Raw genomic sequence first — 115,343 nt, 5'->3', positions numbered from 1 at the left:
TATCGCAGCGGCCGGCCGCTACGCGCCAGCGCCGACACGCCGCTGTACCGTTTGCGCAAATTCCTGCATCGGCACCGCCTGGGCGTAGCCATGGCTGCCGCAGCGCTGGTACTGGCCGGCATGTTCGTCTGGCGCCTTGATGCGGAGCGCCGCCGCGCCGTCGTCGCCGAGGCAAATGCAGCCAACGCACTGGCCCAGGCCAGGCGCGAATCGGCCCGCGCCGTCGCAGTCAACGATTTCCTCGTCTCGCTTTTCGGCCAGGCCGATCCGGCCAACAACCGCGGGGCGAAACCCGATGCACGCACCCTGCTGGAACAAGGCGCCGCTCGCATCGAAACCGAACTGAAAGACCAGCCCGAGATCCGCGCTGCGCTACAGCAGACACTGGCCCTGGCCATGCGCGGCCTGGGCGAGCACGAGCGCGCCGAGCACCTGATCCAGGCTTCGATCGCCGCCACCAGCGGCGACAGCTTCGACATCGGCCGCCTGCGTGCCGACCGCATCGCGCTGCTCGCCAGCATCCGCGCCCGCAGCGGCAACCGCAGCGGTGCGCTGGAAGCCGCCGACCAGGCGCTGGTCCTGCTGGACCGCATCGGCGACGAAGACGCCGAACGCCGGGTCGAGCTGGAAAACACCCGCGCCATGGCGCTGAAATGGCTGGACCGCACCGACGAAGCCGCACTTGCCCTGGAGCGCGTACTGGCGCTGCTGCCGCGCCTGGGCAGCCGGGAAGCCGAGCACCGCGCCTACGCCACAGACAATCTCGCCCACGTGCGCGAAGCGCAAGGCCGCTGGGACGACGCGCAACAGACCGCCTTCGCCGCCGCCGCCGCCTTCCGCGCCCTGCGCGGCAACGACAGCCATCCCGAGCCACAGGCAGTTTCCGCCTACGCCGCCAGCCTGCTGCTGATGCGCGGCGAAGCCGCTGCGGCGCGCGGCCTGTACGAAAAAGTACTTAGTGAACAAAGAAAATTATTCGAAGCGAGCGACCGCCGCCTGACCAATACCGAAACCGGTCTCGCCCGCAGCCTGCTGCGCCTGGGCGATGCAGCGGCAGCCAAACCGTTGCTCGATACCGCACTGGCGCGTTGCGAGAAAAGCTTCGGCGACCACGTGCGCTGCCCCTTGACCCTGCAGATCATGGGCGAGTGGAACAACGCCTACGGCGATCGTGCGCTGGCGCTGACGCAGCTGGCAGAGGCGGTTGCCCTGCGCGAAGACGACAAGGAAATACCCGAACGCTCGCGCTGGTCGGCGCGCTTGGCGCTGGCGGTCGCCGAATGCCGCGGCGGGGAAAAAGCCGCCGCAAAAAGCGTGGCGACGGCACTTGCCGCCCTGCTCGCCGACATGCACGTAGCACCGGGCGACAAGCGCCATTTCGAGCACCAGGCACAAGCCTGCAGCGACCGGCATTGAGGTTGCGCGGTGCGGCCAGGCCCAGGCGCACTGCCCGTTCATGTGCAGCGGCGATGGAACTTGCTGGCCGCGTTTCAGACACATTGCTGTCTGGCGAAAAGCGTAGCGCTGAGCCATGCAGGCATTCCTGCCCCCACCTAAACTCTCCCTCAAGCAAGCTTGGGGAAGAGGGACTAAAACGAAGGCGGCGCAATCGGCAAAAAACTCGCGCTGGCCAGGCCGCGCAAAGCACATGACATAGCAACATCACCCGATCTGCTACAGATTTGAAAAGAAAAAACAGACCTAAGCACCAAACCGCTCAACCAACACCCTCAACACCGCATCCGGCGAAACCGGCTTGGTCATATGCACATCGAATCCCGATTCGATGGCCTTGCGCCGGTCTTCCGCCTGCCCCCAGCCCGTCGTAGCGACGAGCAGGATGTCGCGCCCCCAGTCGGTGGCGCGCAGGCGCGTCGCCAGCTGGTAGCCGTCCAGGCCCGGCATGCTGATGTCCATGAAGGCCGCCTCGGGCCGGCGCCGTGCCGCCGCTTCCAGCGCGCTGAGGCCGTCGTGTACCAGCACGACCTCGAAACCTTCGCTTTCCAGGAACAAGGCCAGCATGCGGCCACCGTCGACATAGTCGTCGGCGATCAGCACACAACGCCGCGCCGTGGCCACGGCGTGCGCCACAGCCTGCTCCACGGCGGGAACCTGCATGTCCTTGTCCAGCGACAGCGACAAGGGCAGGCTCAGGCGGAAGGTCGACCCATGGCCCAGCCCGTCGCTGAGCGCCTCCAGCTTGCCGCCCTGCAGCTGTGCCAGCCCACGCGACAGCGCCAGGCCTATGCCCAAGCCGCCCTGGGAACGGTTCAGGGTGCCGCGTACCTGGTGGAACATCTCGAACAGTTGCGCGCGCGCATCGAACGCCAGGCCGACGCCGTTGTCGACGATGTCGAATTGCAGCGCATCGCCAGACCGGCGCACGTCGATGCGGATATGCCCGCCCGGGTCAGTATATTTAGCCGCATTGTTCAAAAGATTGGTCAGGATCTGGCGCAGGCGCAGCGGATCGGCATTGAGCCACAGCGGTGGCGGTGGCAGCTGCAGGCTCAGCGCATGCCCCTTGCCGTCGATCAGCGGCCGCGCCGCTTCCAGCGCTGCCTCGATCACGGCATGTACGTCCACCGGCTCGTTGCGCAGTTCCATCTTGCCGCTGGTGATGCGCGAAATGTCCAGCAGGTCGTCGAGCAGGTGCGACATGCTGCGCGCCTGGCGTTCGATCAGCTGGCCGCATTCCTGTACCTGCGCACTGCTCAGGTCCGGTGCCAGCAACAGGTGTCCGGCGGTGCGGATCGGCGCGAGCGGATTGCGCAGCTCATGCGACAGCGTGGCCAGGAACTCGTCCTTGCGCCGGTCGCCCTGCTGCAGCAATTCCATCAGTTGCTGCTGTTCGGTCACGTCCCAGAGCACGCCGACCAGACGTTCGCGCCCGTCGCCGCCGGCGGCTTCGCCGCGGCTCAGGCGCCCGGCCACGGCGACCCAGCCGATGCTGCCGTCGCGCCGCTGTATGCGATGGCGCTGGCTGTAGATGCCTTCGCCAGCGTCGGCGCGGACTGCGGCGACACTGGCCTCGACCCGGCTGCGGTCCTCAGGCGGAATGCGCGACAGCAGCAGTTCCAGCGCGACGCTTTCGGCATCCACGTCGAACAGTTCCTGGCCGCGCCGCGACAGTACTGTCTGCCCCTGCGGCAGCTCCACGTCGAAGGTGCCCAGCGAGGACGAATCCACCGCCAGGCGCAAACGGCTTTCCGCGTCGCGCAGGCGATTTTCCACTTGCCACTTGTGCGTAACGTCCACACCTTGCACAAATATACCGCTCACGGCGCCAAACGCGTCGCGCATAGGCTGGTAGACGAAATCGAGGTAGCGCTCTGCCTCGTCGCCCGACTGCAGCGCGATGCGCGCGCCGCTGGCGACAAAAGGCTTGCCGCTGGAATAGACCTGGTCCAGCAGCGCCACATAGCCCTGCTCGGCGGCTTCGGGCAAGGCGTGCGCGGCTGGCTTGCCGAGTATTTCGCGCTCGCCGACCAGGCGCAGATAGCCGGGATTGGCCAGCTCGAACACGTGCTGCGGCCCGCGCAGCACAGCCATGAACGACGGCGCCTGCTCGAACAGTTCGCTGAAGCGTTCGCGCTCGCTGGCCAGGCGCTGCTCCTGCAGCACCTGGGCGGTGGTTTCGGTGCAGATCACCAGCACGCCGGCGACGCCGTTGGGCGCCTGCTCGTCGTCGATGGGGCCGTAGGAATAGGTCCAGTAGACCTCGTCAAGGCGGCCGTGGCGCAGAATGGGCACGAGCTGATTTTCGTGCCAGGTGGCGCCATCGCCGCTGCGCACCAGTTCGATCTGCGGGCCGATGATGTGCCATATCTCGGGCCAGGCTTCGCGTCCCGGCATGCCCAGGATGGACGGATGCTTTTCCGGCCCCAGCGACGCGCTGTAGGCGTCGTTGTACAGGCAGGTCAGCGCCTCGCCCCAGAAAATGAAGATCGGATGGCGCGTGGTCAGCGCCATGCGCACCATCGCCTTGAGCGTAGGCCGCCATTGCGCCGGCGGACCCAGCGGCGTCGTTTCCCAGGCAAAGCGGCGGATGATCTCGCCCATGTCGCCGCCGCCGGCGAGGAAAGACGTATCCGAATACAGCGACGAGGCGCGGGACATGGAACTCCGGTGCAGACTTGCACCCGGACAGGCCGGTGCATCAGAAAAGACAGGAACGGCCACCATCATCGCTACCGGGCCGTGCTGTGCGATGGTGGCAGCCGCCGTTGCATCCGTCAAAGCCGGCCGGTGCGACAGGAAAATCCAAATTCCGGCTGGGGCATTGCCGCAACGGTGGCTGTAGCGCGCCGGGCTTGTGCGCACTCCGTCATGACTTATCGCACTTCTGCTGGACGCGCACGCTGCCGCCCTCTATCTTCGCGGGTTTGCCTAGCCCCTTTGGAGTTTGCGCCGATGCGCCTGCCCTTGATCCTGTTTCCCGCCTTGCTCGTGCTGGCTGCCTGCCAGCCCGTAAAGAAGGAAACCGTCCCCAGCCTGACCTACCCGGCATCCAAGAAGGTAAGCCAGGTCGACACCTATCACGATCAGCAGATCGCCGATCCGTACCGCTGGCTCGAAGACATCGACTCGGCCGACACCGCCGCCTGGGTCAAGGCACAGAACGACGTCACCACAGCCTACCTGGCCCGCATTCCCGGCCGCGAGCGCATCGCCGCGCGCCTGACCGAAATCTGGAATTTCAACCGCTGGAGCGCGCCTTCGCGCGAAGGCAAGCAATGGTTCTGGTCCAAGAACGACGGCCTGCAGAACCAGGCCGTGCTGTATGCCGGCGACAAGCCTGACAGCGACGGCCGGGTGCTGCTCGACCCCAACAGCCTGTCCACCGACGGCACGGTCGCGCTGAAGGACACGGCCTTCAGTGCCGACGGCAAGTACATGGCCTACGGCCTGTCCAGCGGCGGTTCTGACTGGGAAGAATGGCGCGTGCTCGACGTCGCCAGCGGCAAGCCGACCGAAGACGTGCTGAAGTGGGTGAAGTTCTCCGCCGTGGACTGGAGCCGCGACGGCAAGGGCTTCTGGTACAGCCGCTATGACGAGCCCCAGGGCGAGAATGTGCTCAAGGCCAAGAACGAATACCAAAAGCTCTATTTCCACAAACGCGGCACGCCGCAGTCCGAAGACGTGCTGGTATACGAGCGCAAGGACCAGCCCGACTGGTCCTTCGGCGCCGACGCAACCGATGACGGCCGCTATCTGGTGGTTTCGGTCTCCCGCGGCACCGAGCAGAAGAACCTGGTGCTCTACCGCGATCTGAAGGCCAAGGGCAAGGCCGCCGAGTTCAAGGAACTGATCGGCCAGTGGAAAGCCGAGTATGACTTCGTCGGCAATGTCGGCAGCAAGTTCTATTTCCGTACCGACGACGCCGCGCCGCGCGGCCGCCTCATCGCCATCGACGTGGCCAAGCCGGCGGAAAAGAACTGGAAGACCATCGTCGAGCAGAGCGACGACTCGCTGCTCAAGGCGAACATGGCCGGCGGCCAGCTGGTGCTGAACTACCTGCACGACGCCAGCTCGCGCCTGCGCCGCTTCGATATGAACGGCAAGGCCAAGGGCGACATCGCCCTGCCCGGCCTGGGCACCGTGCCCAGCATCCAGAGCCGCGCCGGCGACAAGCTGCTGCACTACACCTTCACCAGCTACACCACGCCGACCGCGGTCTACAGCTACGACATCGGCAAGAACAAGGGCGCCCTGCTGCACGCACCGACAACGGCGTTCGATGCCAACCAGTACGAAACGCGCCAGGTGTTCTACACCAGCAAGGACGGCACGCGCGTGCCGATGTTCATCACCGGCAAGAAAGAACTGAACCTCGATGGCAACAACCCGACCATCCTGTACGGCTATGGCGGCTTCAAGATTTCGCAGGTGCCGGGCTTCAAGCCGTCCATCGCTACCTGGCTGGACCAGGGCGGCGTGTTCGCCGTGGCCAACCTGCGCGGCGGCGGCGAGTACGGCCGCGAGTGGCACGAGGCCGGCACCAAGCTCAACAAGCAGAACGTGTTCGACGATTTCATTGCCGCCGCCGAATACCTGGTTCAGGAAAAGTATACATCGCCGCAGCGCCTGGCCATCCAGGGCGGCTCCAACGGCGGCCTGCTGGTGGCTGCGGTCGAACTGCAGCGTCCCGACCTGTTTGCCGCCGCCGTGCCCGCCGTCGGCGTGCTCGACATGCTGCGCTTCCGCGAGTTCACCATCGGCAAGGCCTGGGAGTCGGACTACGGCTCGGTGCTGGACGTGCAGGAGTTCGCTGCGCTGCGCGCCTATTCACCGCTGCACAACGTGAAATCCGGCGTTGCCTATCCGGCGACGCTGATCACCACCGGCGACCACGACGACCGCGTTTTCCCGGCGCATAGCTTCAAGTTCGCCGCGGCAATGCAGGCGGCCAACCCCAAGGGCAAGCCGCAGCTGATCCGCATCGACGTGCGCGCCGGCCATGGTGCAGGCAAGCCGACGGGCAAGCAGATCGCCGAGGCCGCCGACGTCTACGCCTTCATCCTCAACGCCTTCGGCATGGCGCAATAAGCCGCGCCGCGGCAGCGCCGCGGACAGCTGCAGCAAGCACCAGCGCGCGGTCCATGCGGACCGCGCGTTTTTTATGTGTTGCGCTGCCGCTGCACTGCACCGCCGTCGACGTGGTCTTTACGTGGACACAGCCTAAGCTGGCTTCCGCCCTGCCGCCGGAGCGAGCCCATGCAAACCATCTCCACCTGCCTCTGGTTCGATTTCAACGCCGAAGAGGCAGTCGCGTTCTACCTCGGCATATTCCGCAACTCCCGCGTGCGGCGCACCCTTTATTACGGCGATGAAACGCCGGCACACACGGGCAAGGTACTGCTGATCCAGTTCGAGCTGGCCGGGCAGGAATTCGAGGCCCTCAACGGCGGGCCGCAATTCCCCTTCAGCGAAGCCGTATCGCTGGTGGTGAAGTGCGACAGCCAGGAAGAAGTGGACGACTACTGGCAGCAGCTGGTCGCCGGCGGCGGCCACCCGGTGCAGTGCGGCTGGCTCAAGGACAGGTTCGGCTTCAACTGGCAGATCGTGCCGCGCGAACTGGCCGGACTGCTGGCTGATCGCGACCGCGCCAGGGCCTCGCGCGTGATGCAGGCCATGCTAAAAATGATAAAAATAGACATTACCGAACTGCGCGCCGCCGCAACCCGGCAGTAGCCCGTTGCGGCCACCGCAGCGCAGCACGCGTTCGCTGTGGCGTTGTTGGATACTTCGCCACCTGTACCCCTTTGGGAAAGCTGGCCATGGGCTGGAAGCGGATCATCGGCATCACCGTGCTTGCTGCCGCCGTCGCCGGCGCCTGGTGGTATACGCGGCCCAAATACAAGGCGGTGGCGCCGCAGCTGGCCTGCCATGTCGGCGCCTATCGGCTCGATGACGGCCGCATTGTCGACATCTCGCCGCTGACCGACGGCGACACCCTGCGCTGGCGCCTGCTGGACGGCCGCAGCGGCAAGCTGGGCCTGCACGACGGCGGCCGCTGGAGCGGCCAGAAAGGCTGGAGCAGCGAGGCCGATCCGCTGCCCGTCGACCTGGGCAACTGCGCCAGCCCACGGCTGAACTTCGACGGCCAGGCGGGGAAAAGACTGGAATTTGCGACACAGGAAACACGCTTCGCCGGCGACGGAGTCGAACTCGCCGGCCGCCTGGTCATGCCGGCCGGCAGCGCCGCCGTGCCGGTCGCCGTACTGGTACATGGATCGGAAGCCTATTCCGCGCGCACCTACGCCTGGTTCCAGCGCCTGCTGCCCGCGCACGGCATCGGCGTTTTCGTCTACGACAAGCGCGGAACCGGCGACAGCGGCGGCAGGTATTCGCAGGATTTCGGCCTGCTGGCCAACGATGCTGTCGCCGCCTTGAAGCAGGCACGCCTGCTGGCTGGCGCGCGCATCGCTCGCATCGGCTTCAGTGGCGGCAGCCAGGCCGGCTGGATCGCGCCGCTGGCCGCCACGCGCAGCGACGCCCAGTTCGTCGCCATCGGCTACGGCCTGGCCGACAGCCCGCTGGCGGAAGACCGCGACCAGGTCATGCTGGATCTGAAACAAGCCGGTCACGGCGATGAAGTACTGGCCAAGGCGCGCGAAGTCACCGATGCCACCGGCGCCATCGTCGCTTCCGGTTTCCGCGACGGCTATGCACGGCTGGATGCGCTGAAGCAGAAATACGCCAAGGAACCCTGGTGGAAAGACATGCACGGCGAATTCAGCGGCGATGTCGCCAACAACCCGGCCTTTGCGCTGCGCCTGTTCGGGCCGATGTACGACCAGGGTACCAGCTGGGAATACGACCCCATGCCGGCGCTGCGCGCACAGAAAGTGCCGCTGCTCTGGATACTCGCCGGCGCCGACCGCGAAGCGCCACCCGACGAAACCCGGCGGCGCCTGCTGTCGGTGGCGCAGGAAAACGGCAACGTCACCCTGGTCGAATTCCCCGACACCGACCACGGCATTCTGGAATTCGATACTTTGCCCGACGGTTCGCGCAGACCGACGCGCGTGGCGGACGGGTATCTGGGTTTGCTGACAGACTGGATCCGCGCGGGGAAGATCGACGGGGTATATGGCAGGGCGCAAGTGCTGGCATTGCCACAGGCCGCACAACCCATACCGGTTGCGTCTGACTGAGCGGCCACGGCGCAATTCGCTGCGCTCATCGGCGCCCTGCCACAGCGAACCGCAGCTTGCCTTCGTAAGGCGCGATGAGCACTGCGAATTGCACCGCAGGTGTCCAATCCGGCTTTCGTCGCACTACCATGCGGCAATATGTGCTGCACGCTTCGCGCCGCACGAATCAGCTAGGCGTGAACAGCGACTGGTGCGCCGCCACGCCAGCCATGGCGCCGTCGGCGACGGCGAAGCCGACACTGCCCATGGCGCGCGCCGCATCGCCGCAGGCGAATACGCCGGCGACCGTCGTTGCCTTGAGTGCATCGGTGCGGATGAATTCGCCCAGTGGACCGTCGTCGAAGCTGCAGCCAAGCTGCGCGGCCAGGGGGCTGGCCATCTGCGTGCGACTTAGGGTGAACAGGCCATCCATGGCGGCGTGGCGGCCGTCGGCCAGTTGTACAGTTGCCTTGTCCACAATGGCCTGTACCGCGGTTTCCTCGATGCAGACGCCGCGCGCAGCCAGTTGCTGCCGCTGCGCCGCGTCGGGCTCGAATACACCGCCACAGAACAGGGTTACCGTGCCCCAATCAGGCAGCATCAGGGCGTGATGCAGGGACAGTTCGCTACTGGCCAGCACGCCGATGCGGCCCTGGTCGAGTTCGTAGCCGTGGCAATACGGGCAGTGGAATACGCTGCGGCCCCAGCGCTCGGCCAGGCCGGCAATGGCCGGCAGTTCGTCAACCACGCCGGTGGCCAGTACCAGGCGCCGAGCCTGCAGGTGACGGCCATCCTGCAGCCGCAGCGCGAACGCGTCGCCGTTGGCGCCGTCCGCCTGCACGGCCTGGCCGTCGATGCGCTGTACGGTCGGATAGACCTGCAGCTGTTGCCAGGCGGTGCCGATGATCTGCGCGGGCGCCGCACCGTCCTGGGTCAGGAAACCGTGCGAAGTCGGGGCAAAGCGGTTGCGCCACTGGCCCGCGTCGATCACCGCTACGCGCCGGCGCGCACGCGCCAGCTGCAGGGCTGCAGACAGGCCGGCATAGCTGCCGCCGACAATGGCAACGTCGAAATTTATCTCAGTGTGCATTTTTTGTTTTCCGCTTGTCGTAGCCCAATGCCTCGGCGCGGCGATTGAACTCGGTTGCCAGGTCGGCCAGTGTCACTTCGCCCAGACGCTGCAGCAGCAGCGCCTCGGCCTCGGCCACGGCGGCATCGATGGCGTGGATGACGGCCTGCTCGACGAGGCAGCTGGGGTTGTCGCTGCGATGCCCCAGCGCGAACAGTGCCGGTTCGCCCAGCGCGGCATAGACGTCGCGCAGGCTCAGGCGGTGCAGGTCGACCGCCAGGGTCCAGCCGCCGCCATGCCCCTTGCCTGCAGCGACATAGCCCAGATCGCGCAGGCCGGCGAGCGTGCGCCGCACCACGACGGCGTTGGTGTGCAGATAGCTGGCCAGCTCGTCGGAAGTGAGCGGACGTTCGCTGTGTGCCATATGCAGCAGCACATGCAGCACGGAGGAAAGGCGGCTGTCTTTGTTCATGTAACTTTGAATAGTACATGAAATAGGGGCAACGGCAAGTGGCCGGCAAGTCAGAACTGACAAGCCAGCTCGACAAACGCGCTACGCCCATGCCGACTTGGGTCGTCGTGCCGGCATAGCCAGGGCGGATCACTTTCTGGTTGAACGCATTGCGCGCGCCGCCGTTGATCGTGAAGCCGGGATAGGCGCGCGGGCGCCAGCCGACGAAGACGTCATGGGTCTTGAAGCTCTGGTCGATTGCCAATTGATTGCTGCTGTTGAATGACGGGTTGTTCGGCGTCGCAAAGTACCCATTGAGACGCCAGCTCAGGTCGACGTCGATGGGCCGGATGCGATAGCCCGCGGTCAGCAGCAGCTTGTCGGCAAATGCATGCGGCGCGTCTTTGCCGGTACTACCGTCGCGTACGGCCAGGTGCGAATAGACCAGCTCTGCGCTCCACGGCCCCTGGCGGAAGCTGCCTTCGATTTCGTTGCCTCTGCGCTTTACCGCCTTGAGATTCTGGTACTGGTTCAGGCGGCCGCGCAGGGTGAAGTTGCGGCCTATGTCGTAGTCGAGATTGAAGCCCGGCACCAGATTGAGCAAGTCGATCATGTTCGACACTTGTTCGCGCTCGATCACCTCGGGCGACAGCACCGTGACGGCACCCGGATAGGCCATTGCTTCGCCCTTGATGCGCATCGCCGTCACAGTGACCTGTTCCGGCGAAGTGGTCTTGCCCTGCTCTTTTCTTTTCGGTGTCTTGCGCCGAGGAGAACGGCGTGTCGACCTCGCCGTCGGCCGCGAAGACGGAAACCGGCAGGCACAGGGCCAGGGCAGAGAGCAGCAGAGTGTTGCGCATGATTGCCTCGCTTGCGTATCGGAAAGGATCGCTGGCGAGGTGAGGGGTGCGAAGCCCGGTAATGCTGGCAAAAAGATCGGGGGACAGGTCTGTCCCGGTCGAGGGCGGCGATACTGGAACAGCCGGCAGGGCAGCCGCAACGCGGCAGTACGCCGCGCCCCGATGGCTGGCGTAGGGTGCAACAAGCACAGCGAACTGCACCGTCATTGCAGCAATTCACCACGGCGCAGCACCGATGGCGAGGCGCAGTTCGCTGCGCGCGGCGCACCCTGCGGTCACCCCCAGGCCCAGGCGGGGAAATCACCCAGTTCTTCGATATTCGTATACTTTTTTCCTATATTCATTGTCAGCATATTGCATTAACTTACAACGTAGCACACCATTCGCGGCGCTGGATTGGCAAAAGGGCGCTGCTTTCCTGCATACGGCGCGGCATGCCCGGGCAGTGCAGCGCCCTGCCTGTAGGCTGGCGGTTTCCCGGCATCAGTCCAGTTCCGCGCGTTTCGCCGCAACGGCGAAAACACCTCGCAATCAAAAGGAGAAACACCATGACAAGGCATTTCGTTGGCGGTTGCCTGCTGGCTCTGATGGCACTGTTCTCGGCCTCGGTCGGCGCCAAGAAGGAAGTGACGCGCCAGCTGGGCGGCGCCTGCGGCGAGGACAGCAGCATCATCGCGCGCTGCGACGTGGGGCTGGAGTGCAAGAACGGCTACTGCGACATGCGCAGCTTCCTGTCCAGCGCCACGGTCGGCTGCAAGGCCGAACTGGCCAAGGTCGGCTATACCGGCTATGTCGCCGTGCACGATGGCTTCTGCTATGTCGACAGCAAGTGCAGCGGTCTGTACAACGCCGCCATGGCGGCAACACCGGTCACCGAGCGCCTGCTGGCCAAGGCCGCGGCCGGCAGCGACGCTTTCGCCGCGGAAGTGGCCAGCCTGTCGGCGCAGGACAAGGACAAGTTCAAGCGCGCCGAAGACATCTGCAATTCCTGCTCGCCGAACTGCATGATCGGTTCGGGCTTCCTCGGTCGCGGCGGGTATTGAGCAAGGGCTGAACAAGCGCCGGGCCGGCTCCCCTCCGCTTCGGCAGAACACAACGGCCGCCGCAAGGCGGCCGTTGTGTTTCCGTTTCGCCGGAATGCCATATATTTATTAAATATTACAAATATATTAAAATTCCACCGGCCATGGCCGTAGGGCACGGCCATCAGGGCCGACCCGCCGGTCCGGCACCGCCGCAGCCTCCGCGAAGAAAACATTCACTACAGGCCAGGCATACGGGTAGGCGCGCGCGCCCTACTCCGCGACAATCTCCGGATCACACGGAGTGCCTCATGGCCGAAACCACCCAGCAGGACAAGACCGCCAAGCAGTTGCGCCTGCTGGAACAAGCACTCGATTCGGGCCGGCTGGGGCCGGTGAAGCGGCTGGTGAACACCTTGTCGGCGGCGGAGATCGGCAATCTGCTCGAATCGCTGCCGTCGGCCAAGCGCCAGGTGGTGTGGGGGCTGGTCGACGCCGAGGACGATGGCGAGGTGCTGGTCCATGTCGGCGAAGACGTGCGCGAAGATCTGCTGCGCGCGATGGATACGGACGAAATCGTCGCGGCGGCGGAATCGCTGGATATCGACGATCTGGCCGACCTGTTCGAGGATCTGCCCGATACGGTGGTCGACGAAGTGCTCAAGTCGATGGATCGCGAGAATCGCGAACGACTGGAGCAGATGCTGACCTACGACGAGGACACGGCCGGCCGCCTGATGAACCCGGACGTGGTCACCGTGCGCGCCGACGTGACGGTAGACGTGGTGCTGCGCTACCTGCGGCTGCGCGGCGAACTGCCCGAGGCGACGGATCATCTGTACGTGGTCAGCCGGCGCCGCCAGTACCAGGGACGGCTTTCGCTGGCGCAGCTGCTGACGGCCGACCCGGCCGTCGCAGTGAACCGCATCATGGATGCGGACCAGCCGGCGATCGATGCGGAAACCGAAGTGGCGGAAGTGGCGCAGCGCTTCGCCAACTACGACTGGCTTAGCGCGCCGGTGGTCGACGAGAACAACGTGCTGCTGGGCCATATCACCATCGACGACGTGGTCGACATCATCCGCGACCAGGCCGAGCACCAGGCCCTGGGCGCCGCCGGCCTGGACGAAGAGGAAGACCTGTTTGCACCGGTGCCGCGCACGACCAAGCGCCGTGCGGTCTGGCTGGGCATCAACCTGCTGACCGCCTTCCTCGCTTCATGGGTGATCGGTAATTTCGAGAATGTGCTGAAACAGGTGGTCGCCTGCGCCGTGCTGATGCCGATCGTCGCGAGCATGGGCGGTGTCGCCGGCACCCAGGTGCAGACCTTGATGATCCGTGCAATGGCGCTGGGCCAGGTCAGCGCATCCAATGCGATGCACCTGCTGCGCAAGGAAATGCTGGTGGCGCTGGCCAACGGCATTCTCTGGGCGCTAACGGTCGGCGGCGTGGCCTTGCTGATCTACCGCGACGCCTGGCTCGCGCTCGCCTTCGGCGCCGCCATGGTGCTGAACCTGCTGGCCGCGGCGTTTACCGGCGTATTTCTGCCGCTGGCCCTGCGCCGGGTCGGCATCGACCCGGCGCTGGCCGGCGGCGTGCTGCTGACGACGGTCACCGACTGCTGCGGCTTCGCCACCTTCCTCGGGCTTTCCACCGTGCTGCTGGTGCGCTGATCAGCGCGCGCGCTGTTCCACCAGGGTCAGGGCAACCTTGTCGCGCAGGTATAGCGGCAAGGCCTGTTCCGGCGGCAGCACGCGGCCGGCGGCAAACTCCGCCGCCGCCAGCACGGCAACCGCCTGCGCCTGCGGGTAGCGCGCGCCGTCGCTCCAGACCGGCGCGGGCAGCTGCTCGGCGAGTACGCGCCCATAGCTGGCCCAGCCGCTGCCAATGATGTTCCAGGCCGCCTGTGCCTGCAGCTGCAAGCGTTCGGGCGGGCACACTCTTTCCTCGTCCAGTGCGATCAGGCCGCCGCCTGCATCGTGCCGGTAGCTGGCGGCATAGACCTCGCCCATGCGCGCGTCGATCACGGCGAGGATAGCGGCACCGTTGTCGGGTGCATCGAGGGCAAGAGCGGCCAGCGAGGAGATCGGAATCACCGGCAGGTCCAGGCCCAGGGCCATGCCCTGGGCGATGGAGACAGCGAGGCGCACGCCGGTGAACGCGCCGGGGCCGCGGCCGACGGCGATCGCATCGAGCTGGCGCCGGCGGATACCGGCCTCGGCCAGCAGCGCCTCGGCCATGGGCAGCACCAGCTCGGCATGCCGCCGCGGTGCGATTTCGCTGCGCGCGATCACCGCGCCGGCGTGATGCAAGGCCACCGAACAGGCTTCGGTGGAGGTCTCTATGGCAAGCAGGTTCATACGGATTCCATCACAGATCGGGAGGATCGGCGCGCAAGGCGACAGCGGCAGCGCGGCGATTACGCGGTACGCGGCGCGCCGCCGCGGCCTTCGCCATACCAGTCGACCTGGCGAGTCAGGTACATCAGCAGGGCAACCACAGCGACCAGGGCGACCGATCCGATCAGCAGCGAGTATCGCTCGCTGGCGACAAGGCCGTATAGCAGGCCATACACCACGACCAGGCTGCCGCCGAGCATAAGCCCGGCCTGGCGCGTGGACAGCACGGCCGCGGCATAGCCGCCCACCATCAGCGCCACCGCAGCGGCGGCCACGGTGTAGGCGGCGCCGAAGCCGATCTGCTCGGACAAGGCCAGTAGCAGCAGATAGAAAGTGCACAGCGACACGCCGATCAGCAGGTATTGCACCGGGTGTACGCGCAGCTTCTTCAACACCTCGAACAGAAAGAAGGCGACGAAACTCAAGGCAATGAACAGCACGCCGTATTTACCCGCGCGCTCGTTCTGCTGGTAGACGCTGGCCGGCTGATACAGGGCGACGCCGAAAGCCGACGCGGCCAGGTGCGCATCGTCGACCTCGCCCACGTCCCATTGCTGGCCATAGCCACGATTGAGTTCCAGCACCTGCCAGTTGGCCTGGAAGCTGTTCGCTTCGACCTGATGGCGCGCGGGCAGGAAGGCACCGATGAAGCTGGGATCGCCCCAGGGTGCCTGCACACTGAGGTGGGTGGTACGCGCCAGCGGCAGGAATTGCAGGCGTTCGGTGCCGGCGACGATCATGTCCAGCTCCAACGCCAGCGGCGCGTTCAGCACGCTCTTGTCCAGTGCCAGCGCAGCGGTGGAGAAACCCAGGATCTGCAAGCCCGGCTGCAGCCGGGCCGGCACGCCGTTGAGACTGAAGGAACGCACTTCGCGCAGGCCACGCACATCCGACAGCGGCAGGCGCAGTTCCAGCCTGGCCGAATCGTCGGCGATGGCACCGCGCAGCTCGGCCAGGTCTTCCGGGGCGAAGCGTGCACTGAGCTTGACCGCTGCCTTGTAGACCGGCGTCTCGTAGATGCCATAGGCGCGCGATTCGATGTCGAGGCCGGCAGCGAAGCTGAGATCAGCCGGCAGCAGCACGCGCTGGACGCGGCGTTCGCTCCAGCCCTGGTCGGTCTTCCAGCGCTGCAGCTGCGACAGGACCAGCAGGGGGCCGCCGATGGTCTGCGCCTCGCCCCAGCGCGAAGCCACCTGGGCGATGGCCTGGTCGCGCAAGCCGCTGCGCTCCGCAACCAGGCCTTGCACTTGCAGCAGCGGTATCAGCATCAGCAAGGCCAGGCCGGCTATGCCCAGCACCTTGAGGGTGAATGAATGTGCGGTAGGAAGCATGAGCAGTCTCGCGGTCGGGGTACGGCTATTGCCGCAGCCGGGCAGGACCGGCGCCCGGCGCGGCGCGGGCGCAAGCCGGGCGAAACAGGGCAATTTGCCGGCACGGCGGCTTCGCCGCCCCGGGGCCGAGGGCCAAGGGCTAAGGACCAGTTGACCACCGGCCGACAGTCCGTTCGGCTGCGTCCGGTCGGCATGCAGCACTTTGGCACTTTTCCTGCAGTAAACATTCCCGATTGTCCTTTCCTGCCCTTCGACCTCTGCGGACTTTTGCCATGGCTTTGTCTACCCAGGAAATGCTGCTTGCCCTGCGCGCGCCGAATGCCCATTGGCTGGCAGCCCTGGTCAATGCCTTGGACGAGGCCTTGAAAGACCCTGGTTTCAGCGCCGAACACCGCGCCCTGGTGCAGCAATTGCTGGCCGCCGGCATTGTTCCGGCCAGCGTGGCGCGCGCAGCGGAAGCCCGTTTCGAACGCTTCGAAGACAGCTTCGCCGAGATGACGCCGGGCCCGGACGAGCAGGACTGGGGCGGTCAGGCCGTGACCGAGGTCACGTCTGCGCGTCCGAAACTGACGCTGGTGGTTAGCGCGGCGTAAGACAGGGGCCGCCAACACCGGCCAGTACGGGTTTACCCGCATGCGCAAACGGCCGCCTTGGCGGCCGTTTTTTCGTGCGCCTTTTTCCAGCCCTGGGAACGCCGCGCATGAAAAAGGGGCCTTGCTTGCGCAAGGCCCCTCAGGATCAACGCATGGCGCCCGTTGTTACTGGGCGTTGCGGCGCATCAGCTCGACAACGGTCGGCGAGGCCGGGCGGGTCGCGCCACGGGTACCGACGCTGCAGTCCAGGGTGACGTCGTCGACGTGCATGTTGCCCATGTTAGCGGCGCCGGTCTTGACGAACTTGAACTCGACCGTGTGCGAAGCACCGTTGAGGTAGGTCGCCGGAACCGGGATCGACTGCAGGCCATACGCCGGTTCGGTCACCGTGACGCCCGGGTAGGTCTGCACGACGGTACCGTCGATGCTGACCGTCATGGCGGCATTGGACGTGGTCGCCGAACGGAGCAGGTAGAAGTTGATCCAGCGCGCCGGGCCGGCAGGCAGGGTCACCGACTGACTGACAGTGCCGGTTTCGGAACCCGTGCCCCAGCCGCCGAACCAGGTCCAGAACAGACCGGTACGGGCCACATCGGCACCGCAATCGGCGTCGCAGATCGAGCTACCGGAGGCACCGCCGCTGGTCGAGGTCGAAGCCCAGTTGGGATTCGTGTAGGTGCCTGCGGTGGTCGCTTCGAAGCTCGGATCGAGCAGCAGCTGCGACGGGCACAGCTGGACCGAACCGAAGTCGTCCTTGAAGATGCCATCGCGGGTACCAGCCACCGCCAGCGTCAGGCGCTGGGTCGGCAGGGTGTTGTCGCTCGGGGTCAGCACCACGTAGCCGAAGGCCGGTTCGGCCGCCGTTACGGGAGAGCCGTAGCCCAGGTCGACCGCGATGTTCAGCGCCTGCGTGCCACCGCCGACCACCGTGAAGTTGGACGGGGTGATGGTGACGGTCGGATTGCCCGAGGGACGCGTACCGACGAAGGTCGCAGTCCACGTCGTGCCCGTGGCGACCTTGCTGGTCACGGTACGGGTGAACGAGCAGGTCGGCGCGCAGTTGGTATTGCGCATCGACGGGATGTTGAGCGTCTTGGCATCGATGCTGCCGCCGGTCGGATTCGCCGCGACGAAGTTCGCGAACGTCTCGTTCATGGCCAGCGCGGACTTGATCGCCTTGGTCAGGTCGACACGGCCGTTGCCGACGTCATCCGGATCCCAGGCGGTGCTGCCGTTGTCGTCGTAGCCGTCCGGCTTGGCGGTCATCTGCAGCACGGACTTGACTTCCATTGCCGACCAGGCCGGCTTGGCAGCGCGAACCAGCAGTGCAGCGCCGGCCACGTGCGGCGAGGACATCGAGGTGCCGCTCATGAAGCCGTATTCACCGTTGGCCGCATTGACCGCGGCGTAGATGTCCACGCCCGGAGCCGTGATGTCGGGCTTGGTGACGTTCGGGAAGCCAGCCGGCACCGGGCCGCGCAGGCTGAAGTCGCCGAGCACGTCGCCGAGGCGGCCGTCCGGGTTGAAGTTGGCGGTGGCGGTGGTCGGATTGGCGGCGATGAAATCGCGGATCGCGTCGCCCGGGGCCTGGGTCATGCTGTACGCCGGCACCGTGGTCGGTGCGCCGGTGGTGTTCATCGAGATCGGGCCGATCTGGTTGTTGCCGACCAGCACCAGAATCGCACCGCCGTTCACCGCATTGGTGATCTTCTCGGCGAAGCTGCAGGTGCCGCGACGCACGAAGGCGATCGAGTTGGCGAAGTAGCCAGCCGGAATGGCCGTACCGGCGGTACAGGCTTCCAGGTTGGCCGGGAAGCTCTTGATCGGTGTGGTCGGCGGCAGCAGGCTGCCGACCGGGGTGGTGCTGCCGCGGTTCATGCGCACGCCAACGCCGGTGCTGGGCGGGGTGCCCGGGCCGGTCAGGCTGGAGAAGGCCAGCACGGCGGCGTCATGGGTGGACGCGGCAACGGTCATCGTCCACGGGCCCAGGTGGTTGACCTGGCCGATCGGTACCGGCGTTTCGGTACGCGTGTTACCGGCCGAGGCGGCGACGATGATGTCGGCATTGACCAGGTCGAGGAAGATGCGGTCGGCATCGTTCCAGGGATCGCGGCCGCCGGAGATGGAGTAGTTCACCACGTCGACGTCGTCAACGATGGCGCTTTCCAGGCCAGCCTCGATGTCGGCGCTGGCGCAGGTGGTGGTCTGGCAGACGCGGTACGAGCGCACGGCGGCGCACGGCGCCACGCCGGACATGCTGGTATAGGGAGCCGGGAACACCGGAGCCGGGGTCGCGCTGGTGGTCACCACGTTGCCCGCGGCGGTGCTGGCCGTGTGCACGCCGTGGCCGACCGAGGTGTCTTCGGGTTCCGGTCCGTTACAGACGCCGCCCGCATCGGTGCTGGAGCAATCGACAGCGGTCTTGAGCTTGGGGTTGCCTGCGTTGTAGCCGCAGGTGGCATCGTTGGCGAAAGACGGGTGGTCGGCATTCGTGCCGCCGTCCATCACACCGATGGTCTTGCCGAAGCCGCGCGTGCCCACGGCGCCCGGGACATTGGCGCCGCTCCACACGGTGTCAGCGCCGATGAAGCTGGGGCCGCGGAAGGTGTCGAGTTCATAGTTGACGCTGACAACGACGGACTTGACTCCCGGCAGGTTGCGCACGGTGTTGGCTTCAGCTGCGGTGAGCTGGGCGGCGACGCCGTTCTTGGTCACGCCATACTGGTGCGTCGGGGATACCGAGCGACCCAGGGCCGAGGAGATCGACTGCACGTGCGAGGCGCGTTCGGTCTGCAGGTAGTTGCGGTAGGCGACCGCAGCCGGGCTCTTGGCGTCGAGACGACGCTGGCCACGTGCTTCCGGTGCCGTCGCTTCGAGGGAACCAGCGCCGCCACGGTAGTACAGCAGGCCCGGCTCATTGAATGTGATGATGTAGCTTTCAGTGGCGGCCGCTGTCACCGACTGCGCCGTTGCCACCGGCAAACTCACGATACCGCCCGCCAGCACGACGCCGATGACCGACGCCAACACTGTTACCCGAATCGACTTACCCATGTAAAACCTCCCAACAGGCACTACTCAAAGAAACGGCCGCACTTGACCACCGTCGGTACGGCCGGCGCACGGAAGAACGCGAGGAATAACAACGAAACAGCCTGGCGACCGGGAAACAGCCGCAACCGTATTCCGTCGCCGTCTCACTGAGACGCAACCACCGCAACATTCGTCCAGACATTTCTTATAGCACCGAGCCAACGCCCCTCTCAATCTGCGTCGCGGCAAAGTCGGCCGAAAAGTTCCGCATCCAAAATGTGAAATCTGTCACCAACATCCGCCCTCGGACGGAGTACCCGCCACAACCTCGATCCGCTCGCGTATTTATTGGCTAATTTCTACGTAATGACGGACGAATAAGACAAATGCGCAAAAAACCGCTTGCTGTACATCTGGTACGGTTTGTTCAGCCGAAGAAAGTCCGGACATCCTCGATTTCGCGCGTGATCGGCGTGGCCGGAAGGCTCTTCAGGAACAGTTTGCCGTAGGGGCGCGAGGTCAGCCGCGGGTCGCACAGCACCAGCACGCCGCGGTCGTTGACGTCGCGGATCAGGCGGCCGGCCCCCTGCTTGAGGGCAATCACGGCCGACGGAATCTGCCACTGCACGAAGGGATTGCCGCCGGCATCACGCATTGCCGCCAGGCGTGCCTCCAGCACCGGGTCGTCCGGCGCGGCGAAGGGCAGCTTGTCGATGATCACGCAAGACAGGGCCTCGCCGGCCACGTCCACCCCCTCCCAGAAGCTGGCAGCGCCCAGCAGCACGCCATTGCCCGAGTTGCGGAAATCGGTCAGCAGCTGGTGCCGCGGCGCCGTGCCCTGCACGAACAGCGGATACGGCAGCTGGCCCAGCCGCTCGGCCGCGCGGCGCAGGGCGCGGTGCGAGGTGAACAGGAAGAAGGCGCGCCCACGCGACGCTTCCAGTACCGGCAGCACGGTGTCGACGACGCGGTCGGTATAGTCCTGCGCGCCGGGATCGGGCAATCCCCGCGGCAGGTAGGTCAACGCCTGGCGTGGGTAGTCGAACGGGCTGGCCAGGCTCAAGGTGACCGGGTCGTCCAGGCCCAGCTGGCGTGCGAAATGCTGGAACTCCCCGGCGACGGACAAGGTGGCCGAGGTCAGGATCCAGGCGGCCCGGCTTTGCTGGCGCAGGGCGCGCAGCGGCGGGGCCAGGTCCAGCGGCGTGGCGCTGAGGGCAAAGCCCTGGCTGGTCAGTTCGTACCAGTGCACCCAGTCGCGCGCGCCGCCGTCGAGTACCTGGTCGAGTTTTTCCACCAGTCCCTGGCAGCGCTCGTGCATGGCGGTCAGCCCGCGCGAACGCTCGGCCTGGCTGCCCAGGGCGGCTTCCAGCTCGCGCAGCGCGGCCTGCAGTTCGCGCAGTTCCGACAGGGCGAAGCGATCCTGCTCGATCAGCGTGAACGAGCCTTTGGCCGGATGCTTGTCCAGCGCCAGCCGCACGCGCCGCAAGGCCGAGCCGGTCGCCGCAATCGGCTCGCGCAGCACGGCGAAGGCGCCGCTGACGGAGCCGCATTCGGCTTCCGTGTCATTGCCCAGTTCCTGCAGCTGGCGGGCGGAAAACGTGACTGAGAAGAACTGCCCGGCGAGGTCCGGAATCTGGTGCGCCTCATCGAGGATGAAGGCATGCGCACCGGGCAGGATTTCGCCGAAGCCCTCCTGCTTGATCGCCAGGTCGGCAAACAGCAGGTGGTGGTTGACCACGACCAGGTCGGCTTCCTGCGCCGCACGGCGCGCCTTGACCACGAAGCATTCGTTGAACTGGGGACAGTCGGCGCCGAGGCAGTTTTCCGCGGTCGAGGTGACGCGCGGCCAGAGCGGCGAGTCTTCCGGCACGCCGAGCACTTCGGCCTTGTCGCCGCTGCTGCTGCGCTGCGCCCAGGTACGCAACACCTGCAGCTGGCCGACCTGCTCGCGCGAGGCCAGGCGGCCGTCGCGGTGGGTCTGGTCCAGCCGGTACAGGCAGACGTAGTTGGCACGCCCCTTGAGCAGGCTGGCCTTGATGCGCGCGCCGGTAACCTGGCGCACGCGGGGCAGGTCGCGATGGAACAGCTGGTCCTGCAAGGTCTTGGTGCCGGTGGAGACGATCACGCGCTTGCCCGACAGCACCGCCGGCACCAGGTAGGCAAAGGTTTTGCCAGTGCCGGTGCCGGCTTCGGCGATGAGGATATGCCGGTCGTCCATGGCCTCGGCCACAGCCGCAGCCATGTCCTGCTGCGAGCTGCGCGGGGCAAAGCCCGCCACCTCGCGCGCGAACGGGCCGTCAGGCCCGAGCAATTCCCTGACGTCGTGCGCCACCGCGCTTACAGCCGCTGGCGTGGCGGCACTTTGCAGTTCGCCAGCTGCGCCTTGGCGCTCGTGGCGCTGGCTTCGTCCTTGGCCGCACGGCGCGATTCGATCACCGTGGCCCAGTTGCGTGCGCACAGGCTGCCGAGTTTGGGGCCAAGCTCGAACGATTTGCGCGCCAGCGCTTCCGCATCAGGGAATTTGCGCAGGGCAATCAGCAGTTCGGCCTTGAGCTGGAGAATTTCCGGTGCATCGGGCGCCAGCTTGAGGGCACGGTCTATCGCCGTCACCGCCTCGGCGAACTTGCGTCCGGCTTCCAGGTCCGCCGCCTGCTTGAGAAAACCGTCCACGGCCGGGTCGCGCAGCGGCGCCACTTCGACCGAGGAGGCAGTACTGCGGCCGGCGTCGCGGATTTCCTTGACCGCGTCGCGATCAGGCCGCGAGCCCTTGCCGCTGATCGTGCCGCCTTCGCCGCCGCAGGCGCCCAGCAGCAGCAGGGCTGCGGCCACGCCGGCGTAGCGGATGCCAGCCCGCGTCGATTTCATGCTGTTGCCTTCCATTGTCTTCCCCATCGCTTCCGTCACCTCAATCCTGCGGCGGCACGTCACTGGAAGTGCCGCCGAACCATTCGCGCAAACGCTCCATTGTGCACCCTTGCTCTTCCTGCGGCACATAGCCAGCCACGAACGGCAGCTGGCGTGCGCCCGGACAGTCTGGCGCCGTGCGCTGGCCCGACTCGGGATTGACCCAGGCCAGTTCCAGGCCCTGCCCCAGCGGCAGATCCAGCGGCCGCGTCGGCAGCTGGTCGAACAGCGCCGTCCACACCTTGAGCGCACCGGTCGCGCCGACCAGGCCGGTGGGCTTGTTGTCGTCGCGGCCTACCCAGACCACCGCCAGGTGATCGCCGGTGAAACCGGCATACCAGCTGTCGCGGGAATCGTCGCTGGTGCCGGTCTTGCCGGCGGAATTCAGGCTGGCCAGCGGACCGGCGCCCACCGCACGGGCAGTGCCGCGCGTATTCACCTGCTGCATCGCATAGGTGACCAGGCGTGCCGCCTCGACATAGTCGCCGGCACCGGGCTTGGTGCCGTAGCGGCGCAGCGGCTTGCCATCGCGGTCGAGCACACCGCGCACCGCGATCACCGGCAGCGCATGCCCGTCGGCGGCAAAATATTGGTACAACTGCGCAACTTCCAAAGGTGACATATCCAGCGCGCCGAGCAGCAGCGACGGATTCGGATTGATGTCGCGGCCAAAGCCGAACGAGGCGATCAGCGCACGCACGCGATCCACCCCCACCAGCATGCCCAGGCGCACCGTGGAGAGGTTCCAGGAATTGACCAGCACGTCGATCAGGGCGACGCGGCCATGAGCGACCTTGTCAGCGTTCTGCGGCATCCAGGGCTTGCCGCTGGGCTGGGGCAGGCTGACCGGCGCGTCTTCGACGATGCTGGCCAGGGAGTAACGCTGCGGCTGGGCCAGAGCGACCAGAAACACGAACGGCTTGACCAGCGACCCGATGGGACGGCGCGCATCCAGTGCACGGTTGAAGCCGGGCTGGTCCGGCGCGCGGTCGCCGATCACTGCCTGCACTTCGCCGTCGCGCGCACCGGTGATGACCAGCGCGGCCTGGGTTTCTTCCTGCTTCTTGCCCAGCGCCTTGAGGCTTTGCTGCAGTGCCTGTTCGGCCGAGATCTGCGCCGATGGAGCCAGGGTGGTCAGCACCGACAGGCCGGCGCCGCGCAGCGCCGCATCGTCGTAGTCGCGCTTGAGCTGGGCACGCACCAGGTCGATGAAGGCCGGGAAGCGGTTGCGCGGCAGGCCTGGCGTTTCGGCAATGCCGAGCGGACTGGCCTTGGCCCGGGCCAGCTCGTCCGCGTCGATCAGGCCGGTGTCGAAAAACTGCTGCAGTACCAGGTTGCGCCGGTTCAGCGCGCGCTCGGGCGCGCGGCGCGGATCGTAATAGCTGGGCCCCTGCACCAGGCCGACCAGCAAGGCCACGTCGGGCGCGCGCAAGGTATTGAGCTCGCGGCCGAAGTAGAACTCGCTCGCGGCGGCGAAGCCGTGCACGGCCTGGCCGCCCTGCTGGCCGAGGAAGATCTCGTTGACATAGGCCTCGAGGATGCGCTGCTTGTCGTAGCGCGACTCGATCAGCAAGGCCAGCAGCGCCTCGTTGCCCTTGCGCAGGAAGTTCTGGCCGCGGTCGAGGAACAGGTTCTTCACCAGCTGCTGGGTCAGCGTGGAACCGCCCTGCACCACATGGCCGGCGCTGAGATTGGCCCAGCTGGCGCGCAGGATGGCGATGAAATCCACGCCGTGGTGATGCTTGAAATTACGGTCTTCCACCGCCTGCAGGCCCGACACCAGCAGCGGCGGCATCTGGCCCAGCTTGGCCACGCGGCGCTCTTCCTGCTCGGCGCCGTACAAGGTGGCGATGCGTGCCGGATCCAGGCGCACGCGTTCCAGTGCCTTGCCGGTGTCGATGTCCTTCAGGCCGGCCACGCGCGAACGCGCCAGCAGCACCTCGATGCGGCGGGCCTTCTCCAGTCCGTCCAGCGAGGCGAAGGCGCGGCGCGAAATGACGAAACGGTCGCCGTCGCGCATGAAGCTGCCCGGCGACCGGGCGCCGGTGATTTCGTCGTAGCGGGCGGCTTCCAGCTCCAGGCGCAGGGTCGGCGCATCCAGCGGCAGGCCCGGACGCAGTTCCAGCGCCCGCGCATAGATGCGCGTCGGCGTTTCCCAGGACAGATCGTCGAAGCGCTCGCGCACCTGCGCATCGAGGTACAGCGTATAGGGCACCAGAAAGGCGACGACGGCGCCCAGGCCTAACCAGAACGGGGCACGCAGCCAGCGCCAGGACAAACGCGCCAGCTCGGCACAGCGAGCAATGAAGGTCAAAGCGATCCAGACCCGGGTCGAGGTAGCCAAGCCGCCGGCGGGGCCTGGCCCCGGCCGCGACGCCGATACGGCCCGGCCACAGTCCAGGCCGGCGCGGGTCGCGGCAGTGTACCCGATGCGTCGATAGCACTGCCCTGAACGTCTGCGCGGTACTGACGGTTTCGCGGCGCTGCCCTATCCGCGATAATCCGCCTCTTTTCGCGTGCGCGGTTTTCGTTGCGCAACAAGGATCTATACCTACCGTGCCGGAAACCGAAAGCAACGTCACTTCCGTCCGCCTGCTGGTACACGGCAGCGCCAGCGCCGCCTGGTGGCAGGCTTTGCAGCAACAGCTGCCGGCCCAGGCCGCCCTTGCCTGTGCCTCGGCCGACTGTCCCCTCGACGGCATCCCCTGCCAGGCGGTCGCCGGCGACAGCCTGGCGTCGCTGCTGCAGCAGGCGCGCACGCGCTGGCCGCAGCAGGATGTCATCCTGCTGCAGGCCGGCACGCAGACGCCGCCGCGCTTTGCCGAACGGCTGCTGGCAGCACTGGCGTTGGACGGCGTTCTGGCAGCCAGCCCGCTCGACGACAGCAGCGCGTGGAATCCCTGCGCCGACGCCGCAAGCACAACCAGCGAACGCATCGACGCGCTGTGCCGCGCCTATGGCCGGGGCTTCGCCCTGGACAGCGGCGAAGTCTCGCTCCTGGCCAGCGCCTGGCAGGGCCGCGGCCTGGCGGCGCTGGATCTGGCCAGTCTGCCCAGCGGCCTGGCCTCGCTACCCGGCCGCTGCGTGCGCATCGACACGCTGTATCTCAGCGGCAGTGGCACCCGGAGCAAGCCTGCCACAGCTCCGGCCAGCGCCCTGGGCGAACTGCGCCAGCGCCTGGCCCAGGCGCTGCAGTCCGGCGATTTCCAGCCGGCGCTGTTCGGCTACGACGGCCGACCGGTGCTGCTGCACGTACTGCACGGCTGGGGCGGCGGCGCCGAACGCTTCGTGCGCGACCTGGCCGCCAGCGATAGCGCCCATGCGCATCTGGTCCTGCTGGCCCGCGGCAATTTTCCCCGACGCCGCTTCGGCGAAGTGCTGGAACTGTATGACGGCAGTTTCCTCGGACCACCGCTGCGCCAGTTGGTCTTGCCTCGGCCGATCGCCGACACCGCGCTGGCCGCCTACGACTGGCAGCAGTTCTTCCACGGCGTGCTGGCCGACTACCGCGTCGATGCGTTGCTGGTGTCTTCGCTGATCGGTCATAGCCTGGATGCGCTGCGCAGTGGCCTGCCGACCTGCGTCGTGACGCACGACTGCTATCCCTTGTGGCCGCTTCTGCACCGCGATTTCGGCGATGCCGCCCTGCCCTTCGACGCCGCCCAGCTGCACAGCGACCTCGCCGCCGCCGATGCCGAATTCGAGTTTGCCTGCCGCGAGCCGCGTTACTGGCAGGCACTACGCGACGGCTATGTGCGCGCCGTGGTCGACAGCGGCGCCACGCTGGCCGCCCCCAGCCGCAGTGCGCTGGCCAATGTGCTGCGCCTGGCACCCGAATTCGGCGCGCTGCGCCAGCAGGTGATTGCGCATGGACTGGGTCAATGGCCGCAGCCACCGGCCGCAAGCGAACCGCCGCCGCGGCAACGCCTGCGCCTGCTCGTACCCGGCCGCGTCCGCCGCGGCAAGGGCGCCGAGCTGCTGCACGCCATGCTGCCGGGACTGCGCGAGCATGCCGAACTGATCCTGCTGGGCGCCGGCGCCGAAGGCGAGCACTTCTTCGGGCAGCGCGACGTGCATGTGCTGCTCAACTATGCGCATGCCGACCTGCCCCGGCTCGTGGCCACGCTGCAGCCCGATGCGGCGCTGATCCTGCCGACAGTCGCGGAAACCTTCAGCTATACCTTGTCCGAGTGCTGGAGCCTGGGCCTGCCGCCGATCGCCACCCGCGTCGGTGCCCTGGCCGAGCGCATCGAGGATGGCGAAACCGGCTTCCTGGCCAAACCCGATGCCGCTGCGCTGCTTGCCCGCATCGCGGCCATCGCCGCGGCGCCGCAGCAGTTGCAACGCGTGCGCGCTCGCCTGCGTACCCACGCACCACGCACGCTGGCGCAGATGAGCGCCGACTACGCCGCGTTGCTGCCCGCGGCGCCGCGATCCGCCGCGCCGCCGCTGCGCCATGCCAGCCCGGAGCAGATTCAGCTGCTGGTTCAGCAGGGCGAACTGGCCGCCCAGCAGCAGGCGCTGCAGCGGCAGGCCGCCACGCTGAAAAAACAGACGCAGGAACTGGACCAACGTGCCGAATGGGCGTCGGGCCTGGATCGCGCATTGCGCCGCGCCCAGCGCGACGTGCGCCATCACCAGCTCACCATCGACCTGGGCCGCAGCGAGATCGATCGCCTGGTCGCCGAAGGCGAGCAGCGCACCGAATGGCTCAAGCGCACCCAGGACGACTACAGCCGTCTGGAAACGGAATTCGAACTGCGCACGCGCTGGGCACTGAACCTGAAAACCGAACTGGATCTCGCCCACGGCAGCCTGTCCTGGCGCCTGACCCGGCCGCTGCGCTATGCCATGCGCAAACTGCGTGGCGCGCGTGCACGCCTGGCCTTCAGCCTGACCCGCAGCCGCGGCTTGCTGCAGCGCATGCGCGGCAGCCTAAAACGGCGCGGCCTGGCCGGGACCGTGCAGCGCGCGCTGCGCGAATTCCGGCGCGGCAAGCCACCGGCCGTGGCCGTGCTGCAAGGCCTGCCGCAACAGGCGGCGACCAGCATCGTCCTGCCGGCCTGGCCGCAGCCGCAGGTATCCATCGTCATTCCGGTCTACAACAAGATCGCCTATACCCTCGCCTGCCTCGCTTCGCTGGCGCAGCACGCCGGCAAGGCCAGCTTCGAAGTCATTGTCGTGGACGACTGCTCCAGCGACGACACGCCCAAAAGCCTGGCCGACGTGGACGGCCTGCGCGTGGTGCGCAACACACAGAACCTCGGTTTCGTTGGCTCGTGCAATGCCGGTGCCGCCGCAGCACACGGTGAATTCGTACTCTTTCTGAACAACGATACCGTGGTCACGCCGGGCTGGCTGGAAGCGCTGCTGCGCTGCTTTGCCGAGCAGCCCGACGCCGGCTTGGTCGGCGCCAAGCTGGTCTATCCGGACGGCCGCCTGCAGGAAGCCGGCGGTATCGTGTTCCGCGACGGCTCGGGCTGGAACTACGGCCGCTTCGAAGATCCCGCCGATCCACGCTACAACTTCCGCCGCGAAGCCGACTACTGCTCGGGCGCAGCGATCATGCTGCGGCGCAGCCTGTTCGAGCAGCTCGGCAGCTTCGACCGCCGCTACGCGCCGGCCTATTACGAAGACACCGACCTCGCCTTCGCCGTACGCGCCGCCGGCCTCAAGGTCTACTACGAACCGCAATCCACCGTCGTGCACTTCGAAGGCATCAGCGCCGGCACCGATACCGCCAGCGGCATGAAACGCTACCAGGTGGTGAACCAGGAAAAATTCCTGGAAAAATGGAAAGACGCGCTCACACGACAGCCGCTGCCTATCGACGACGCAGCCAAGGCGCCGCACGCAGCCAGCTTCCGCAAGTCCCGGCGGCTGCTGATCGTCGACGCCTGCACGCCGACGCCGGACCAGGATTCCGGCTCGCTGCGCATGGTCAACCTGATGCGCCTGCTCGACGCCCTGGGCTGGCAGGTCACATTCTTCTCCGAGAACCGCCTCTACCTCGACGGCTACACCCCGGCGCTGCAGGCCCTGGGCGTGGAAGTGCTGTACGCGCCGTACATGAACGATCCGATCCGCCTGTTCCGCCAGCGCGGCGGCGAGTTCGATGCCATCCTGCTGTCGCGCCACTACGTCGCCATCAACTATCTCGGTCTTGCGCGCCTGTACGCGCCCAAGGCCAAGCTGATCTTCGACACGGTAGACCTGCATTACCTGCGCGAACAGCGCGCCGCTGCGCTGGAACACAGCGAAGAACTCAAGCGCAAGGCCGAACGCACGCGGGCACAGGAACTCAAGCTGATCCGCGAATGCGATGCGACCCTGGTGGTCAGCCCGGTCGAACAGGCCCTGCTTGCGCGCGAACTACCGCAGGCGCGCGTGGATATTCTTTCCAATGTGCACGAAGTGTTTGGCTGCCGCACGGCATTCGCCGAACGCAAGGACCTGCTCTTCGTCGGCAGCTTCCAGCATCCGCCCAACGAAGACGCCATGCTCTGGTTCGCCCGCGACATCTTCCCGCTGGTGCGCACCGCGCTGCCCGAGGTGCGCCTGCACGTGATCGGCCAGCCGGTGCCGCAAGCCCTGCGCGAGTTCGAAAGCGAGCATTTCGTGCTGCACGGCTTCGTTGCCGACCTGGAACCGTTCATGGACGGCTGCCGTATTTCGGTCGCGCCGCTGCGCTACGGTGCGGGCGTCAAGGGCAAGGTCAACATGGCCATGAGCTACGGCCTGCCGGTAGTGGCAACCACCGCCGCCGTGGAAGGCATGCACATCCAGGCCGGTAGCGACGTGCTGGTCGCCACCGATGCGAGCGGCTTTGCCGAGGCCATCGTGCGCCTGTACGACGACGCAGCGCTGTGGCAGACCTTGTCGGCCAACGGCCTGGCCAACGTACAAAGGCATTTTTCCTTCGACGCGGCGAAGAAGGCACTCGCGCGAATCCTCGCCTGAACATCCGCAGTGTGCGATGAGCGCAGCGAATTGCACCGTCGCGGTCTGGCCGTTTGCGACAAGGACCCGGCTGCCTTGCGGTGCAATTCGCTGCGCTCATCGCCCCCTACGAGGCGGCGCCAAAGCGCAATGCCGCCGCGCGGCAACCTCTGCTAAGGTGCGCGCGTTCTTTCACTGCGGAGCGCGCGCATGATCCACGACAGCATTCTCGATACCGTAGGCCGCACCCCCGTCGTCCGCATCAATCGCCTCGCACCGGCGGGCGTGGAGATGTACGTCAAGCTCGAGGCATTCAATCCGATGTCGTCGGTGAAGGACCGCCTGGCCCTGGCCATCGTGCTCGACGCGGAAGCCAAAGGCCTGCTGGCACCGGGCCAGATGATCGTCGAGGCTACCTCGGGCAATACCGGCATCGCCCTGGCCATGGTCTGCGCGGCCAAGGGCTATCAGTTCGTTTCCTTCATGGTGGAAACCTTCTCCATCGAGCGGCGCAAGATCATGCGTGCGCTCGGCGCCAAGGTGATCCTCACGCCGGCGGCCGAGCGCGGCAGCGGCATGGTCAGGCGCGCCGAAGAATTTGCCGCCCGGCACGGCGCCTTCCTGGCCCGCCAGTTCGAGAACGAAGCCAACCCGGCTTATCACCGCAATACCACCGGCCCGGAAATCCTGCAGGATTTCGCCGGCCGCCGACTCGATACCTTCGTCACCGGCTGGGGCACCGGCGGTACCTTGACCGGCGTCGGCGAAATGCTTCGCCTGGCGCGTCCCGAAGTGGAAATTGTCGCCACCGAACCGGCCGGCGCTTCGCTGCTGGCCGGCAACGAATGGAAGCCGCACAAGATCCAGGGCTGGACACCGGATTTCGTCCCCGCCGTGCTCAAGCGCAATGTTGCCCATCGCATCATTCCGGTCGACGACGTGCTGGCGCGCGATACGGCACGCCTGCTCGCCGCACAGGAAGGCATCTTCTGCGGCATTTCCGCCGGCGGCACCTTTGCCGCGGCACTGGAAGTGGCACGTAGCGCCACCGCAGGCCAGGTGATCCTGTCTATGCTGCCCGACACCGGCGAACGCTACTTGTCCACTTTTCTGTTCGAAGGCGTCAACGAGGGCTCGGACGACGAGTGGCTGCAAAGCCTCTGATGCCGTCGCGATAGCGGCATGGCCTGGTGCCAGCGCAAAAAGAAAGCAGCCTCGCGGCTGCTTTCTTTTTGTCTTCTTGCCGGACTTTCTAAGCTGCGCAGGTTGCGAACACACCGCGGGCACACGCCGGCGCCGAGGCAAGCCCCCCACAGATTGCCTGCCGCAATCGAGCGCCCGCCTCAGTTGACGCTGATCTTGCTCAGCACGATGGAACGGTTCACGCCGTCGACGTTGTAGCTGAAATTCGCCTGCGTGGCCGAAGTAAAGGTCAGGGTGAACGTGCCGACATTGGTCAGCTGGCGCGCGTCCGGATTGTAGTTCGGCCCCCAGGGCGAACCGGTCCAGCGCACGACGCGGCCACTGGCGACGTCCACGCCGGTCCAGGCCGGGTCCAGCTGGTACCACGAGGCGCGGCCCTGGCCGTCATAGACAAACCACAACGCGAACAGCAGCTGGTTGAACTGGAACATGCTCAAGCCACGGCCGCTTTCGCTGGAAAGATCCCACTGGCCGGTGTAATCGCGCGTCGGTCCGTTGCTCGCCGCCGCACCGAGGAACTGCTGGATGGACGGGTAGATCTGGTCGAAGCGGGAGTAATAATCCACATTGCCCGCTGCTTCGCTGAGCCCGCTGTTGCTGCACGAGGCGCGGCCGCCGTAGAGGCCGCCGCGCAGCTGATAGCCGTTGCTGCCCAGGGTGAACAGGCCCGAGCCGCTGCTGCCGCCTTCGGTGGTGCCGCTGCTCCAGGAGGCGCGCAAGGTACTATTGATCAGCTGGCCGCCCAGATTGAGATTATCGGTGACGCCGCTATGCGTGCCGCGGCTGGCCTTCTTGATGTCGCCCGACGGATGATGGATGCCGAGGATCGCGCTGTTCGGCGTCAGCGGATTGGCACTCCACCCCGCCAGTACCGCACCAGCCGGCGGATTGCCGTTCAGGCGCAGCAGCGCGCCGTCGGTAGTCGACTGCGAATACGACAACTGCGCACCGCCGCCGACCTGGATGTTCGGGCCGTTCTGGTCGCTGCCGCAGCTCGGCGTCTCATTGTTCCAGAAGGTCACCAGCGAGGAGGCTTCCGACTGGTTCCCGATGCAATGGTGCGCCGTGAAAAACCAGGGAATCTGACTGCTGTCGACCAGATCGTTGATCAGCGTGCCGCTGCAGGTATAGGTGCTGCCGCCTGACTGGAACAGCATGCGCGCGACAGCGTTCTTCACGCTGGTGAAATTCGCGCCCAGCGTACCGGCCAGGCAAACCACGTCGACATTGCAGCTCTCGGAATCGCCCAGCGCCTTGCTCAGCGGTTCGGGTGCCTGCTGGCGCAGCAGCAGATGCGAAACTGCATCCACGTTCAGCACGACCGTGGCCGGATCGACGTTGGCCGGCACGAACAATTCCAGGTGCTGCAGTTCGCCGTCGGTCACTGCCGTCCAGTACACACCGTCGGCACCTGCCTGGGCCTTGGCCGCCGCGCCGTCGACGGCATAGATCTGCTCGCTGTAATCCGTACCGGCTACGCGCAACTCCGCTGTGTCCGGCCAGTTGGCGACACGCAGGCCGGTGCGCAGGGCGCTGGCGCCGGTCGAGGCGACATCGAGCCTTGCGACCGAACCGCCGGCTACCGCCTGCCACTGCAGCCGCGGCAGATCGTCTACCGCTTCACTGGCAATCGCCCGGCCTATGCCGACCTGCAGGCGGCGTTGGCGCGCCTCCGCATTGCGCTTGCGCACCGCCGTAGCTCGTTCTGGCGCCAGCGCCGGCAAGCGCAGCGTTGCGGTACCAGCCTTTGCAGCGCCCGCGCGCCACTGTTCCTGTTTTGGCGCCGATGCCGGATCGGGACGGTAGACCTCGCTGCTCGTCTGCGCGTATTCCGCTGCATTCGCCGCAGCAACCAGAGACAGGGCCAGCATCACGCTGGCGGACCGCAATTTCATGGCAAGCTCCAAAGCAAACGGGCCAGCCTGGCCCGGTGGTGGCGACTATACGCCGTCAAAGTCAGCAGATAGTACGCAGGGTCGCGGCTTTTCCTGTCAGCACAGCGGGGCCGCAACCGCGTGAACCCCTTCAGTTTGACGGCGTCGGCGAGCGCGCTCGCAAGCGGCACCGCCTGCCTGTACGAACGATGCAGGCAACGGCGGCCGAACATTGGCGGTCGCGGTTCGGCCAGTACTCGTCGATGCTTTTTTCAGGGAGGATTTGAGCGAGAACGATGCAGCGAAGTGCGAGCGCGGCAATGGCCGCGGGCTGGTGCAATCAGCTTTGCCGGCGTTGGGCGCGGACGCTTTCGTCGCGCCGCTGCATCAGGGTGGCATAGGCGATGGCATCGGCCAGCCGGTCGTAGCGATACGGTCCCCAGCGGAAGCGGGCACCTTCACGCACGATAGCGAACATGGCCATGCGGCGGTGATCGGTTTCCGACAGAAGCGCAGCGGGCCTGGCCTGGGGAGCATTGCTGCTGCTATCGACGGTGCGGCGGAGCGGGCCATTCAACAGGGCATAGGCAGCCGCATCGCTCAGCCGCTCGTAGCGATAGCCGGCGTAATGAAAATGGCCGTCGCCAAACGTAATGGCGTGCTGTTGCATGACGGCCAGATCGGCAGGCGAGCATTTTTGTCCAGGCAGGGGAATCTCCGCGCGAGACCGGCAAACGGTTTCTGCGCGGACGCAGCGAGCTGCCACCCGAGGCGCAGGCGGAACGAAACCGCCTTCGGAAATGAAGGCATCGACCGCCGCGAGATACGAGAAATCCTGCGTCGGGCGATGTACTCGCACGTTCTTCATGGCGCGGGTTTCCAAACTCTGGTGCGAACACCGGCGTGCAGCACAGCCGCTCAAGCAGAAGCCCGAGCGGCCATTCACCAAGTTACGCGCGATCAGCTCTGCGGTTCGACGACGGCAGAGAGCTGGGTTGCGCCGGCTTCCGATTCGGGCTCCGACTTCGCGACATCCGCGCCATCCGGCTCGCTGACTGTGGCCGGCGTAGCGACCGGCTCCGCGTGGGAATCGTCTTTGACGCTGGCGTTGCTGGCGTTATGGGAATTGTTCATGGCAATCACTCCTGAATACCGTCCGTGGCGTATTGCATGCGAAAAAGGCGACAACGGGCATGACCCGTCGTGTTGGACGTGCCGGCGCCCGGCACATGAGTAAGCCGCAACAGCAGATCGCGCACGGCGAAGCCATTGCATTCGATAGAGAAAAGCAGCTGGACGACTCGGCATCGTCGGGAACCCGACAGGGGCGTCGTAGTTCGGAGGGTTGCTGCGCGACTATGCGCCTAAATTTGTTATTTGTCCGTTACGAATCGACAAATATATGTCCACATATATAATTTATATAAACTGCCAAATCGCCACGCGCGCCTCGCGCGCATGGCCTTGCAAACACCGCCGGGCGCATCCAGTTTGATGGCCGATAGATCCGCATTCTGTTGCCGGCTTCCTGCCTGCGAATCACTGGAGTAGACCATGACACTCTCAAACGCCGCACGCCGCCGCGCCGTAAGGCTGGGGGCGACGGCGACGCTCGCGCTGGCACTGGCCTCCATGCAGCTTGCGGCGGCACCTGCGGATGTTCCCGTCGACGGTGCGCGGCGCTGCGACAGCGCCGCCAGCGACCAGCGCACCGCGGCGGCGGTCCTGGCGCGCCTGCAATGGAACGTGTTGCTGGATGCGACCGACATCAATGTCGCCGCAACGGGCGGACGTGTCGAGCTATGGGGCTTGGCGCGCAGCGAAGCGCAAAAGACACTGGCCGGCAGCCTGGCGCTGGACACCTACGGCGCCGCCAGCCTGAGCAATCAGATCGACGTCAACGACTGGTCGCCGCACACCGAGACCGCGCAGCTCACTGCAGCCACCCGCCAGCAGGAGCGACTGGCGCGAGCATCGCAGTCCGACCGCTGGCTGAGTGCCGCGGTCAGCTACACGCTGTCGTTCTCGCAGACCATCGCCAGCTGTGCGATCGCCGTCAGCGCCAGCAACAGCATCGTCGAACTGCGCGGCACCGCCGTATCGGCCTCCGCCCGCCTGGCGGCGATTGCCGCGGCCGAAAACACGATCGGCGTGCGCTCGGTCGACGCGGTTCAACTTGTGGTCGCGGAATAGCGGCGGGGGCAACGGCCAACGACAAAGGCCCGGTTTCCCGGGCCTTTGTCTATCACACTGAATTGTATGGTGGGCGGTACAAGTTTCGAACTTGTGACCCCTGCCGTGTGAAAGCAGTGCTCTACCGCTGAGCTAACCGCCCGGAGGGCGCGGACTTTAAACCGTCCGGTCTACCCGGTCAATCGCAACAACAACCTTGGTGCCGACGAAGGGAATCGAACCCCCGACCTACTGATTACGAATCAGTTGCTCTACCAACTGAGCTACGTCGGCGAAAGGCCGCGCAGTATAGTTACTCGCCGTGGGCGTAGCAAGGCGACCGAGGAATGGATCGGTCCCGCTGCCAGGGCACTTACCAGCACTTGCCGTTAGTGTCGGTGCCGGACTTGCCCTTCACACCCGAATTGGTGATCGTCAGCGTGCCGCACTTGTCCTTGGCCTGGGGGTTCGGCTTGCCGACATTGGGGTGGCCGGCAGGGAATACGGTCGGCGCGGTTGCCTGGATCAGATACTGCTGGTTGCCGCCGACCAGCTGCACCGCAACGGTGTAGTACTCGCTGCGCAAATTCGGCATACCAAGCCCGGCCGGGGCGGCCCCTGCGATGTCGTTGGTATAGCGGTTGAAGTTGGTGTAATAGCGCTCCTCTGCCGACGCCACGCGCATCATCAGTTCACGCGCCTCGGCGCGGCGACCGCGCTCGACATAGCGCGAGTAGTTCGGCACGGCGATCGCAGTCAGGATGGCGACGATGGCCACAACGATCATGACTTCGATCAGGGTGAAGCCCTGACTGACTTTCTGTTTCACGACCTTTCCCCTAACTGATGACATTCGCGCCGTTATGGCTGAGGAGAGGCGGGAAGGCAAGCAACATCCGCAAGCCTTCCCGCCGATTGTGAACTACTCGGTGAAATCCAGGGCTTCGCGCCAGGAACCGCGGCGCCAGACCGGGACAACGTTGAGCTCTACCGGCGGACCACCGCCAACCGGGGTAATGCCTGGCAGGATCAGACTACCGCCACCGAGCCGATTCACAGCACCTAGCTGTCCCGCAGCCGGCGGATTCGCTACGACCACACCCGCAAAGGCTTTTCCTGCTCCCGGAGAACCGCCGAACGCGCTGTCGAGCAGCGTACCCGGCGGACCACCGTTGCGCGAATCGACCACGATAATGGCGCCCGTACGTGCCGGATCGCAGGGGTTGTCGCCAGCCGGAATCACCGTCGAAAACACCGCAAAACCGTTCGCGAAAATCGGCGTCAGCGTAACGACGTTGCGCTCGCCCAGAGTCGGCAGATTGATGCGCCAGCCCTCCTGGGTATCCAGCATCGGATTTTTGGTAACCGACCGGCGATTGTTCGGCTCGTTGAGCATGGTCTGATTCACCAGCTGCGTCAGCGTGGTCCGGCTCATTCCCGGACCTCTGTCGCGAATGCCATACAGGTATTGCTGCGGCGTGCCGGTGGCAAGACGGTCCTCGTCGCCCAGGTACTTGCCGGTGCCGAACAGCAGGATCGACTTGGCCGGACCGCGCGGCGCGTCGCTGAAGGCAATCGGTGTAACGCTGATCGGCTGCTTGCCGATATTCGCCGCGACGCCATCGTAGGTCTGGAACATCAGGGTAACGGTCCAGTCGGCAGGATTCGGCTTCTCCAGATCGAACCGCCACAGATTGCCTGCAAGATCGCCCGCCACAGCGAACGAATCGATGTTGGTATCGCGCCCACGGTTGTAGTTCACCACTTCGGGGCCCGACAGGCCGTAGCTGGTGACCGCGGCCGGCGTGCGTAGCTCGCGAATGAGCGCACCGGTGTCGAGATCGATCACAAACAGCGAGGTCTGGTTGGCTATCGCCGGCGCAATCGTGCTGTCGGGGCCAGTCTTGGGGAAGTAGCCGCTGGAGATCAGTACCACCCACTTGCCATTGGCCAGACGCGCCAGGTTGGCCGAATCGTAGGTGTAGCCCAGATTGGCGGCATCGGGATTGGTGGTGCCATCCGCGTTAAGCGCGTTGAACTCCCACAGAACCTTGCCGGCGACGCCGCCTTCGGATTCGGTCGCGGCCGCGTCGCTGATATCGAGAGCATAGATACCGCGGCCGCCAAATCGCAGGCTGCCAATGAGAATCGAGCGCCATTTGCCGCGAATATATGCGTCGCCAATGATCGGCCTGTCGTCGACGGTAGGCACCAGGCCGCTGTTCTGCGCTGTAAGCTGGCGCAGTTTTCCATTGGTGAACAACGTGCTGGGGATATAGGCCCAGGCCTCGTTGCCGTCCTTGTCGAACGCATGCAGCATGCCGTCGTTCGCCGCCAGGAAAATACGTTCCTTGCGCGTCAGGCTTTCGGTGCGGTACTTGCTGAACGATTTGAACGGCAAGCCCATTTCCGGCGCGCCTGCTGGCCAAAGATCGTCATACAAGGTCTCGACCGGGCCGTAATAGCGCGGCTGGCCATTGACCACCGGGCCTAGCACCGAACCACGCTTGCGCAGCGGATTCGTGGTCAGATTTTCCGAGGTGCGATCCCCACGCAGAAAATTCAGGCGTTCGGAACCGCGGGCATCCACGCCGTTCAAGTTGGCCTGCTGCACCGCGTTGAGCGAGGTCCAGCGGAACGGCTTGCCGCTGTTGAGTGTGCCGCTGGACGTGACGATGACGCGGGAACTCGGGTCTTTGGCCGGCGTGTTGGCACTCGAACCGGTCGAGGGGCAGGGCCCGCCCGTCAGCTTGCAGCCCGCATCCCAGTTGACTGTCGATAGGAGGTTGCCGAACTCGTCGATGTTCTGCGCCATCAGATAGCCGGACCAGTCGGCCGAGTCGTAACCGGCAACATAGCCGGCCGTCGTCGTGGTCAACACGCCGGTGCTGACCGCGGGGGTGGTCGAAGCGCCGCGGCGGGTAAGGATGCTGGTCAGGATCTCGGTCAGCTTGTCGACCAGCACGGTCGGGTTGTCCGCACTGAAGTACTGGCCGCGGGAATTCACGGCCGCGTGCCAGGTGTCGTCCAGAGCCGGCTTCGAATTGTTGGACGGCGTAGGCCATGCCAGCGTGCCGGTGCGCAGTGCGTTGTAGTCCGTCGGATAATTGAGATTGCCAGCGATGCCCAAGGCAACCATGAACTGCACGACATGCTGCCAGGTCGCCGGATCATTGGCCGGATTCCAGTACACCGAGGGAACCGAACCGGGGTCGTTCGGCGGCACCGTCACCGCAGCAGTCCGATCCGCCCAGTACGCAGGCACCTTGTTCGCGAGCGTCGGCTGCAGGTCTCGCGCCCAGTAGTTGAAGGCAATATTGGAAATGGACGAGTCGTACGCCGTACCCGCCACATTCCAGTAGATCGTGGTCAGCGGGTCCGTGACGGAATAGACCTTGCCGTCCGGCAGGGTGACGCCGCTGTTCTGCTTGACGTAGGGCGTAGGCGTGGTCGGATCGCCCTCGTTCCAGTAACCGTCCGTCACCAGCATGTGGAAGTTCTGCCGGCATTCCAGACTGCGGAAACTGCCGCCCGCAACCAGCGGCGGGTAGTAGTACGGGTTCATGTTGTCGCCGCTCAGCGAGCGCTCGGCCACCTTGGCCGCTTCGATCGTCGCGCGCCGATTCGGCGTGCCGCCATTGTTGGTGACCTCGAACATCCAGTTGAAGAAACTGGTCTTCCAGGTACTGGTCATTTCCTGGACCTGGCGGCCGCGGATCGCCGGCGTACTGGTGATGAAGTCGGCGTTGATGGTCTGCCAGATCACCCGCACCTTGTTGTCCAGTGTCTGGCCGCCGAACGTGCGCGACAGCGCAGTACGCGTCATGAGGTTGCGCGTACGGTAATACGAATACCAGTTGGCAAAACGCTGCTTGATCGGCACCAGCACTTCCGGGGCCGGCGGCGCCGGCTTCGGATCGGTGGCGGTGCCGACAACCTTCAGGACGCAGTTGGTCTCATTGCGGTTCGGGCACTCGAACCAGAATGCGCCTCCGCTCGCCGGGCGGAAGGCGGATGGAATGGTGCGATTGTCAGCGGCCAGCGCATTCGGCCGGTTCGTCGTCGCCGTCTCGTTGCCGAAGCTCTCGTAGAATCGGGTACCGAGATTCTTGGTATTGCCGGCGTTGTAGCAGTAGCTCGGCGACCAGTTGTGGCAGATGCCGTCACGCCAGGCCGCGTCGAAGTTCGAATTCGGGAAGTTGATACCGTCCGGGCGCATCGGCGGCGGATAGTCCTTCAATGGATCAAAGTACATCTTGTTCCATTTTGAATCGTAGTAGTACCTGTAGCCGTACTCGTCCGCAATGTCGTCCGGAAGTGCGGTGGCGCCCATCGAGCCCGAATCGTCGAAGGTGACGATGACGTTCGGATTCACCGCACTGCTCAGATCGGGCGGCGCGGTGCCGAGATCGACCGTGCCCGCTGTCGCGGGCGCTCCGCTAAGGCCAGCCCCGAGCGTAAGCGCGGCGACGGCAGCGGCAAGAAAAGGCGAACGGAGGAATTTGGTCAGTGACATGGTCTTCGTCCCCATTACGGCGTCGCAATCGGCTGGATCTGCGCCAGAAAGACGCTTTCCGCCAGTCGAACGGCTGAATCGTTACCACCAGTGGATCGCGAGGTGATGCGGTAGGCCAGGAATTCCTGCACACCGCCGCCAGGACCGGCAGCGACCGGCTTGAGGCCGGCGTGCGGCGATTCGGTATCTTCGGCGCCCGACACGCGCCCCATGAGTTCGACCATGACGCGCGGGCGCGAAGCCAGCCGGGCCGATTCGGGAATGGTTGTTGCCGAGTAGTCGATGGTCGAATTGCTGCCGCCGTCGCTGGCAATCTTTCCCTTCTCCGAGCGGAATTTGCGCACCACGTCGTCCAACACCAAAGTATCCGACGCCGCCGATGCGACAACGCGGCTATAGCATTTGAAATCCGTGCTGGGCCCACCGCCTTCGTCGCAGGTCAGATTGACGCCGCGCACCGGTGCGGTCCAGATCTGCACCTCCATGCCGCGCACACCGCTGTCCGCGCCCATCTGGGCCATCTGCACATTGCGCATGCCGCCAGTCATGCGTTCCTGCAGAATCGACGTATTGCTGGCGACTACGGCGATCAGCGTCATCAGTACCAGGAAGATTAGTGCCACGAACAGCACGGCGCCGCGTTGCGAACGCGCGTGTGCAGGGCTACTGCCGAAAGATCGGATATTCATGGCGTTTGGCCTGCTCAAGGTGTGCTGTTACGCACGGCGATCTGCGCCGTGAATTCGCGCCGCATCATGCGGCCCCGCTGCAGTCCGTTTGGCATGACAGTACCGGTAGGAATTTGCGCCTGGACATAGCTGAGCGCGGTACCGCCATTGACGCTATAGCGATAGGCCTCATCCGATTGCGACAGAAACGGGATGTCGTTGATCGTATTGATCAACAAGTGGACTTCGATCGTCCGCACCGCGCGCCAGAGGCAGTTGCTGTCCATGGCCCCTGCGTAATTGTTCCAGGTCACGTACTGCACCGGTGGTATCGGACAGTTGGCCGAGCTTCCGGTGGTCTGGACCTGATTCGCGTCGAGAAAATTGAACGGGGTTGTCGACGCGGACGCCAGCTGTTCCGTGCCGTAGAGGAAATCCATGCGCTCGACTCCGGTCGCAAGAATGTCCGCAACGCGCGTGTTCAACGGCGCGCCTTCTACCCAACGCATCAGCGCGGGAATGACACGATTAGCGGGGTTGGCATCCGGACTGGGGTCGGCGATCAGCTGCAGGAAATAAGTCGCTGTACGAAGATCCCTGCTGAAGTTGTACACAGTGACGGTGCTGAGGGAACCGATATCAGCGCACCGGATCCTCGCTATACCGCCCGTCGGCAGTACGTCGATTGGGGTCAGTGTCTGGTTGGAACCCGCCAAACCCGCGGCGTTCACCTTGAAGATGGCCCCCTGGTTGCCATTCCACAGCAATGCCAGATCGCCCGAAGCAAAATTGGTTGCTGGCTCGCCCGGGGCAGGTCTTACAAGGATGTCTGTAATGAACCCGGCATTGGGTTGCCCTGCAGCGGGGCAATGCTGCTCCGAGCCGGTGGCCCCCCCGCCAGAAGCCTGCGCGATGGTCCATCCCGGCGAACCGATGTAGCGCACGGTCAGCACGTCGGCTCCCTGCACGCGGCTGCCTGCGACCGTTCCTACCGCCGGCAGATCCGTCGGAACCGAGGGGTTGCACGCGCTGCCGGTGACCGAGCACTCGTGCCCCTGGATAAGCCATCGCGGCGATAGCGGATATGGCTGCGCCATTGACCAGCCTGCCGGCACCACGGTATCACCCGTGCGCCAGCGCGGCAGCAAGGAGGCGATATTAGCCACGTAGACCATGGGGGCAATCATCGGCGCCTGCACGAGTTCGGTATTGACCGACTGGTTCGCCGCAATGGCATTGACCGCCAGCGGCTGGCCGAAGCCCATGCGCATGTCGTCGATGAGACGACTCATCGCATAGCGACCGTTTTCCTGCACGCGTGCCTGCGCATCCTGCACACGATTGGTGTTGCTGGTGCTCTGGAACAACGCAATGATGCCGATGCTGACGAGCAGGCCCAGCGCAAGGGCGACCATCAGCTCGATCAGGGTGAAGCCTTGCTGCATGAGCGGAACTGCAACGAGCCTGCGCGCCGGATCTTTTTGCTTCATGAAGTCGATCTCCGCAGTCATGGCTGGAAGGCCCAGACAAATGTCTGTACTTCAGGCGTGCTTGCTGACGCAGCGCCCGGACCGCCGACATTCAAGGTGGATTCGTTCCAGACAATGGAAATGGTGCAGACACCGTCGAAACTCAGTCTCGCCTGAGTGGCATTGGCCAGGTTCTGGCCCGCAATGGGACTGCCCGGCCGGCGCACGCAGGCGATCGTTGCGCCCGAATTAGGCAGCAGCGTGTGGATTTCCTGGCTCCACCAGAACAGATCCCGCGTAGCCAGCTGTGCGGAGTTGCAGGGACAGGTCGTTGCCGCTCCGGCATTGCCGCTTCCAGTTGGGACGGTCGCGTTGTAACTGCCCGCCCATATGCCGCGCAGATTCCCACGCATCCGATCGGCCATCGACTGCGCCATGAACGAAGCCTGGGTGCGCAGATACGCACTCTGATTCGTCCGCACCGAAACCATCAGCAGGCCTGCCAGACCCAACAGGCCTATGCCCAGAATAACGACGGCGATCAACACTTCCAGCAGGGTAAAGCCCCGGCTGCCCCGATTCCCCTTCATGGCGGCAGTTCTCCAATTGATGATCATGGCGGGCAGGACACGGCCATGCCGGCAGGTGGCTTGCGCTGGCTACTGACCGTGCCGTTGTTCCCGACAAGCACGGCGCGGTTCTGGCCGTTCGGGGTATTGGGCCGGCAGACGACGAAGTCGTAGGCGCCACCGTTGACGGCGCCCGTGCCGTTGTAGACGATCTGGGTTGCCGCGCCGCCCGAGCGAGGGGCACCGAGCACGCGATACGGATCGTCAATACGAAGATGATCGCGGATCAACACATCGGTTCCGGCCTCGGTGAATACACCGTTACCGTTGATGTCGACCCAGATTTCCCATCCCAGAGTCCAATTGCCGGGCGTTTTCGCGATCACCGCCGTATTGAAGCCGCGCTTCACAGCCTCGGCACGGGCCGTATTCAGGTCCAGGACGATGTCGTTACCGGTCTGGGTAACGGCGGTGCGTACCATGGATTCGCGGAAACTGGGCAGCGCCACACCGACAAGGATGGCGGCGATGGCCATCGTGATCAGCAACTCCATCAGGGTAAAGCCGCGCTGGGCAACTCGGTTCAGCCGAGCTGTTCGCAACCGGAAACGGAACATCGACATCGCACACCTCGGTAGCTGGCCGGCTATTCGGCCAAGCTATCCGGGTGTTCAATGGCTGACAACGTATGGTGAGGTGATTGGTAGCGAATGTCGGACAGACGGGCCGGCTGCGGTTCAGCTGTGGCGCGGCTCGGCGCGGGCTCCGGATCAGGCCGGCAAAACCACGATGCGCAGCTCTTTGGGCAGGGCAAAGCGCATCAGTTCGGCCACGCCTTCCAGCTCGGAAACCGCACCGGCGCCGCGCTGGCGCAGGGCGGCAATCACGTCGTTGACCAGTTCTTCCGGTGCCGAGGCGCCGGCAGTGACGCCGATACGCTCGCGCCCCTCCAGCCATTCGTCGCGAATGTCGGCGGCGCTGTCGATCAGGAAGGCAGGTACGCCCTGCTTCTCGGCCAGCTCGCGCAGGCGGTTGGAGTTGGAACTGTTGACCGAACCGACAACCAGCACGAGGTCGCAACGCTGACCGAGCACGCGCACGGCATCCTGGCGGTTCTGCGTGGCGTAGCAGATGTCGTCGTGGCGCGGGCCCAGCACTTTCGGGAAATGCCGGCGCAGGGCGTCGATCACCGCCTTGGTATCGTCCACCGACAACGTGGTCTGGGTGACGTAGGCAATATCGTCGGGACTGCGCGGCCGCAGCCGGGCCACGTCTTCGGGAGTTTCGACCAGATAGATCTCCCCGACGGCGCCGGAACGAGTCCACTGGCCCAGCGTGCCTTCCACTTCCGGATGACCGGCATGACCGATCAGCACCACGTCGCGGCCGGCCTTGCAGTGGCTGGACACCTCGATGTGCACCTTGGTCACCAGCGGACAGGTGGCATCGAATACGCGCAGCTCGCGCCGGTCGGCTTCTGCTCGCACGGCCTTGGAAACGCCGTGGGCACTGAAGATCACGGTGGAGCCGTCGGGTACTTCGTCGAGTTCGTCGACGAATACCGCGCCGCGGTTGCGCAGGCCTTCCACCACGAAACGGTTGTGCACCACTTCGTGGCGCACGTAGATCGGCGCGCCGAACACTTCCAGCGCACGCTCGACGATCTCGATGGCACGATCGACGCCGGCACAGAACCCACGGGGATTGGCAAGCAGGACTTCCATGGCAAAGCGGTATCCGGACCAGGCAGACGCCGGATTATCGCGCGGCGCCCTCCCCTTTCCCACTACGCAGGCTGGCGGCGGCCAGCAGCACTGCCCCGACCGAGATGGCCGAATCGGCGATATTGAAGGCAGGGAACGCCCAGCTGTCGTGGTAGACCTGGACGAAATCGACCACATGGCCGAACCGCAACCGGTCGATCAGGTTGCCCAGCGCACCGCCGACGACCAGGGCCAGCGGCAGTGCCGTCAGCCAGTCGCGCCGCGGCGTGCGTGCCAGCCACAGCGTCAGCACGGCGCTGATCACCACGGCCAGGATGCTGAAACCCCAGCGCTGCCAGCCTCCGGCATCGGCGAGAAAACTGAACGCGGCGCCGGTATTGAAGGCCAGCGTCCAGTTCAGCCAGCCGTCGATGACCGGCACCGGCACGCCTTCGACCAGATGCGCCAGCACGATCTGCTTGGTCCACTGGTCGGCCACGATCAACACCAGCGACAACACCAGCCAGCTCAGCGCATTGGCACGCAGCGGCAACCGCTCGCCCGGCGCCGCCATCAGAAAAACCGCCGCTGTTCGCCGCTGCCGGCGACGTTGCTGACGCAGCGCTCGCAGAGCTGCGGGTGTTCCGCATGGGCGCCGACATCGCTGCGGTAATGCCAGCAGCGCACGCATTTGGCCGCTTCACTGGCCTTGGCCACTACCCAGACTTCGTGCTCGGGCACATCGGCCCTGGCGGCGAGGGCCGTGGGTCTGGCCTCGTCGTCGACGAACGACTCGAAGCCGAGCTTGGCGGCCACCACGTCATAGACCGGGCGATCACGCAACGCCTGCAGCTCCAGCTTGGAGGTGATGAAACCGAAGCGCAGCTCATCGGCCACCTCGGCATAACGCTCCCGCTGGTCGGCATCGACGTACAAGGTGACCTCGGCCTCCAGCGATGCACCGATGCCGCCAAGCACGCGCATGCCTTCCAGTACCTTGGACGTGGCCGAACGGATAGCCAGCAGTTCGCTCCACCACAACCGCTGCTGCGGCGAGGCCTGCGTTGCCGCCAGACCTTCGTAGAAGGTGGCGAAGAACACCGATCCGCCGCGCTCGCCGGGCATTTCCGCCCAGATTTCCTCGGCAGTGAAGCTCAGCACCGGCGCCAGCCAGCGCACCAGCGCTTCGAGAATGCGGTACATCGCGCTCTGCGCCGAACGCCGGCCCAGACTCGCAGCCTGCATTGTATACAAGCGATCCTTGGTTATATCGAGATAAAGTGCGCCCATCTCGTTGGTACAGAAGTTCTGCACGCGTTGCACGATCTCGGGGAAATCGTAGCGCTCGTACGCCGCACGGACAGCCTGCTGCGTATCGAACGCCTGCTGCACTGCCCACTGGTCCAGCAGCAGGGATTCTTCCACCGGCACCAGGTGCAGGGCCGGATCGAAACCGTGCAGGTTGCCGAGCAGGAAGCGAGCCGTATTGCGGATGCGCCGGTAGGCATCGGCAACGCGCTTGAGGATCTCGTTCGACATCGACATTTCGTTGCGATAGTCGGTCGAAGCAACCCACAGGCGCAGGATGTCGGCGCCATAGTTCTTCATCACGTCCTGCGGTTCGACGCCGTTGCCTATCGACTTGGACATCTTGCGGCCGTGCTCGTCCACGGTGAAGCCGTGGGTCAGCACCTCGTTGTACGGCGCATGGCGATACATCGCCGTCGAAGTCAGCAGCGAGGAATGGAACCAGCCACGGTGCTGGTCCGAACCTTCCAGGTACATGATCTTGTCGTCCGGCCCCGGCGTGGCCAGTTCCGGACGTTCGGCCAGCACGCCGCGATGGGTCACGCCGGAGTCGAACCAGACGTCGAGCACGTCGCTGACCTTCTCGTACTGTTCTGCTTCGGCGCCGATCAGCTCGGCCGCATCCAGCGCGAACCAGGCGTCGATGCCGCCTTGCTCCATGCGCCGGGCGACAATTTCGAACAATTCCACACTGCGCGGATGCGGCAATTGCGTGGTCTTGTCCACCAGCAGCGTGATCGGCACGCCCCAGGTGCGCTGACGCGAGATACACCAGTCGGGACGGCTGGCGATCATGCTGGTGATACGTTCTTCGCCCCAGCCCGGAATCCAGCGCACGCGCTTGATCGATTCCAGCGCATCGGCACGCAGGCCGGCCTTTTCCATGCTGATGAACCATTGCGGCGTGGCGCGGAACGCAACCGGCGTCTTGTGCCGCCAGCAATGCGGATAACTGTGCTCGATGCGCGTGGCCACCAGCAGCTTGTCGCGTTCGCGCAGCAGCTCGACGATGGAATCGTTGGCCTTCCAGATGAACTGGCCTTCCACCAGCGGCGTGCCGGCGAGATAGACGCCGTTGCCGCCGACCGGATTCAGCTCGGCCGCGGTGAACTTTTCCACCAGTCCATATTTCTGGCCGACAGCAAAGTCTTCGACGCCGTGGCCCGGCGCGGTATGCACGGCACCGGTACCGTCTTCGGCCGAGACATGCTCGCCAAGCAGCACCGGCACCTGGCGGAAATCGTAGAACGGATGCTGCAGCAGCTGGTTTTCCAGCGCCATGCCGTTGGCCACGTCGCCGTGGGTCACAGCTGCGCCGTCGACGCCGGCACTGCCGTAGCGCGCCGCGCACTTGTCCGCCAGCGCCGCAGCCACAGCCAGCAGCACGCGCTGGCCGTTGCGCGCCGGCGCTTCGATGAGGCTGTATTCGAGGTCCGGCCCCAGCGAAACGGCAAGGCTGGCCGGCAGCGTCCACGGCGTGGTCGTCCAGATCGGCACGGCAACGACAAGGCTGTCGAACTGCTGCCACAGGGCATGGCCCTGGCTACGCGCACCGAGGAAGGCAGCCAGCACGGCTTCCTTGTCCACGGCGTCGTAGGCAACGTCGATCGCCGGCGAGGTCTTGTCGTGGTATTCGATTTCCGCTTCGGCCAGGGCCGAACCGCAGTCGAAACACCAGTGCACCGGCTTGAAGCCGCGTGTCACATGGCCGTTGGCGTAGATCGTGGCCAGTGCACGCACCATGTCCGCCTCGAACTTCGCGTCCATGGTGCGGTAGGGGTTGTCCCAGTCGCCGATCACGCCCAGGCGCTTGAAGTCGGCGCGCTGCAGGTCGATCTGCTGGCTGGCGTATTCGCGGCACTTCTGCCGGAAAGTGGCGGCATCGACCTTCTGCCCGACCTTGCCGATCTTCTTCTCCACCGCGATCTCGATCGGCAGGCCATGGCAATCCCAGCCCGGCACGTAAGGCGAGCGGTAGCCGGCCATCAGCTTGGACTTGACCACCGTGTCCTTGAGGATCTTGTTCAGCGCGTGGCCGAGATGAATCATGCCGTTCGCATACGGCGGGCCGTCGTGCAGCACGAAGATGCGTTCGCGCCCGGCGGTTTCGCGCTGGATCTGCTGATACAGCTGACGGGTTTCCCAGTCCGCCAGCATGGCCGGCTCGCGCTTGGCCAGATCAGCCTTCATCGCGAATCGGGTTTCGGGCAGGTTGATCGTGTTCTTGTAGTCGGTCGTCACGGTTCAGGCTCCGGCGGTCGCTGTCGCGGCTGCGCCCAGGATGTGCCGCGCTTGCGCGGCGTCTCGGTCGATCTGCCGGACCATGCTTTCCAGGTCCGGGAACTTTTCTTCATCGCGTAACTTTTCAACAAATTCCACTTCGAGGCGGCGGCCGTACAGATCGCCGTCGAAGTCGAACAGATGCGCTTCCAGCAGCGGCTCGCGCCCGGCCACGGTAGGCCGCACACCGAGACTAGCCACGGCCGGATGATCGCCCAGCCCCGCACCGTGAACACGCACGGCGAAGATGCCCTGCAATGGCGACAGGCGCCGGCCCAGGCGGATATTCGCCGTCGGATAGCCCAGCTGGCGCCCCAGTTGCTGCCCGTGCACAACCTTGCCGGAAATGCCGAAGCGGCGCCCCAGCCGGCCTGCCGCGGCATCGAACTGGCTGCATGCCAGCAGGCTGCGGATGGCCGAGCTGGACACCCGCGCGTCCTGCTGCACCAGCGGCGGCAGCTCGGTCGCACGGAAGCCATAGTGCGCGCCCAGGCGCTGCAACAAGTCCATATCGCCGCGCCGGCCATGGCCGAAACGGAAATCCGCACCGACGAACAGCTCGCGCACGTTGAGCCGCTGCACCAGCACGCCGGCAACGAAATCCTCTGCACTCATGGCCGCCAGTGCGTCGTTGAAACGCAGCAACAGCAGCGTGTCCAGACCGGCGGCGAACAACTGCTCGATCTTTTCCCGCGCCGAACTCAGGCGCACCAAATCGCCACGGGCGAAGAATTCGCGTGGCACGGGTTCGAAACTGATGGCCGCGGCTGGCAGATTCAACTCGGCAGCACGACGGCAGACATGGTCGATGACGTAGCGATGACCGCGATGTACGCCGTCGAATGCGCCGATACAGACCACACTGCCGCGCGGCGCAAGCACAGGGCCGGCGGCGTCACGGGACAGCGTATGCATTGGGCCGAGTATAACGGCTGGCAGGACCGGCCGGCTCAATGGGCGCGCAACTCGCGCAGGCGAAAGCCCTGCGCCAACAGGGCAGCCAGGTAGACCGCCGCCGCCGCCGCGACCAGCGCAGCGAGCTGGCCGGCACGCTGCCAGGTCGGGATGCGCGTCCAGTCGGCCGCATAGTGATTGCCGAGCAGCACGACAACGCTCATCGCCAGGCAGGCCACGCCTACGCGCCGCAGATGCCGCCCCCAACCGGGCTGAGCCTGATAGACGCCGGTCTTGACCAGAGCCCGCCAGAGCTGGGCGAGGTTGAGATAGCCCGCCAGCGCGCTGGCAACGGCCAATGCCATATGCAGACCGGGTACACGCGCCAGCGCCGCAACCCAGCCCTGCTCGAGATCTGCCGGCTGATGCCAGCAGGCGAACAGAATGGCCACCAGCACGATGTTGAACAGCATGTTCGCCGCCATCGCCACCACACCGGCACGTACCGGCGTGCGCGTATCGCCACGGGAATAGAACGCCGGCGCGACGACCTTGATCAGCACAAAGGCCGGCAGGCCGAAACTCAGCGCCGACAGGCTCAGGCCGGCCATGGCCACATCGTGCGGCGTGAATTTGCCATGCAAGAACAAGGTGGCGACCAGCGGCTCGGCCAACAGCACAAGGCCGAGCATGGCCGGCATCGCGATCAATAACGCCGTGCGCAGGCCCCAGTCCAGCGCGCGGGAGAACGCCGCCGCATCGGTACTGACATGGTGCCGCGAAAGACTGGGCAGGATCACCGTGCCCAGCGCCACGCCGAACAGGCCCAGCGGAAATTCCAGCAGCCGGTCGCTCTGTCCCAGCCAGGTCTGCGAACCGGTAATCAGGTACGAGGCGATCAGGGTATCCAGCAGCAGATTGACCTGGGCCACCGACGAACCGAACAAGGTCGGAATCATCACCTGGCGGATGCGCTTGACGCGCGGATGGCTCCAGCCCCAGCGCGGCCACGCCAGCATGTTCAGCCTGGCCAGCGACGGCAGCAGAAACAGCAGCTGCAGCACGCCCGAGGCAAAGATGGCCCAGCCCACGGCCATGATCGGTACGTCGAAATACGGAGCAAGCCACAGTGCGGCGACGATCCAGCACAGATTCAAGATCACCGGCGCCAGCGCCGGCAGCGCAAAGCGGTGATGCGCATTCAGCACGGCACCGGCCAGCGCGGTCAGCGACACGAACAGCAGGAACGGAAACGTGACGCGCAGCAGGCTGACCGTCAGCGCGAACTTCTCCGGTTCGTCCACCGCGCCCGCAGCGAACAGGCGCACCAGCCAGTCAGCACCGATCACGCCGATGGCCGTCACCACCAACAGGATCGCGCCCAGCGTGCCGGCGGTGCGCGCAACCAGCTCGCGCAAGGCCTCCGGCGATTCCGTTTCCTTGACCTCGGTCAGCACCGGAACGAAGGCAAGCGAGAACGAGCCTTCGGCAAACAGCCGGCGCAGGAAATTCGGAATGCGGAACGCCACATTGAAGGCATCCGTCACCATGCCGGCGCCGAATGCCGCCGACATTGCCACCTCCCGCACCAGGCCGAGCAGGCGCGAGATAAAGGTCATGCCGCTGAACGACATCAGGGAACGCAACAGACTCGGGGTTTTCACACGCACAACTCCGTCGCCGGGCCCGGCCCGGCCGGCGCACAGCAACCGGGTGGACAGGAGGCCGCGGGTCGCCGCAGCGACAGGACACTAGGGCCAGAGATACGAACAGCGTAGTCTAAGGCCTGGGCCGCGTTGCGCGGCGCACCCGCGCTGTGGCGCTGGAAGCACGACGGCCCGCCCCGGCACAACCGCGGCACGGCCGGCGCAGGCAGCACGACCAGCCCTCGCCACACCTGGAAATCCCGTCCTGGCGGTTGACGCCATGGCACATCCCCCGTATGCTCGCGCGTCTTTTTCCAAAGCCGTGCGTCTGGAGTCTTACCTTGGCTAACATCAAATCCGCAAAGAAGCGCGCGAAGCAGTCTGAAGTGCGCCGTCAGCGCAACGTCAGTGCCCGCTCCATGCTGCGCACGGCGATCAAGAAGGTCGTGAAGGCAATCGAAGCGAAGGACAAGGCTAGCGCCGAAGCCGCGTACAAGATCGCCGAACCCATCATGGACCGCTATGGCAGCCGTGGCCTGATCCACAAGAACAAGGCCAACCGCCACAAGAGCCGTCTCACCAACCATATCAAGGCTCTTGCCTGATAGCGGATGGGTAGCAGGTTGAACGAAAAAGCCGGCGAAAGCCGGCTTTTTTTGTGGCGGTTTGGGGGGATTGAAGAGCGATGCGGCGACATTCAAAGACCGCTCGCCGGGCCTGTCCAGCCCGGCCAAAGCAACACCTCAACCCAAAGCGAAAACCCCGCTCGACGCAAAACCTCAGCCCTCTTCCTGCTCCTTCGCTTCGCGCAACTCCCGCTTTGCCTCGTCGAAGAATTTCTGTGCTTCCAGGCAGATCGGCCAGGTGCCTTCGCGGCCGATGGCCGAGACCAGGAACCACGGCCCCTTCCATTTCAGCCGCTTGACGATGTCCTTCGCGGCTTTCTGGCGATCCTCCTCGGGCAGCAGGTCGGCCTTGTTCAGTACCAGCCAGCGCGGCCGCTTGAGCAAGCCGGGATCGAACTGCTTGAGCTCCGCCTCGATGGCCTTGACCTGTGCCACCGGATCGGTCTCGCCGTCCAGCGGCGCCATGTCGACCAGATGCAGCAGCAAGCTGGTACGCGCCACATGCTTGAGGAACTGGATGCCCAGGCCGGCGCCATCGGCGGCGCCTTCGATCAGGCCGGGAATATCGGCCACGACGAAGCTCTGATCGGTGTCGATGCGCACCACACCCAGGTTCGGGTGCAAGGTGGTGAACGGATAGTCCGCCACCCGCGGCGTTGCTGCCGACACGGCGCGGATAAACGTGGACTTGCCCGCATTGGGGAAACCGAGCAGGCCGACGTCGGCCAGCAGTTTCAGTTCCAGACGCAGTTCGCGCGCATCGCCCGGAAAACCCGTGGTGGCTTTGCGCGGCGCGCGATTGGTAGAACTTTTGAAATGGATGTTGCCCAGGCCGCCGTCGCCGCCCTGGGCCACTTTCAGGCGCTGGCCGTGTTCGGTCAGGTCGCCGATGATTTCGTTGGTATCGACATTGATGACCACCGTGCCTACCGGCACGCGGATGGTCAGGTCGTCGCCGGCCTTGCCGTGCATCTGCCGGCTCATGCCGTTCTCGCCGCGACCGGCACGGTAGACGCGCTGATGGCGGAAATCGACCAGGGTGTTGAGGTTTTCGTCGGACTGCAGGAATACGCTGCCGCCCGCACCACCGTCACCTCCGTCAGGTCCGCCGAACGGGATGAATTTTTCGCGCCGGAAACTGGCGCAGCCGTTGCCGCCGTTGCCGGCGTGAACATTGATTTCGGCTTCGTCGACGAATTTCATAGGCGGGAATCGGACAACCGTGGCAGGAACGAAAGGTAAGGTACAGCGTGGCGACCAGACCGGCACCGCGCCACTGGCTGTGCAGTGCAGGCTATATAAAACAAAAGCCCCGCCAAAGCGGGGCTTTTGTCAGGATCGCTGCAGCGAAAATCAGGCCGGAACGACGCTGATCGTGCGGCGACTCTTCGGGCCCTTGACCGCGAATTCCACTTTGCCGTCGATCAGCGCAAAGATGGTGTGGTCGCGACCCAGGCCGACGCCGGTACCCGGATGGAACTGGGTGCCGCGCTGGCGAAGAATGATGTTGCCGGCATTGATGGCTTCGCCACCATAAACCTTGACGCCGAGATACTTCGGATTCGAATCGCGGCCGTTACGACTTGAGCCTACGCCCTTCTTTGATGCCATGACTGCTACTCCTCAGATTCAACCGGCGCTGATGCCGGTGATCTCGACTTCGGTGAAATGCTGACGGTGACCGGTTTCCTTGCGGAAATGCTTGCGCCGGCGGAATTTGACGATGCGGATCTTGTCGGCGCGACCGTGCTTCTTCACGGTGGCGGTGACGCTGGCACCGCTGATCAGCGGAGCACCGACATTGATCGAATCGCCTTCGCCGACCAGCAAGACCTGGTCGAAGGTAAAGGTGGAGTCGACGTCGGCCGTAAGCAGCTCGACGCGGAGAACCTCACCCTTCATCACGCGGTATTGCTTACCGCCGGTGACGATGACTGCGTACATGGGAATTCCTCTGTAGTTATTCTGCTGTTGCCAGGCCGGTCACGCAGGCCTGTCCCTATTTGGGGCGCGCGAGGATAGCGACATTGGCCGCGCTGGTCAATTCCTCAGCAAGCCGCGGCCAGCTGGCCGGCAATCCGGGCAGGCGGGCACTACCGTTTGAGCACGAATGCAGCACTGAATCAGGGCGGAATCTGTCCTCATTCGGTCTTATAGCTCCATTTCTGCCCTGATTGGAAAACACCGGTGCCGACCTCACCTCTCACGCGCCGCCGGCAAAGCGCGGCGCATACTACTTCGCTGACCCCAATGCCCAAATCCCCCATGGATACGATCCGCATCCGCGGCGCGCGTACGCACAATCTGAAGAACATCGATGTCGACCTGCCCCGGGACAGCCTGATCGTGATCACCGGGCTGTCCGGTTCGGGCAAGTCGTCGCTGGCCTTCGACACCATCTATGCGGAAGGCCAGCGGCGCTATGTCGAGTCGCTGTCGGCCTATGCGCGGCAATTCCTCTCGGTGATGGAAAAGCCCGACGTCGACCATATCGAAGGCCTGTCGCCGGCCATTTCGATCGAGCAGAAGTCGACCTCGCACAATCCGCGCTCCACCGTCGGCACCATTACCGAAATCTACGACTACCTGCGCCTGCTGTTCGCCCGTGTCGGCACGCCGCGCTGTCCTGACCACGGTATTCCGCTGGAGGCACAGACCGTCAGCCAGATGGTCGATGCGACCCTCGCGCTGAATCCGGACCAGCGCTACATGCTGCTCGCACCGGTGGTGCGCGAGCGCAAAGGCGAACACGTACAGGTCTTCGAGCAATTGCGCGCACAGGGTTTCGTGCGTGCACGCGTCAATGGCGCAGTCTACGAACTCGATGCAGTGCCTGCGCTGGCACTGCGCCAGAAGCACACCATCGAAGTCGTGGTCGACCGTTTCCGGCCCAAGGCCGACCTGAAGCAGCGCCTGGCCGAATCGTTCGAGACCGCGCTACGCCTGGGCGACGGGCTGGTGATCGTGGCCAACCTGGACGTGCCGGCAACGCCGGAAACCCTGTATTCCTCGCGCTTTTCCTGCCCGATCTGCGACTACTCGCTGCCCGAGCTGGAGCCGCGCCTGTTCTCGTTCAACTCGCCGCTGGGCGCCTGCCCCGGCTGCGACGGCCTGGGCGTCAGCCAGTTCTTCGACCCGGCCCGCGTCGTCGTCCATCCGGAACACAGCCTTGCCGCCGGCGCCGTACGCGGCTGGGACCGGCGCAATGCATACTATTTCCAATTGATACTTTCCCTGGCCAAGCACTACGGCTTCGATATCGACACGCCTTGGGAAAAGCTGTCGAAGGCAAACCAGCAGGCGGTGCTGTTCGGCTCCGGCGACGAGGTCATCAGCTTCAAGTACCTGAGCGAAAGCGGCACCAGCCAGGCGCGCAAGCATCGCTTCGAAGGCATCGTCAACAACCTAGAACGGCGCTACAAGGAAACCGAATCGCCGGCCGTGCGCGAGGAACTGGCCAAGTTCATCAGCGCCCGCCCCTGCCCCGACTGCCAGGGCCAGCGCCTGAACCGGTCGGCGCGCAACGTATTCGTCGCCGACAGCAACCTGTCGTCGCTGACTGCGCTGCCGATCGACGCCTCGCTGGACTTCTTCCAGAACCTGGTCCTGGCCGGCTGGCGCGGCGAAATTGCCGCCAAGATCGTCAAGGAAATCCGCGAGCGCCTGCGCTTTCTCGTCGACGTCGGCCTGGACTATCTCACCCTGGACCGCCAGGCCGACTCGCTCTCCGGCGGCGAAGCGCAGCGCATCCGCCTGGCCAGCCAGATCGGCGCCGGGCTGGTCGGTGTGATGTACGTGCTGGACGAGCCCTCCATCGGCCTGCACCAGCGCGACAACGAACGCCTGCTCGGCACGCTCACGCGCCTGCGCGACCTGGGCAATACGGTGATCGTGGTCGAGCACGACGAAGACGCGATCCGCCTGGCCGACTACATCCTCGACATCGGCCCCGGCGCCGGCGTGCATGGCGGCGAGATCGTCGCCCAGGGCTCGCTCAAGGACGTGCTGAAAAGCCCGCGCTCGCTGACCGGCCAATACCTGTCGGGCAAGCGCCGCATCGCCCTGCCCAAGCAACGGCGTAAAGCCGACCCCAAGCGCACGCTGCGCATCCTCGGCGCCAGCGGCAACAATTTAAAAAATGTAGACCTGGAAATTCCGGCAGGCCTGTTCACCTGCGTCACCGGCGTTTCCGGCTCGGGCAAATCCACCCTGATCAACGACACCTTGTACCGCCTGGCCGCGGCCGAACTCAACGGCGCCGGCGAAAAGCCCGCCGCGTACAAGAAAGCGCAGGGAATGGACCTGTTCGACAAGGTAGTCGACATCGACCAGTCGCCGATCGGCCGCACGCCGCGCTCCAACCCGGCCACCTATACCGGCCTGTTCACGCCGTTGCGCGAGCTGTTCGCCCAGGTGCCCGAATCCCGCGCGCGCGGCTATGGCGCAGGCCGTTTCAGCTTCAACGTCAAGGGCGGCCGCTGCGAAGCCTGCGAAGGCGACGGCATGATCAAGGTGGAAATGCACTTCCTGCCCGACGTCTACGTACCCTGCGACCTGTGCCACGGCAAGCGCTACAACCGCGAGACGCTGGACATCACCTACAAGGGCTACAGCATCTCCGACGTACTGGAGATGACAGTGGAAGACGCGCACAAGCTGTTCGAGCCGGTGCCAACCCTGGCGCGCAAGCTGGAAACCCTGATGCACGTCGGCCTGAGCTACATAAAGCTGGGCCAGAGCGCGACCACCTTGTCCGGCGGCGAAGCGCAGCGCGTGAAGCTGTCGCGGGAACTGTCCAAGCGCGACACCGGCCGTACTTTGTATATTCTTGACGAACCCACCACCGGCCTGCATTTCCACGACATCGAACAGCTGCTGCAGGTATTGCAGCGCCTGGCCGAAGACGGCAATACCGTCGTCGTGATCGAGCACAATCTCGACGTGATCAAGACTGCCGACTGGGTCATCGACCTTGGCCCCGAAGGCGGCCACCGCGGCGGCCAGATCATCGCCAGCGGCACGCCGGAACAAGTCGCCGCCAATCCGGCCTCGCATACCGGACGCTTCCTCACCCGGCTGCTGCCCGGCAAAAGCGCCAACGGCAAGAAAAAGGAAGCCGCCTGATGGCCGGGCGCAACAGCGACACCTCGACACCCGCAGCGAACGATGCCAGCAGCGGCGCCAGCGTGGCGCCGAAGCTGCTGGCACGCATACCGCTGCAAGTGCGCTGGCGCGATCTGGATGCGTTCAATCACGTCAACAACGCGATGTTCCTCAGCTATCTGGAAGAGGCGCGCCTGGTCTGGATGGACCGCATTGAGGGCATCTGGGCCAGCGACAACGGCAAGCCGGTTCTGGCCGCCACGCACGTGAACTACCGGCGCCAGCTGCAGTGGCCCAACGCGATCGCCGTGGAGCTGTATGCCGAACGCATCGGCAACACTTCACTCACCATCGCACATCGCATCGTTGCGGCCGACGACGCGGCACTGCTGTATTCGGACGGCCATGTCGTGCTGGTCTGGATCGATGCCGCCAGCGGCCGTTCGGCCGCCTTGCCGGGGGTGGTACGGCAGGCCTGCCGCTGACAGCGACCGCCTTGCGCTTCACGTAGGGCGCGATGAGCGCAAGCGAATTGCGCCGCAGGAGCCTGTGACGGAGGCTGTCGCCGATACCTTGCGGTGCAATTCGCTGCGCTCATCGCACCTTACGAATTCACCCGGTGAAATCACCCTACGTTTGGGGCGCAGCGAAGTCGGCGCGCAGCAGCGAATAGATCGATGCGCTACGCGCTTCGCCATGGTGAACGATACGTTCGCGCGCATCGCATTCCCAGCGTGCGCTCAGCGCCTGGGCGACGCGCCGGCTGGCTATGTTGTCGGGCAATATCACGATCTCGATGCGGTTGAGCTGCAAATCCGCGAAGGCGAAGTCCGCCGCCAGCCGCGCGGCGCGGCGCGCAATGCCCTGCCCGCTGCGCGGTGTCGCCACCCAGTAGCCCATAGCGCCGCGACGATTGGCGCGATCCAGATGGTTGATGCCGATACCACCGAGTACCTCGCCGCTGACGGCATCGAACACACCCATCGGAAATTCGCGCTGCTGTGCCCAGCTTGCGCGGCAGAAATCGATCCAGGCCACCGTATCGGCGCGACAATAGGCATCCGAACACCAGGGCAGCCACTGCATCAGCTGCGCGCGCGATACATCGACCGCGCCATACAGCGCATCTGTATCCATCGGCTGCCAGGGCCGCAGCAACACACCTTCGCCGCTACGTATGCTCGATGACGACAGGTCCATGCGCGCCAGGCTCCGGTATGGTTCAGCTCAATGGTGATGGGCATGATCGCCGGCTGTTGCCGGCGCATCGCGTACGACGAATTCGGCGTCGGTTGAAGATCCATTGTCCATTTCAAAATGCAGCACGGCCTTGGCGCCGGCAGCGAGTTCGGCGTTAGGCTGCATCAGCATCAGGTGCTTGCCGCCCGGTTCCAGTACCACGCTTTCGCCAGGCGCCAGTCGGATCGGCGGCAGTTCGCGCATGCGCGCGACGCCGTCTTCGTTGATGGTCGCATGGATGCTTACGGCACCGAACTGTGTGCTGCTGGCCCGCTCGATCACCAGCGCCGCATCGCCGCTGTTGCGCAGCGTCGCATAGCCGGCGCGCATCGGCACACCCGGTGGCGCGCTGCGTATCCATGCGGCTTCGACCCGCAGAACGCCGGCCGCGTGGGACGTCGCCGGTAACAGGCACGCCACGGCCAGGCCGGCAACCATCGCGCCAATCGACACAAAACGCTGACCCTGCATGGACTTTCCTTTCGGCCACAGATTTCTGGCTATGATAATTGGCGTCTACGCCCTTCCCGCGGCGAACCGCTGCGACCCATGGTCGCAGCCTCCTGAAGTGCCGCGCCCGCCTGTGGAGATTCCCCATGCTCGACCTGATCCGCCATGACGACATTCTCGAACTGCGCCTGGCCCGACCGCCGGTCAATGCGCTGGACGCGGGCCTGATCCGCGCGCTGCGCGAAGCCATCGAAGCGGCGCCGCGCGACGGCGCCCGCGGCATCATTCTTTCCGGCCGCAGCGGCCTGTTTTCCGGTGGGCTGGACGTGCCTTCGCTGCTGCAGCTGGACCGGCCGGGCATGGCCCAGGTCTGGCGCGATCTGTTCGGCACCTGCGCGGCACTGGCGCGCTCGCCGATTCCCAGTGTCGCGGCGATCACCGGCCACAGCCCCGCCGGCGGCGCGGTACTGTCGATCTTCTGCGACTACCGCGTGATGGCGCGCGGCACCTACCGCATCGGCCTGAACGAAGTGCAGGTCGGCTTGGTCGTGCCGGAACCGATCCAGCGCGGCCTGCGCCGCCTGGTCGGCGCATTCCGGGCCGAGCGCCTGATGGTCGCCGGCGCGATGGTCGATTCAGAGGAAGCACTGCGCATCGGCTTCGTCGACGAACTGGTCGATGTCGACCATGTCACCGCGCGCGCGCAGCTATGGCTGAAGGAACTGCTGGTATTGCCGCCGCGTTCGATGAGCGAGACTCGGCGCATCGCCCGCGCCGACCTGGCCGACGGCTTCGCCGGCATCGAGTCCTTCAATGTGGACGAATACGTCGACGGCTGGTTCGGCGAGGAGTCCCAGCGCGTGCTGCGCGAACTCGTCGCCAAGCTGCGCGCCAAGGCCGGCTGAATCCATCGCTGCCGCGGCTCGCATAAGACGTCCCTCCAGCCGGACCGGCTGTCTTGCCGGTCCAGGCCAGGCCGAACTGTATTTCGCCGCACCAGGAAAAGCCGGCAGCGCAACGCTCAGGCGCCGCGCGCGACCGGTCGCGCCGGATCGGCGATCCAGCCGCTCCACGACGGCGCGAAGATGCGCGAGCCGCCCAGCCCTGCATGCTCCATCGCCAGCAGGTTGTGGCAGGCGGTGACGCCGGAGCCACAGGAATGCACCACCTGTTCCGGCACATAGCCGGCTATCACCGTCTCGAATTCATCGCGCAGTTCATCCGGATGCTTGAACAGGCCGTTGCCGCCCATGTTGTCGCTGAACGGCCGGTTGCGCGCGCCGGGAATATGCCCGGCGACCGGGTCTATCGGTTCCACTTCGCCGCGGAAACGCGCACCGCCGCGGGCGTCCAGCAGCAGCACGCTGCCATCGTGCAGGCCGCGGCTCAACTCGTCGGCGTATACGATTTCATCTTTGGCAAAAGCCAGGTCTACCTCGCCGCCGGCCTGCGGTGGCGCCAGGTTGCTCAGCGGCAGGCCAGTCGCCGACCATGCGGCGAAACCGCCGTCGAGCACGGCCGCACGCTGATGGCCGACCAGGCGCAACATCCACCACAGCCGCGCCGCGGTGGAACCCGCGGCGTCGTCGTAGGCGACGACCTGCATGTCCGGACGCCAGCCCCAGCGCACCAGCACGTCGGCAAAGGTGTCGATATCGGGCAGCGGGTGGCGGCCCAGTCCACTCTTGCGCAGGTCGGACAGATCGCGGTCCAGATGAGCGTAGTGCGCACCGGGCAGATGCGACTGACGCCAGGCCTGCTCGCCCTTGGCGGTGTCGCTCAGTTCGAAGCGGCAATCGACGATCAGCAGTTCCTCGCTGCCGCAATGGCCGGCGAGTTCCTGCGGTGAAATCAGGGTGGTGAAATTCACGGCATGGCCTCCATTCGGCGCAACAGGTTCACCAGCATGGCGGCGGTCGCGCCCCAGATACGCCGGCCTTCGAAGTCGTATTCGTAGATCTCACGCCGGCGCCCGCGCCAATCGATCTGGCTGCGCCGCACATTGGCCACGTCGAGCAGAAAAGGCAAAGGAACTTCGAACACTTCGGCCACTTCGCGCGGGTCGGGGGCCAGGGTATAGCCCGCCTCCACCTCGGCGACTACCGGCGTGACGCCGAAACCGCTGATGGTCTCGAAACAGTCGAGAAAGCCCAGCGGCCGCACCAACGAGCGCTGGATACCGGTTTCCTCTTCGGTTTCGCGCACCGCCGCGGCAATCGCGTCGGCATCGTCGCGTTCGATGCGTCCGCCCGGAAAACTCACCTGGCCGGCATGCGTGCGCATGCCTTCGTTGCGCCGGGTGAACAGTACCGAACATTCGCTGCCGCGCCGCACGAGCGGCACCAGCACTGCGGCCGGCGTGCGCACGCTGTCGCCGAGCAGGTCGGCCAGTTCGGCATGGTTCCAGCCCGGCAGCGAAGGCGGATCGTCCAGGGTGCGCAGGGAAAGCTTCAGCGCGGCGGCCTTGTCGGCCTGGGCGCTCATGAACGTTCACGCTCGCGCTGCGGCAGCACTTCGGCCATGAAATGACGGCGCTGCTCGTCGCTGAGGCTGCGCCAGGCGGCGATCTCCGCGCCGGTGCGGTGGCAGCCTTCGCAATAGCCCAGCGCGTCCAGCGCGCAGACGCCGATACAGGGAGTGAGGATGATTCCGGTGGGTTGTACTGAGAACATCGTCGTAGGAATGTGGCGATTACGTTGCTAGATTACAACACCCCTGCACTGCACAACGGTTGAGCATGCTCGCACTTGCCACCCGGGTTGTCAGCGATTACGGCAAGGTGCTCGCCCACGTCGCTCCCGGCGTGTACGGGCTGCCCCAATCGCTGCTGCCCTATCCGAAGGACCGCATCCGCGCCGCGCTGCGTTTTCTGCTGCATGAAGTCGCCCCTGGCCACCCGGAACTGCGCGAAGGCCTGGCCCGTGGCTATGTATACCTTGCGCAATTTGTCGACGACGGCGACGCCGATACCATCGCCCGCGGCGCAGCCGTCGCCACCGGCCAGTCGCCGGACAAGGGCGAGGCCGAGCCCGCCATGCGCCTGATCAACCGTATCAAGGCCGAGATGGAGCAGGCGCTGGACGAGCTTTCCGGCGCCAGCTACGAATAGAAAACGGCGCGGGCTGCAAGGCCCGCGCCATGGTTTGCCTGCGTTTCGCCGGGTGTGTTACGGCCGGGTGGACTTGAAGTAGGCAATCCAGTCGAGCACTTCCGGCGTAATGCGGCGGATGCCATTGGGGAAGTCGTCGGAGGCCGAGCAGGTCGAGCAGGTCTGCGTGCTGACGACACCGACTACAACGTCGCTGCTGCCGGCCCACACGTCGGTGTAGACGGCTGAACCGGAATGACCGCCGCTCAGGTCGCAGGCCGTCGAATAGCGCGCCTTCCAGCCGTCCGCATCGGTCGAGCTGAAGCTGCCGATCTGGCAGTTGTTCGTATCCTGGTAAGCCCAGCCCTGCTGGCACGAAGCCGGCGCACCGGACAGGCCACAGGCCGGATAGCCACGGTTGAAGCAGCGGCCGCTGCCGGAAGCGTCGTCATCGCAGTAATCGCGCAGGCTGGATTCGCTGATCGCCACGTAGCCAAGCCAGCCGGTGGTGTCGCCCGGCGCCGTGTCGAGCACCATGATGCCGTAGTCGTCGGCCCAGCTCGTGCTGGTGCGGTAGGCTTCGGGTGTGAAGAACCACTCGCCGGTGTGTTCGCCGTAGGGCTCGCAGGAGGCATCGTTGCAGGTGCCTTCGCGGCCCGGACGGAAGATGGCGCCCAGGCTCCAGGTTTCGCTGTCGCGGTTGTACAGGCAGTGCGCGGCAGTCAGCACGTGGCGGCGCCCGACCAGGGTACCGGAGCAGCCGCTGGTATTGCCGCCGCCGAGCTGGCCCATGGCGCGGAACGGAAAGGTCGTATTGTCGAAACGGCGTGTGCGCGTGTCGATGCCGTCGCTCCAGCCTTTCAGACCTGCAGCGTCCGCCTCGCTGCCGTTGACGGCAGTTCCCGCATTGCTGCCGGTCAGGCCGGCCTGTAATGCCTGCCGATAGAACGTGTGCGAGACCTCGCGCGGTACCTCGACGCGATAGCTGTAGCCGGTCTTCACGTTGACCGCGATCCAGGCTTCGCTGTGCTTTGCATCAGCTTCGTCGCTGTCGCTTCCCTTGCGGCGCGAGCCGTCGCTACCGGCAGTATCGCTGCGGTCGCCGTTGACGACGCCGGCCCAGCGCCATACCTGCGCCGGAATGCCGGCCTTGGCGGCAAGGCCGGCATCAACCTGAAGATCCTGGCCGAACTGCAGCGGCGCCGGTGCGCTTTCGACGGACTGGGCCGACACGACACCGGCGAAGGAGAACAGCAGCGACGCGGCCGTAGCGTACAAATAAGTGCGTTTCATACAGATTCCTTTAGGTAAGTAGCAGCGTCGACGCGCGACGACACCTGACAGGGGTAGTCCACTCCTCCACAACAATGCGGATGCGACGTCTCCGTCGCGCTGGCGGTCGGTCTCGGCGCGTGCTTGCCGGCCGCTTTTCATCGCTGTCAGCACAACTAGTCGGCGAACGCGGGAAAAACCCGCCACGTTCGTATGCAAGACCGGCAATCGTTGTCGTCATGGCGGGTTTTGCCGCGAAACCGCGACTAGAGCAGACGACCGCCCGGCACAGGGCCTGGCGGCACCCTGAAAGGACAACGATCATGAAATTCCGCAGCCTGCCGTACGCCATCCTGTTCATTGCGCTGCTCGGCGACAGCGCCGGCGCAGCGGAAACCACGCCGGAACGCGGCTATGAACTGCGCTTGCAGCGCGTTGCAGCAAGCGGCCTGCGCGCCACACTGACACGCCACGACGGCGCCTTCGTCTATCCGGATATCGCGCTCGTGCCGAGCAATTGCCCGCTGGGCGCCGGCGCCGCCGTGCGCGAGCAGGCACAGCTCTGGCTGACCGGAAAATCGGGACGTGCGACCCTGGCCGAGATCCGCGTGCCTACCCGCAACAGCAGCAGCTGCATCCTGCTGGGCAAGTTCACCACCCACAGCGACGACGACCAGGGCGAAATGCCGCCGACCGGGCTGCCCGGCCAGGGCCAGCTGCTGGCCCTGCCGATCGCCAATCTGATCGCGATGGGCCAGTTGCAGATCGGCACGTCGTCGGCAAGCTGGACCGGCGAACAGATCGTCGTGTCGGCAGCCGACGGCAAGCCGCAGGGTGGCGAGTGCGCGTTTCCTTTCAGCTACCGCACGGGCAACGTCGGTGGCGGCGCGTCGACGCCGACAAAGAATCGCCTCACGCGACAGAGTTCGAACGGCTCGGTGCAGGTAGAGCATGCGCTGCCGGGCCTCGAACCCGGCACCGACACACAGTTCGCCGCGACAATCCTCCTGCGTCCGGGCGGCTCGACACTGATGCTGGACATCGATGCGCCCGACCTGGTCGAGGAAGGCGAGAACCTGATCGAAGGCGAGCCTGACCCGAACCACTACAGCATCGAGGTCACTGTCAGCGGCAGTTGCCGCTGAGGCCATCGCTGCTCAAGGCACGCGGGCGAGCTGCGCCGCAAGTTCGCCCGTGCGCGCGTCGTCCGAACCGTAGGCCTTCACACGTATGGCATGCGCGCGGCGCAGCAACTGCAGTGCTTCGGCTTTGCTGTCCGGCGCGTCGGGCAGGCTGCCGCGCAGCGCCAGCAGCGCATCGGCGATGCGCGGGTCGTCGGCGTCCAGGCGCTTCTCGAAAATCTGCAGCGCCTGGCGCAGCGAGGCCTGTGCCTCGTCCTTGCGCCCTTGCTTTGACAGCACCACACCAAGCTGGCGCAGGTCGATGCCAACCACTTCGTGCTCGGCACCGTATTGCTCGCGTTGCGCCGCCAGCGCTTCGCGATACTGCCGTTCGGCGCCGGCAAGATCGCCGCGCTTTTCCAGCACGCTGCCGAGATTGAACACGGCCGACGAGCGCCAGGGATGATCGGCGGCGTAATGTGCCAGTGCTTCGCGGTAATAGCCTTCGGCGGCATCGAGCTTGCCGGCGCCTTCCACCACCCAGCCCAGGTCGCCCAGATTCATCGCCACGGTCGGATGCTGCTCGCCCAGTTGCTTGCGTCGTATCGCCAGCGCGTGCAGCAGCAGCGACTCGGCCTCGTCGTTCTTGCGCTGCGCCTTCAGCACGCGCGCGAGATTGTTCATCAGCGTGGCGGTGTATACATGTTCGCCACCGCGCGACTTGCTCATATCGGCCAGCGCTTCGCGATACAGCGCCTCGGCCACCGCGAAGTGGCCAAGACTGCGTTCCAGCTCGGCCAGCGCTGCCAGCGAACTGGCGATGATCGGATGGCCGGCGGGCCGCAGTTGCCGGTTCAACGCCAGCGACTGGCGCAGGAACGGTTCCGCCGCGTGATAGTCGCCACGCACCTGCAAGGTGTTGCCCAACCCGGCCAGGGTTTCGGCAACATCGCGATGCCGCTCGCCGAACAAGGCGCGGCGCTGGGCGAGGGCGGCGCGGAACAGGGGTTCGGCACCAACATAGTCAGCGCGCATCTGCGCCAGCACGCCACGATCGTTGATGGTCCGGGCCAGGTCGGCCTGTGCTGACGGTCCGCCCTGCCGGAACAGCTCCTCGGCCTGCCGCAGCAATGCTTCGGCTTCTTCGAAGCGGCCCAGCGTCGTCGTCAAGGCGCCCAGGCCGCGCAGCACGGCGGCGCGCGCGGTCGCCGGCACCTGCACATGGGCCTGGGCCAGTTCCCGCGCGCGATTGAACAGCGGCTCGGCCTTGTCGTAGCTGCCGAGCTGGCGGTAGGTTTCGCCGACGGTTGTCAACAGTTCCACTTGTACTTCAGGCTGCGCATCGAGTTCGGCGTCGATCGCCTGCCAGCCGAAATCGAGCAGCTCGCGGGCGCTCAGCTCGGCGCCCGCGCCGCGCTCGGGGTCGGCACCTTCGAACAGACGCAGCACCAGCGACTTGACCTGTTGCGCCTTGCGCACTTCGGTCTGGGCGAGATCGCGCTGACGCGCTATTTCCCGCGCCTGCAGCGTCGCCATCAGCGCATAAGCCGCGGTCAGCGCGAACAGCACGGCAACACCGGCAACCGCCCAGGCATGCCGGCGCACGAAGCGCGCCGTGCGATAACGCAGCGTTTCCGGCCGCGCCCTTACTGGCCGGTGGTGCTGCCAGCGGCGCAGGTCGTCGACGAGGTCGCGTACCGAGGCATAGCGCCGCGACGGCTGCTTGCGCAGCGCCTTCATCACGATCAGGTCGAGATCGCTGCGCAGGCGCCGCGCCAGCGCAGCAGGCGCAAGACCGCCGATCTTGGCCGCGATCTGCGGCGGACTGGCCGCCGCGGCGGCACTGGGCAGCGGCGGATCGTCGAGGCAGATGGCGCGCTCCAGCGCCGCCGCAGACAAGTCGGCCGGCTGCTGCGCGCGCTGGCCACAGGCAAGTTCGTACAGCAGCAGGCCCAGCTGATAGACATCGGAATACACATCGCTGGGCTCGCCGCGCAACTGCTCGGGCGTGGCGTAGTCCGGCGTGAACAGCTGCGTCGCGGTCTGCTGTAGCGGCGCAGCCGCCGCATCGCTGTGCAACACCTTGGCAATGCCGAAGTCGAGCAGCTTGACCACGCCGTCGCCCGTCACCACGATGTTCGACGGCTTCAGATCGCGATGCACGACGCGGCGCGCATGCGCATGATCGAGCGCTTCGGCAACCTGCACTACCAGGGCCAGGCGCGCGTCGAGGTCGAGACGCCGTTCGTCGCACCAGTCGTCGATGCGCAGGCCATCGACGTATTCCATGACAAGGTACGGCCTTCCGTCGGCGAGCCGTCCACCGTCGAGCAGATGGGCTACGCCCGGATGATTCAGCGACGCGAGTATCTGGCGTTCGCGTTCGAAATGGGTGAAGAATCCCGGCGTGGCAAGGTCGGCGCGGATCAGCTTCAGCGCCGCGCTCTGGGCGAAACCGCCGTCTTCCCGCGACACTTCGAACACGCTGCCCATGCCACCGCTGCCGATGCGCCGCAGCAGCCGCCACGGCCCGATGCGCTCGCCGGCTTCGCTGCCGATGTCCTGGCTGCCTAGCACCGACCACGCGGCACGCCGGTCGAGCTGGGCCGGATCGAGCCAGGGCGCGGGCGCTTCGGCCAGGGCCAGCAACTCGGCCAGTTCGGCATGCAGGCCCGGGGCCTCGTCGCGCAGCCTGGCCAGAAAGTCGCGGCGCGGTTCCGCGTCGAGATCAAGCGCTTGCTCCAGCAGCGCATTGAGCTGCGCCGCGTGCGCTGCGGACCTGTTCATCGGTGCGGCGCCTGGCGGTTGCGGCAGGCACGCATGCCGGCGCCGCAGTCAGCCACCGGATTGCCATACAGCCGCTTTGGATGCGCTTCGCCCATGCCGCCGCATTGTGGGCCGATCGGCATCCGGCTTCAATTTTCTCCGGCACAAAAGAAAAAACCGCGCAATGCGCGGTTTTTTCGTTCTGCAACTTGCAGGCTTTACTTGACTTCGATCAGCTTGATCTCGAACACCAGCGCCTCGTTCGGGCCGATGCGCGGCGGCTGGCCGCGGTCGCCGTAGGCGAGTTCCGGCGGCACGAACAGCTGCCAATGGTCGCCCTGGCGCATCAGCGGCAGTGCTTCCTGCCAGCCCTTGATCACGTCTTTCACCTTGAAATGCACCGGCTCGCCGCGAGCGAACGAGCTGTCGAATTCCAGGCCGGTGCTGAGCGAACCGCGGTAGTGCACGGTGACATCGCTGTTGACCGTGGCGCGGGCGCCGCTGCCTTCCTCGATGACGCGGTACTGCAGGCCGGACTGGGTCGAAACCACGTTCTTCTTCGACTTGTTCTCGGCCATGAAGCGCTGGCTCTTGGCCTTGTTCTCGGACGAGATCTTGTCGAACTCGGCCTTGGCCTCGGTCATCATCTTCTGCTGCATCTTGCCGAGCACATCGCGCATGGCTTCTTCGCTGATGGCCGGATTCTTCTTGCTGTAGCCATCCTGCATCGCACGAATGATGGTGTTGATATCCACGTCCATCTTGCGCTCGACGAAATCGTTGCCGATCTGATAGCCGATGGAGTAGCTCAGCTTGCCTTTCTCACTCGTGGTGTCCTGTGCGACGACGACACCGGTCGCGAGCAGCGCCGCTGCGGCGACAGACCAACGCAAATTCATGCTTACCTCCAATGAAAAACGCGAAAGGCCGGACCAGAGGCGGCGGCCGCAAAGAGTTGGCCATGATAGCGAAGGTGTCCGTCAGCGGCTACCGCGGCGCAGGGCCGGTTTCCGCCGGATTCCTTCCGGCACGGCCGCCGCAGACTGCCCAGCCCAAGCTGAACGGCGCCCGCCTGCCCCCTGCTACCATCGGCGTTTTCCGTCTGCTGGAGCGCTCATGCCTTACCAGAATCTGCTTGTCAGCGACCGCGGCGCGGTCCGCAGCATCGTCATCAACCGGCCCGACAAGCTCAACGCGCTGAATTTGCTCACCTTGCAGGAGCTGGACCAGGCCTTCCGCGCCGCCCGCGAAGACAGCGGCGTACGCGTGATCGTGCTGGCGGGTGCCGGCGAAAAGGCCTTTGTTGCCGGGGCCGATATTGCCGAGCTGGCCAAACTCAGCCCGATCGAGGCGCAGGCTTTCTCGCGTGCCGGACAGAACCTGATGCGCGGCATGGAACGTACCGGCAAGCCCATCGTCGCGCGCATCCAGGGCTTTGCCCTGGGCGGTGGCATGGAGCTGGCGATGAGCTGCCATCTGCGCATCGCCAGCGAAAAAGCCCGCCTGGGCCAGCCCGAAATCAATCTCGGCGTGATTCCCGGCTTCGGCGGCACCCAGCGCCTGACTCGGCTGGCCGGCCGCAGCGCCGCGCTGGAGCTGTGCCTGCTCGGCGCACCGATCGACGCCGCGCGCGCCCTCGCTCTTGGCGTGCTCAACCGGGTGGTGGCACCGGACCGGCTCGACGACGAAATCGCGGCCGTTACCGACCAGCTCGCCGCAGCCGCGCCGATTGCCCTGGCCGGCATCCTCGACGCCGTCATCCTGGGCGCGGACTGCGCCATGGACCCGGCCCTGGAATTCGAAAGCCAGGCCTTTGCCCTGTGTTGCTCCACGGCCGATATGCGTGAAGGCACTCAGGCTTTCCTGGAAAAACGCAAAGCGGTGTTTTCCGGCAAATAGCTCGCAGCGGCCATTTTCGCCGCAGGCCCGGCAGCTCGCCGGGTCTGCGGCGCGGCGGCCGGGTGCGGCCGAAACCACCGGCCAGCGCGTCCGAATATTTCACAACGGTGACAATCCCAAGCCGCCCGGCGACGGCATTCAGGCGCGCCACAGCGCCGTTTCAATGCCTTAGCTCCAGCCCTGTCACACAGCTGCAACAAAACTCCCACGCGACTGCAACACAGCACGCGTACAAAGCGCGGCGAACAGCAAGCCTCAATCGCCGCCTTCCAAGGAGTTTCCCGTGCTCAGGTCCCTCACGACCCGCCTCGCCCTCGCCGGCATCGTCAGCGCTGCCGCCTTCACCGTCCAGGCCGCCGACATCACCGGTGCTGGCGCCACCTTCGTCTACCCGGTCATGTCCAAGTGGTCGGCCGACTACAGCCAGGCAACGGGTAACAAGATCAACTACCAGTCGATCGGCTCCGGCGGCGGCATCGCCCAGATCAAGGCCGGCACGGTCGATTTCGGCTCGTCCGACAAGCCGCTGGAATCCAAGGAACTCGCCGAAGCCGGCCTGGGCCAGTTCCCGTCGGTCATCGGCGGCGTGGTACCGGTGGTCAATATCCAGGGCGTGGCCCCGGGCAAGATCCAGTTCACCGGTCCGCTGCTGGCCGACATCTTCCTCGGCAAAGTCACCAAGTGGAACGATCCACAAATTGTCGCCGTCAACGCCGGCATCACCCTGCCCGACGCGCTGATCACCGTAGTGCATCGCTCCGACGGTTCCGGCACCACCTTCAACTGGGTGAACTACCTGTCCAAGGTGTCGCCGGAGTGGAAGCAGAAGATCGGCGAAGGCACCTCGGTGCAGTGGCCGGTCGGCGTCGGCGGCAAGGGTAACGAAGGCGTCGCCGCCTATGTGAAGCAGATCCCGGGCTCCATCGGCTACGTGGAACTGGCGTATTCGCTGCAGAACAAGATGACCTATGGCGCCGTGCAGAACGCCGCTGGCAAGTTCGTGCAGCCCAGCCGCGAAAGCTTCCAGGCCGCTGCCGCCAGCGCCGACTGGAAGAACGCCAAAGACTTCTATCTCATCATCACCAACGCGCCGGGCGAAACCTCCTGGCCGATCGCCGCCACCAACTTCATCCTGATGTACAAGCAGCCCAAGGATGCCGCGCGCAGCAAGAACGCCCTGGCCTTCTTCAAGTGGGCGCTGGAAAACGGCAAGGCCCAGGCCGAGGCGCTGGACTTCGTGCCGCTGCCCGATGAACTGGTCAAGCAGATCGAGGCCTACTGGGCCGCCGAGATCAAAGCCTGATAGCACTCATGCACGGGGGCGAAGCGCGCAAGCGCTTCGCCCCTTCCGTGTTCTTCACCGCCAGCCCCGTGACTGACGCATGAGCACCGACCAAGCCTTGCCTGCAAGCGCGCTCGCCGCGCACAACGACAATACCGCCCGTCGCGCCGAATCCGATCGCCGCGCCGACAATGCCTTCCGCTATCTCGTCACCGGTGCCGGCCTGTTCGTTCTGCTAGCCCTGGCCGGCGCCGCCTTCTCCATGCTGTGGGGCGGCAAACTGGCCTTCTCCACCTTTGGAATCTCGTTTCTCACCACCACCGACTGGGATGCCGTCGGCCACAAGTTCGGCGCCTTGGTGCCGATCTACGGCACCCTGGTCACCGCGCTGATCGCGATGCTGATCGCAGTACCGGTCAGCTTCGGCATCGCCCTGTTCCTGACCGAAGTCGCACCGCCCTGGCTGCGCACGCCGGTGGCTTCCGCGATCGAACTGCTCGCCGGCATTCCGTCGATCATCTACGGCATGTGGGGCCTGTTCGTTTTCGTACCGGTGATGTCGAGCACGGTCATCCCGTTCCTCAACAAATACCTCGGTCCGCTGCCCATTCTCGGCCCGCTGTTCCAGGGCCCGCCGCTGGGCATCGGCATGCTCACTGCCGGCATCGTGCTGGCCATCATGGTGATTCCGTTCATTTCCTCGGTGATGCGCGAAGTGTTTCTCACCGTGCCCACGCGGCTGAAGGAATCGGCCTATGCGCTGGGCTCGACCACCTGGGAAGTGTCCTGGAACGTGGTGCTGCCGTATACGCGTTCGGCGGTTATCGGCGGCGTGTTCCTCGGCCTGGGCCGCGCGCTCGGCGAAACCATGGCGGTGACCTTCGTACTCGGCAATGCGCATCACCTGACGGCATCGCTGCTGATGCCGGGCAATTCCATCGCCGCCACCATCGCCAACGAGTTCTCCGAGGCGGACAGCGAAATCTACCAGTCGTCGCTGGTCGCACTGGGTTTCCTGCTGTTCATCGTCACCTTCGTGGTGCTGGCCATTGCCAAGCTGATGCTGATGCGGCTGAACCGCAACGAGGGTGCGAAATGAGCGCGATCGCAGAAAAGCTCTATCGCCGCCGGCGCCTGAAGAACAGCATCGCGCTGGTCATGGCCAGCGCCGCCACCCTGTTCGGCCTGTTCTGGCTGGTGTGGATCCTCTGGACGACGCTGGTCAACGGCATCGGCGCGCTGAAGCCGGAACTGTTCTACCAGATGACGCCGCCGCCGGGCGAAGACGGCGGCCTGGCCAACGCGTTCTTCGGCAGCATGCTGATGAGCATTCTCGCCATCCTCATGGGCACGCCGGTCGGTATTCTCGCCGGCACCTTCCTGGCCGAATACGCGCGCCGCTCCTACCTGGGCGAAGCGATCCGCTTCATCAACGACATCCTGCTGTCGGCACCATCGATCGTACTCGGCCTGTTCGTCTACACCCTGGTGGTGCGGCCGATGGGGCATTTCTCGGGCTTCGCCGGCGCGATCACGCTGGCCCTGATCGTACTGCCCGTCGTCGTGCGCACCACCGACGAAATGCTCAAGCTGGTACCCAGCCAGATGCGCGAAGCGGCGCTGAGCCTGGGTGTACCGCAGTGGAAAGTGACCGTGCAGGTGCTGTACCGCTCCGCCCTGCCCGGCATCGTCACCGGCATCCTGCTGGCGCTGGCGCGCATCAGCGGCGAAACCGCGCCGCTGCTGTTTACTGCGCTCAACAACCAGTTCTGGAGCCACGACCTGTCTGGCCCGCTCGCCAGCGTGCCCGTCGTCGTCTTCCAGTACGCCATGAGCCCCTACGACACCTGGCACGAGCTGGCCTGGGCCGGCGCGTTCATGGTCACCGTGTTCGTGCTCTGCATCAGCCTCATCGCCCGCGCCATCATCGCCCGCCGGAAGGTAGCCAATGACTAATCTGAACCTGGCCGTCGCGGCCTCGCTCAACGTGAATGCAGCGGCGGCCGGCCAGGCCACCGCTGCCGCGAAGATCACCGCGCGCAATCTGAACTTCTACTATGACGGCTTCCACGCGCTGAAAAATATCCACATGGATATTCCGGAAAAACGCGTGACCGCCATCATCGGCCCGTCCGGCTGCGGCAAGTCGACCCTGCTGCGCATCTTCAACCGCATTTATTCCATCTACCCCAAGCTGGAAGCGCGCGGCGAAGTGATGCTCGACGGCGAGAACGTGCTCGATCCGCACTATCCGCTGAACCGGCTGCGCTCCAAGGTCGGCATGGTGTTCCAGAAGCCGGTGCCGTTCCCGATGTCGATCTACGACAACATCGCCTACGGCATCAAGCACTACGAGAAGCTGTCGCGCGCCGACATGGACATCCGCGTCGAGCAGGCACTGCGCCAGGCGGCGATCTGGGACGAGGCCAAGGACAAGCTCAAAGGCAGCGCGCTGGGCCTTTCCGGCGGCCAGCAGCAGCGCTTGTGCATCGCCCGCGCCATCGCGCTCCGGCCCGAGGTGATCCTGTTCGACGAGCCGACCTCGGCGCTGGACCCGATCGCCACCGGCAAGATCGAGCAGTTGGTGGAAGAACTGAAGAAAGACTTCACCATCGCCATCGTCACCCACAACATGCAGCAGGCGGCGCGCTGCTCCGACTTCACCGCCTTCATGTACCTGGGCGAGCTGATCGAATTCGGCGAGACGGAAACCATGTTCACCCGGCCCAGCAAGCAGCAGACGGAAGACTACATCACCGGCCGCTTCGGCTAGGCGCGCGCCCGGATCGGGCGAGCCATACCACGTCGGCGGCTTACGCCGCTTTTCAGAGCTTCCTGGACGCGAACGCAACGATCATGAGCGAAACTCCGATCACGCACGAACACATCATCAAGAGCTACGACGCGGAACTCGCGCGCCTGCTCGACGAAATCACGCGCATGGGCCAGCTGGCCGGCGAGCAGCTGGCCATGGCTGCTGCCGCTGTGGAAGAGCGCAACAGCGACCTGGCCGCGCGTGTGGTCGAAGGCGACAACGCCATCGACGCGCTGGAACACGACGTCAGCCACGATGTGCTGCGCCTGCTCGCCCTGCGCCAGCCGATCGCACGCGACCTGCGCGACGTACTGGCGGCGCTGCGCATCGCCGCCGACATCGAGCGTATCGGCGACTATGCCGCCAACGTCGCCAAGCGTGCCATCGCACTGAACCAGAACGCGCCGATGCGTCCGGCGGCCAGCCTGCCGCACCTCGCCCAGGTCGCCGGCGGCATGCTGCGCGACGTGCTCGATGCCTACCGCCGCAGCGACGCTGTCGCCGCGCACGAAGTGTGGAAGCGCGATGTGCAGCTCGACACCTTGTATACGGCGATGTTCCGCGAACTGCTTACCTACATGATGGAAGACCCGCGCAACATCACCCCGTGCACGCACCTGCTGTTCATGGCCAAGAACATCGAACGCATCGGCGACCACGCCACCAATATCGCCGAGAACGTGTACTTCCTCGTGCACGCGCGGCCGCTGGTGGAAGAGCGGCGCAAGGGCGACCACACCAGCACCCTGGTCGACTGAAAGTAGAAATAGAAAATGCAGCGTGCGCAGGTTGGGGTGAGCCGCAGGCGAACCCCCGCATCGAGGCATAGCCGCCACGAAGCCCTGCCAACGAAGGGCTATTCCGCATCGCACCCCACGGAATAGTCCCCGTAGGGTGCGATGAGAAAAGCGAATTGCACCTTCGCACCCTTCCTGCCCACGGCAAAACCAATCGCTGCGCGGCGCAATTCGCTGCGCTCATCGCGCCCTACGGGAGCGCCAAGCCGCCCGGCCCGAAGCGGCGTTCGTGCAGGCCGATGCGGCCTGCTCCGTCGCGCCAGGCCAAGGTACTTGCCCGCGTGCCGTAGCTTTCTCCACGGATGAAGATCGGCGCAAGGAAGCGCTCCCGCTCCAGACCTATGCCGGTGTCGGGCAGCGCCGCATCGGCTGGCTGCTGGGTATCGGCCAGCAGATCCAGCAGCGCGTCGTCATTGCCGCCGCCGGCAACCGTTTGCACAAAGCGTTCGCGCAGCCGCTGCATCTTCGGCCAGGGCGCGTCCAGCGGACCGTTGCTGATCAGGTGTACGCCCGGCTGCAGCCGCTGCGCCCTGGCGCTGGGGCTTTCCAGGCACCAGGCCTCATGCGCATCGATCAGCACCAGGTTGAACGGCGCGTAGTCGCCGACCCGCCGCTGTAGCAGCTGCATCTGCGCGGCTGCACCGGCTTCGCCGGCGACGAAATCGCGCACCAGATCGCCGCGCGAACGGCTGCCGCGCTGCTGCGTGAGCAGTCGGATATTGGTCACCGCGGCGATGCGTCCACTGCGATGCGCGGCCAGCCAGCTACCGCCGGCTTCCAGGTCGCGGCCGCCGATCACGCCGGGCAGGTCTGCCCAGGGCGCCGCGGCAGCGCTGGGGCGCGCATGAAATTCGTCGCGATTGCCCAGCAGCACGACCGGCCGTCCCGGCACTGCATCGAGGGCCAACAGCAACAGGCACATGCATCGCCTCCTACAGGCCGTTGCCGCCCGCAGCGGGCGACAGTTCGCGCAGCTTCTGCTCCACGCCGCCCAGGCGCGGATTGGCCGGGCTCAGGCCGCGCGCCGCATCCAGCGCGCGGCGCGCCTCGCCCGGGCGGTTCTCGGCCACGCGCCGCTCGGCTTCGTCGAGCAGCGCTTCGGCCAGGCGGGCACGCAAGGTAGTCAGCGCGGCATCGGACGGCGACAGCTGCTCCAGCGTATCGATCATGTCGCGCGCTCGCGCCAGCTTCTGTTCGCCCAGCGCCTGGTTGAACTGGTCGCGGGCGATTTGCGGCAAGGCCTGCAGACCCGCCTGGGCCTGCGCATTGCTGCCGTCCAGGGCGAGCACGGCGCGGTATTTGTCGTAGGCGGAAGTACCCGGCGGCATGATCAGGTTGCCGGCTTGCGCCGCCTGGCCTGCCGCAGCGAGGTTGGCCGTCAGCTTCTGCTGCTGCTCGGGCGTCAGCACCGGCCGCGATGCAGCAATTTCCACCTGTTCACGCAGGTCGCGCAGGCGGCTGCGCACGGCGGCCAGGTCGGCCGAACCGGGCGCCAACTGCTCGGCCTGGCGGATCAGCCGCTCCGCCACGCTGGAATTGCTTTCTTCCAGCGCTGCATTCGCCTGCACGATCAGCGCCTGCGCCACCTGGGCCAGGCCGGCGCGGGCACCGCTGTTGTTCGGATCGCGCGCCAGCACGGCCTTGAACTGGGCCAGCGCGGTTTCTTCGCCGGGGCCGTCGACACGACCGGATCGCAGCAGTTCCTGGCCGCGCCTGAGCTGCGCGTCGAGCGCCGCCGTGGCGTTGCCGCGTGCGGCGGTCAGCTCTGCGCGCAGGTTGGGCAGCGACGGATCGTTGGGCAGCGCGCGGGCGATCGCTTCGATGCGTGTCGTCGCTTCGTCCACTTTTCCCTGATTCAACAAATCGCGCGTCTGCGCGGCAAGCGCGGCGCCGGTCTTGCGCAGGCCGGCCTGGGCCGGTGCGTTGCCGCTGTCGCTGGCCAGCACGCGCTCGTACAGATCGACCGCACCACCGGCGTCGAGCAGCTTGCCGGCAGCCAGGGCAGCTTCTGCCTGGTCAAACAGGCTGGCGACCTCGGTGTTCTGCGCCTCGGCCAGCTTCAGTTCCGCCGCCGCCTTGTCGACCGCGGTACCACCGGCCAGCAGCGCGCGTGCATCGGCCAGGCGCGCATGCGCGACGGCGTAGTCGCGGCGCTGCGTCGCCGCCACGGCTTCGGCTACCAGCGCTTCGCCAACGCGGCGCAGGCCGGCGCGGGCAATGTCGTTGTCGGGGTCGATCACACGGGCCGATTCGAACAGCTCGCGGGCGCTGTCGCCGGCATTGCCACTGAGCTTGCCCTTGGCCAGCGCGTTCTCCGCCCGCACCAGCACGTCATTGAGTTCGGTGCGCGGCAGCAAGGCGCGCAATTTGTCCTGGTTGCGCCACAGCGTAAACGCCGCGACGGCCACCAGCGCAACCATAGCTCCGGTAAATAGCCACGGCCCCAGGTTGTTGCGCTTGGCTTTGTTGTCGCGCCGCTCGCTGATGCGGGAAAAGCGCTGCGGGCTGCTGTCGACCAAGTCGATGGTGCCGAACCGCGGCTCGGCACGCGCGCCGGGGTCCAGCGGCGTGATCGAGGGCAAGGCCATGGTCGGCGCCGAGGCCGTGCGCCCCTGCAGCAGCTCGCGCAGTTCGCCGCGTTCCAGCCGGCGCTCGATCTGCTCGATTGCGGTGGCGACGGCGTTGCCGTCCTGGAAGCGCTGCTCGGGTTCCTTGGCCAGCAGCAGGTCCAGGGTCGGCTGCAGCGCCTTGTATTCCACCGGCAGCAGCGGCACCGGCTGGGTGATATGCATGATGCCGACCGCGAGGGAGTCCTCGGCGTGGTAAGGCACGCGCCCGGCCAGCAGTTCGTACATGACGATGCCGAGGCTATACAGGTCGGAGCGCCCGTCCAGGCCGCGCCCTCGCGCCTGTTCCGGACTCATGTAGTGCGGCGTGCCGACAACGGCGCCGGTACGCGTCATGCGCGTGGCCGAATCGTTGGCGCGGGCAATGCCGAAATCGGTCAGTGCCGACGAGCCGTCCTCGCGCAGCAGGATGTTGTCGGGCTTGACATCGCGATGCACGAAGCTCTTGCTGTTGGCATAACCCAGCGCCTTGGCAATCTCGCGCACTACGCGCAGGGTGAACGGTACGTCGCGGGCCTTGCCGTCGTCGTGCAGCACCGGCCCGCCGGCGATGTACTCCATCGCAATGTAGAAATAGTCGCCATGCCGGCCCACGTCGTGGATGCCCACCACGTGGGGATGGTGCAGGCGGGCGGCGATGCGTGCCTCGCGCAGGAAGCGTTCGCCATACGTGGGATCGGCCAGCAGGGTCGGCGACATCACCTTGAGCGCTACCTCGCGGTCTACCGATTCCTGCAACGCGAGATATACCGTGGCCATGCCGCCCCGCCCCAGCGGGCGCACTACGCGGTACCCGGGAATATCGATCATGCGCTGTATCAGGCCGGTGACGCCGCGGACAGGCGGCTATAGGCCAAGCATAGCAGCCCTCACCGATAGCTGCCGTGGCCGGTCCGGACGCCTGTACGGGCGGTCTGCGGCCTTGTCCGGCCGTGTTTTCGCCGACGCCGCAGGACACGCGCGGCCCATGCCGCGCGTGTCGTTGCAGAGGCGCTTGCCAGGCCGCCTCAGTCGCTGCGGCGCGACTGTTTGTGCGCCATCACCTGTTTGGCAAATTTGCCGAATGCACGCTCGCGCGCACGCCGCTGCGACAGGCTTTGCGTGGTCAATGCCTCTTCTGCGGCGAGCTTGCGCCAGCGCCGCAGCCGCTGCGCATCGAGCAGGCCCGCGGCAATCGCCGCAGTCACGGCACAGTCCGGTTCACCGTCGTGGCGGCAGTCGCCGAAACGGCAGTTCGCCGCCGCCGCGACGATGTCGGCGAACACCGCTTCCAGGCCATCCCGGGCCTCGCTCAGCTGCAGCTCGCGCATGCCCGGCGTATCCAGCAGCCAGCCGCCGGCGGGCAGGCGGTACAGGGCACGCCCGGTCGTCGTATGCCGGCCCTTGGCATCGTCTTCCCGTATGCCCTGGGTCGGCAGCTGCCCGCTGCCGCTCAGCGTATTCACCAGCGTCGATTTGCCCACGCCGGACGAGCCGACCAGGGCAACAGTCTGGCCGCGGCCGCACCAGGGCAGCAGCCGGTATGTCGAATCGGCACAGCGCGCGTCGACCGCCTCCACGGCGATGCCGGGCAGCAGCTGCGCAGCCGCCCGCACAAAATCCTCGCTGCCGTCGCTCAGGTCGGCCTTGCTCAGCACCACCACCGGCATGACGCCGGCTTCGCGCGCCAGAGCGAGGTAGCGTTCGAGCCGGGCCGGATTGAAATCCTGGTTGCAGGAAGTGACCAGGAACAAGGTGTCGACATTGGCCGCGATCAGCTGCAGGCGGCGGTCGCTGCCGGGCGCCTTGCGCTGGAAAACACTTTTTCGTGCCAGCAGGCGCTGCGTCCGGCCGCTGGCCGCATCGAGCAGCAGCCAGTCGCCGACCGTAGCCGTGGCCGATTCGTCGTCGGCAGCGGCGAATGGCGGCAGGTCGCGCTGTCCGCAAGGACCGGCGACCAGCAGCCGGTTGCGGTGCACAGCCATCACCCGCACCGGCTCGGTACTGTCGAGCTCCTGCAGGTCGAGTTGAACGGAAAAGAAGGTACTCCAGCCGAGGTCGGCCAGGTCGGAAGTCTTGGATGTCATGGGTCTCACCAGCGACGCATCGCCGCGACGGCGATGCAAGCCAAACGGATGGACGCGGCTGCGTGGCAGCGCGTCCGCCAAAAGCAGCTGGCGGGATGGACGGAGGAAAACAGCCGCGCCCGCAACGGGCACGCCTTCGCAGAAGGTTCTAGACGGCTATCCGCACCGCGCCAGCGGGAAGAGACACAAGGACAGTCACAAGAGCCTCCTGGGCGACGGATGGGTGGGTGGCGCAGCATAGCCTTGGGCCGGTGCCGGCGGCAACGGCGCAAAAAAACGCTCGGCCCGGGCGAGCCAGGCTTCGTCGCCACACGTCGGCAAACGGCCAGCAATTCGCGGCCGACCCGTCGAGCCATCGCCCTTGCTTTCGCAGGGTGCGATGAGTAACCGCGAATTGCACCGCAAGTTGGCGAAACCAACCGCTTTCGCTCGATTTACGGCGCAATTCGCTGCGCTCATCGGCGCTCTACGGAAGCGGACTGCTACGGATGCAGGCGCGCTTGCCTGCACGGGCCAGGCGGGCTTCGCCAGAAACAGGGCACTGTCAATAAATTACATTTACCATGATTAAAGAATTACAGCGACACGAACACCCTCAGGCCATGCGCCGCGCCTCGATCACATTCGGCACCGCGGCCAACCGGCCGAGCAGGCTGGACAACTGGCCGTAGTCGGTCACGCGCAGGGCGAAGTTCATCGTGGCCAGGCCGGAAACCGCATCCACGCGCGTGTTCACGGCCAGCAGGTGTGCATTGGCCGAGGCAATCACATTGGTGATGTCCTTGTGCAGCCATTTGCGGTCGTAGCCCTTGACCAGTACGTCGACTTCGTAGGCCTGTTCGCGCCGGTTGCCCCATTCCACTTCGATGACGCGGCTGGGATCGCGCGTGCGCAGCCGCGCCAGGCTGGCACAGTCGGCGCGGTGCACGCTGACGCCGCGGCCGCGGGTGATAAAGCCCATCACCGGATCGCCGGGCAGCGGCTGGCAGCAGCGTGCCAGCTGGGTCAGCAGATTGCCGACGCCGTCGATGGTCAGCGCATCCTTGGTGCCGGCCTTGGGCGGACGCAAGGCTGGTGCCGGTGCCGGCTTGGGCGGCGCGATCATTTCGTGCAGCGCCCGCGCGACCTGGGCCGAACTGACGTCGCCCAGCGCCAGCGCGACGAGGAAATCCTCCAGCGATTTATGGTTGAAGCGCGGCGGCAGGGAATCGAGTTCCACGTTGCTCAGTGCAAGCCGGCGCAGTTCTTTTTCCAGGATGGTGCGTCCGGCGGCGAGATTGGCCGCCAGGTCGACGCGCTTGAACCAGGTGCGCACTTTTTCCAGCGCGCGGTGCGTGGTGAGGAAGCCATGCTGGGCACTGAGCCAGTCGCGCCGCGGCGCTTTTTCCTTGGCCGTCAGAATCTCGATGCGGTCGCCGCTGGACGGCTGGAACGCCAGCGGCACGATGCGGCCGTTGACCTTGGCGCCACGGCAGCGATGGCCGACGTCGGTATGCACGTGATAGGCGAAATCCAGCACCGTCGCGCCCCGCGGCAGATCCATGATTTCGCCGCGCGGCGTCAACAGGTAGACGCGGTCTTCGTGCAGGTCGGTGCGCAGGCCGGCCAGCAGGGCTGCGTCGTCGTCGCTGTCGTCCTTGGCGTCGAGCAGCTGGCGCATCCAGGCCACCTTGCGCTCGAAACTGGCATCGCCGCCGCCGCCTTCCTTGTAGCGCCAGTGCGCCGCCACGCCGAGTTCCGCGTGCGCGTGCATGTCGTGGCTGCGGATCTGCACTTCCAGGGTCTTGCCCTCGGGGCCGACGACCGCCGTATGCAGCGACTGGTAGTGATTGCCCTTGGGCCTGGCGATGTAGTCGTCGAACTCGCCGGGGATATACGGCCACAGCGTATGCACTACGCCCAGCGCGGCGTAGCAGGCCGGCACGTCTTTCACCAGCAGGCGCACGGCACGGATGTCGTACAGCGCGCCGAAGTCGCCGTCCTTGCGCTGCATTTTTTTCCAGATGGAATAAATATGCTTGGGCCGGCCGGCGATGTCGGCCACCACGCCGGCCTCGTGCAAGGCTTCGCGCAGCTGTGCAATGGCGCCGGATATGTAGCCTTCGCGATCGACGCGGCGCTCGTCGAGCAGGCGCGCGATGCGTTTGTAGGTATCGGGCTGGGACAGGCGGAAGGCCAGGTCTTCCAGTTCCCATTTCAGCTGCCAGATGCCCAGGCGGTTGGCTAGCGGCGCATGGATGTCGGCCGTCATCTGGGCCAGCGCAAGCCGTGCTTCGTCGTCGATCTGATCGGCGGCGCGCAGGCGCGACAGCTGGCGCGCCAGCAGGATGAACACCACGCGCAGGTCGCGCACCACGGCCAGCAACAGCCGGCGCAGGCCTTCGGGGCTGGTATGCGCGTCGCGCGCTGCGTAGAGGCTCCAGACTTTCTCCGCCGCCGCCTGGCCTTCCAGCAGCAGGCGCAGGCCGGCGCTGGCGACGGGCGCTTCGGCGGCGAAGCCGGCACGATCCAGTTCATAGACAGCGGCGGCGGCCAGGGTTTCGTCGTCCAGGCCCAGGTTGCCGAGCAACTGCACCGTCGTGGTCAGGCGCGCGAAGCGGGCGGCGAGGTCAGGCGTGGGCTCGGCCTGCAGCGCCGTCTCCAGGCGCGTGCACGCGATATTCAATTCATCCGACAAAGGCCCGGCCTGACGCCGCTGGGCAATCCATTCATCGAGGCTGGCGACAGTAGGCAGTTTCACACGGCAATTGTAACGGAGCGATCTGTCGCGCCCAGCCCATAACGAAAGAACCCCGGCCTGGGCCGGGGTTCCTGTATTTCACCGCAAAGCGAAACTCAATCGACCTTGATGCGGAACAGGATCTGCGACTGGTTGTAGCTCTGGCCGGCGGGCAAACCGGTGTCGCCGACGACGATCCAGCAATCCGCATAACCCGGCGCGGCGCTCAGCTGATACTGCAGGCCGAGCTGGCTGCCGCTAGTGATGTACTTCGGACTCTGCAGCCCACCCGGGAAGGCGGTTGCAAAGATCGACGGAATGGAACCGGTGCAGCTGAGCTTGTTGCTTGCGTCCACGCCAGCGAAGAACGCAGTCTGAGTGGCATTTTCATCTGCGGCGCCCGGCGGACCCGGCTTGCGATTGAGGATGAAGTTGGTGATCTGGCCGAGGCACTGTTCCGGATACGGCGGTTGCTGGTTCAGATCGCAACTGACCGTGGGCAGCTTGCCGTTGCCTTCGTCCGGGATCGCGATCGGCGACAGGCTGAACGACGGCGGATCGTTGTCGAGCGAGACGATATGCAGCGGCACCGACTTGGTGCTGCTCTGGTTGCGGCTGTCGACGGCCGTGATGATGATCGACGCCTGCACGCCCTGTACGAAGGTGCCTGCCACGGAATCGGTGGCGAAGTTCGGATCGTAGACCGGGATGTCGAAGCGGCAGGTGCGGCGGATCTGTTCGCCCGGCTGCGGAATTTCCTGCTGCGCGCAGCTCAGGTTGGTCGCCGGCATCAGCGCGCCGTTGAAGCTGATGTTCACGGTCGCATTGAGCGGGTTCAGGCCGATTTCGCTGGTGTCGTCGCTGATGACGAAACGCACGTCGGTCGCGCCGCTGCCTTCGTTGAGCACGCCGACCATGTTCGGCGCGGTGGTGATCACTGGCAACAGGTCGGACAGTACGCCGCGTCCGGCGGAGACGTTGTCGGCGAGGTTGGCCTCTTCGATTTCGACACAGCCAGGAGGAGCAGTCGGACTAGGATCGCAGCTGACGAAGAGCGCCGCGGAGGTCAGCATGAGGTTAGGGTTGGCCGGCAGCTGGAACACACCGGAACGCAACGGACGCTGCACCACGAAACGGCGCGAGATGCCGCCGGCAGGAACCGTCGATAGAACGTCGATGCTATTCTGCGTCGGCGTTACAGTACAGGTGGTCGCGCCCAGGGCTGCTTCGCAGAAGCGCGACGAACCGGAGTCGAACACCGAGCTATCGAAACCGTCGCGGATGACGTAGGACTTGCCGGCAAATTCGGCCGGAATAGTCATATCGACCAGATACTTGAACTGGTAGTTGTTGTCGAAGTCCGGCAGTGAGAGTACACGCGTCAACACAGTCGCGTTCGGCGTTGCCGTGCTTTCGAGGCCATCGGTGAACAAGCCGTAAGAGGCCTTACGTACACCGCTGCTGTCGAGTACGTAGCAGATCAACCCTGCGTTCGGCGCCATGGTCAATCCATTACCGCGGAAATTCCACCCGCCGACACCGCCCAGACTGCTGGTCGCGCCACCAGTCATACCACCGAACTTGAAGTCCCCGGAACTGCCGTTGACGCCGGGAAGCACCGGCGCGATACGCGTTCCGGCCAGCACGGCGTTGCTGGTGTTGCCACAGAGCATCGGAAATTGCACACCGACGGTGCTGATCCCGCCATTGATCTGCAAGGTCGAGAATAGATCCGGATTCTCGTCATTGAACGCCAGCGGCAGTATCGCTGCCTGGCTGACCCCCACCATGCCGACCATTGCCAGGCCCAGCACGGGCGCACTCGTTCGGTTAAGCCGGAATTGCCTCATCGTATTCATCACCAGTGACTGATTTGCTTGAAACGGAGCACGCAGGTACACGCGATCCCATTGAATGCAGCTCGGACCCTTCCCGTTGTCCCCGCTCCGGCCCGGTAGCGCACGCTAAAACCTGACGCCGGCCTGACCGCCGCTTGTGAAAACGGAGTATACGGACGGCCTTTCCCACCGATGTTAAGTAGCAGTTACCTGACCCGTTGATTTTGGACCAGATTCCGGGGCTTGACGATAACTGCTGCGTGACTCTTTACAATCGCGGCTTTCGCCGCCCCCCTGCGGCTTCGCAAAAGGTGTTTCATGAACAGGATCCGGGCCTTGGCCCTCGCCGCTGTCGTGTCTGCTTCATCCCTGGCCCACGCTGCGGAATTCTCTTCGCTGGAAGAGCGCATGAGCCGCGCCGAATTCAGCGCCGCCGGCCTCGACACGCTCAAGCCGGAACAGCTCAAGGCACTCAACGAGTGGCTGCGCTTCAACGGCCTGGCCCCCGGTGCGCCGGTCGCCATCGCCCGTTCGCGCGATGGCGTTCCCGAGTATTACCCGGACGAAAAAGCCCGCCAGCCCATCGTGGCGCATATCGAAGGCAAGCTCGACGGCTGGATGGGCAAGACCAGCTTCAAGCTCGACAACGGCCAGGTCTGGCAGCAGGCCGAAACCGGCCTCAAGTCCGGCCTCGCCCTGAGCAACCCCGAAGTACGCATCAAGCCCATGCTGCTGGGCAGCTGGCTGATGTACGTCGAGGGCTGCGGCTGCAGCATCCGCGTGCGGCGCATCAAGTAGGTCGCCGGGGCGGCTTCTCAAGCCGCCGACAGCAAGACGCCGCTGTATGAACGAGCCAGGCATTGGCCCCGTCACGGGACAATGCCTGGATCTGGCGCAATCGCCGCAGCGCTGCCTGGCCTGCTGTTGCGGCGCGCTGCGCCGTGGCATCAAAGCAGAGCCGCTGCGATACGGCCACTTAGCGCCGCAGGCTGTCCAGCACCCTCTGCAACCGTTTGGGCGATACCGCCTCGGCTGTCTTCAGTTCCTGGGCAAATACCGACACACGCATTTCCTCGATCAGCCAGCGCAATTCGTCCAGCTCGGCCGTGGCGGTCTCGCCGCTGGCGCGCAGGCGCAGGTATTCGCGCCAGTAGCCTTGTACTGCCAGCAGGCGCGACTGGTCGCGGCTGGCATCCACGCGCAGGCGTTCGGCGCGCAAGCGCATGGCCTTCAGATAGCGCGGGTAATGCGCCAGCCGGGCCTTGCTCAGGCTGCGCACGAAACCGGGATGGACCAGGTTCTCCAGCTGGTCGCGCAGGTCGTCGTAGTTGGCCTTGCCATAGCCCATCAGCGGCGCCTGCAGCCAGGGTGCCAATTCCACATACGCAGAAAGTACATCTTCCACCAGACGCAGCCATTCCACCGCGGCGGGGAACAGCAGCCGCGCCAGATCCGCCTCGACCCGGGCGAAGTCCTCGCGCCGGCGCAGGTCCAGCTCGCGCGCACCGAACAGCTCGTTCAGCGCCGCCTCGATCAGGTCTTCGCGCAGCGATTCCACGCTGGCGATGCCGGCATATTTGAGCGCCAGCGCATGGTTGATCGGCAATTGCCGCCGCGCCTGCTTGATGCGGTCGGCCAGAGCCCGGCGCAGCAGCCGCAGCACGCCGAGCCGGTGCGAGGCCAGCGCTTCCTCGCGGCGCTCGAACACGCGCAAGGCAACGCTGTCGCCCAGATCGACCAGGGCCGGATAGGCAGTCAGGTTGCCCTGGCTCAGCAAGGAATCGGGAATCTGCTCGAAATCGAAGCCGTCGACTTCTTCGCGCGTCAGGTCTGCATCGGCCTGGCGCGAAAATGCCGCCCGCGCCGCACCGCTCCAATTGGCCTGGATCAGTGCCAGATCGCGCCCCTGTTCCAGGGTGCGGCCCTGCTCGTCGTAAACCCGAAAATGCATGCGCAGATGCGGCGGCAGTTCGATGCCGGCGAAATCCTGCTCGCTCGCTGCCACGCCGGTGACACGCTGCAGATACGCCGCCAGCACGCGTGCCAGCGGCTCGTCGCGCACCGCTTCGCTTTCCGCAAAGGCGCGGGCGAAATCCGGCGCCGGCACGAAATTGCGCCGCAATGCCTTGGGCAGGCCGCGGATCAGTTCGGCGGCTTTCTCAGCCAGTAAACCCGGCACCAGCCATTCGCAGCGCGCCGCCGGCACCGCGTTGACGAAGGCCAGCGGCAATTGCAGGCTGACGCCGTCGGCAGGATCGTTCGGCACGAAGCGGTATTCCAGCTTCAGCTTGTGCCCCGCCAGTTCCAGCCGCGTCGGATAGTCCTGCGCGGCAACGCCGGCCTTGGCGCCCAGCACATCGGCCAGCGACCAGCGCAGCGCCGACTGTTCGTTCGGCGTCGCGCGGCGATACCAGCCGTCCAGCGCTGCGGCGCTGCTGATCTCCTGCGGCAACTTGCCGGCGAACCAGGCGACCAGGCCCGACTCGTCCTTGACCAGGCCGGCGCGGCGCTGCTTGGCTTCCAGCTCCTGCGCCTCGGCCAGCACGCGCGCATTGGCGCGTACGAAATCGGCCTTGGCGTCGATCTCGCCCCGGGCCAGCGCCTCGCGCAGGAATACCTCGTGCGCCAGCGCCGGTTCCTGCGTGCCGTATTGCACCTGGCGCTTTTCCACCAGAATCAGACCGAACAGGCTGACCTGCTCGAACGCCATCACCGCACCGCGCTTGCGCGACCAGTGCGGGTCGCGCCAGCTGCGCTTGATCAGGTGTTCGGCCTGCTGCTCTATCCACTCGGGTTCCACCCGCGCGCAGAGCATGCCGTACACTTTTTGTAAATCGATAATCTGCCCGGCCAGCAGCCATTGCGGCGGCGACTTGGCCAGCGACGAACCCGGAAACACCTGGAAACGCCGTTCGCGCGTACCGCGGTACTGGCCGCGCTCGTCCTTGCGGCCGACCTGGGTGGGCCAGCCCGACAGCAGGCAGCGGTGCACCTGCTCGTAGCCCGGCGCATCCAGCAGGGCCGGCGCGCTGCCGTCCGCATCGGGCGCCGTCGCATCGCGCACCACGTCGCCCAGCGACCAGTCCAGTTCTTCCACCAGCAGCAGCAACTGCCGGTGCAGTTCGCGCCACTCGCGCATGCGCATGTAAGAGAGGAAACGCGCCTGGCACCAGTCGCGCAAACGCGCCTGGCTGAGTTCCTCGTGCGCGGCCGCGTGCGCCTGCCACAGCTTGAGCACGGCGACGAAATCGGAACGCGTATCGGCAAACTGCGCATGCGCCTGGTCGGCCGCCTGGCGCGCGTCGGCGGGGCGTTCGCGCGGATCCTGGATGCTCAGGAACGAGGTCACCGTCAGCAGCTCGCGCAGTGCGCCGCGGTCCTTGGCCTCGATCAGCATGCGTGCCAGTGCCACGTCGATGGGCAGCTGCGCCATGATGCGGCCGGTCGCGGTCAGGCGCTTTTCCTCGTCGATCGCGCCCAGCTCGGTCAGGCGGCGGTAGCCGTCGCCGATGGCACGTTCCGGCGGCGCTTCCACAAAGGGAAAATCCGCCACTTCGCCCAATTTCAGATTGAGCATGCGCAGGATCACGCCGGCCAGCGAACTGCGCAGGATTTCCGGCTCGGTATAGCGCGGCCGCTGCTGGAAATCCTGCTCGCCGTAGAGACGGAAACACACACCGGCGGAAACGCGGCCGCAACGTCCCTTGCGCTGCTCCGCCGCAGCCTGGGAAATCGGCTCGATATGCAGGCGTTCCAGCTGCGTACGCGGCGAATAGCGCTTCACCCGCGCCGTGCCGGTATCGATCACATAGCGGATGCGCGGCACCGTCAGCGAGGTTTCCGCCACATTGGTCGCCAGCACGATGCGCCGTGCCTGGCCCGGCTTGAACACGCGGTCCTGGTCGTTCGCCGACAGGCGCGCATACAGCGGCAGCACCTCGGTATTGCGGTACAGCCGCCGTGCCAGGGCCAGATGCGCGTCGCGGATCTCGCGCTCGCCCGGCAGGAACACCAGCACGTCGCCACGGGGATCTTCCGCCGTGATCTCGTCGGCCACGGCAACGATCTGCTCGACCAGGCTCAGCTCGCCGCGCTCGCTGGTTGCCCTCGACTTGCCGCCCTGCCCCGCCGCTGGCGCATCCGCCACGGCCGGCCGCCAGCGCACTTCCACCGGGAAACTGCGCCCTTCCACATTCACCACCGGCGCATTGCCGAAGTGGGCGGAGAAGCGCGCCGTGTCGATGGTGGCCGAGGTGACGATCAGCTTCAGGTCGCGCCGCCGCGCCAGCAGCCTTTTCAGATAACCGAGCAGGAAATCGATGTTGAGGCTGCGCTCGTGCGCCTCGTCGATGATCAGGGTGTCGTAGTCGTTGAGCCAGGCATCGCCCTGGGTTTCCGCCAGCAGGATGCCGTCGGTCATGAACTTGATCAGCGATTCTTCCGAGACCTGGTCGGCGAAGCGCACCTGGAAACCGACCAGCTTGCCAAGCTCGCTGCCCAACTCCTGCGCCACGCGCCGCGCCACGCTGCGTGCGGCGATGCGCCGCGGCTGGGTACAGCCGATGCGCCCGGCCACGCCGCGGCCGGCGGCCAGGCACAGCTTGGGCAGCTGAGTGGTCTTGCCGGAACCGGTTTCGCCCGCCAGCACCACGACCTGATGCTTGCGGATCAGCTGCACGATCTCGTCGGCCTTGGCCGCGATCGGCAGCGATTCGTCGACACGGATCTCCGGCACGCGCGCCGCGCGCGCCGCACGCCGCGCCTGCGACGTGGCAATGTCGGCCTGCAGCGCGGCAATCTGCTCCGGCCTGGCCTTGTCCGCTGCGTCGTGCAGGCGGCGCCAACGACCCTGCAGACGGGCGAAATCGCGTACCAGCACCGAATCCAGCGCCCTACGCTGGGCCGCCAGCGCCGCGGCCGGCGAACCGGGTTCGGGCCGCGCGGGCTTGGCCGGCGGGGAATTTTTCTCTGCCATCAGGGACTACAACTCGGCGGAACGGACCGCGGAACCGGCAATCATAGCCGTTGCCTATGCAGACCATCGTCCAGATGTGGACTACAGTCCGCCGCGACGCGCTAAAGTCGCCTCTGAATCAACCACGGAGACCTGCACATGGGTATCGACATCGGCATTGCCAAGAAGGACCGCGAAGCGATTGCCAAGGGCCTTTCGCGCCTGCTCGCGGACAGCTACACCCTGTACCTCAAGACCCACGGCTTTCACTGGAACATCACCGGGCCGATGTTCAACAGCCTGCACCTGATGTTCGAGACGCAATACAACGAACTGTGGCTGGCGCTGGACCCGATTGCCGAGCGCATCCGTTCCCTCGACCAGGCAGCCCCCGCTTCCGGCGCCCAGTTCGCCGCCCTGTCCTCGATCAAGGAAGAAAGCGGCGTACCCGAATGGCGCGACATGGTCGCCCAGCTCGTCGACGGCCACGAAACCGTTGCCCGCACCGCGCGCGAAGCGTTCAAGCTCGCCGACGAAGCCTCCGACCAGCCCACCGCCGACCTGACCACGCAGCGCATGCAGGCGCACGAAAAGACGGCGTGGATGTTGCGTTCCCTGCTGGCCTGATCGATCGATCAAGCGCCGCTTCGGCTAACGTTTTTCAAGGCCAGATACCTCCATGTCGGGGGTAAGCCCGACGGCTTGCCCCCCAATTGGCGAGAAATTTCCAGCGCGGCAGCTCTTGCCGACGCTTGGCCTTGGCTGTTGCCGTTGCTTCTGCGCGCAGGAAGCGCGCGCTGGCAACGGGGCCCGTATGCCGCGGTGAGGCCGCGAAGGGAAAAGCCCGCAGGGTCGCGGCCAGGGATGGCCGCGAGTCGGCGCAGGGAACAGGATGTCCCGTACGCCGACCGCCGTAGCGGCCTCGCATAGTGTTGGGCCATGGATGGCCCAAAACCGCCGCATCCGGGGTGTCCTTTGGGAGTCCAGAGGGCATTTGGACAAGCAAATGCCCTCTGTTCGCGCACCCAAGGTGCGCGAAACCTTCCCATTGCGGACATGAAAACGACAAAAACCCGTGCTAGCCTGCCCCACCTTTCGACAGCGGCGCCCACGCAGGACGCCACTGTCCCGTCGCGGCGGTCTGGCCGCGCGCAGAGCCCCTGAGGCCTGCGTACCGGGAAAGTGCAGCCGCTGGCGCGGCGCACGACGAATTGCAGGATTCCAACGCGGATGCCGCTTCACCCGCCCCGTCCCCCGGCACAACGCCCCGCGTTGCCTGCCGGCCCAGGACCCGGGCGGCGTAGCGGCGTCTTCTGTCGCCGGATGCCGGTGTCGCTCACGACCCCGGACCTTGTCTCACGCACTCATGTTCAGGGGTCGAGTATGAAAGCAGTCGTTTCACCCGCACGCTGGGCTCTGGCCCTGGCCGTGCTCGCCACCGCCGGGCCGGTCAGCGCCCAGGTCAGCCTTACCACGCTGGGCTCGGCCTATACCCAGGACTTCAACACCCTGGCCCTCAGCGGCACGACCAACACCACCCTGCCCACGGGCTGGGCCTTCGTCGAAACCGGTACCTCGGCCAATACCACCTACGCCGCCAGCACCGGCAGCGACAATGCCGGCAATACCTACAGCTACGGCACTGCCGCCAGCACCGACCGCGCCTTTGGCTCCTTGCAGAGCGGCAGCGTGATCCCGGTCATCGGCGCCCAGTTCAGCAACGGCACCGGCGCCACCATCGACGCCCTCGCGATTGCGTTCACTACCGAACAATGGCGCATTGGCAACAATACCACCGCGCGCGACGACCGCCTCGATTTCGAGTACAGCACCGACGCCACCAGCCTGAGCACCGGCACCTGGACCGCGGTGACCGCGCTGAATGCGGTCAACCCGATCAAGACTGCCGCCACCGCGGGCGCGCTGGACGGCAATGCCACGGCCAACCGCACCGCCGTGAGTTCGTCCATCAGCGGCCTGACCATCGCCAACGGCACCACCTTCTGGATCCGCTGGAAGGACTTCAACGCCACTGGCGCCGACGACGGCGTCGCCATCGACGATTTCAGCCTGACGCCCAGCGGCGCCCTGCCGCTGCCCGATCTGAGCATCGACGATGTCACGGTGACCGAAGGCGCAGCCGGCAATACCGTCACGGCCACCTTCACGGTCAGCCTGTCCACGCCGGCGACCGCCGCAGTGACCTTCAATATCGCCACGGCCGACGACAGCGCCACCGTCGCCGACAACGACTACATCGCCCGTTCGCTGACCGCGCAGACCATTGCCATCGGCCAGTCGAGCTTTACCTTCGACGTCACCGTCAACGGCGACTCGGCCATCGAGCCGAACGAACAGTTCTTCGTCAACGTGAGCAGTGTCAGCGGCGCCAACGTCACCGACGGCCAGGGCGTCGGCACCATCAGCAACGACGACGCCCTCGTGCCGCAGCTCACCATCAACGACGTCAGCGTCGCCGAAGGCAACAGCGGCACCTCGATACTGCAGTTCACCGTTACCTCCAGCGTGGCGGCACCGGCCGGCGGCTATACCGTCACCGCGACCACCGCCGACGACACGGCTACCGTGGCCAACAGCGATTACGCCGCAAGCACCGGCACCGTCACCATCGCCGCCGGCGCCACCCGCGGCACCTTCGACGTGACCATCAACGGCGACACCACGGTCGAGCCTGACGAACAGTTCTTCGTCAACCTGAGCAATGCACCCGCCGGCACGCAGATCGGCGACGCCCAGGGCGTGGGCACCATCACCAACGACGACGCCCTGCCGACACTGACCGTCGGCAACGCCAGCGTGGTCGAAGGCAACAGCGGCCAAGTTGGACTGGAATTCACGGTGACCCTGAGCGGCCCGGCTCCGGCCGGCGGCGTCAACTACACCATCAACACCGCCAACGGCACCGCGACCGCACCCAGCGACTACATCGCCTTCGTCAACACCAGCGCCTCGATCGCCGCCGGCCAGACCACGGGCACGTTCTCCGTGATCGTCAACGGTGACACCACGCCGGAAGCCAACGAAACGCTGACCGTCACGCTGAGCAACCTGGTCAACGCCACGGCGGGCGCGTCGCTGACCGCCACCGGCACCATCACCAACGACGACGCGGTCGAGATCCACGCCATCCAGGGCGACGGCCTGGCCGGTCCGCTGGTCGGCCAGACCGTGCTGACCAAGAGCAACATCGTCACCGGCAAGGGTCCGCAGGGCTTCACCATGCAGGCACCGGATGCGCGCGCCGATGCCGATCCGAATACCTCGGAAGGCATCTACGTGTTCACCTCCAGCACGCCGACCGTCTTCGTCGGCGACATGGTCGATGTCTCCGGCACCGCGCTGGAATTCAACGGCCTGACCGAAATCGGCTCGGCCACCGTCACGGTAACCAGCACCGGCAATACCTTGCCGACGCCAGTCGAGTTCAACGCCACCACGCCGTCGCCGAACCCGGCCACGCCCAGCTGCGTGGTCAGCGCCAGCAACTACGAATGCTTCGAGTTCATGCGCGTACGCATCGCCAACGGCCTGGTGAATACCGGCAACCAGCGCTTCGGTTCGCCCGCCACCGAAACCTATGCGGAAGTGTTCGTCACCGCCAACGGCCGCCGCGGGGTGCGCGAACCGGGCCTGCTGTATCCGCTGGTGCCGACCGCCGGCAACCTGGCCGCCGGCCAGTGGGATGGCAATCCGGAAATGTTCGAGGTCGATGCCGACTACTTCGGCGCCGTGCCGCAGGACACGCCGATCACCGGCGGTACCCGCTTCAACGCCGTCGGCGTGCTCGGCTACGACTTCGGCGACTACGAACTGTGGGCGACCGAATTCAATGTGGTCGACGCCGCGCCGGTACCGCGTGCAGTGCGCGATTCCAAGGGCGCATCCGACCTGCGCATCGGTTCGTTCAACATGCTGCGCTTCTGCGACACCACCAACAACGGCACCGGCAGCGATCCCTGCCTGGCACCGACGCCGACGGTGGACGGCTTCGCCTACAAGGTCGCGCGCCTGTCCAAGTACATCAACGAGGTGCTCAAGGCGCCGGACGTGCTGGGTGCGGTCGAAGTGGAAAACCTCGCCGTGCTGCAGGCACTGGCAGCCAAGCTCAGCGCCGACAGCGGCTTCCCCTATGTCGCCCGCCTGGAAGAAGGCAACGACATCGGCGGCATCGACGTCGGCTTCCTGGTACGCACCGACCGCGTCGCCATCACCAGCGTCACCCAGCTGGGTAAGACCGTCACCTGGAACGATCCGACCGGCAGCCCCACCGCCCTGCTCAACGACCGTCCGCCGCTGCTGCTGCAGGCCAGCTTCACGACCGGCGGCAACCGTCCGTTCGCCGTGATGGTGGTACATCCCAAGTCGCGTTCCTGCGTCGACCAGACCGGCGGCGCCACCTGCGTGCAGGCCGACGTGGATCGCAACCGGCAGAAGCGCTTCCTGCAGGGCAAGTACCACGCCGAGCAGATCCAGGCCTTCCAGCAAGCCAATCCGGGCGTGATCTTCAGCGTGGTCGGCGACTTCAACGACTACCAGTTCAGCGACGGCTGGACCCACATGCTCGGCGCCATGGAAGGCACCTACGACGATGCCGCCAACCTGCTCGACTACACCGGCAACACCGTGGTCTCGCCCAAGCTGTGGAACGCGGTGATGTCGGTACCGGAGAACGAGCGCTATTCGTTCCTGTTCACCGAGAACTTCGGCGTATTCCAGGGCTTCAACACCCGCGACCTGCCGACCCAGCAGTCGCTGGACCACGCCCTGCTCAACGTGACTGCGCGCAGCCTGTTCGCCGGCTTCGACTACGGCCGCGCCGACAACGACGCACCGGCCGAATGGGAGCGCCTGTGCAACGTCGTGCCGACGCCGCCGGCGACGGTGCCGCCGGGCTGCCCGAACATCGCCATCGCCGTGTCCGACCACGACGGCCTGGTGTTCGTACTCGCCACCGACCGCATCTTTGCCGACGGTGTCGAGCCGGCACCGTGATCGGGGTAAACTCCGCAACGAGCTGAACCAGTGGGGCCGGGCGACCGGCCCCATTTTTTTGTGGGCCAGAAATGCCCGCTTCCCCACGCAAGCGCGGGGAGCGGGGAGCGGTACGAAAGCCGCCCCACCGCGCCAGCTGCTGCAAAAACACCGGAAAACTTGATCGCCCCGCCACCATGCCCATCTGTGGCATCTCCGCCCGGCCTCGCGCCTGGCAGCAAAGGACTTCCGCCGCGGCATGAAACGCCTACGCTCATTGCTACCGCTGCTGGTCCTGGCCGCCATCGGCATTGCCGTGTTTGCTTCCGGCGTGCTCGAACGCCTGAGCCCCGAAGCGCTCTACCAGCAACACGTCATGCTGCAGCAGCAGATCGCGGAACACCCGCTGCTGGCCGCGCTGATCCACATCGGCATCATCACCATCGGCATTTCCACCGGCATACCGGGCATGGTGGTGCTGATCCTCGCCGGCGGCATGCTGTTCGGCGGCTGGTATGGGGCGCTGCTGTCGTCCATCGGCGTCACCTGCGGCGCGCTCGTCCTCTACGGCGCCAGCCGCTTTGCCTTCGGCGAGCACGGCGAGTCCGGTGCACCGGCCCTGGTCGAGCGCCTGCGCGGCGGCTACCAGGACCATCCGGTCAGCTACACCTTCTTTCTGCGCCTGGTGCCGTTCTTCCCCTTCGGCGGCGTCACCGTCGCACTGGCCTGGCTGCGCTGCCCGCTGTGGCTGTTTGCCCTGGCCACGGCCTTCGGCGGCTCGCTGATGACGACCATCGAAAGCCTGCTCGGCGCCGGCCTGGCCATGAACCTCGAACACGACGGCAAGCTCGATGCCAGTCTGTTCAGCGATCCCTGGGTGCTGGGACCCAGCTTCTGCCTGGCCCTGATGGCCTTGATTCCGATCGCCATCAACCGCTGGCGCAAGGCCCGGCCGGGCCCGCCGGCGCCACCGCCGCAGCACTGAAAAACCTCGGCCAGCCGCGTTGTTAGCCGCTTCGCCCATCGGCTATCCTGCGCGCTCTTTGCGTACCAGCCCGCCGTTCCCGAGGTCGACTTGAGCAATCCGCAGCCCGCTGTAGTCCAGAAATCGCTGTGGAGCGCCATCCTGCTCGCCGTGATCATTGCCGCGTTGAACGTCGGCCTGTGGGCCTGGGTCAACCGGCCGGCCAACCTGCCCAACTGGGAAGGCAAGATCGAAGGCATGGCCTTCTCCGCCTTCCAGCGCTACCAGAGTCCGCTGCGCGACAGCTACCCCAGCGAAGAAGAGCTTGCTTCCGACCTGCGCGTCATCGCCAAGCACGCCAAACGCGTACGCACCTACTCCTCGCTGGAAAGCGCCGCCATTCCGCGCATCGCGCGCGACCTTGGCCTGGACGTGCTAGCCGGCGCCTGGCTGGACCGGCGCACCGAACACAACGAGCTGGAACTCGACGCCGTCATCAGCGCCGCACGGCGCTGGCCGAATATCGACCGCGTCATGATCGGCAACGAAACCATGCTGCGCGACGACCTGAAGATCGGCCAGATGATCGACTATCTCGATCGTGCCCGCGCCGCGATCCGCCAGCCTGTCTCCACCGCGGAACCCGCGCACATCTGGAAAAAGTATCCCGAGCTGGCGCAGCACGTCGACTTCATCACCATCCACACGCTGCCCTACTGGGAGCAGGTCGACCGCAAGGAAGCGGTCACCGCGGCGATGAACAACTACAAGGAAATCCAGGCGCTGTTTCCGGACAAGAAAGTCATCATCGGCGAAGTGGGCTGGCCCAGCTACGGCGACCGGCGCAAGCACGCCGACCCAACCCTGGCCAACCAGGCGCACTTCATCCGCGAATGGCTGAATTTCGCCCGCGACAACCATATCGACTACTACATCATGGAGGCGTTCGACCAGCCCTGGAAGGAAGAAACCGGTGGCCGTGCGGAAGCCTACTGGGGCATCTTCGGCGCCGACCGCAATCCCAAATTCCCCATGGTCGGACCGGTCATCGAAGATCCGAGCTGGCCGTGGAAAGCGCTGGCGGCGTCCGGCCTCGCGCTGTTCCCGATGATCTGGTTCGCCTGGGCGTTCACCCGCTTCCGCATCACCGGACGGCTGTTCTTCCTCGCCCTGATCCAGCTCTCCGCCGGCGTGATGGTCTGGTCGACCACGGTGCCTTACACCTTCTACCTCGACCCGATCGACTGGGCCATGCTCGGCGTGCTGATGCCGGCGCAGCTGGCCATCATCGCCATCCTGCTGATCAACGCGTTCGAGTTCACCGAAGTGATCTGGCGGCGCAGCTGGCAGCGCGGCTTCAGCCTGCTCACGCCTGCACCGGACGAGCGCCAGCCCTTCGTCTCCATCCACCTGGCCTGCTGCAACGAGCCGCCAGAGATGGTGATACTCACGCTCGACTCGCTCGCCGCGCTGGACTACGACAACTTCGAAGTGCTGGTGCTGGACAACAACACCAAGAACGAAGCCGTCTGGAAGCCGGTGGAAGAACACTGCGCCAAGCTCGGGCCGCGCTTCCGTTTCTTCCATCTCAGCCCGTGGCCGGGCTTCAAGGCCGGCGCGCTCAACTTCGGCCTGACCGAAACCGACCCGCGCGCCGAAGTCATCGCCGCAGTCGATGCCGACTACGCCGTGCGCGCCGACTGGCTCAAGGCCCTGACGGGATATTTCCACAATCCCAAGGTGGCCGTGGTGCAGTGCCCGCAGGCGCACCGCGACTGGGAACACAACGCCTTCCGCCGCATGACCAACTGGGAATACGACGGCTTCTTCCGCATCGGCATGCATCACCGCAACGAGCGCAACGCCATCATCCAGCACGGCACCATGACCATGGTCCGGCGCGACGTGCTGGAACGCACCGGCAACTGGTCGGAATGGACCATCTGCGAAGACGCCGAACTCGGCCTGCGCCTGATGCAGGAAGGCCTGGAACTGGTCTACGTCGACGAAATCATGGGCCGCGGCCTCACTCCCGCCGACTTCACCGCCTACAAGTCGCAGCGCTACCGCTGGGCCTTCGGCGCGATGCAGATCCTCAAGGGCCGCTGGAGCTGGATGACGAAGAAAGGCCCGCTCTCCGGCGGCCAGCGCTTCCACTTCCTCACCGGCTGGTTCAGCTGGTTCGCTGATGCACTGCACCTGGTATTCACCCTGATGGCGCTGGCCTGGACCGCGCTGATGCTGGTGCTGCCCAAATACTTCAACCTGCCGCTGCAGTTGTTCCTGATACCCATCATGGGCTTCTTCGTATCCAAGGCAGTGTTCGGCGTCGTGCTCTACCGCGTGCGCGTGCCCTGTTCGTGGAAGGACACCATCATGGCGTCCATCGCCAGCATGGCGCTGAGCCATGCCATCGCCCGCGGCATCTTCATGGGCCTGATCAAGAAGAAAGGCGAATTCGTCCGCACCGCGAAAAGCCGCCGCCTGTCCAACCGCCCCAGCGCCTTCAGCTCGGTACGCGAGGAACTGCTGATGTTCATCGCCCTGATCTGCGCCATCACCGGCATGGCCGTCGGCTTCGGCTTCCAGTACCGCGAAGGCGAGCTGTGGATGATCATCCTGGCGGCGCAGGCGGTTCCCTACGTCTCGGCGCTGATCGGCGCCTGGATCGCGCATACCGCCGGCGAGCAGGCAGGCTGAGGCCATTCGCGCCGCACCCGATGCGGCGCGATATCCGTCATGAGCCTGACCGACGATCCCGACATCACCGCCCTGCTCGCGCGCTGGCGCAGCGGCGACCCCGCCGCCGGCGATGCGCTGATGCAGACCGTCTACCCGGTAATGCGTGCGCTGGCCCAGGCACGCCTGCAGCGCTCGGCCGGCGAGCTGACCCTGAGCGCCACCGAAATCGCCAACGAGGCCTATACCCGGCTGGTGCGCATCGAGCACATCGACTACCGCGACCGCAGCCATTTCCTCGCCGTCGCCGCCCGCGCCATGCGCAATATCGTCGTCGACCACCTGCGCGCCCGCGGCCGCGACAAGGGTGGCGGCAACCTGCCCTTCGTCGCGCTGGACCAGATCGACATCGACGCCGAAGGCGCGCACGAGCTGATCGACCTGCGCGTGGACTGGCTGGCCGTACACGACGCGTTGAACCAGTTCGAACAGGTCGATCAAGCCTGCGCCCGCATCGTCGAACTGAAATTTTTCTCCGGCCTGACTACTGACGAAATTGCCGAGGCCTGCAACATTTCCAGCGCAACCGTCGTACGCAACTGGCGCTTCGCCAAGGCCTGGCTGACCGATCGGCTGCAAACGCGGCGCTGAATCCGGCCACGCGCCGGCGGCGCCTGTCGCCCGGGCCGGCATGTCCGCCGCTTAACGCAAAGTTCAAAATTGCTGCAAGTGGCAAATGCCGCCACAATCCCGCGCATGAGCGACGACATCACCCAGCTGCTGCGTTCGCACCGCCAGGGCGACCGCGATGCCTTCGACCGGCTGCTGCCGCTGGTCTACGAAAAACTCTGTGCCATGGCGCGGCGCCAGCTCAACCGCGCCAGCCGCGGCCAGACCCTGGATACCGGCGTGCTGGTGCAGGAAACCTATTTCCGCCTGGTCGAGGAAACCGGCGTGCCCTGGCAGGACCGCGGCCATTTCTTCGCCATCTGCGCGCGCACCATGCGCCGCATCCTGGTCGACTTCGCGCGCAAGCGGCAGGCCCTCAAGCGCGGCGCCGGCGAAGCCGATGTCACGCTTGAGCCCGACATGATCGTGCTCAGCGACGAACAAAGCGTACTGCTGCTCTCGGTCGATGCGGCCCTGACCAACCTGGCCGCGTTCGATGCGCGCCTGGGCCAGGTAGTGGAATGCCGCTTCTTCGCCGGCATGACCGAGGAAGAAACCGCCCAGGCCATGGACAGCTCGCTGCGCAGCGTACAGCGCGACTGGATGCGCGCCCGCGCCTGGCTGCAGAAAGCCCTGGCCTGATCCACCGCCGTCTCCGGCATGCGCACGGCCAGGCTGGACGCGCAACGGATCGACTCCTTGCCTGGCCGATAGCGCAGCGCCAACCCCGCCCGCGAACCCGCAGAAAAAAAATCCCGCCGGCCTGGCGGGTTTTTTCTGCTGCCTGCGACTAAGCAATGTAAGGGCGCCCCTGACGTCGGGCCGGCGCCTTTGCCACAGCGAATACCGCGATGGCACTCCTGTTGCGACGGCCGCCAATTCATTAACTAGAAGGATACTTGTTATGTTCGCGCATTCTTTCACCCGGGTTCTGCTCGGTGCCGCCGTCGCCATTGCGGCCACCTCGCTGTCGTTTGTCGCACCTGTCATGGCACAAAGCCAGCTCAATCATTCCGCCGACATGTGCAACGCGTACAACGGCGACGGCACCCTGGTCCGGCGCACGCCAGGCTTCGTGGAAAACAGTAGCACCACGGAAGACCTTCACTTGGTCTGTCCCATGGTGCGCGTCGCTGGCAAGTCGACCACCGGCATCGCCAATGTGCATGTCGTAGACCGCAGCACCACGGCCGGCATCCGCTGCAGCTTCTACGACCTGCGCGCCTATGCGCAGTCGTGGACCTGGAGCGGCTGGGAAGCGACGCTGGGCTCGGGCCCCAACAACTACAAGACCTTCTCCTTCGCCTCCAGCAGTTCGGAAGATCAGGACGGCGGTTTCCACCACATCTACTGCATCCTGCCGCCGTCGGATCCGACCTACGGACGTTCCGTCATCGCCAGCTATTCCTCGGGAGAGTGACCATGCACCGCTTCCCGTCACGTCCCGTCGCGGCGCTGCTGCTGGCCTGCCTGCCGCTACTGGCGAGCGCTGCCAGCCGCTCCGCCAGTTCCGAGGAAACCACCCTGCTCAGGCAGCAGCGGCAAACCCAGCGCCAGGACATCGAGCAGGCCATGCGCAACGCCGGTGGCCGCGACAGCGACTGGGTCGCCGCAACCAGGCAGCAGCTGAGCCAGAGCATGGCCACCCTGCGCGACGACCGCACCCGGCTGGTCGAACTGGACTGCGCGGCGAACTATTGCCGCCTGGTACTCACCCACAGCGGCATCGCGGCACAGCAGGACATGCTGGAACGCACCGCCGGCAAACCCGGCTTCAGCCTGCCCGGCATGGCACATCTGGAAAACAACGAAGACGGTACCGCCGTCACCTACGTCTACCTGCGCAATCCCGCGGTCGAGTGGCCAGTCCACCCGGCTTCCTGAGCCCCGCTCACACCAAAGAACGGCACGCCGGTTGGTACAAAGCCGACCGGCGCACCCTTGCCCCTCATTTCGCGCCACCTGATCATCGCCGCTGCCCTTTTGCGGAACAGACGGCATGAGCAGTTCATCCATCCACGTGATCAAGCAGCTGTTCGACCAGCTCACGGCCCTGCCCGCCGACCAGCGCGAGAGCTGGCTCGCCGCGCAGACCGGCATCGACGATGCGACGCTGCGCCATGTGCGCGCCCTCCTCGCCGCCGACGACCAGGTCGCCGATTTCACCGCCTGGCCCGTGCTTCGCCGCGCGATTACCGATCCTGCGGCCTGGCTGGGCCGCCGCATCGGCGCTTACGAAATCGTGCGCGAACTCGGCCGCGGCGGCATGGGCAGCGTATTCCTGGCCCAGCGCGTCGACGGCGGTGTCGACCAGCAGGCCGCCATCAAGATCGTGCGCCCCGACCTGCTCGACGCCAGCACCCTCGCGCGCTTTCGCCTGGAGCGCCAAGTGCTGGCCGTACTGCAGCATCCGAATATCGCCGGCATGCTCGACCTGGGCGAACTCGACGACGGCAGCCCCTACGCCATCATGGAATTTGTGGACGGCGCGCCCCTCGACGTCTACGTCCGCGAACACAAGCTCGACCTGCGCCAGCGCCTGCAACTGTTCCTGCACATCGGCGATGCGGTTGCCTATGCGCATACCAACATGGTCGTCCACCGCGACCTCAAGCCTGGCAACGTACTGGTCGACCGCAGCGGCCGTCCGCGCCTGCTCGACTTCGGCATCGCCAAGCCGCTGCAGGCGCGTATCGGCAGCATCGATGTGGAAGAAACCGGCGCGGCACAGCGCTTCTTCTCGCCCGCGCACGCCGCGCCCGAACAACTGCGCGACGGCCGCATCGGCGCGGCCTGCGATATCTACGGCCTGGGTGTACTGCTTTACCAAATGCTCGCCGGCGTGCCGCCGTTCCAGCTGGGCGAGCGGCATTTCAGCGAACTGGAACACGACATCCTGCAAGTCGATCCGCCCGCCCCCAGCCGGCGCGCGACCAGCACCGCGCCGCGCCTGCGCATCGATCGCGATCTCGACGCCATCGTGCTGCGCTGCCTGCGCAAGCAACCCGTCGACCGTTATGCGTCCGTAGGCCATCTGGCCGATGATGTGCGCAACTATCTTGCTGGTCGGCCGGTGCAAGCGCGTCGTGGCAGCGCGCTGTATCGCGCCAGCCGCTTTGTCGCCAGGCACCAAGTTGCCGTTGGTGCCACAGTGGCGATTGTCGCCATCGCCGGCATAGGCGCCGCACTGCTTTGGCGACAGCAACTCGCCATCGCCGAGCAACGCGCGCGCGCCGAGGAAATGACCAACCTGATCACCGATGCAGTCGGCACGCTGGAACCCAACACCAGCAAGAAAGACCTGACCGCTCGCGAAGTGTTCGAACGCGTTGCAGCGCAAGCCAAGGCCAGCCCCAACCTCACCGCCGAATCGCGCGCCCGGGTACTCGCGGCCATTGCCACGATCAATCTGGACCTTGGACTGCCGCAACAAGCTGAAACGCTGCTCAATCAACTCGATGTCGGCCTGCTGGAAGGAGTGCAACGCAACAGCGTTGCTCTAGCCAAGGCACGTTCGCTGCAGGCATTGGAACGATATGACGAGGCGAAAATCCTGGTCGAGAACAACCGGACAACGCTCGGCCACGATTCGGATCTGCTACCTGCGTGGCTATTGCTCGACGCGGAAATCGACTTTTCGAGAGGGGAAGTCGACCAGGCCGTGCGCAAGTTCAAGGCGGTTGATGCGACACGGCTCTCCGATGCACAGCAGGAACAACGCGGGTCAGGGCTCGGTGTGGCATTGCAGGCGTCCAAAGACGAGGCTCTGCGTGCTACAGCCACAGCGGAACTCAGCAAAGTCCTGGAATCGCAAAAGAGGCGGCTAGGAACTGATTCGCCTGCAGCATTGGCCACCTTGCAACGGCTGGCCTACGTCTACTATCGCGCCGGCAAGATGGATGAAGCCGAGGAACTGGGCAAGTCGCAGATGGCTGCCGCCGAAGCGACGTTCGGTCGCAACTCAATACGTTATGCAAACGCCATTTCCCTTGCGGCGCTGTTTCAACGCTCACATAACGTTGCCGCAGCGGTAGACCTCGAATTACAGGCTCTGGCAATCTTCAAAGCCCAATTGGGCGACGTCAATACGCACGCTGCCAAGGGCAACTTCAACCTTGGAATGCTGTATCAGGAGCTCGGCAAGCTCGACGAAGCCGAACACCATTACCACTTGGCCGTCGACACAGCACCTCAAGTCTGGCTTCCCTCGGACCTCAACGTATTCTACTTTCGCCTCGTCTACGCACGCTTCCTGGTCGACCGTGACCAGATCACTGAAGCACGCGACATGATCCGTCACGCCTTGGCCGACGCGGAAGCCTATCCCAGTCTGAAAGACTATGACGCCTATCCACTGGCCTTGGTCATCGACAAGCTCGGCGATTTCCACGAAAAGCCCAGTGCGGCCAATCGCGCCGCACTGGCGCAGTCAATGCGCCATATCCTGGACAACGTCGCCAGCCGATCGACCAGATCCAATATGGAGTTGCTCATCGCCAAGATCAGCACACTTGGTGTAGAGCCAGCCCCCGCCGAAGCGAACAAAGCCGCGGAGGAATCCGAATCGGGCAAAACCAGCACGTCCGTCGGCAAGCCGCGCTGACACGTGCACAACGTTACACCCTGATCATGCTTGCCCTGCTTTGACGATAACGGTATCAGCGCAGCAGAACGCTCGCGCAAATGCCGGAGGAGCACAAAAGCATGTTCACCAGTCGAAGCCACACCGGGCAGCCGAGGCAAGGACCACTATCCTTTACTACGCTACGCGGCGCTCTCCTGACGCTGTCGCTGCTGTTTGCGACACCGCATGCCAACGCGCTTCTCGACAAGCGATGTAACAAGGAAGGAGGAGACCTGGAATGCGTACCCCCAAACCAGGATCCCCAAGTCTGCGTCGGTGGCGCCTCGATTGCATCCAGCGATCCGCCCTGCGGCCTGGCCTGCAAAACACCAAGCCAGGTCATCGACGCTGTCAGCGCCAATTGGGTGAAGACATTTCCGCTGTGCTCGGCGCTGGAGCCCATGCCCTGCCGGGACGTAACGACGCAACCGAATACCCAAACGAAGTACATGGGCCTGGTCATCCGTCACGAGCTGAGCTTTGACGCCAAGTCAGCCTGCAATGACAATCCCTCTGGATACGTAACCAACTGTGCAGGCGGCGATGGACTGGCCATCGACTGCAAGGCGCCGGTCATCTGTCCGCCGACCTATGGGGCAGACCTGACCATCAACATGTGTACGCGCCCGAGGCCCAAGGCATGTCCGGCCGGGAATCCCATTCAGTGTGCCGGCGGCCAGAAGCTGCAGCACGAGAGCGATATCCCGAGCACAGGGCCCGGCACACTTTCGCTGAGCCATCACTATTCCAGCTCGGGTTTCTATAACTCATCGCCATCAAAACGCAATTTCCTCGGTCCGAACTGGCGCCACAGCTATCAACGGACATTGCAGCTGGAAACCGCCACTCCCCCCAACACGTTGCAAACGGCTTTCCTTGTGCGCGCCGACGGCAAGTACAGTGATTTCCGCCTGATCAACGGCGCCTGGGTCGGACGCAAAGACCAATGGGAAAGCCTGGAAGAAATCATCGACCAGGGCGTGCGCACCGGCTGGCGCTACACCACGCCCCAGGACGAGATCGAGCACTACGACCTACAAGGCCGCCTGCTCAGTATTTCGACACGGTCCGGATTGGTTACGGCACTGGAATACAGCACAGCAAGTACACCCGCCTCGATCGCACCGGAAGAAGGACTGCTGGTGCGCGTCACCGACGCACTCGGCCGCACGCTGGATTTTCGCTATACCAAGGAGACTTACCCGGGCGGCGTACATCACCCGCGACGGCTCGAAATCATCGACAGCATCGGCAATGTCATCGCCTATGAGTTCGATCCCAAGGAAAGGCTGGTCCGCACCATCTATCCCGAAGGAAAGACACGACAGTACATCTATAACGAGACCGCGCCCTTCACCGTATCCGAAGGCTGGCATCTGCTGACCGGCATCATCGACGAAAATGGCCAGCGCTTCGCCACCTACAAATACAGCGGCGATGGCCGAGCCGTAGAGGAATGGCACGGCAGCAGCAATGCGGACTACCTCAAAGTCAGCTATACCGCCGGCTTCGACGACACGTTGTCCAAGGCCAATCTGCTGGATGGCCTGGGCTCGCTGACAAAGCGCCGCTTCCGCTTCGTCAACGGCGCCATCCGCGACGAAGGCGTCACCCGCTGCGACAACCCGGGCTGCAGTTCCGCCAGTCTGCAGAAGACCACTAAATACTACGACGCCAACGGCAATCCACGCCTTTCCATCGACTACAAAGGCACGATCACCGATTACGACTACAACGACCAGGCACTGGAAACCGCTCGCCGGGAAAACTTCAGCGAAGGCCCGACCACCTGCCCCGCAGGCACGAGCGCCGACAGCAACAATTACACTTCCACCTGCCTGACCGGCACCTGTTGGCGCACCACGCCGTTCACCGGCAGCAGCAACGCCGCAGAAATCGGCTGGACTGGCTGGCACTACAGCTGCCGCGTACCGACCACTGCCGGCAGCTATACGCGCGCCACCGAAACGATCTGGCACGCCAGCCTACGCGCTCCGCTCGAGCGCGATCTTCGCAACAGCACCGGCGCCATCGAAAGCAAAACACGCTGGGCCTACAACAGCCGCGGCCAAGTCGTCGCCCGCTGCGAAATCGATATCGCCGATGCGGCGGCCATGGCCTATACGTGCAGCGATACGACAGCGCCTGCCGCAGGTGCCAGGGTGCGGCGCTGGACGTATGCCTATTGCGAAGCGGGCGATGTGGCGGCCAGCAATTCGACTTGTCCGATTCTTGGCTACACCAAGTCAGTCAACGGGCCGCGGCTGACCAGCGATGCGGGCATGAATGGACTTGATGACATCATAAGCTATGCCTACTACCCGAGCACAGACGAAACCGGTTGCGGGACGCTCAGTGGGCCGTGTCATCGCAAGGGGGACTTGTCTTCCGCTACTGACGCGCTCGGACACATAAGCGAAACCATTGCCTACGATCGCAGTGGACGTATTTTGCGCACACGTGACGCGAATAACGTAATCGTCGACGTGAGCTACGACGCGCGTGGTCGACTGCTGTCGCAAACTACACGCGCGCTTTCCAGCGGATCTCCTAGTGCATTGGACGCGACGATCTCATTTACCTACGACCACGCGGGACAAGTCACAAGAATTACCGAAGCCGATGGCACCTATGTCGACTACGGTTATGACGACGCGCACCGTCTAGTCCGAATTATCGACCGGTCCGGCAATCGCATTCACTACACCCTAGATGCCGCGGGAAACCCAACGAAAGATGAAATTTTCGATGCGACATACAACGCAGCTGTACCAGGTGCCAGCCTGAAGCATGCCATCGTTCGTCAGTACAACGTGCTTGGCCGAATCTCCCGGACACTGAACGTCTCAGGGCAGGCGAACTATGATTCTTCCACATACGACTCGGCCTTACTGAACGACGGCTACGATGCGAACGGCAACCGCGTCGAATTCGCAGACGGGCGTGGCACCAAGACGCAACGCACATACGATCCGCTCAATCGCTTGGCGCGGTCAATCGAGGACATTACGGGCACTTCGCTCGAAACTGCCAATGCGACGACAGATTTTGGCTACGACACCCGGGACACTTTACGCAGTGTAAAAGATCCGGACGGTCTGATAACAACATTCACGGTAGACAGTCTTGGCAATCTGCTCGCACTCGACAGTCCCGATACAGCTCATTCCTCATACACATATGATGGCATGGGAAATCGGCTATCCCAGACCGACGCGAGGGGAACTGTCGTCACGCACATTTACGATGCCTTGAACCGCCAAACTTCAACGAAATATCCGACGGTATCGCTAAATACCAGTTTCTACTATGACGAAACAGACGCCACAACAGGCTGTAACAACTCGTATCCCGTAGACAGGCTAACTCGCATAGTCCAGGGCACAAATGCAACAACTTACTGCTACGACTTCTTGGGCAATGTCACGCGAAAATCCCAGAATTCCGCGGGTATAACGCTAGCAATTCACTATTCCTACAACGCAGCAGGCAGGGTAGAGACAATAACCTATCCTGATGGTGGCACTGCGATTTACGGATATGATCTAAGCGGACGCATTAACTCGTTGAGCTGGAAGAGCACACCTGCAGCGTCGCCGCTAGCCGTGGTGGCGGGAATTTCCTACTATCCTTTTGGCCCGATGAATAAACTTTCATTCGGCAACGGTAGAACACTAACGAGCGTCTACGACTCAGACTATGTTATCGACAGAATCGTAAGTTCTTCTCAAAGCGGCCTAGTACTTGAGTTCGACCGCGATGCATTGGGCAACATCACCGGTGCCTCCGCAACAATAGATGCCACGACCGCGGACAGAACTTATATATACGACCGGCAGAACCGTCTATCGAAAGTTTTCGATTCCGCTGGATCGCTAAAGGAAGAATACCGCTACAACAAGACCGGAGATCGCACATTCAAACAAAGAGAAGGGCAACCAGCGCAAACTAGCAGTCTAATTGCGGGCACGCATCGTCTAGGAATAGTCGGTGGAGCAACTCGCACGTACGATCCCAACGGAAATACCATCGACCGCGGTGACGGCGCAACATTGAGTTACGACGCAAGCAATCGCCTTGCCGCTATCGCCTTGCCGGGGAATGCAACGGCATACGAGTACTCCGGTGAAGGAGAGCGTTTGCTAAAGAGCCGAGCCAACGGCGGGACGACCGTCGTCGACCGCTACACCTACAGCTACGACGGAATGTTGCTCGCGGAGCGCCGTGACGTCACGGGAAGTCCGGCCGAGCATACTTCGTATCTATATGTTGGGCGGACTCCGGTAGCGCAGGTGCGCAATGCTGTAATCAGCTATATCGAGGCAGATCATCTGGGTACTTCGCGCGTTGCAGTGGATCCGGTCACTAACGCTGCTCAATGGCGCTGGGACTGGCTCGGGAGCGGATTCGGAGAAAACACCGCCATGACGATCGTACCGGGAAAAGCAGTGAATCTACGCTATCCCGGGCAAATCCTAGACGAGGAAACACAACTCCATCACAACCGTTTCCGTTCGTACGAAGCGACTCTCGGCCGCTACCTAGAAAGCGATCCGAGTGGAATCAATGGAGGGACAAACACTTACGGATACGCCTATTCCAATCCTCTTTTGTTTATCGACGAAGATGGACTGCAGCCCGGAATTCCAGCACCGATCTGGCACCCGAAGCCGCCGGCACCGACCACGTACAACGGCCGAATTCCACCTCCGATTTCATATGGCGGAAGGTCGTTCGGCTGGTTTGACAAGCTTCTGTCAAATCAGGTTATCGCCAAATGCACTAAGGGGTTCTTGAAAATAAATCCGGCGGGCACCCGACTGGTTCCAAATCCGCTCGGGGTTGCCATCTGGGGAATGACGCCAACAGATATGGGCTGTGCGACACTCGAATGTCACCCTGAGTATCGGGATCCTCAGCCACCCAGACCTTCGCGACCGCCTTTCTGGTCCTCCCGCGATTACTACAACACTAACTTCGGTGACCGCCGCAACTACGAGTTCGACGTGCGAGGTATTCAAGGTAGCCTTTGATCATGCCAAAACGAAAATTCGGAACCTACGTACTTGACCTAATCAGCGTCCTTCCGCTCACAGCTGTCGGACTGATCCTGATTACAACTTTGCCGTTACCTCGGTGGGCTTTTCTCGTGCTTTACGCCACGCTACTAATCGGCAGCGATCTCGCGCTTCAGTTCTTCGCGGAGATACTCCATTCCAACTGGAAAGCTCGGTCAGCCGCATTTCTTCTAGGCCTGGTAGGTCTATTGACAGTATTTGCTCTCGTACGCTGAGCATTTGCGAGTCCAAATCGGCGCCCCAGACTGCCTCGGGAAGCTTGCAGTTCGTGGTGAACTCGGGATACCCACTATTTAGTCCTCCTCAACGCCCCGGTAAAGCCGGGGCGTTCTCGTTCCAGCCATCCGGGCAATCTCAGGTGCAATCATCCAGAACATCCTTGCGGTGCAGGAGACGGGTGCAAGTACAATCAGATTTCTGGAGGCTCGTGTTGAAATGCTGACGTCTGTCGAATGTCCAAGCTGCAACAAACAGGACATCTCCTACTCCTTCCTGTTGCGCGTTGGTTCAGCCGCACGATTTGACTGCACACAATGCGCAGCTCGCCTCAAGGTCTCAGCAACCACCGCATACTTTGCAAGCTTGTGGATTTCCCTTGCGTTCCCGTGTGGAGCTTTGCTGCTTCTATTGATGCCAAAAACGAACGCAGCGATGTTCATATTGAGCGGCGTCGCGTGCGGACTAGTTCTAGTGTTGCCCGGCGCTGCCATCGTGCTTTATGCGGGCCGACTCCAACTGGCAGCCTGAACCGAAGGGAGTTCGCCATTGGCGGAAGTCCTGGGCCTACACTAACTTGGCCTGACACTACGATCAGCGCCCCACCCGGCCGGGACGCATCATCTTGGGCGATTTGACGAATGATCTGAAGGAGTCCGGGACACCCACAAATCACCGTTGACTTGGCGCTAACACCCACTACCCACCTCTCGGAAAATCTTGTCGTGCACAGCACCGGAACGCGTTGATCCGGGAAACTATGCGCCATGGGTGCAGCAGATCGCGGATTCCGCCAACGCACCACGTTGGCGCGCGCGCATCGAGCTATGGCGCAATAGCGCATCAAAAAGGTGAAGCGCCATCGCGTAAACCGGCAGCATTGCGCCTGAAGATCCACAACGGTGCGGCGTTTTGTAGCAGTGACGCGACTTTTCGGAGCGACGTCGAATCGTCGGACCGCAGCGTGTTACGGCCAGCGTGAAAAATTTTCGTGGGAATGGGCAGGTTTCCGCCGTCACGTTGGACCCGCCGATAGGTCAGGCCAGCAACCTGCACCAACAGGGTGCGAGCCGCCCGTTTTCTACGGTGTCGCCGTAGGTTTTTGCTGCGCTGTTGCGGCTTTTCACCGCGTCGTCGCGGCTATTCCGGTAGGGCGCGGGAATGCGGCGGGATATCACTGCGCCGAAAACGGACAATGGCTCATCAGGTTGTCGAACGCGCGAACATCATCGCCGCCGTACTGTGCTGCGCCACCCTGGCTTCTGACCCTCGCGTGCAGCAGTGGAGCAAACCGACGTTGCCGCACGGTGGGCTAACACGGCATCGCGCTATAGCCGCGATGCTCCTCGCATCGCTATCACCAGCAGCGCGCGCCTGCCAATCCAAACGCTACCGAATTGAAGTTTTCGGACGAACAAAGCCCGGCCGGTGCGGCCGGGCTTTGCGTTCATTTGCGCTCGCGGTTCTGGCCAACGCTGACCGCAGCGCAGGCGGATTCTCCCCTCAGACAGTTACGTCTAACCTTCCGCCTCGGGCTCCTCTGCTGCGCTCGGGCGCTTGCGCCGGAACCGCACCGACAGCTCCTTGCGCAGGCCGTCCAGGCCCTGGCTTTTGCCGGCGATCTTCAGCAGTGCGTACCCTTCGTGGGCGAGCGAGCGGATGTCGCTGCCCAGGGCGGCTTCGGTGTCGTCGCCGCGTTCGGCCAGGCGTTGCAGGCGGTCCAGGCGCGGGGCGAGGAGATCCAGCGTGGCCAGGTCTTGCACACCGCCGGCCAGGTTGACGCTGGCGGGGATGACGTGTGGGTTCTGCTGCATCACGATCAGGGTCTGCCGGCAGAACGGCTCGGACACCGAGCCCATGCGCTGCAAGGTGCGGCGTTCGGCCGGCGTCAGCGCGATCAGTCCGATCAGGTTTGCTTCCAGTTGGTCCATCGCCGCATCGATGGCGGCCAGCTGTTCCGCAGTGAAAGCCAGGGAAACCAGGTCTTGCGTCATTGCGTTACTCCACGATTCCATCCAAGACAGCAGCGCATTGCGCGCTGCACCCGTGCTCCGTTCTGCCATTTGCGCATAATCGACGCATGTTGCAGACGGTGCAAAATCCAGTCTTTCGGGTATCGGCGGCGTATGGCAATAGCGATGTGGCTACGCTGGCGTTCGGTCGCGGGCGCGAAGGAACCTCCTACGAAGGAAACCCGGCTGCCGTGATGCGGGCAGCCGGGTGTCGTATCGGCAACAATCAGGCAGCCGAGTGCTGCGTCGCTTGAATCAGTCCCAGCACATCGCGCGAAAGAATGGCGATGGCCTCCATCACGCGCGCATGCGAGCGGCGGGCATGGTCTTCGACCTGCACGGCGAGCAAGGCATCGCTGAGGGAATGGACCGCCGACAGCCGCGAGACGACTTCGTCGTGCAGGGCCCGGCGTTGTTGCGGGGTGTCGGCGGTGAAGGCGAAGAGGACGGCCGGGGCTTCGGTGTCTTCACTGGCGAGAGGATAGAACGAACCCATCGGTTGACTCATGGCGCACTCCTGCGGGAGTGCGAACACCGCGCGCTGGCGTAAACGGGAGGGAGGGGCTGGAACAGACGTGCGAAATCCATATCGAACTCCTTGAGTGAAGTCCGCCAGTTCGCGCCAATCGAGAAGGTGGCGGACGGTGCGCAGGTTGGCGAACCGGTCAAGGAAACCCGGCGAGCCTTTCGGCTCCCCACGCACCGCCGCCGTAAAGCGGATTGCGCGCCGACCAAGCATCGGGCATAAAAAACGCCGATACGTTGGTCGGCGCAGGTGCGCCTTGAATCGGGTCGCCAAACCCGGTTGCCGAATAGGCGGCAACATGTGCAGTTTTATAGGCGCTTACCAGCGCGTCAAGCAGAAACCACACCGAATTTCAAGACGCTTGCGTATGTCGTCAGCATATCGCGTGTACTGTTGTTCCTGGAAGTCGTAATAGGCGATTTCAGTGGCGAAATTGTTGAATTCTCTAAATGCCGTGGAATTCCGGTTGTTGGGTGGCCCCCTTCAAGGAAACCATTCGAGCGCGACACGGTCCTTGACCTCCCCATCTCAGCCACCACCATCGCACCATGCCCACTGCCCAGCCCCCCTTCCTCACCCGCACCGCCCTGCACAGCGACCTGACCCGCATCGGCCTGAAGTCCGGCGACGTGGTGATGGTCCATGCGGCCATGAGCAAAGTTGGGCCGCTGTTGAACGGACCGGATGCGCTGATTGGCGCCCTGCTCGATGTCGTCGGCCCACAAGGCACGCTGCTGGCTTATACGAGCTGGGATAGCGTCCACGAGGATCTGCTCGACGACGATGGCCGCGTGCTGCCGGAATGGCGAGACCCTGTGCCGGGCTTCGACGCGGCGACGTCGCGTGCCGTCCGCATGAACGGCATCCTCGCCGAATTCCTGCGCACAGCACCCGGTGCCCGTCGCAGCGCGAACCCCGGCGCCTCGGTCGCTGCCGTCGGCAGGCTGGCCGAATGGATCACCGCCGATCATCCGCAAGACTACGGCTATGGCGAAGGATCGCCGCTCGCGAAGCTGGTGGCGGCAGGCGGCCAGGTGCTGATGGTCGGTGCGCCCTGGGACACGATGACCTTGGTCCATCACGCCGATCACCTGGCGCGTATCCCCGACAAGTTGCAGCGCCGCTACGAAGTCCCTTTCGCCGTCGACAGCGCGAAGGAATGGCGTTTCATCGAGGAATACGACACGACGGAACCCATCGTCGAGGGCATGCCGGAAAACTATATCGAGCAGATCGTGACGGCGTTTGTACAGCAAGGCGGCGGCACGCAGGCGTCGATCGGCAGGGCACCGTCGCTTCGGGTGGATGCCGCATCGATGCTGGCGTTTGCTATCGAGTGGCTGGAGCGATGGGCGGCGAGGCAGCGCTAGCTAACCATCCAAAGAGCGAGCTAGGGAACCGCTGGCCGAACTCTGGTTATTGGATGACACCCCTCAGGGAACCTGTTCGTCCAGCAGCGCCAACATTGGCAGCACGGCAAAACGGTTCGGAAAATTCGGGTTGCTGGATAGCACGATTCAAGGAACCTCGGAACCTCGGTCGACGCGAGCCTAATCAACCTGGCCGCGTTCGATGCGCGTCCGGGCCAGGTAGTGGAATTCCGCTTCTTCGCTCGGGAATTTCCGAGGAAGAAACCTCCCAGACCATGGACAGCTCGCTACGCAGCGTACAGCGCGACCGGATGCGGGCCCGCGTCTGGCGGCAGAAAGCCCTGGCCTGACCTGGCCGGCTTCTGAGCCTGCCACGCCAGTGAAAGATGTGCCAGTCAATGCAAACCCGGCGGATGCTCTCTTGCCCGACACGTCGCGCCACCTGATCATCGCCGCTGCCCTTTTGCGGAACAGACGGCATGAGCACTTCTTCCATCCATGTGAAAAAGCGGCGGTTCGACCAGTTGCCCACCCTGCCCGCCGAGCGGCGCGGGGTTGCGACCTATGCTCGTGATAGTGCAAGCCGCACCGCTAGCCTCGCATGGAATAGCAACGCCGGCACCGTACCTGGCTATCTGGCCATCAGCGCCATGCATTACCCGGCCACCCCGCTCAACATGCTGCCTTTCAGCAGTGGCCGAACGCCCTCAGCCACCTGTGACAACGAGTACACGACTGACAGCATCGCCAGCTCGGCGAACGATGACTGCGTGAAGAGCGCGGCGACTTCAGAAGGATTTTCGGAAGGCATGCAGGCGGGGCATGAGGCGGCCTTCAGTCTGGCTGGCAACGCTCAAGCGGCGCAGGCCATAGGGCCATAATGCAATTGAGGACATCCACAAAAAATCGAGCGGCTGAAGCCAGAAGCCGGCCCGCGGTTCAATTTGAACCGCAGGCCTTTTTGACGCGATTAGGCTTGATGATGACTGGGGGCGTCCACTAAATCGGATGAAAACCGAGCAAGACTGCCGTTCGATTCGAACCCAGTCTTGCTTCTTCCCACCGACAGCTACCGCTATAGGGGATGCCTCAGTTTAGTGGCAAGCATCCGCCCCGGCGAATGGCCTGGCGAATGGGGCCATCCACCAATTCGCGCTGTTTGAAGCAAGTATTGCGACCAGCGCTACCGACGAATAGGCTCTACGATCAACTCCCTCACTGCTGTTCTGAAAATCTTCAAATTAGCACTTCTTTAGATTTATATATTTATGAATATTAAATCGAGAGCACCACTCGCCAAATGTTCACTACGACTAGCGGCAACGTTGCTTTGGGCAGTAGTTTGCGGCCTGATCACAGTCGACAGATATAGTGCAGCCATCAGATCGCCAGGGCTGGAGAACGAAGTACTTGTTTCGTCGATAATAATTTTCGGAATTATCGGCTTTCCTAGCTCGATTGCCGCTTACTCCCTTGTAGACATTTTCCTGAAATTTCTCCCAGAGCCATGGATGTCAATTACCGCAAGAATATTGGTGGGCGGCCTGGTTACTATGTTGGCGGGATTTTTACAGTGGATCATTGTGATGCCACGAATCATCACTTACTTCAGAAACCGTTGGTAGCGAGAATTCTGGTTGTCGGATGGCACTAGTATCGTAGCGGCAAGCGATAGCGTAGGTGCTGCATCCCCCACGCGTAAATATATCTACGACCGGCTATACCGTCTCGGCCGGGTTGACGATGGCTCAAATGCCATGCGCGAAGACTATGGCTACAACAAGACCGGCGATCGCCTTTTCAAACAGTTCGCCGGCCAGGCTGCTCAGCTATTTACCTATGGAACCTCTGAACAAGTCCTTATGCTGAAATAGCGTCAACCCGCCAGCAGGAACCGGTCGATGTCGCAGATGAGCTCGGTGATTCGGAGTACGCGAGCAAGCGCAAGCGGACGCGCCGTGAGACGTTCCTGGCGGAGGTGGAGCAGATCATTCCGTGGACGATTCTGCTGAACCTGATTGAGCCTGTGTATCCGAAGGCGGGTAACGGTCGGCCGCCGTATCCGCTTAAGGCGATGCTGAAGGTTCATCTGATGCAGAACTGGTTCGGGCTGAGCGATCCGGCGATGGAAGAAGCGCTGTACGAGATCGCATCGATGCGCCAGTTCGCTGGTTTTTCGCTGACCAAGCCGATTCCGGACGAGACGACGATTCTGAACTTCCGTCGATTACTGGAGACGTTCGAGCTGGCGCCGGAGATCCTGGCGCGGGTGAACGGGTATCTGTCGCGGAAAGGTCTTCTGCTCAAGCGGGGAACGATCGTGGATGCAACGATCATCTCGGCGCCGAGTTCGACCAAGAATGCCGAGGGAGAGCGTGATCCGGAGATGCATCAGACGAAGAAAGGCTAGCAGTGATATTTCGGCATGAAAGCGCACATCGGTGTTGATGTGGATTCGGGTCTGGTGCACACGGTAACGACGACGGCGGCCAACGAGGCAGACATCACTGAAGCGGAATACCTGCTGCACGGTAAAGAGCAAGTGGCCTACGCGGACGCAGGCTATACCGGTGCGGACAAGAGCGCTGCGCGCAAGGCCTGGAGTGGAAGATTGCGCGCAAGCGCGACAGCGTGAAGGCCATGCCGGAAGGGCGTGAAAAACGGTTGATCGAGCAAGCGGAAAAGCAGAAGGCCAGCATCCGGGCGATTGGGGAGCATCCATTTCGTGTGGTGAAGCGCCAGTTCGGCTACGTGATGGTTCGCTTACTCGCGTAATTGGCCAGCATTGCTTCAATTTCCGTCCGCCGCCACCTGCATATACCCAACCGGCACCTCGCTATCAAACACGCCCGGCGCAAATTCGACATCGAACGCAAATCGATAGTCGATCTGCACACGGCCACCCAGCACCCGCATCTCCAGCGGCAACCCGTCCGCATCGGCCCATAGCTCGGTAGCGCTGCCGCCGAGATCGAGCAACCATCCCTGCGCCGACTGCCCGGCAATCGCGCGCTTTTCAGTCAGCGGCGTCGCCTTGCCGCTATAGCGCCGCAGCTTGTCCAGCCAGGCGATGTCGCTCCCGGTCGCCGCCACATGCGGCGCAATCGTGGCGACGACGGCCTGCTTTTCCTCATGCAGCAATGTCAGCACGCGACCGCGCGCCGGATCGACAACGATGCTGAGCGACTCCCCGATATCGGTCCGCGTCGCACCGGCCGCATCGACGCGCGTGCGCGAGGTCTGCATCACGTCGCCGCCATGGCGCTGCACCACGTCCATCTGCAGCGTGCGGAACTGGCGGAAATGCGCCTGCACCGCGGCAAATGCATCGCCTTGTCCCGACAGGAACGGCAGGCCGATCGCGAGCACGAGTGCGGCCATGGCGGTAAGCCCGGCCATTGCCCAGCGGCGCGCCGCCGGCCGCTGGCGTTGCGGACGGGCCTGCAATGCCGCGGTCAGGCGCAGTTGCGCGGCATCGACAGCGGCAGTGGGGACTTCCTGCGCCGCCTGCACGGCCTCGGCCAGTGCGGGCGAGAGTTTTTCTTCGGTCGGGATGGTCATGGCATAGCCTCCGTGACGGCGTCGCCCAGCCGCGCTTCGAGCCGCCGGCGCGCGCGATGCAGAGTGACGTGGGTGGTATTGCTGGTGATGGCGAGAACGCGGGCGATGTCGTCGATCGCCATGCCTTCGAGGTAGCGCAGGCTGAAGCACTGCGCCTCGCGCGGCGACAGTTCTGCCATCGCTGCACGCAGGCGCCGCGCGCGTTCGTCGCTCAGGCCCGCATCTTCGGCCGAGGCCGCAGACTGCGGCGCCTGTGCGCGCCAGACCGGCAGGACGCGCCACCAGCGGCGCTGCTGGCGCTGGCGGTCGATGGCGCGGCGCACGGCGGCGGCAGTCAGGTAAGCAGGCCAGGAGGCAACATCGCTTGGCGGCTGTTCGAGCAGGCGCAGGAAAACGTCCTGCTGCACGTCTTCCGCCAGCGCCGCATCGCCGAGGATGCGGAACGCGGCACGGAATACCAGCGCGCCGTAGTGGCGCGCCAGCGCAGCGGGAGCATCGGTCCCGGGGTGTTCGGTCACGCCAGTCTCCAGTACTGCTATCGCAAGCATATCGGGCGCTCCTGCGCAGCGGGTCGGCCGGTATGACGTGCGAGGACGGGGAAACTTACAGCGGTCCGGCAAGGCGGGGCATTCCCCGGGGATCACGGCCGACCAGGTCCGGCCCCGTGCCTGGCAATACGTGTCGCTGTAAGTTTCGCCGCGCAGGGACGTCATTCCGGGCAAACCCGCCCCGGAGACCGTCCATGCAACTGCCCTACTCGCCGTCTTTCGCACGCCGCACCACCCTGTTCTTGCGCCTGCTCGCGACTGCCGCCTTTGCCATCGCGTCATCCGCCGCTGCCGTGCCACTGCCGACGACAGCAGCGCTCGATGCCGAAGTGGCGCGCGCGATGGAGGCCACTGGCGCGCGTGGCCTTGCGATAGCCGTCATCGACGACGGCCGCGTGCAGCAGGTGCGCGCCTATGGCCAGCGCAACGAGCGCGGCGATCCGCTGCAGACTGACACCGTCATGTACGGCGCATCGCTGACCAAGGCAGTGTTCGGCTATACGGTGATGCGCCTCGTCGACGAGGGCGTGCTCGATCTCGACCGGCCGATTGCCGAGCGGCTGGCGAAACCGTTGCCCGACTATCCCGACGAGGAAAAATACGCGCCCTGGTCGGGCCTTGCCGGCGACGAGCGCTGGCGGCAACTGACGCCACGCATGCTGCTGACCCACAGCGCCGGCTTTTCGAATTTCGCTTTCCTCGAGCCCGATGGCCGCTTGCGCATCCACTTCGAACCGGGCACGCGCTACGCCTACTCGGGAGAAGGCCTGATCCTGCTGCAGTTCGTGCTCGAACGCGGCCTTGGCATCGATCTGGGCGAAGCCACGCAGCGCCGCGTATTCGACCGGTTCGCGATGCCGAACTCCGGCCTGCGCTGGCGCCCCGATTTCGCCCGCAATCTCGCCGATGGCTGGCGTGCCGACGGCAGTGTCGAGCCACACGACGAACGTGGCAGGGTGCGTGTGTCCGGCTCGATGGATACGACGATTGCCGACTTCGCGAACTTCGCCGCGGCCTACGTGCGAGGCGACGGCCTGTCGACACGCAGCCGCGCCGAACTCGTGAAGCCGCAACTGCCGATCACGACGGCGAGCCAGTTTCCCACGCTGCAGGCCGAACTGCCGCTGGCGCAACGCTACCCGCAGCTGGCCGCCGGTCTCGGTGTCGTCGTCTTCGACGGCCCACAGGGCCGTGGATTCATGAAGGGCGGCCACAACGATTCGACCGGCAACACCCTGGTCTGCCTGGAACAGCGCCGCCGCTGCGTGGCGATTCTGGCCAATGATGTGCGAGCGGAAGCCGCCTTTCCCGCGCTGGTGCATTTCGTGCTCGGCGAGACCGGCGCACCGTGGCGCTGGGAATACGGCGATATGCCGTTCTGGACGCCTTCGCCGCGTCAACAAGGGGAGAAGTGAAATGGTGCGGAAATTCCTTCTGTCCGCGGCATTCGTCCTCGCCTCGCCGCTGCAGGCCCAGCCCGCACACGACGCCGGCAAGCTGGCCGAATTCAAGACGTTTGCACAGAACTATCGCACCGGGCGCTCGCTGCCCAGTTTTTCGTACGCCATCCTCAAGGGCGGCCGTATCGTCGCCGCGGAAAGCATGGGCTGGCAGGACCACGACGCCGAGGAACCCACGACGCCAAACACCAGCTATCTGGTGGCATCGATCACGAAGACCTTCACTGCGGCCACCCTGCTGGCGATGGACGCAGACGGCGTGATCGATCTCGACGACGATTTCACCACGCTGTCGGACTGGAAGCAGCGCTGCGAGGGGCTCGCGAGCAGCGGCAGCATTTTTGCCGGCGGCAAGGCGCTGGACGACGGCTACCTGCCGCCGAAGATCGACTGCAGCGCCCGCATCAGCCTGCGGCAGGTGCTGCAGATGCGCGTTCTCG

At 64.9% G+C, this 115,343-nt stretch carries 80 protein-coding genes, 2 tRNA genes and 5 pseudogenes (2 of these 87 cut by a window edge); 40 read left to right on the top strand and 47 right to left on the bottom strand.

The window, feature by feature from the left end:
- Positions 1 to 1,416 carry the 3' portion of a serine/threonine-protein kinase gene (locus DFR29_RS13025; protein ID WP_133819046.1) on the top strand. Its footprint begins 948 nt before the window's first position, so 1,416 of the gene's 2,364 nt are visible here — the last part of the coding sequence; the start codon falls outside the window, past its left edge; its stop codon occupies positions 1,414 to 1,416.
- A gap of 285 nt (positions 1,417 to 1,701) precedes the next feature.
- Here the strand turns inward: DFR29_RS13025 and DFR29_RS13020 are convergent, their stop codons facing one another.
- A complete protein-coding gene (locus DFR29_RS13020; protein ID WP_166654064.1) occupies positions 1,702 to 4,119 on the bottom strand; it encodes a hybrid sensor histidine kinase/response regulator in 2,418 nt (805 codons plus the stop codon).
- A gap of 294 nt (positions 4,120 to 4,413) precedes the next feature.
- Between DFR29_RS13020 and DFR29_RS13015 the strand changes: the two genes are divergently transcribed.
- The 3 genes from DFR29_RS13015 to DFR29_RS13005 all read left to right on the top strand — a co-directional run bounded on the left by DFR29_RS13015 (position 4,414) and on the right by DFR29_RS13005 (position 8,660).
- Positions 4,414 to 6,549 carry a prolyl oligopeptidase family serine peptidase gene (locus DFR29_RS13015; RefSeq protein ID WP_133819044.1) on the top strand — a complete coding sequence of 712 codons (2,136 nt, stop codon included), beginning with the start codon at positions 4,414 to 4,416 and terminating at the stop codon, positions 6,547 to 6,549.
- A gap of 168 nt (positions 6,550 to 6,717) precedes the next feature.
- On the top strand, positions 6,718 to 7,194 hold the full coding sequence (locus DFR29_RS13010) for a VOC family protein (RefSeq protein ID WP_133819043.1): 477 nt from the start codon (positions 6,718 to 6,720) through the stop codon (positions 7,192 to 7,194).
- An 86-nt stretch (positions 7,195 to 7,280) separates the two neighbouring features.
- Complete coding sequence (locus tag DFR29_RS13005) at positions 7,281 to 8,660, top strand: alpha/beta hydrolase family protein (RefSeq protein WP_133819042.1); 1,380 nt, start codon at positions 7,281 to 7,283, stop codon at positions 8,658 to 8,660.
- 166 nt (positions 8,661 to 8,826) lie between these two features.
- Here DFR29_RS13005 and DFR29_RS13000 read toward each other — a convergent pair whose 3' ends face one another.
- The 3 genes and pseudogenes from DFR29_RS13000 to DFR29_RS30520 all read right to left on the bottom strand — a co-directional run.
- Complete coding sequence (locus DFR29_RS13000) at positions 8,827 to 9,717, bottom strand: NAD(P)/FAD-dependent oxidoreductase (RefSeq protein WP_133819224.1); 891 nt, start codon at positions 9,715 to 9,717, stop codon at positions 8,827 to 8,829.
- A 1-nt stretch (position 9,718) separates the two neighbouring features.
- A complete protein-coding gene (locus DFR29_RS12995) occupies positions 9,719 to 10,243 on the bottom strand; it encodes an Rrf2 family transcriptional regulator (protein ID WP_425598832.1) in 525 nt (174 codons plus the stop codon).
- A gap of 97 nt (positions 10,244 to 10,340) precedes the next feature.
- A pseudogene (locus DFR29_RS30520) lies at positions 10,341 to 10,772 on the bottom strand (TonB-dependent receptor domain-containing protein); the annotation flags it as partial.
- A gap of 795 nt (positions 10,773 to 11,567) precedes the next feature.
- Here DFR29_RS30520 and DFR29_RS12985 point away from each other — a divergent pair.
- The gene (locus DFR29_RS12985; protein ID WP_133819040.1) at positions 11,568 to 12,062 is read left to right on the top strand and encodes a hypothetical protein; all 495 of its coding nucleotides are present in this window, start codon (positions 11,568 to 11,570) and stop codon (positions 12,060 to 12,062) included.
- A gap of 290 nt (positions 12,063 to 12,352) precedes the next feature.
- Positions 12,353 to 13,714 carry a magnesium transporter gene (mgtE, locus tag DFR29_RS12980; protein ID WP_133819039.1) on the top strand — a complete coding sequence of 454 codons (1,362 nt, stop codon included), beginning with the start codon at positions 12,353 to 12,355 and terminating at the stop codon, positions 13,712 to 13,714.
- Here the strand turns inward: mgtE and tsaB are convergent, their stop codons facing one another.
- Complete coding sequence (gene tsaB / locus DFR29_RS12975; protein ID WP_133819038.1) at positions 13,715 to 14,401, bottom strand: tRNA (adenosine(37)-N6)-threonylcarbamoyltransferase complex dimerization subunit type 1 TsaB; 687 nt, start codon at positions 14,399 to 14,401, stop codon at positions 13,715 to 13,717.
- 59 nt (positions 14,402 to 14,460) lie between these two features.
- A complete protein-coding gene (gene creD / locus DFR29_RS12970; protein ID WP_133819037.1) occupies positions 14,461 to 15,771 on the bottom strand; it encodes a cell envelope integrity protein CreD in 1,311 nt (436 codons plus the stop codon).
- A gap of 272 nt (positions 15,772 to 16,043) precedes the next feature.
- Between creD and DFR29_RS12965 the strand changes: the two genes are divergently transcribed.
- The gene (locus tag DFR29_RS12965) at positions 16,044 to 16,364 is read left to right on the top strand and encodes a hypothetical protein (protein ID WP_133819036.1); all 321 of its coding nucleotides are present in this window, start codon (positions 16,044 to 16,046) and stop codon (positions 16,362 to 16,364) included.
- Between the two features lie 165 nt (positions 16,365 to 16,529).
- Here the strand turns inward: DFR29_RS12965 and DFR29_RS12960 are convergent, their stop codons facing one another.
- The 4 genes from DFR29_RS12960 to mrcB form a co-directional block, all read right to left on the bottom strand.
- A complete protein-coding gene (locus tag DFR29_RS12960) occupies positions 16,530 to 19,418 on the bottom strand; it encodes a S8 family serine peptidase (RefSeq protein WP_133819035.1) in 2,889 nt (962 codons plus the stop codon).
- Between the two features lie 406 nt (positions 19,419 to 19,824).
- On the bottom strand, positions 19,825 to 21,729 hold the full coding sequence (yoaA, locus tag DFR29_RS12955) for a DNA repair helicase YoaA (protein WP_486679322.1): 1,905 nt from the start codon (positions 21,727 to 21,729) through the stop codon (positions 19,825 to 19,827).
- Positions 21,730 to 21,734: 5 nt separating this feature from the next.
- Positions 21,735 to 22,262 carry a tetratricopeptide repeat protein gene (locus DFR29_RS12950; RefSeq protein ID WP_133819033.1) on the bottom strand — a complete coding sequence of 176 codons (528 nt, stop codon included), beginning with the start codon at positions 22,260 to 22,262 and terminating at the stop codon, positions 21,735 to 21,737.
- Between the two features lie 40 nt (positions 22,263 to 22,302).
- Positions 22,303 to 24,615 carry a penicillin-binding protein 1B gene (gene mrcB / locus DFR29_RS12945; RefSeq protein ID WP_243746042.1) on the bottom strand — a complete coding sequence of 771 codons (2,313 nt, stop codon included), beginning with the start codon at positions 24,613 to 24,615 and terminating at the stop codon, positions 22,303 to 22,305.
- Between the two features lie 242 nt (positions 24,616 to 24,857).
- On the opposite strand from mrcB, the pseudogene DFR29_RS30390 reads away from it, so the two are divergent.
- The 3 genes and pseudogenes from DFR29_RS30390 to cysK form a co-directional block, all read left to right on the top strand.
- Positions 24,858 to 26,639, top strand: a pseudogene (locus DFR29_RS30390) (glycosyltransferase family 4 protein); the annotation flags it as partial.
- A gap of 513 nt (positions 26,640 to 27,152) precedes the next feature.
- On the top strand, positions 27,153 to 29,261 hold the full coding sequence (locus DFR29_RS30060; protein WP_243746054.1) for a glycosyltransferase: 2,109 nt from the start codon (positions 27,153 to 27,155) through the stop codon (positions 29,259 to 29,261).
- Between the two features lie 189 nt (positions 29,262 to 29,450).
- On the top strand, positions 29,451 to 30,404 hold the full coding sequence (gene cysK, locus DFR29_RS12935; RefSeq protein WP_133819031.1) for a cysteine synthase A: 954 nt from the start codon (positions 29,451 to 29,453) through the stop codon (positions 30,402 to 30,404).
- A gap of 179 nt (positions 30,405 to 30,583) precedes the next feature.
- Here cysK and DFR29_RS12930 read toward each other — a convergent pair whose 3' ends face one another.
- The 3 genes from DFR29_RS12930 to DFR29_RS29170 all read right to left on the bottom strand — a co-directional run bounded on the left by DFR29_RS12930 (position 30,584) and on the right by DFR29_RS29170 (position 33,451).
- Complete coding sequence (locus DFR29_RS12930) at positions 30,584 to 32,338, bottom strand: trypsin-like serine peptidase (protein ID WP_133819030.1); 1,755 nt, start codon at positions 32,336 to 32,338, stop codon at positions 30,584 to 30,586.
- A 319-nt stretch (positions 32,339 to 32,657) separates the two neighbouring features.
- A complete protein-coding gene (locus DFR29_RS12925; RefSeq protein WP_133819029.1) occupies positions 32,658 to 33,200 on the bottom strand; it encodes a hypothetical protein in 543 nt (180 codons plus the stop codon).
- 77 nt (positions 33,201 to 33,277) lie between these two features.
- Complete coding sequence (locus DFR29_RS29170) at positions 33,278 to 33,451, bottom strand: hypothetical protein (protein ID WP_166654063.1); 174 nt, start codon at positions 33,449 to 33,451, stop codon at positions 33,278 to 33,280.
- Between the two features lie 420 nt (positions 33,452 to 33,871).
- Here DFR29_RS29170 and DFR29_RS12920 point away from each other — a divergent pair, with 420 nt between their 5' ends.
- A complete protein-coding gene (locus DFR29_RS12920; RefSeq protein ID WP_133819028.1) occupies positions 33,872 to 34,510 on the top strand; it encodes a BON domain-containing protein in 639 nt (212 codons plus the stop codon).
- A gap of 67 nt (positions 34,511 to 34,577) precedes the next feature.
- Here the strand turns inward: DFR29_RS12920 and DFR29_RS12915 are convergent.
- From DFR29_RS12915 to murJ, 13 genes are all read right to left on the bottom strand, one after another.
- Positions 34,578 to 34,652 (bottom strand) — tRNA-Val (locus DFR29_RS12915).
- 55 nt (positions 34,653 to 34,707) lie between these two features.
- Positions 34,708 to 34,783 (bottom strand) — tRNA-Thr (locus tag DFR29_RS12910).
- A gap of 79 nt (positions 34,784 to 34,862) precedes the next feature.
- Complete coding sequence (locus DFR29_RS30055; RefSeq protein ID WP_166654062.1) at positions 34,863 to 35,318, bottom strand: type IV pilin protein; 456 nt, start codon at positions 35,316 to 35,318, stop codon at positions 34,863 to 34,865.
- A gap of 93 nt (positions 35,319 to 35,411) precedes the next feature.
- Positions 35,412 to 39,005 (bottom strand): pilus assembly protein, encoded by a 3,594-nt coding sequence (locus DFR29_RS12900; RefSeq protein WP_166654061.1) that lies wholly within the window; start codon positions 39,003 to 39,005, stop codon positions 35,412 to 35,414.
- A gap of 14 nt (positions 39,006 to 39,019) precedes the next feature.
- Complete coding sequence (locus DFR29_RS12895) at positions 39,020 to 39,694, bottom strand: pilus assembly PilX family protein (protein WP_133819025.1); 675 nt, start codon at positions 39,692 to 39,694, stop codon at positions 39,020 to 39,022.
- A gap of 14 nt (positions 39,695 to 39,708) precedes the next feature.
- The gene (locus tag DFR29_RS12890) at positions 39,709 to 41,163 is read right to left on the bottom strand and encodes a PilW family protein (RefSeq protein ID WP_208113590.1); all 1,455 of its coding nucleotides are present in this window, start codon (positions 41,161 to 41,163) and stop codon (positions 39,709 to 39,711) included.
- 17 nt (positions 41,164 to 41,180) lie between these two features.
- Positions 41,181 to 41,732, bottom strand: coding sequence for a type IV pilus modification protein PilV (gene pilV, locus DFR29_RS12885; RefSeq protein ID WP_166654060.1), 552 nt, complete (start codon positions 41,730 to 41,732; stop codon positions 41,181 to 41,183).
- A 23-nt stretch (positions 41,733 to 41,755) separates the two neighbouring features.
- Positions 41,756 to 42,334 (bottom strand): GspH/FimT family pseudopilin, encoded by a 579-nt coding sequence (locus tag DFR29_RS12880; protein ID WP_133819022.1) that lies wholly within the window; start codon positions 42,332 to 42,334, stop codon positions 41,756 to 41,758.
- Between the two features lie 147 nt (positions 42,335 to 42,481).
- Positions 42,482 to 43,435: a 4-hydroxy-3-methylbut-2-enyl diphosphate reductase gene (gene ispH, locus DFR29_RS12875; protein WP_133819021.1), complete on the bottom strand. Its 954-nt coding sequence runs from the start codon at positions 43,433 to 43,435 to the stop codon at positions 42,482 to 42,484.
- A gap of 34 nt (positions 43,436 to 43,469) precedes the next feature.
- Positions 43,470 to 43,988, bottom strand: coding sequence for a signal peptidase II (gene lspA, locus DFR29_RS12870; protein WP_133819020.1), 519 nt, complete (start codon positions 43,986 to 43,988; stop codon positions 43,470 to 43,472).
- Complete coding sequence (gene ileS / locus DFR29_RS12865; protein WP_133819019.1) at positions 43,988 to 46,963, bottom strand: isoleucine--tRNA ligase; 2,976 nt, start codon at positions 46,961 to 46,963, stop codon at positions 43,988 to 43,990. Before ileS ends, lspA begins: the two co-directional genes overlap by 1 nt.
- A 3-nt stretch (positions 46,964 to 46,966) precedes the next feature.
- Positions 46,967 to 47,917 (bottom strand): bifunctional riboflavin kinase/FAD synthetase, encoded by a 951-nt coding sequence (locus DFR29_RS12860; protein WP_133819018.1) that lies wholly within the window; start codon positions 47,915 to 47,917, stop codon positions 46,967 to 46,969.
- Positions 47,918 to 47,952: 35 nt separating this feature from the next.
- A complete protein-coding gene (murJ, locus tag DFR29_RS12855; protein WP_133819017.1) occupies positions 47,953 to 49,560 on the bottom strand; it encodes a murein biosynthesis integral membrane protein MurJ in 1,608 nt (535 codons plus the stop codon).
- 323 nt (positions 49,561 to 49,883) lie between these two features.
- On the opposite strand from murJ, the gene rpsT reads away from it, so the two are divergent.
- Entirely contained in the window at positions 49,884 to 50,147 is a 264-nt protein-coding gene (gene rpsT / locus DFR29_RS12850) for a 30S ribosomal protein S20 (protein ID WP_133819016.1), read from the top strand.
- A gap of 174 nt (positions 50,148 to 50,321) precedes the next feature.
- Here rpsT and cgtA read toward each other — a convergent pair whose 3' ends face one another.
- The 3 genes from cgtA to rplU form a co-directional block, all read right to left on the bottom strand.
- A complete protein-coding gene (gene cgtA, locus DFR29_RS12845; RefSeq protein WP_133819015.1) occupies positions 50,322 to 51,371 on the bottom strand; it encodes an Obg family GTPase CgtA in 1,050 nt (349 codons plus the stop codon).
- A 150-nt stretch (positions 51,372 to 51,521) separates the two neighbouring features.
- Positions 51,522 to 51,779 (bottom strand): 50S ribosomal protein L27, encoded by a 258-nt coding sequence (rpmA, locus tag DFR29_RS12840; RefSeq protein WP_133819014.1) that lies wholly within the window; start codon positions 51,777 to 51,779, stop codon positions 51,522 to 51,524.
- 18 nt (positions 51,780 to 51,797) lie between these two features.
- The gene (gene rplU / locus DFR29_RS12835) at positions 51,798 to 52,112 is read right to left on the bottom strand and encodes a 50S ribosomal protein L21 (RefSeq protein ID WP_133819013.1); all 315 of its coding nucleotides are present in this window, start codon (positions 52,110 to 52,112) and stop codon (positions 51,798 to 51,800) included.
- A gap of 321 nt (positions 52,113 to 52,433) precedes the next feature.
- On the opposite strand from rplU, the gene uvrA reads away from it, so the two are divergent.
- Entirely contained in the window at positions 52,434 to 55,292 is a 2,859-nt protein-coding gene (gene uvrA, locus DFR29_RS12830; protein ID WP_133819012.1) for an excinuclease ABC subunit UvrA, read from the top strand.
- A complete protein-coding gene (locus tag DFR29_RS12825; RefSeq protein WP_133819011.1) occupies positions 55,292 to 55,756 on the top strand; it encodes an acyl-CoA thioesterase in 465 nt (154 codons plus the stop codon). Before uvrA ends, DFR29_RS12825 begins: the two co-directional genes overlap by 1 nt.
- 145 nt (positions 55,757 to 55,901) lie before the next feature.
- Here the strand turns inward: DFR29_RS12825 and DFR29_RS12820 are convergent, their stop codons facing one another.
- Together DFR29_RS12820 and DFR29_RS12815 are read right to left on the bottom strand one after the other, a co-directional pair.
- Entirely contained in the window at positions 55,902 to 56,471 is a 570-nt protein-coding gene (locus DFR29_RS12820; protein ID WP_133819010.1) for a GNAT family N-acetyltransferase, read from the bottom strand.
- Between the two features lie 27 nt (positions 56,472 to 56,498).
- Entirely contained in the window at positions 56,499 to 56,981 is a 483-nt protein-coding gene (locus tag DFR29_RS12815) for a copper chaperone PCu(A)C (protein WP_133819009.1), read from the bottom strand.
- Positions 56,982 to 57,106: 125 nt separating this feature from the next.
- Here DFR29_RS12815 and DFR29_RS12810 point away from each other — a divergent pair, with 125 nt between their 5' ends.
- Positions 57,107 to 57,865 (top strand): enoyl-CoA hydratase/isomerase family protein, encoded by a 759-nt coding sequence (locus DFR29_RS12810; RefSeq protein WP_133819008.1) that lies wholly within the window; start codon positions 57,107 to 57,109, stop codon positions 57,863 to 57,865.
- Between the two features lie 116 nt (positions 57,866 to 57,981).
- Here the strand turns inward: DFR29_RS12810 and DFR29_RS12805 are convergent, their stop codons facing one another.
- A complete protein-coding gene (locus DFR29_RS12805; protein ID WP_133819007.1) occupies positions 57,982 to 58,830 on the bottom strand; it encodes a sulfurtransferase in 849 nt (282 codons plus the stop codon).
- Positions 58,827 to 59,632: pseudogene (locus DFR29_RS12800) on the bottom strand (CoA pyrophosphatase). Before DFR29_RS12800 ends, DFR29_RS12805 begins: the two are co-directional and overlap by 4 nt.
- 65 nt (positions 59,633 to 59,697) lie before the next feature.
- Between DFR29_RS12800 and DFR29_RS12790 the strand changes: the two are divergent.
- Complete coding sequence (locus DFR29_RS12790; RefSeq protein WP_133819004.1) at positions 59,698 to 60,069, top strand: hypothetical protein; 372 nt, start codon at positions 59,698 to 59,700, stop codon at positions 60,067 to 60,069.
- Positions 60,070 to 60,126: 57 nt separating this feature from the next.
- Here DFR29_RS12790 and DFR29_RS12785 read toward each other — a convergent pair whose 3' ends face one another.
- On the bottom strand, positions 60,127 to 61,341 hold the full coding sequence (locus DFR29_RS12785) for a trypsin-like serine protease (RefSeq protein WP_166654059.1): 1,215 nt from the start codon (positions 61,339 to 61,341) through the stop codon (positions 60,127 to 60,129).
- Positions 61,342 to 61,643: 302 nt separating this feature from the next.
- On the opposite strand from DFR29_RS12785, the gene DFR29_RS12780 reads away from it, so the two are divergent.
- A complete protein-coding gene (locus DFR29_RS12780; RefSeq protein WP_133819002.1) occupies positions 61,644 to 62,465 on the top strand; it encodes a hypothetical protein in 822 nt (273 codons plus the stop codon).
- A 12-nt stretch (positions 62,466 to 62,477) separates the two neighbouring features.
- On the opposite strand, the gene DFR29_RS12775 is transcribed toward DFR29_RS12780, so the two are convergent.
- Entirely contained in the window at positions 62,478 to 65,228 is a 2,751-nt protein-coding gene (locus DFR29_RS12775; protein ID WP_133819001.1) for a serine/threonine-protein kinase, read from the bottom strand.
- Positions 65,229 to 65,425: 197 nt separating this feature from the next.
- Positions 65,426 to 66,106, bottom strand: coding sequence for a BamJ family beta-barrel-assembly machinery protein (gene bamJ / locus DFR29_RS12770; RefSeq protein ID WP_133819000.1), 681 nt, complete (start codon positions 66,104 to 66,106; stop codon positions 65,426 to 65,428).
- 217 nt (positions 66,107 to 66,323) lie between these two features.
- On the opposite strand from bamJ, the gene DFR29_RS12765 reads away from it, so the two are divergent.
- From DFR29_RS12765 to phoU, 6 genes are all read left to right on the top strand, one after another.
- Positions 66,324 to 67,106, top strand: a complete 783-nt coding sequence (locus tag DFR29_RS12765; RefSeq protein WP_133818999.1) for an enoyl-CoA hydratase-related protein — start codon at positions 66,324 to 66,326, stop codon at positions 67,104 to 67,106.
- Between the two features lie 322 nt (positions 67,107 to 67,428).
- Positions 67,429 to 68,409, top strand: coding sequence for a phosphate ABC transporter substrate-binding protein PstS (pstS, locus tag DFR29_RS12760; RefSeq protein ID WP_243746052.1), 981 nt, complete (start codon positions 67,429 to 67,431; stop codon positions 68,407 to 68,409).
- Positions 68,410 to 68,488: 79 nt separating this feature from the next.
- Positions 68,489 to 69,487, top strand: a complete 999-nt coding sequence (pstC, locus tag DFR29_RS12755) for a phosphate ABC transporter permease subunit PstC (RefSeq protein WP_133818997.1) — start codon at positions 68,489 to 68,491, stop codon at positions 69,485 to 69,487.
- Positions 69,484 to 70,344: a phosphate ABC transporter permease PstA gene (pstA, locus tag DFR29_RS12750; protein WP_133818996.1), complete on the top strand. Its 861-nt coding sequence runs from the start codon at positions 69,484 to 69,486 to the stop codon at positions 70,342 to 70,344. Before pstC ends, pstA begins: the two co-directional genes overlap by 4 nt.
- Positions 70,337 to 71,161: a phosphate ABC transporter ATP-binding protein PstB gene (gene pstB, locus DFR29_RS12745; protein WP_133818995.1), complete on the top strand. Its 825-nt coding sequence runs from the start codon at positions 70,337 to 70,339 to the stop codon at positions 71,159 to 71,161. Before pstA ends, pstB begins: the two co-directional genes overlap by 8 nt.
- 83 nt (positions 71,162 to 71,244) lie before the next feature.
- Positions 71,245 to 71,961, top strand: coding sequence for a phosphate signaling complex protein PhoU (gene phoU / locus DFR29_RS12740; protein WP_133818994.1), 717 nt, complete (start codon positions 71,245 to 71,247; stop codon positions 71,959 to 71,961).
- A 229-nt stretch (positions 71,962 to 72,190) separates the two neighbouring features.
- Here phoU and DFR29_RS12735 read toward each other — a convergent pair whose 3' ends face one another.
- The 5 genes from DFR29_RS12735 to DFR29_RS12715 form a co-directional block, all read right to left on the bottom strand.
- Complete coding sequence (locus DFR29_RS12735; RefSeq protein WP_133818993.1) at positions 72,191 to 72,922, bottom strand: NRDE family protein; 732 nt, start codon at positions 72,920 to 72,922, stop codon at positions 72,191 to 72,193.
- A gap of 10 nt (positions 72,923 to 72,932) precedes the next feature.
- Complete coding sequence (locus tag DFR29_RS12730) at positions 72,933 to 75,437, bottom strand: serine/threonine-protein kinase (protein ID WP_133818992.1); 2,505 nt, start codon at positions 75,435 to 75,437, stop codon at positions 72,933 to 72,935.
- Positions 75,438 to 75,634: 197 nt separating this feature from the next.
- Positions 75,635 to 76,693 carry a ribosome small subunit-dependent GTPase A gene (rsgA, locus tag DFR29_RS12725; RefSeq protein ID WP_133818991.1) on the bottom strand — a complete coding sequence of 353 codons (1,059 nt, stop codon included), beginning with the start codon at positions 76,691 to 76,693 and terminating at the stop codon, positions 75,635 to 75,637.
- 595 nt (positions 76,694 to 77,288) lie between these two features.
- The gene (locus tag DFR29_RS12720; RefSeq protein WP_243746041.1) at positions 77,289 to 79,433 is read right to left on the bottom strand and encodes a bifunctional (p)ppGpp synthetase/guanosine-3',5'-bis(diphosphate) 3'-pyrophosphohydrolase; all 2,145 of its coding nucleotides are present in this window, start codon (positions 79,431 to 79,433) and stop codon (positions 77,289 to 77,291) included.
- Positions 79,434 to 79,528: 95 nt separating this feature from the next.
- Complete coding sequence (locus DFR29_RS12715) at positions 79,529 to 81,226, bottom strand: hypothetical protein (RefSeq protein ID WP_133818990.1); 1,698 nt, start codon at positions 81,224 to 81,226, stop codon at positions 79,529 to 79,531.
- Between the two features lie 342 nt (positions 81,227 to 81,568).
- Between DFR29_RS12715 and DFR29_RS12710 the strand changes: the two genes are divergently transcribed.
- Positions 81,569 to 82,048 (top strand): hypothetical protein, encoded by a 480-nt coding sequence (locus tag DFR29_RS12710; RefSeq protein WP_133818989.1) that lies wholly within the window; start codon positions 81,569 to 81,571, stop codon positions 82,046 to 82,048.
- A gap of 178 nt (positions 82,049 to 82,226) precedes the next feature.
- Here DFR29_RS12710 and hrpA read toward each other — a convergent pair whose 3' ends face one another.
- Positions 82,227 to 86,225, bottom strand: a complete 3,999-nt coding sequence (hrpA, locus tag DFR29_RS12705) for an ATP-dependent RNA helicase HrpA (protein WP_133818988.1) — start codon at positions 86,223 to 86,225, stop codon at positions 82,227 to 82,229.
- 138 nt (positions 86,226 to 86,363) lie between these two features.
- Here hrpA and DFR29_RS12700 point away from each other — a divergent pair, with 138 nt between their 5' ends.
- The 11 genes and pseudogenes from DFR29_RS12700 (at position 86,364) to DFR29_RS12655 (ending at position 105,165) form a co-directional block, all read left to right on the top strand.
- Entirely contained in the window at positions 86,364 to 86,831 is a 468-nt protein-coding gene (locus DFR29_RS12700) for a Dps family protein (RefSeq protein WP_133818987.1), read from the top strand.
- A 1,467-nt stretch (positions 86,832 to 88,298) separates the two neighbouring features.
- Positions 88,299 to 88,985 (top strand): annotated as a pseudogene (locus DFR29_RS30515) (Calx-beta domain-containing protein); the annotation flags it as partial.
- Positions 88,965 to 91,217, top strand: a complete 2,253-nt coding sequence (locus tag DFR29_RS30510) for a Calx-beta domain-containing protein (RefSeq protein ID WP_425598833.1) — start codon at positions 88,965 to 88,967, stop codon at positions 91,215 to 91,217. The pseudogene DFR29_RS30515 and the gene DFR29_RS30510, both read left to right, overlap by 21 nt.
- Before the next feature lie 238 nt (positions 91,218 to 91,455).
- The gene (locus DFR29_RS12690) at positions 91,456 to 92,181 is read left to right on the top strand and encodes a TVP38/TMEM64 family protein (RefSeq protein WP_243746040.1); all 726 of its coding nucleotides are present in this window, start codon (positions 91,456 to 91,458) and stop codon (positions 92,179 to 92,181) included.
- A 90-nt stretch (positions 92,182 to 92,271) separates the two neighbouring features.
- Complete coding sequence (locus DFR29_RS12685; protein WP_243746039.1) at positions 92,272 to 94,860, top strand: glycosyltransferase family 2 protein; 2,589 nt, start codon at positions 92,272 to 92,274, stop codon at positions 94,858 to 94,860.
- A gap of 39 nt (positions 94,861 to 94,899) precedes the next feature.
- Positions 94,900 to 95,490, top strand: a complete 591-nt coding sequence (locus DFR29_RS12680) for an ECF-type sigma factor (RefSeq protein ID WP_133818985.1) — start codon at positions 94,900 to 94,902, stop codon at positions 95,488 to 95,490.
- Between the two features lie 105 nt (positions 95,491 to 95,595).
- Entirely contained in the window at positions 95,596 to 96,150 is a 555-nt protein-coding gene (locus tag DFR29_RS12675) for an ECF-type sigma factor (protein WP_133818984.1), read from the top strand.
- A gap of 262 nt (positions 96,151 to 96,412) precedes the next feature.
- Positions 96,413 to 96,928: a hypothetical protein gene (locus DFR29_RS12670; RefSeq protein WP_133818983.1), complete on the top strand. Its 516-nt coding sequence runs from the start codon at positions 96,413 to 96,415 to the stop codon at positions 96,926 to 96,928.
- A gap of 2 nt (positions 96,929 to 96,930) precedes the next feature.
- Positions 96,931 to 97,392 carry a hypothetical protein gene (locus DFR29_RS12665; RefSeq protein WP_133818982.1) on the top strand — a complete coding sequence of 154 codons (462 nt, stop codon included), beginning with the start codon at positions 96,931 to 96,933 and terminating at the stop codon, positions 97,390 to 97,392.
- 115 nt (positions 97,393 to 97,507) lie between these two features.
- On the top strand, positions 97,508 to 100,111 hold the full coding sequence (locus DFR29_RS12660) for a serine/threonine-protein kinase (protein ID WP_133818981.1): 2,604 nt from the start codon (positions 97,508 to 97,510) through the stop codon (positions 100,109 to 100,111).
- Between the two features lie 101 nt (positions 100,112 to 100,212).
- Positions 100,213 to 105,165 (top strand): RHS repeat-associated core domain-containing protein, encoded by a 4,953-nt coding sequence (locus DFR29_RS12655; protein WP_166654058.1) that lies wholly within the window; start codon positions 100,213 to 100,215, stop codon positions 105,163 to 105,165.
- A gap of 1,778 nt (positions 105,166 to 106,943) precedes the next feature.
- On the opposite strand, the gene DFR29_RS12650 is transcribed toward DFR29_RS12655, so the two are convergent.
- The 3 genes from DFR29_RS12650 to DFR29_RS12640 all read right to left on the bottom strand — a co-directional run bounded on the left by DFR29_RS12650 (position 106,944) and on the right by DFR29_RS12640 (position 108,310).
- On the bottom strand, positions 106,944 to 107,420 hold the full coding sequence (locus DFR29_RS12650; RefSeq protein ID WP_133818979.1) for a hypothetical protein: 477 nt from the start codon (positions 107,418 to 107,420) through the stop codon (positions 106,944 to 106,946).
- 244 nt (positions 107,421 to 107,664) lie between these two features.
- A complete protein-coding gene (locus DFR29_RS12645) occupies positions 107,665 to 107,946 on the bottom strand; it encodes a hypothetical protein (RefSeq protein WP_133818978.1) in 282 nt (93 codons plus the stop codon).
- A gap of 157 nt (positions 107,947 to 108,103) precedes the next feature.
- Positions 108,104 to 108,310, bottom strand: a complete 207-nt coding sequence (locus DFR29_RS12640) for a hypothetical protein (RefSeq protein WP_133818977.1) — start codon at positions 108,308 to 108,310, stop codon at positions 108,104 to 108,106.
- Between the two features lie 202 nt (positions 108,311 to 108,512).
- On the opposite strand from DFR29_RS12640, the gene aac(3) reads away from it, so the two are divergent.
- The 3 genes and pseudogenes from aac(3) to DFR29_RS30040 all read left to right on the top strand — a co-directional run.
- Positions 108,513 to 109,334 carry an aminoglycoside 3-N-acetyltransferase gene (gene aac(3) / locus DFR29_RS12635; protein ID WP_133818976.1) on the top strand — a complete coding sequence of 274 codons (822 nt, stop codon included), beginning with the start codon at positions 108,513 to 108,515 and terminating at the stop codon, positions 109,332 to 109,334.
- Between the two features lie 479 nt (positions 109,335 to 109,813).
- Positions 109,814 to 110,215, top strand: coding sequence for a hypothetical protein (locus tag DFR29_RS12630; protein WP_133818975.1), 402 nt, complete (start codon positions 109,814 to 109,816; stop codon positions 110,213 to 110,215).
- A 1,020-nt stretch (positions 110,216 to 111,235) separates the two neighbouring features.
- A pseudogene (locus DFR29_RS30040) lies at positions 111,236 to 112,097 on the top strand (IS5 family transposase); the annotation flags it as partial.
- A gap of 27 nt (positions 112,098 to 112,124) precedes the next feature.
- Here DFR29_RS30040 and DFR29_RS12615 read toward each other — a convergent pair.
- Together DFR29_RS12615 and DFR29_RS12610 are read right to left on the bottom strand one after the other, a co-directional pair.
- Complete coding sequence (locus DFR29_RS12615; protein ID WP_133818972.1) at positions 112,125 to 112,895, bottom strand: hypothetical protein; 771 nt, start codon at positions 112,893 to 112,895, stop codon at positions 112,125 to 112,127.
- Complete coding sequence (locus DFR29_RS12610) at positions 112,892 to 113,443, bottom strand: RNA polymerase sigma factor (RefSeq protein WP_166654055.1); 552 nt, start codon at positions 113,441 to 113,443, stop codon at positions 112,892 to 112,894. Before DFR29_RS12610 ends, DFR29_RS12615 begins: the two co-directional genes overlap by 4 nt.
- A gap of 194 nt (positions 113,444 to 113,637) precedes the next feature.
- Between DFR29_RS12610 and DFR29_RS12605 the strand changes: the two genes are divergently transcribed.
- Both DFR29_RS12605 and DFR29_RS12600 read left to right on the top strand, forming a co-directional pair.
- A complete protein-coding gene (locus DFR29_RS12605; RefSeq protein WP_133818970.1) occupies positions 113,638 to 114,858 on the top strand; it encodes a serine hydrolase domain-containing protein in 1,221 nt (406 codons plus the stop codon).
- A gap of 1 nt (position 114,859) precedes the next feature.
- Positions 114,860 to 115,343: the 5' end (the start) of a serine hydrolase domain-containing protein gene (locus tag DFR29_RS12600; RefSeq protein ID WP_166654054.1), read on the top strand. Its footprint extends 629 nt past the window's final position; 484 of the gene's 1,113 nt are visible here — the first part of the coding sequence; its start codon is at positions 114,860 to 114,862; its stop codon lies off the right edge, out of view.

This window comes from Tahibacter aquaticus, from assembly GCF_004363655.1.
GTDB lineage: Bacteria > Pseudomonadota > Gammaproteobacteria > Xanthomonadales > Rhodanobacteraceae > Tahibacter > Tahibacter aquaticus.
This window is presented reverse-complemented; position numbering and strand designations above follow the sequence as displayed.

Excerpts from the sequence above, each read along its gene's own strand:
- DFR29_RS13020 (WP_166654064.1), bottom strand. The coding sequence starts at position 4,119 with ATGTCCCGCGCCTCGTCGCTGTATTCGGATACGTCTTTCCTCGCCGGC.
- DFR29_RS13015 (WP_133819044.1), top strand. The coding sequence starts at position 4,414 with ATGCGCCTGCCCTTGATCCTGTTTCCCGCCTTGCTCGTGCTGGCTGCC.
- DFR29_RS13010 (WP_133819043.1), top strand. The coding sequence starts at position 6,718 with ATGCAAACCATCTCCACCTGCCTCTGGTTCGATTTCAACGCCGAAGAG.
- DFR29_RS13005 (WP_133819042.1), top strand. The coding sequence starts at position 7,281 with ATGGGCTGGAAGCGGATCATCGGCATCACCGTGCTTGCTGCCGCCGTC.
- DFR29_RS12985 (WP_133819040.1), top strand. The coding sequence starts at position 11,568 with ATGACAAGGCATTTCGTTGGCGGTTGCCTGCTGGCTCTGATGGCACTG.
- mgtE (WP_133819039.1), top strand. The coding sequence starts at position 12,353 with ATGGCCGAAACCACCCAGCAGGACAAGACCGCCAAGCAGTTGCGCCTG.
- tsaB (WP_133819038.1), bottom strand. The coding sequence starts at position 14,401 with ATGAACCTGCTTGCCATAGAGACCTCCACCGAAGCCTGTTCGGTGGCC.
- creD (WP_133819037.1), bottom strand. The coding sequence starts at position 15,771 with ATGCTTCCTACCGCACATTCATTCACCCTCAAGGTGCTGGGCATAGCC.
- DFR29_RS12965 (WP_133819036.1), top strand. The coding sequence starts at position 16,044 with ATGGCTTTGTCTACCCAGGAAATGCTGCTTGCCCTGCGCGCGCCGAAT.
- DFR29_RS12960 (WP_133819035.1), bottom strand. The coding sequence starts at position 19,418 with ATGGGTAAGTCGATTCGGGTAACAGTGTTGGCGTCGGTCATCGGCGTC.
- DFR29_RS12950 (WP_133819033.1), bottom strand. The coding sequence starts at position 22,262 with ATGAAATCGACGCGGGCTGGCATCCGCTACGCCGGCGTGGCCGCAGCC.
- DFR29_RS30060 (WP_243746054.1), top strand. The coding sequence starts at position 27,153 with ATGCGCAAACTGCGTGGCGCGCGTGCACGCCTGGCCTTCAGCCTGACC.
- cysK (WP_133819031.1), top strand. The coding sequence starts at position 29,451 with ATGATCCACGACAGCATTCTCGATACCGTAGGCCGCACCCCCGTCGTC.
- DFR29_RS12930 (WP_133819030.1), bottom strand. The coding sequence starts at position 32,338 with ATGAAATTGCGGTCCGCCAGCGTGATGCTGGCCCTGTCTCTGGTTGCT.
- DFR29_RS29170 (WP_166654063.1), bottom strand. The coding sequence starts at position 33,451 with ATGAACAATTCCCATAACGCCAGCAACGCCAGCGTCAAAGACGATTCC.
- DFR29_RS12920 (WP_133819028.1), top strand. The coding sequence starts at position 33,872 with ATGACACTCTCAAACGCCGCACGCCGCCGCGCCGTAAGGCTGGGGGCG.
- DFR29_RS12900 (WP_166654061.1), bottom strand. The coding sequence starts at position 39,005 with ATGTCACTGACCAAATTCCTCCGTTCGCCTTTTCTTGCCGCTGCCGTC.
- DFR29_RS12895 (WP_133819025.1), bottom strand. The coding sequence starts at position 39,694 with ATGAATATCCGATCTTTCGGCAGTAGCCCTGCACACGCGCGTTCGCAA.
- DFR29_RS12890 (WP_208113590.1), bottom strand. The coding sequence starts at position 41,163 with ATGAAGCAAAAAGATCCGGCGCGCAGGCTCGTTGCAGTTCCGCTCATG.
- pilV (WP_166654060.1), bottom strand. The coding sequence starts at position 41,732 with ATGAAGGGGAATCGGGGCAGCCGGGGCTTTACCCTGCTGGAAGTGTTG.
- DFR29_RS12880 (WP_133819022.1), bottom strand. The coding sequence starts at position 42,334 with ATGTCGATGTTCCGTTTCCGGTTGCGAACAGCTCGGCTGAACCGAGTT.
- ispH (WP_133819021.1), bottom strand. The coding sequence starts at position 43,435 with ATGGAAGTCCTGCTTGCCAATCCCCGTGGGTTCTGTGCCGGCGTCGAT.
- lspA (WP_133819020.1), bottom strand. The coding sequence starts at position 43,988 with ATGGCGGCGCCGGGCGAGCGGTTGCCGCTGCGTGCCAATGCGCTGAGC.
- DFR29_RS12860 (WP_133819018.1), bottom strand. The coding sequence starts at position 47,917 with ATGCATACGCTGTCCCGTGACGCCGCCGGCCCTGTGCTTGCGCCGCGC.
- cgtA (WP_133819015.1), bottom strand. The coding sequence starts at position 51,371 with ATGAAATTCGTCGACGAAGCCGAAATCAATGTTCACGCCGGCAACGGC.
- rpmA (WP_133819014.1), bottom strand. The coding sequence starts at position 51,779 with ATGGCATCAAAGAAGGGCGTAGGCTCAAGTCGTAACGGCCGCGATTCG.
- rplU (WP_133819013.1), bottom strand. The coding sequence starts at position 52,112 with ATGTACGCAGTCATCGTCACCGGCGGTAAGCAATACCGCGTGATGAAG.
- uvrA (WP_133819012.1), top strand. The coding sequence starts at position 52,434 with ATGGATACGATCCGCATCCGCGGCGCGCGTACGCACAATCTGAAGAAC.
- DFR29_RS12825 (WP_133819011.1), top strand. The coding sequence starts at position 55,292 with ATGGCCGGGCGCAACAGCGACACCTCGACACCCGCAGCGAACGATGCC.
- DFR29_RS12820 (WP_133819010.1), bottom strand. The coding sequence starts at position 56,471 with ATGGACCTGTCGTCATCGAGCATACGTAGCGGCGAAGGTGTGTTGCTG.
- DFR29_RS12815 (WP_133819009.1), bottom strand. The coding sequence starts at position 56,981 with ATGCAGGGTCAGCGTTTTGTGTCGATTGGCGCGATGGTTGCCGGCCTG.
- DFR29_RS12810 (WP_133819008.1), top strand. The coding sequence starts at position 57,107 with ATGCTCGACCTGATCCGCCATGACGACATTCTCGAACTGCGCCTGGCC.
- DFR29_RS12790 (WP_133819004.1), top strand. The coding sequence starts at position 59,698 with ATGCTCGCACTTGCCACCCGGGTTGTCAGCGATTACGGCAAGGTGCTC.
- DFR29_RS12785 (WP_166654059.1), bottom strand. The coding sequence starts at position 61,341 with ATGAAACGCACTTATTTGTACGCTACGGCCGCGTCGCTGCTGTTCTCC.
- DFR29_RS12780 (WP_133819002.1), top strand. The coding sequence starts at position 61,644 with ATGAAATTCCGCAGCCTGCCGTACGCCATCCTGTTCATTGCGCTGCTC.
- DFR29_RS12775 (WP_133819001.1), bottom strand. The coding sequence starts at position 65,228 with ATGAACAGGTCCGCAGCGCACGCGGCGCAGCTCAATGCGCTGCTGGAG.
- bamJ (WP_133819000.1), bottom strand. The coding sequence starts at position 66,106 with ATGAATTTGCGTTGGTCTGTCGCCGCAGCGGCGCTGCTCGCGACCGGT.
- DFR29_RS12765 (WP_133818999.1), top strand. The coding sequence starts at position 66,324 with ATGCCTTACCAGAATCTGCTTGTCAGCGACCGCGGCGCGGTCCGCAGC.
- pstC (WP_133818997.1), top strand. The coding sequence starts at position 68,489 with ATGAGCACCGACCAAGCCTTGCCTGCAAGCGCGCTCGCCGCGCACAAC.
- pstA (WP_133818996.1), top strand. The coding sequence starts at position 69,484 with ATGAGCGCGATCGCAGAAAAGCTCTATCGCCGCCGGCGCCTGAAGAAC.
- pstB (WP_133818995.1), top strand. The coding sequence starts at position 70,337 with ATGACTAATCTGAACCTGGCCGTCGCGGCCTCGCTCAACGTGAATGCA.
- phoU (WP_133818994.1), top strand. The coding sequence starts at position 71,245 with ATGAGCGAAACTCCGATCACGCACGAACACATCATCAAGAGCTACGAC.
- DFR29_RS12735 (WP_133818993.1), bottom strand. The coding sequence starts at position 72,922 with ATGTGCCTGTTGCTGTTGGCCCTCGATGCAGTGCCGGGACGGCCGGTC.
- DFR29_RS12730 (WP_133818992.1), bottom strand. The coding sequence starts at position 75,437 with ATGATCGATATTCCCGGGTACCGCGTAGTGCGCCCGCTGGGGCGGGGC.
- rsgA (WP_133818991.1), bottom strand. The coding sequence starts at position 76,693 with ATGACATCCAAGACTTCCGACCTGGCCGACCTCGGCTGGAGTACCTTC.
- DFR29_RS12710 (WP_133818989.1), top strand. The coding sequence starts at position 81,569 with ATGAACAGGATCCGGGCCTTGGCCCTCGCCGCTGTCGTGTCTGCTTCA.
- hrpA (WP_133818988.1), bottom strand. The coding sequence starts at position 86,225 with ATGGCAGAGAAAAATTCCCCGCCGGCCAAGCCCGCGCGGCCCGAACCC.
- DFR29_RS12700 (WP_133818987.1), top strand. The coding sequence starts at position 86,364 with ATGGGTATCGACATCGGCATTGCCAAGAAGGACCGCGAAGCGATTGCC.
- DFR29_RS12690 (WP_243746040.1), top strand. The coding sequence starts at position 91,456 with ATGAAACGCCTACGCTCATTGCTACCGCTGCTGGTCCTGGCCGCCATC.
- DFR29_RS12680 (WP_133818985.1), top strand. The coding sequence starts at position 94,900 with ATGAGCCTGACCGACGATCCCGACATCACCGCCCTGCTCGCGCGCTGG.
- DFR29_RS12675 (WP_133818984.1), top strand. The coding sequence starts at position 95,596 with ATGAGCGACGACATCACCCAGCTGCTGCGTTCGCACCGCCAGGGCGAC.
- DFR29_RS12670 (WP_133818983.1), top strand. The coding sequence starts at position 96,413 with ATGTTCGCGCATTCTTTCACCCGGGTTCTGCTCGGTGCCGCCGTCGCC.
- DFR29_RS12665 (WP_133818982.1), top strand. The coding sequence starts at position 96,931 with ATGCACCGCTTCCCGTCACGTCCCGTCGCGGCGCTGCTGCTGGCCTGC.
- DFR29_RS12660 (WP_133818981.1), top strand. The coding sequence starts at position 97,508 with ATGAGCAGTTCATCCATCCACGTGATCAAGCAGCTGTTCGACCAGCTC.
- DFR29_RS12655 (WP_166654058.1), top strand. The coding sequence starts at position 100,213 with ATGTTCACCAGTCGAAGCCACACCGGGCAGCCGAGGCAAGGACCACTA.
- DFR29_RS12650 (WP_133818979.1), bottom strand. The coding sequence starts at position 107,420 with ATGACGCAAGACCTGGTTTCCCTGGCTTTCACTGCGGAACAGCTGGCC.
- DFR29_RS12645 (WP_133818978.1), bottom strand. The coding sequence starts at position 107,946 with ATGAGTCAACCGATGGGTTCGTTCTATCCTCTCGCCAGTGAAGACACC.
- DFR29_RS12630 (WP_133818975.1), top strand. The coding sequence starts at position 109,814 with ATGAGCACTTCTTCCATCCATGTGAAAAAGCGGCGGTTCGACCAGTTG.
- DFR29_RS12615 (WP_133818972.1), bottom strand. The coding sequence starts at position 112,895 with ATGACCATCCCGACCGAAGAAAAACTCTCGCCCGCACTGGCCGAGGCC.
- DFR29_RS12610 (WP_166654055.1), bottom strand. The coding sequence starts at position 113,443 with ATGCTTGCGATAGCAGTACTGGAGACTGGCGTGACCGAACACCCCGGG.
- DFR29_RS12605 (WP_133818970.1), top strand. The coding sequence starts at position 113,638 with ATGCAACTGCCCTACTCGCCGTCTTTCGCACGCCGCACCACCCTGTTC.